Source organism: Streptomyces sp. NPDC048825, from assembly GCF_043198355.1.
Lineage (GTDB): Bacteria > Actinomycetota > Actinomycetes > Streptomycetales > Streptomycetaceae > Streptomyces > Streptomyces xiangluensis.
This window is the reverse complement of sequence record NZ_JBICUR010000011.1, coordinates 1-115,343: the sequence shown is the minus strand read 5'-3', so window position 1 is coordinate 115,343 and position 115,343 is coordinate 1. Positions and strand designations below refer to the sequence as shown.

Genomic DNA, 115,343 nt, shown 5'->3' with positions numbered 1-115,343 from the left:
CGTCCCCGTCCGCAATCGGCCCAGGCCGGGAGCGCGATCCCCGGCCTGGGCCGTCCCGTTGCCGGGACCGCTCTTACCCGGCCTCGGGGAGCGGCCGAGGTGTTATCGGCGGGTGACCCTGAAGGCTGCTGCCGAGGTGCGGCTGACCGTCGGTCGACAGCAGGTAGGACGTCGGGGTCAGGCTGCGTGCTCCGGTGACGGTGATGGTGATGTCCGAGCCGAGGAGCGTGGTGAGCGCGCCGCTCCCGCCGTCCTCGCCGAGCGCCGCGACGGTCAGGTCCTTCCTGCCGTCGCCGTTGAGGTCGCTGAGCAGCAGCCGGGAGCCGAAACCGTCGCCGGCCTCGTTCTCGCCGGGGACGCCCTCGGTGCCCTGGTCGAAGACCTGACGGTTGGTGATCGTGGGCCCGATGGAGCCGCCGTACATGACGGTCACGTGCCCGGCGTCGGCGACGGTGTCGGTGTCGGTGTCCTCGTTGGGATCGCCGACGGCGAGGTCGTCGTAGCCGTCGCCGTTGATGTCACCCGCGGCAAGTCCGGCGCCGTACCGGTCGTACAGGTCGTTGTCACCCGGTGTGTCGAAAGCGCCCTGATCGAGGGTGAGGCGCCTGTCCCAGTCCACCGTCCAGGTGGGGTCGGTCTGGGAAACGGGTCGGCCCGGGAGGTAGGTGATCTGGCCACCGTGGTCGCCCGCGCGCCCGACGACGATGTCCCCGTAGCCGTCGTTGTTGATGTCCCCGAAGACTGAGGAGTAGCTGTCGCGACCGCCCCCGACGGTGACCGGCGGCTGGAGGCCCAGCGTGCTCGCGTCACCGCCGCTCTGGTAGAGCTCGCCGTGGTTGAACAGCAGGTCGTCCGCGCCGTCACCGGTGACGTCACCGGCCGTGAGGGCGACGACCTCACCTCCCCAGGCATTCAGGTTGCCCAGCGGATAGGTACCGCTGTCGGCGCCCTCCTTGGTGATACCGCCCGCGTACAGCCAGGCCTGGGCCGAGGTGTTGCCGGCGGCCAGGTCGTCCTTGCCGTCGCCGTTGAAGTCACCCGCGGCAAGGGTCCGACCGTGGGCGTGCTGATCGGAGCTCGTGGGATCGGCGAGCCTGGCACTGCTCGACAGACCGGTCGGCGAGCCCCACAGGATCTGGACGATGCCGGCGTCCGGGTCGTCCCCGACGCCCTCGCCCGGGGTACCGGTGGCGAGATCGGCGAAGCCGTCGTTGTCGAAGTCGGCGATGGCCACGGAGAAGCCGAAGTGGTCACCGGCCTCCGCCTGCCCACCGACGCCTTTGGAACTCTGACTGATCGTCACACGCTCGGCCTGGGTGGCGCCTGCGCCGTCCGCGGAACCGTACGCGATGGTGACGGCTCCGGCACCCGTCACGCCGTCGACCGTGGCGTCAGGGGCGGAGGCGGCGAGGTCGACATGGCCGTCGCCGTTGAAGTCCCCGTAACGGCCGGACACCGAGGCGCGATCGCCGGTCGCCGCAAAGGCGCTGCCCGCGACTGTGGGCACCAGCAGACCGCCTGTCAGTGCGGCGAGAACGACGGCGGTCGCCATGCGATGGTTGTGTCCGGACGAGCTGTGTCTTTCTGATTCAAATGTCACGCGATGTCTCCCGGTGTGAAAACGCGCTGACCCCAGTCGGGGATCCATGGACCTGGCGTGGGGGGTGGGAGAACGAACGTCAATGCAGGTGGTCGTTCGGCCGACTGTTGATCATGAATGAGTCGGCGGCAAGATTAACTCACAGATCCGCAGCCACTCCTGCCCCAGGAGTCACACGGGGCCCACATCAAGGAACTGTTGGTGCGGGTTCACGGGGTGTTCATGGTGGGTGGGCGGCGCGTTCCTTGTCGTCGGCGGCCTCCCCGTGGGCGCCGAGGTTGTCCAGGGAGGCACCCCGGCTTGCACGGGGGCGGAGCCGTAGTCGGGCTCCAGGGGGAGCGCGTGGTCGTAGTCGGCGCGTGGCAGTGGTGTGGCGGAGGCCACAGGAACGCCGCCGGAGCCGCGGAGAGTAACGAGTGTGAGGCAAACAGAACCATCGGAGCCGGTGCGTGCGCGCATACGGGCAGGGGATCGTGCGGCTTTCGCCGACCTGTACGACGAGCATGCGCGGGCGGTCTACAACCACGCCCTGCGCCTGACCGGCAACTGGTCGGAGGCCGAGGAGGCCATGTCCGAGACCTTCCTCGCAGCCTGGCGTACCCGGGAGACGGTGGAGCCGGAGGGCGGTTCGCTCAAGCCCTGGCTGCTCGGCATCGCCACACACAAGGCGCTCAACGCCAACCGTGGGCTGCGCCGACGGCTTGCCTTCCTGGCGCGCAGCCCGGAACCCCGTTCTGTCGAGGATTTCGCGGACGAGACGGCCGGCCGGATCGATGACGCCCGCCGTCTCGCGGTGGTTCACGAGGCGCTGGGCCGGTTGCGCCGTCAGGACCGCGAGGTGTTCGCCCTGTGCGTGTCGGCCGGCCTGGACTACCAGCAGGCCGCCGAGGCGCTCGGCATCCCGGTCGGCACCGTGCGGTCGCGGCTGTCGCGCGCCCGTGCGCGGCTCGCCCGGATCAGCGGTGAACTCGACCGCGCGAAGGCGGAACCGCAGGGTCGTCGCGGAGAGAAGGAGAGTGAGGCCGCGTTCGCGGCCAAGTTTCTGCAGGAGGAAACCGGATGAACAACAACAATCCGCCGCGCCCCGGTTCCGCCCGGAGTGAGGCCGAGGAGTTGCTGTCGGCTCCGGCCGAATGGGACCTCCCGCCGAGCAGACACCTCCACTACAAGGACGTTCTGATGGAGCACATCGACCACGACCGCACCCCTTCCACTCAGGCGCGCCCGACACCACGCCGTCGACTGGCGCGTGGAGTGGTGCTGTTGCCCCTCGCGTCGATGGCACTGGCCGGAGCGCTGATCATCACGCTCTCCACCAGTGACGACACCTCCGCCCCGGTGACCCGAGCCGCCGGCGCCAACAGCGCCTCCGCCACTCTCAACCGGATCGCCGTGGCAGCCATGGCAACCGACGCGACGCCGGTGAAGGACGGGCAGTTCGTGTACGTCGAGAGCCTGATCCGTTCCAACGAGGGCACCTTCGACGGTCCGGTGCGGCTCAGTGCCCTGCACAAGTGGGAGACGTGGACGTCGCAGGACCCCGGCCCCGTCACCAGGACCGGCTGGCTTCGTGAATCCGGCAAGGGCGCCGTGATGTCCGGTCAGCTGCTCCCCATCGAGAACCCCGACCCCGTCCAGGCGGGCATCGAACACCCCACGTACAAGTGGCTGGCCTCCCTGCCCACCGACCCAGAGGCGCTGCTCGACATGCTCTACGCCCAAACCCGGGTGAACGAAGGCGAGTCGAAGGAACAGGCCGTCTTCTCCGAGATCGGCGGCCTGGTGAGCAACGCGATCATGCCGCCGGCGAACGCCTCCGCGTTCTACAAGGCAGCCGCGAAGATCCCCGGCGTGCGGGAGATCCCGGACGCCGTCGACGCCGCCGGCCGGCACGGCATCGCCATCACACGCGAAGATGCCTCCTCCGCGACCCGTGACGAGTGGATCTTCGACAAGGACACCCTGGCCTTCCTCGGCTCGCGCTCGTACATCACCAAGGACGAGGTCAAGGGGATCACCTCCGACACCCTGTCCGGGACCAGCGCCATCATGAAGCGCACGGTCGTCGACCGGCAGGGCGAGGCGCCCGCGAAGACCGACCGCTGACGCCCTGATCCCGAAGGAGCCCCTTCGGGATCAGGCCGGTCGTGTCGGAGTCGACGGCGCGGGTGGAGTCCCGGGCACCCCCAGCAGCGGTAGCCACACCTCGTCCACGATCTCGACGATCGATTCGTCCGACGCCTCGCGCATCGTCAGAAGCATGTCGTGGCGCAACACGTCGAACGGCAGGTTCACCACGCGGGACGAGCGGGGCGCGTCGGGCAGTTCGCCTCGTTCGACCGCGCGGGCGACGATCATCTCGAAGGGGGTCGCCCGGCCCGGCGGGATGAGGGCTTCGCGCAGTTCGCTGAAAGTGGTGGCGGTGTCGCGGAAGTAGTCCATCAGCTGCACGCTCATCATCGTGACCATCTGTACGCGGCCGGCGTGGGCCTTGCGCAGGAAGCTGATCGCGTCGTCGCGGAGGCTGCCGGCGTCGGGCACCGCGATCGGCTGCCAGAACTTCTTGAGGGTGGCCAGCAGCAGGTCCTCTCGCTGCGGCCAGCGCCGGTAGAGCACGGGTCTGCTCGTGCCGGCGCGGGCGGCGACCGCTTCGTAGGTGAAGGCGGGGTTCCGTAGCGTCCGTGGGCGCCCGCCGCTCGAACGCCGCCAAATGCCGGTTCCCGGCAATGAGGAGAGCTCGAGGGGTGCACGTATCGCCCGTGTTCCGTTCTGCCGTCAGGAGCGAAGAATGCTCGGGTGACTCTGGCGGCGAAGACTGACAGTCCCCTCCCCAGGAACCGTACGGCGACCCGGGCCGCCGCGGTGATCGGTTCCGTGGGTGTGCTGGTGGCGGCATGGCTGTTGCTGGTCAGCATGGCCGGCGCGCTCGACGACGAACGCGCCTTCAGGGCCGCGGTCGGCTGCGCGTCCGGCAGCGACGGGCCGGACCGCCGCGACGACGACTGCCTGTGGACTGTCGCGGCGCGCATCGACCGGACCGAGCGCGAAACGGGACGGAAGACGTCCTCGTACTGGCTGTACATCACCGAGGCCGACGGGACGTCCAGCCGTACCCGTATCGCGGGCAGTGCGCAGGAGCACCCGGTCGCCCGGGCGAAAGCGCGCGTCGAGGTCACGTATTGGCGGGGGCAGATCCGGTACGTCGACTTCGATTCCGGGCGCCGGTACACGACCGCGGACCCGCGCGGCGACTACAAACTCTTCTGTGCCTGGGGCCTCGCCGTCGGTTTCCACGGGTTGCTCTACCTGTGGCTCTGGTATTGGCACGCCCGGCTCTCCGGTGGCCCGCCCAGGACCGCCGGATGGCAGGCCGGTGTCCCGATCACGGGTGGGTTCTGCCTCACCGCGGGCGGGGCGTTCGCGCCGTGGCCCACCGACAGCCCTGCGGCGGCATTCCGGCTCGTCGGGGTGTGTGCCCTGGTGGTCGTGGCTGCCTGTTCGGTGGCCGCGCTGGTTCTGTGGTGGCGCCGACGCGGTGACGACACCATTGCCGTGACCCCGGCCGTGCCTGCCGCGGAGCAGGTCTTCCCGGGCCGGATCCTGGGCGAGATCCCGTACGCATCCGGCACATCCCGCAAGGGATATCTGGTGGCCGGCCCCGCCCGTCTGGCGGCGACCCCGGACCGGACCGGCGCCGCCGACCGCCGGCAGGTGCCGCCCACCCTGACTCCGATCCGCGTCCGCCCGCCCTACTGGACGGACCCGGCGCGCGCCGGAAATGCCCTGCGGTCCCTGGTCCTGGAGTGCGAGGACGACGGCGTACGGGTGCTCATCGTGACCCGCGGAAAGCACATGCGCTGGGTCCTGGGAGCCCTTCAGCCGACACCCTGCGCGAACAGTTCCGGACGTCGGAACACGGACGTCCCCTGACCTGGAACAGCAGACCTGGAGCAGCTGACCTGGAACAGCCCCTGAACGGGCAGGAGTTCGGCGCATCGCACTACGATCACCGGCTATGGACTGGCTCGAGCGCACCGCGAAGCTGAGGCAGTGGAGCAGAAGCGGAGCACGCGCTCCCCACAAGCCGTTGCTGTTCCTGTACGCCCTCGGCCGGTTCCAGCGGTCCGGCGACGGTGAACTGCAGTACAGCGCGGTGGAGAAGGACCTGCGGCAACTCCTGGCCGAATACGGGCCGCCCAACAAGACGACGCCCGCCTATCCGTTCCACCACCTGGTGAGCGACGGGGTGTGGGAGGTGCGTACCGATCGCGGACCAGGCAGCCCTGGCAGCGGGGTAACGGAGCTGCGAGCCACGGGAGCTGCGGGGCGGCTGGTGCCGGAACTGCGGGTGGCGCTGAGACGGGAGCCGTCGCTGCTCGGCCGGATGGCGCGGGTCCTGCTCGACCTGAACTTCCCGCCCTCGCTCCACGGTGAACTGTGCGAAGCCGTCGGACTGGAACTGGAGCCGGCGGAGACCGAACAGCTCGCGACTGTGCGGAGGCAGCGGGATCCGCGTATGCGGGAGTTGGTCCTGACGGCGTACGAGTATCAGTGCGCCTTCTGCGGCTACGACGGCAGGATCGGAGCGGTTCCGGTCGGGCTGGAGGCCGCGCATGTGCGCTGGTGGGCGTTCGACGGCCCGGACGACATTGACAACGGACTGTGCCTGTGTTCGCTGCACCACAAGCTCTTCGACAAGGGCGTCCTCGGCATAGGGGACGGCCACCACATTCTGGTCTCGCAGCAGTTCGTCGGCCGCAGCCCCGCCGCCCGCGAGCACGTCATCGCGCTCGCGGGCCGTCCGCTCATCGGCCCTCAGCCGGGCGCCCGCCCCATAGCGGCGGCCCACCGTTCCTGGCACACGAGCCAGGTCTTCCACGGCAGATCACGACCCGTCACGGCGGCCTGATCGCCGAATTCCCTGGTAAGCGGCGCGATACCAGAAGGATGGTCTGTTGTATGGCGACGAAGAAGGTGACGGTGACGATTCCCGAGGATCTCCTGGACGAGATCCGCGCGGATGCGGCAGAGCGGGGCCTGTCGGCGTATGTCGCCGAGGCGCTGCGCTTCAAGCGAGACCGGGACCAGGACCGGCTCCTCGAACTGGTCGACTGGCTGCAGGAAGAACACGGCCCCGTCACTGAGGACGAGCATGCGGCAGCTTTCGAGGAGCTGGAGGACCTCGACGCCGAACACGAGCGGCGCCGCGCCACCGCAGAGCACAACGGCGGAGAGGCCGCGTGAAGAAGCGGGCCGGTGAGTACGGGCAGCGGCCGCTCCGCGTCTTCGTACTGGACTGCGAAGCCCTGTCCCTGGCCGTGCGCGGCGACCGGAAGATGATCGCCTGGCTCGACCTCGCGGCGCGAGGGGAAGCCGAGGTGGTGACGTCCCCGATGACACTGGTCCAGGCGTACGACGGCAGAACGACCGAACAGCGCTGGGACTGGGTACTGTCCCGGCTCCAGGTCGTCGTCATCGGGAAGGACGAGGCCCGCCAGGCCCGCCGGCTCCTGGCGGACGCCAAGTTGCACGGCCACAAGTACGCGATCGACGCCGTACTCGCCGTCATCGCGCGACAGCAGAAGGGACAGGTCACCGTCTTCACCTCGGACGTCGACGACCTGGAGAGGCTGGTTCCGGACACGATCGTCGTCAGGAAGGTGTGAACGGAGGAGAGCCGACGCCGACCTTTGGTCCGACGGGCTGTTCCAGTCGGCGCTGCGGGCGGGTCGGGGTCGCCTTCCTGGTCACCACCCCGGTCAACAAGTGGATGATCGGCCGCGGCTAGGGCCACGCCGTCCTACATGCCCACCGCTGGGCACTCACATCGAGTGGTCCGGACCATGCCGCAACAACCCAGGTCGCTGATCTGGGGGTTCGGCATTTCATGCGTGATGATGATGATTTGGCGGGTAAGTACCAAAAAGGATCGAATGTCGGGGTGTGTGGTGCGCTCTCAAGTGCCGCGGCGACACGTGCCCTGAGCTGTGCGGATCTCAGCGCGGTCGAGAACGCGAGTAGAGCGAGATGAGCGATCATGGAACGGCGTGCCGTCGACGACCAGGAAGCGCGTTCCGTCGGGGACGTCGCAGGCGAGGCGCCCACCGCACGCGCCAACGTCGACGAACACGGCACCGTGACCGGGTGGAGTGAGGGTGCCGAGCACCTGCTCGGGTACGCGTCGGCGCAGATCCTGGGTCGGCCGGCGGCCTCACTCCTCGCCGAGCAGCCCACCACGAGCGACCTCCCAGTCTTCTCGGAACTGCCGAGGTGGCACGGCACGCTCGCTCTCCGGCACCGCGACGGCCACCACCTGGAGGCGAGGGTCCTGGCGCATCACAGGATGCCGGACGATGCGCCCCACGACTGGCTCCTGGTTTCCGCCGTGACCGGAGCGCAGCCCCATCGTGACGACGAGGCGCTCGTGAGGCGGGGTTTGCTCGACTCCCCGTGCTGCGCGACCTCGGTGTACGACACGGACCTGCGCTTCCGCCGGTCCAACCGGTCCGGGCAGGACGCACTGGGCCTGAACGACGACGACATGCGTGGGCTGCGGCTGACGGACGTGCTCGCCGAACCGGTGGCGGAGGAAGTCGAGCGGCGGATGCGGCGGGCCCTGGAAACCGGCGAGACGCAGTACATGGAGAACCACGCGCGCGCCCCCGGCGAGACCCGTGAGCACGCCTGGTCGGTCCACTTCTACCGCCTGGAGGGCCCGGACGGCCGCGTCCTGGGCGTGGCGTCCACCGGGCACGACATGACCGAGCAGTACTGGGCCCGCAAGCGCCTCCAGCTGATCGCCGAGGCCAGTACCCGTATCGGCAGCACGCTCGACGTGACGCGGACGGCCCAGGAGCTGGCGGACGTAGCGGTTCCGGGACTCGCCGACTTCATCAGCGTCGATCTCCTGGCGTCCCTCGACGGCCCGCCCGAGCAGCCCCCGGAAGCGCTGATGGCAGGCGGCCGTCTCACGCTGCGGCGCATCGCCCACCAATCCGTGTATCCGGGAAGCCCGGAGGCGGTCATCGCGCCGGGTGAGGTGGACGAGTACCCGGAGGGCTCCCCTCCGGCGGTGAGTCTGCGGTCGGGACGCGCCGTGCTGTACCAGGTGACCGAGCCGGCGATCGCCGACTGGGTGGCCGAGGATCCGCTCCGGTCCTCCCGGATCCGCGAGTTCGGCTTCCACTCGGTGATGACCGTGCCTCTGACTGCACGCGGAGCCACGCTGGGCGTCGTCGTCTTCGCTCGTCACCGGCACCCCGACCCGTTCCAGGAGGACGACCTGGTGCTGGCCGAGGAACTGGCGGCCCGGGCGGCGGTCTGCATCGACAACGCCCGCCGCTATACCCGCGAGCGCAGCACGGCGGTAACCCTGCAGCGCAGCCTGCTGCCGCAGCGGCTGCCGGAGCAGACCGCGGTGGACGTCGCCTTCCGCTATCTCCCGGCCGGTGCCCGGGCCGGGGTGGGCGGAGACTGGTTCGACGTGATCCCGCTGTCCGGAGCCAGGGTGGCGCTGGTCGTGGGCGACGTCGTGGGCCACGGCATCCACGCCGCCGCGACCATGGGACGGCTGCGTACGGCCGTACGGACACTCGCCGACATCGATCTGTCCCCGGACGAACTGCTCACTCACCTCGACGATCTGGTGGGCCGCCTGGCCTTGGAGGCGGAGGGCGCGGAGCGGACCGCCGGGAACGCCGGAGAAGGGGAGACCACGGGAGACGTCGGGGCGACCTGTCTCTACGCTGTGTACGACCCCGTCTCCCGCCGTTGCACACTGGCCCGGGCCGGGCATCCGCTCCCGGTCGTGGTGAGCCCGGACGGCACCGCGGAACTGCTCGCCGTTCCGGCGGGACCCCCGCTGGGCCTGGGCGGACTGCCCTTCGAGGCGATGGAGACGGAACTGCCGGAGGGCAGCCTGCTCACCCTCTACACCGACGGCCTCATCGAGTCCCGCGACTACGACATCGACGACGGCGTTGCCCGGCTGCGGCGGGTCCTCGCCGGTCCCGCGGCCTCCCTGGACGTGCTGTGCGACACGGTGCTCGCCACTTTGCTCCCCGATCGGCCCGCCGATGACGTGGCTCTCCTCGTCGCCCGCACCCGGGCACTCAAGGCCGACCGGGTCGCCACCTGGGAGGTGGCCCCGGATCCCGCCACCGTCGCCGACGCCCGCAAGAACGCCGTCGATCAGCTGGCGGCATGGGGTCTGACCGATGCGGCCTTCGTGACCGAGCTGATCGTCAGCGAACTGGTCACCAACGCCATACGGCACGCCGAGCCGCCCATCCAGCTGCGTCTGATCCACGACCGGAGTCTCATCTGCGAGGTCTCGGACGCCAGCAGTACGGCACCCCACATGCGCCGCGCCCGAACCTACGACGAGGGCGGCCGAGGCCTGCTCCTGGTCGCTCAGCTGACCCAGCGCTGGGGCACCCGCCACACCACCAAGGGCAAGACGATCTGGGCGGAACAGAGTGTCGAGTACAGCTGACGCCCGCCTGCGGCAGCTCCGCGCGACTACGCGATGCGGTACCTACGGGTGAGGAGAACGCCGGCGGATTCCCGCGCGCGAGCTCGTTGCCGATCTCCTGTCCCTGTCAGGCAGAAGGCTCGGACCACAGAAGGGGTCGAGCCCTTGTCACGTTCTCTGGACGTCCCGCAGGCCGAGGCACTCGGCCAACGCGCCGAGCCGCTCCCCTTCGCGCCGCGTGCGGGACTCGGGCCGCGACCGGAAGCGCGACCAGCCACACACAACCCGCACCCGTCAAAGGCACCCCGGCCCACCACCCCCACAGCCGCCCCGCCCGACCGCCGGAGGCAGCCCCGTTAGGCTGACCCCGTGAAGCTCCTCGTCATCGGCAGCGGTGCCCGCGAACACGCCCTGTGCCGCTCTCTTTCCCTCGATCCCGCCGTCACCGCCCTGCACTGCGCCCCCGGCAACGCGGGCATCGCCGAGGTGGCCGAGCTGCACCAGGTCGACGCCCTCGACGGCAAGGCCGTGGCCGCGCTGGCCACGGAGCTCGACGCCGATCTGGTCGTCGTAGGCCCGGAGGCACCGCTCGTCGCAGGGGTCGCCGACGCCGTGCGCGATGCCGGCATCCCGGCGTTCGGCCCCTCCAAGGAGGCCGCGCAACTCGAGGGCTCCAAGGCCTTCGCCAAGGAGGTGATGGCGGCCGCGGGCGTCCCGACCGCCCGCTCCTACGTCTGCGTCACTCCCGAGGAGGTCGACGAGGCGCTCGACGCCTTCGGCGCTCCGTATGTCGTGAAGGACGACGGCCTCGCGGCCGGCAAGGGTGTCGTCGTGACCGGCGACCTCGAGAAGGCAAGGGCGCACGCCAACGCCTGCGACCGCGTGGTCATCGAGGAGTTCCTCGACGGCCCCGAGGTCTCCCTCTTCGCGATCACGGACGGCGAGACCGTCGTCCCGCTGCAGCCCGCCCAGGACTTCAAGCGGGCCCTGGACGGCGACGAGGGCCCCAACACCGGTGGCATGGGCGCGTACTCGCCCCTCCCGTGGGCGGAAGCCGACCTGGTCGAGGAGGTCATGAACACCGTCCTCCAGCCGACCGTCGACGAGTTGCGCCGCCGGGGCACGCCCTTCTCCGGCCTCCTCTATGCGGGCCTGGCGATCACCAGCCGGGGCGTACGGGTCATCGAGTTCAACGCCCGTTTCGGCGACCCCGAGACCCAGGTCGTCCTGGCCCGCCTGAAGACTCCGCTCGCGGGCGTACTCCTGGCCGCCGCGCAGGGCACCCTCGCCGACCACCCGAACCTGCGCTGGAGCGGCGACGCGGCCGTCACCGTGGTCATCGCCTCACACAACTACCCCGCCACCCCGCGCACCGGCGACCCCATCGAGGGCCTCGACGAGGTGGCCGCACAGGACGCTCCGTATGCGTACGTCCTGCATGCCGGCACCAGGCGCGACGGCGACGCGATCGTCAGCGCGGGCGGCCGTGTCCTCTCCGTCACGGCGAGCGGTACGGACCTGGCCCGGGCCCGCGAACGCGCATACGCGGCCGTCGACCGCATCCGCCTCGACGGCTCGCATCACCGCACGGACATCGCGGCCAAGGCGGCGGCCGGATCGTAGCCATCCTTCTCACCCTTCCCATCAGGCTTTTCTCACCCCTCCCGTCAGCCACCTCTCCCCAAAGCCATTCCATCGAGTGACCGATCCCCTATCCGGCTGACGTGGGCCAGAGCCCCAACTAGGGTGCGGCGCAAGCGGTCCGGCACTTGGCCCACCGGCATTGCGATGTCAGTCCTGGGTGCCACAGTGGGGGAGTGAGCAACGCCATGGACGTCCGCCGGCAGTGGCTGGGTATGCACGCGCCGGGCGGCTTTAGGGGGTGACACCGGTCGTGTCCGGTACGGGTGTGGAGGCGGGCGCGCAGAGCGCGCGTTCCCGGGCTCTCGCCGTGCTGCGTATCCGCAGCAGGGCGCTGGCCGTCGCCCTGCTGCCCACGGCCGTCGCCGTCGTCCTGCTCGTCGCCGGGGCCATGGACCACGTGGACGGCGCGGGCTGGCGGCTCGCCAGCTGGATCCTGGCCGCCGTCGCGTTCCTGGCCCTCCTCGCCGCCGTGGGCATCGCATTGGTCGTCGCCCGCTCCCGGCCGGCCGTGAGCCCCACGATCCCGATCCCCGAGGAGTCCGCGCCCGATCTGTACCGCATGGTGCGGGACCTGGCCGACCGCCTCGAGGTGCCCGCCCCCTCCGCGATAGCGCTCACCCCGGACTGCGACAGCTGGCTGGAGGACCGCACCCATCCGGCCCACGGCCCACCCCGGCCTCAGTCCCCGGACGAGATAGCAGGCGTACGCGGCCTCCAGACCCGCACGCCCGCCGCGCCCGTCCTCGTCATAGGCTCGCCCTTCCTGTGGTGGATGCGGGTCGGGGAGCTGCGCGCGGTCCTCGCACCGGTCGTCGCGGGTACGGGACCGTCGGCGCACCCCGACATAGCCGCGGCCCGCCGTTTTGTACGGGGCCTCGACGCGGCGGTGGCGGTGACGGCCGCCCCCGCACGTGGAGGTGTCCCCCACGTGGCCTTCGCCGGAGTCGGCTGGGTCGCGCGGCTGCTTCTGCGCAGCTGCCGCGGCCATGCGGCGGAGATGGAGCGGGGAGTTGCGGCGGCGGCAGCCGACCGTGCACAGGCTGTGGACTACGGTCTGCGGATCGTCGCGCAGGAGCAGGTGGGGCTCGCGTATGCGGGCTGGGACCGGCTGCTGACCCGCGTCGCGCTCCCGGCCTGGCGTATGGGCCGCTGGCCGTCCCGCCTGGACGCGGGCGTCGTCGCGGCCCTCACCGAACTGTCCCGGCGTGACCGCCTCGCCGAGGGGTTCGCCTCCCGCCTGGGCGAGCGCCCGGCCTGTGACCTCCTGGAAGAGCCCGGTGTGATGGACGAGGCCGCCTCTCTCCTCGCCGCTCGCCTCTTCCACGGTGGCCCTGCCGAGCCTGGCCCCGACTGGGCACCTGTGGACTGGGGTGAGTACCCCGATGAGGTCGTCGACCGCAAGTGGCGTATGGACGCGGCGCGGCTGCACCGGGTGCTGGACGCACAGGGCGTCAGCCGCTCCTCGGATCCGACGGTCCTGGCGCCCGGGGGACCGACGCTGGCGCGGGTGATGGATCACCTGACGGGAGCGGAACGGGACGACGGGGGCGGTGATACGGCGCGGGTCCCTCAGGAGACGGCCCCGGCCGAACCGGACGCCCCGCGCGACGCCGCCTCGCCGCTCGAGCCCCCAGATTCATCCGGGGCGCATGCGTACGAGGACGACGACGGAGGTGGCGTCGCGAACGCGCGAACCGCTGCGTTGGCGGCGGGGCTCAGTGCGGAGCTCGCCCGCGAGGAGGCTGTGGCGCCGACGATACGTTCCGCATCGCCGCTGGCCGGCGGCCCCGTCGGCCAGGGCGGTCCGGACGCCGCCCTCTGGGACGACGGGATGCTGCCGCTCTTTCCGCTGCAGCAGCCGCGGACCGCGCGCGAAGTCCTCACGGACCATGTCACGGCGATGGTCTGCTGCGCTGCGATGGACACGGCCGGTGCGAGCCCTGGCCTCGACTGGCTGGACGGCCCGTCCCTCCTCATCAACGGCGAACGCTCCGCCGACCTCACGCCCCGAGTCCTCACCCTGATAGAGGACGGCGATCCCGCGCCGCTCCGGGACTGGCTCCGCCATGTCGGCATCCGGGCGGAGAAGCCGGTTCGGCTGGTCTGATTTCGTTTGCCGGGTGCGGGTGGCCACCGCCGGGAGGGGACGTGGGCCGGTGCGTCGTATGGCCGTCGCCTTAGGTTCTGTCTCAGGCCACCCGCACTGTGTACCGACACAGGGTCGTACGCCCCGCCTGCGACGGGCTGACGCACCGGCCCACGGCCCCGACCCACCACCCACCCAAGGGGCGCGGGGCTGTGACATCAGCGGCTCCGCCGCGGGGCGCGACGAGCCACGACGAACCCGCAGCCGCGACACGAGTGTCACCCCCCACCCCCTCACGGGGGTCTGGGGCGCAGCCCCGGGGCCAGGCGATAACAACGAAACGTAACCCTCCGCCTCCGTAATGTGATGTGCTGATACCGCGTCATACGCACAGCAAGGGCTTATGGGGGCACAAGGGAGGGGACAACGCATGGGCTCGGAACACATCCGCCGCTGGGAATCGGGTGCGTTGGCACATGCCGTGACGGACCCCTTCGGCCAGGGCCCCGTCCCCTGGCTGCGCGGCAGCGAGCACTACTTCGACGACACCGGCCAGGTGGTCCCCTGGTACGTGGACGTGGACCCTGCCCCAGCCGCCGCTGCCCACACCACAACCCGGACAGCAACCCGTACACCGAAGATCCCCACCCCCCGAACCGCCGGAGCCCCCCGCGCGGCCGACGACGTCCACCGTCAGATCAAGGGCTTCACCTCCACCGGTGCGGCAGCGCCAGGCGAGGCCATCGACTTCCACATCACTGTCGACCCGCCCCAGCAGTTCAGCGTGGACATCTACCGCATCGGCCACTACGCGGGCGAAGGCGCCAGAAAGATCACCACCAGTCCCCGCCTCCAGGGCATTGTGCAACTGCCCCCGCTCACCGCCGACCGCACAGTCTCCTGCCACCACTGGTGGCTCTCCTGGCGCCTCCAGATCCCGAGTTACTGGAGCATCGGCGCATACGTCGCCGTCCTCACCACCGCCGACGGCTACCGCTCCCACATCCCCTTCACGGTCCGCGACACCCACCCCGCCGACCTGCTGCTTCTCCTCCCGGACGTCACCTGGCAGGCGTACAACCTGTACCCCGAGGACGGCCGCACCGGCGCGAGCCTCTACCACGCCTGGGACGAGAGCGGCCGGCTGCTCGGCGAGGCGGACGCCGCGACGACGGTCTCGTTCGACCGCCCGTACGCCGGCGCGGGCCTGCCGCTGCACGTCGGCCACGCATACGACTTCATCCGCTGGGCCGAGCGCTACGGCTACGACCTCGCCTACGCCGACGCCCGCGACCTGCACGCCGGCCGCGTCGACCCCACCCGCTACCGCGGCCTGGTCTTCCCCGGTCACGACGAGTACTGGTCGGTGCCCATGCGCCGCACCACCGAACTCGCCCGCGAACACGGCACCTCACTCGTCTTCCTCTCCGCCAACACCATGTACTGGCAGGCGGAGCTGAGCCCCTCCCCGTCAGGCGTACCCGACCGCCTGCTCACCTGCCTGAAACGCCGCGGCCCCGGAAAACCCGCCCTCTGGCGCGACATCGACCGCCCGGAGCAGGAGCTCCTGGGCATCCAGTACGCGGGCCGGGTCCCCGAACCGCACCCCCTGGTCGTCCGCAACGTCGAACACTGGCTGTGGGAGGCCACCGGCGCCCACGAGGGTGACGAACTGAAGGGCCTGGTCGCAGGCGAGGCCGACCGCTACTTCCCGCGCACCCCGCTACCCGAACACCAGGGCCGTATCCTCCTGGCCCACTCCCCGTACCGCGACGCCGAAGGCGCCCTCCGCCATCAGGAGACGTCCCTGTACCGCGCCCCCTCCGGCGCCCTCGTCTTCGCCTCCGGCACCTTCGCCTGGTCCCCGGCCCTGGACCGCCCGGGCCACGTCGACGAGCGCATCCAGCGAGCCACGGCCAACCTGCTGGATCGCATCTGCAAGCGAGACTGACCCCATCCCGGCGGGCCCGGGCAGCTCCTCCCGACGAGCCCCGGCGCGAAATCAACCCCCCGCATACGGGAGAATCGAGCCACTTGCACGTCACCGCGGGGAGGAACCGTGTCCGGATTCGTCGAAAAGCCCGAGCCGATCGAGGTTCCGGGCCTGGTGCATCTGCACACCGGCAAGGTGCGCGAGCTGTACCAGAACGAGGCCGGCGACCTCGTGATGGTCGCCAGCGACCGCATCTCCGCATACGACTGGGTGCTCCCCACCGAGATCCCCGACAAGGGCCGCATCCTCACCCAGCTCTCCCAGTGGTGGTTCGACCAGATCGCCGACCTTGTCCCGCACCACGTTCTGAGCAGCGACCTTCCGCCCGGCGCCCCCGCCGACTGGGAGGGCCGCACCGTCGTCTGCAAGTCCCTGCGGATGATCCCGGTCGAGTGCGTCGCCCGCGGCTATCTCACCGGCTCCGGCCTCGCCGAGTACAAGGAGACCCGCACCGTCTGCGGCCTCGCCCTCCCCGAGGGCCTGGCCGACGGCTCGGAACTGCCCGCGCCGATCTTCACGCCCGCAACGAAGGCGGAGGTCGGCGAGCACGACGAGAACGTGTCGTACGAGGAGGTGGCCCGGCAGGTCGGAGCGGAGACCGCGGCGCAGCTGCGCCAGGCCACGCTGGCCGTCTACAGCCGCGGCCGCGACATCGCCCGCGACCGCGGAATCATCCTCGCGGACACGAAGTTCGAGTTCGGCTTCGACGGCGAACAGCTCGTCATCGCGGACGAGGTGCTGACCCCGGACTCCTCCCGCTTCTGGCCCGCCGACGAGTGGCAGCCGGGCCGCCCTCAGGCCTCGTACGACAAGCAGTACGTGCGCGACTGGCTGACCTCCCCCGACTCCGGCTGGGACCGGGGGAGCGAGCAGCCCCCGCCGCCCCTGCCCGAGCAGGTCGTCTCCGCGACCCGCGCCAAGTACGTGGAGGCGTACGAGCGCCTGACCGGCACAAGCTGGTCGTAAAACGAGTCGCAAACACGAAGAAGCCCCCGGCCGATCACCGGGGGCTTCCTCTTCCTGAGCGGACGACGAGGTTCGAACTCGCGACCTCAACCTTGGCAAGGTTGCGCTCTACCAGCTGAGCTACGTCCGCATTGCGCCGTTGCGCGACAGCTACTATACCCAACCTCGCTCCCGTGCGAGACGCGCCGCCGTGTGCCGGTTCTCGGCCCCCAGTTTGGACGCGGCCGACGAGAGATAGTTGCGTACGGTGCCCTGCGACAGCGCGGCCCGCTCCGCGATCTCCGCGACCGGCGCGCCCTCGGCCGCCAGCTCCAGCACCTCGGCCTCACGCGAGGTCAGCGGCGAATCGCCGGCGGCAATCGCGTCGGCCGCCAACTCCGGGTCCACATAACGGTTGCCGGCATGCACGGTACGGATGATCTCCGCGAGCTTCTGCGCGCTGACGGTCTTCGGCACGAACCCCCGCACCCCCGCCTCAAGAGCCCGCTTCAGATGCCCCGGCCGCCCATGACTCGTCACGATCAGCACCCGGCACCCGGGCAGTTCAGCCCGCAGCGATGTGGCCACCTTCACACCGTCCGCACCGGGCATCTGAAGATCCAGTACAGCCACGTCCGGCGCATGGGCCCGAGCCATGGCCAGCGCCTCGGGCCCCGAAGCCGCCTCCGCCACCACGAGCAGATCGTCCTCCAGCGCGAGCAGCGCGGCCATCGCCCCCCGGATCAGATGCTCATCATCGGCAAGCAACAGCCGAACACGCTGTACGGCCGTCATGAGGCGAACCTCTCGCTGATCCCCTCACCCATCGCCTTACGCACCGGGCCTGGACCGGAGGGCGACAGGGCCTTCGAAGACGAAGCCGCCGAAGCCGCCGAAGCCGCGGACGACGAGTCCGGCGAGGGTGCCGGAGGCGACAACGCGGAGGAAGGCAACGGCACCTGAGCCACCACCCGGAACATCCCACCCCCGGCAGGCCCCGCCTCCAGAGTCCCGTCCACCGCCGAGAGCCGCTCCCGCAGCCCCGCAAGCCCGGACCCGGTCCCGCCGCGCGAGTCCGGTGGCGCCCCGTCGTTCTCCACGGTCAGCACGGCAAGGCCGCCCGCCGCCCGCAGCGAGACGTCACAGCGCTCGGCGTTCCCGTGCCGCAGCACATTCGTGGTCGCCTCCCGCACCACCCAGCCGAGCGCCGACTGGACCGCCGCGGGCAGCCCGGCCGTGGAGCCGGTCACCGTGCAGTTGATCCCGGCCGCGTTCAACACTCCCTGCGCACCGGCGAGTTCGGCACCGAGCTCGGCCTCGCGATAGCCGCGTACGACCTCTCGTACTTCCTTCTGCGACTCCTGCGCTATCCGCTGCACCTCGATCATCTGCTCCACGGCCTCCGGCCGCTCACGCCGCGCGAGCTGCACGGCCAGTTCGCTCTTGAGGGCTATCACCGCCAGATTCCGTCCCATCACATCGTGCAGATCCCGCCCGAACCGCAGCCGCTCCTCGGCCACGGCGAGCCGGGTCCTGGTCTCACGGGCCGCGTCGAGCTCGTAGACGGAGTTGAGCAGCCAGACGGAGAACGCGGAGACGAAGGTGTAGAACCCGGCGGCGAGCAGCACCACACCGACCCTGAGGAGTGCCGCGAGTGCGGGGTCGCCCACCGACAGCGAGTAGGCGCCGCAACCCAGGGCGTAGCCCATGACTATGTAGGCCATGCGCCGGTGCTCGCGCACGGCGAGTGCGAGCGTGCCGGTCCCGAAGCCCAGGACACCGATGAACGCCGCCGCCGCAGCTGCTGTGGACGTCTCGTCACCTTCCGGGCCGCGTGTCGCAAGGGTGATGGCCACGACGGCGATAACGGCGGTGGTCACCGCGAGCACCCCCAGCAGCCGCACCGGCCGCGCCCGGGTGCCGCGGGTCCAGTCCAGGGCCCGCGACGCGAACACCGCGCAGAGCGCCGCGTGCCCGACGACCGTCAGGAACAACACCCAGGACAGGGACGAGGGCACCTTCCCGAAGGACGGCAGCCCGAAGGTGGCGACCTCCACGAGCGCGAGGAAGTGGAACGACCAGCGCGTATACGTCTCCACCTTCGCCGGAGTGCTCTTCCCCCGCCACCAACTCCCGGCCCTGCGCATGTCGTTACCCCCCTGTGCGTACGCCGTCATCGCCGCGATTCCCCCGCAACCACCGTCGCACAGCGGTCCAGCCGGAGCAGTGCACGCTGTCATCACTGCCCATGACAAATGTCATCCACCCGGGAGCCGACGCACGAACCGGAAGCGAGCACATGAAAAGACCCCGGTCGCTGGGACCGGGGTCTTATCTCTGAACTTCTGATGCTGGAGCGGACGACGAGGTTCGAACTCGCGACCTCAACCTTGGCAAGGTTGCGCTCTACCAACTGAGCTACGTCCGCATTGCATCCGACCGGCTCTCACCGATCGGCGCGAGCACCACCTTACCTGATCCAAAAGGATGCCCGGTAAGAGATGCAGAGCGGGTGACAGGAATTGCACACTGCGCCTTCCCCCTGGAAGGGGGATGTTCTACTACTGAACTACACCCGCGTAACTCCGTGAGCTGCGGCCTTTCGGCCCGGCCCTTCGGCGTGCTTCAGACTCTAGCTGACCAGCCGGGGTGCAGCGCAAGTCGGTTGTCCCCAGGGCCCGCCGGCGAACCCTGGGGCACCCCTCACTGAGCCGCGGTGAACGCCTCGTACACCTTCTTCGGGATCCGCCCCCGCGCAGGCACGTCCATCTTGTTGGACTGGGCCCAGGCCCGGACGGCCGCCGGGTCGGGAGCCACCGCCGTCTGCCGGTAGGTCTTGCCGGAGCGTGAGTGCTTGCGGCCGGCGTCCACGTAGGGCGCGAGCGCCTTGCGCAGTTCCTTGGCGTTCGTTTGGTTGAGGTCGATCTCGTACGACTTGCCGTCCAGACCGAAGACGATCGTTTCCGCCGCTTCCGAGCCGTCGATGTCGTCGAAGAGAGTGACTACGACACGCTGCGCCACGAATATCGGTCCCTTCGTGCGGCATCTCTGGCGGCAACGTGCGATGACGTGCGGAGATGCCGACTGTTGGCTGATTTATAGAGCGGTATGGAGTCTGTGGAGTGTACGGACTCACGGATGGAGCGAACGAGCAAAGTATCGCCTATTGCCAATTCCGCTGTACAGCTTCTGCGCTACTGCTTCCGTTGTACAGCCCTTGCTCAATGCATTGTGGAGCACGACTTAATCGGTCTCGGTGTCCCACCGCAATAGGGTTCCGGATGTTGATCCGGATCTTTCCCTGGATTTTCCGTGAAGGAAGCCTGTCGATGCGTAATCGTGATGGCCGTCACGTAGATTCCTACCAATCTACTCGCGTAGAAATCTGAGCCGGGTAGTCTGAAGGAACCTGCTCAGCACCACACACCGGGAGTGCCAGTGGCACGCGTCGTAGTCGACGTCATGCTCAAGCCGGAGATCCTCGACCCCCAGGGCCAGGCGGTGCAGCGTGCACTGCCGCGCCTCGGTTTCCAGGGCATCTCCGACGTACGTCAGGGAAAGCGCTTCGAACTCGAGGTGGACGGGCCGGTCGATGACACCGTGCTCGCACGCATCCATGAACTCGCCGAATCCTTCCTCGCCAACACCGTGATCGAGGACTTCGCCGTCAAGGTGGAGGAAGTGAAGGCGGAGGCGGGAAAGTGACCGCTCGTATTGGCGTCGTCACCTTTCCGGGCAGCCTCGACGACCGGGACACGCAGCGTGCGATCCGGCTCGCGGGTGCCGAGCCGGTGGCGCTGTGGCACAAGGACAAGGACCTCAAGCAGGTCGATGCCGTGGTGTTGTGCGGCGGTTTCTCCTACGGCGACTATCTGCGCGCCGGCGCCATCGCGCGCTTCTCGCCCGTGATGGAGACCGTCATCGAGCAGGCGAAATCGGGAATGCCGGTACTGGGCATCTGCAACGGTTTCCAGATCCTCACCGAGGCCCATCTCCTCCCCGGCGGGATGCTCGGAAATGATCACCTTCACTTCATCTGCCGTGACCAGAAGCTGCGGGTGGAGAACGCGGAAACGGCCTGGACCGTCGACTACGACGCGGGCCAGGAGATCAACATCCCGCTGAAGAACATGGAGGGGCGGTACGTCGCCGACGAGCGCACCCTCGACATGCTGGAGGCGGAGGGCCGGGTGGCGTTCCGTTACCTGGCCCGCGGCGCAGCCGCTGATGGATACGGCAACCCCAATGGCTCGATGCGTGACATCGCCGGTATCAGCAACGAGGCCGGCAATGTCGTAGGCCTGATGCCGCACCCGGAGCACGCCGTGGAGCCCCTCATCGGGACCGGCCGCACCGACGGCCTCCCCTTCTTCACCTCGATCCTCAAGAAGCTGGTCAACGTATGAGCCGCACTCCTTTGGACACGGTCGAGCACGCGGCCGCGACCCCGGACGTCGAGCTGCCCTGGGCCGAACTCGGTCTGAAGAAGGACGAGTACGAGCGCGTCGTGGAGATCCTCGGCCGCCGGCCCACCGGTGCCGAACTCGCCATGTACTCGGTCATGTGGTCCGAGCACTGCTCGTACAAGTCGTCGAAGGTGCACCTGCGCCAGTTCGGCGAGAAGGCGCCCCAGTCCGACGCCCTGCTCGTCGGCATCGGTGAGAACGCCGGCGTCGTGGACGTCGGTCAGGGTTACGCGGTCACCTTCAAGGTCGAGTCGCACAACCACCCCTCGTACGTCGAGCCCTACCAGGGCGCGGCCACAGGCGTCGGCGGCATCGTGCGCGACATCATCGCGATGGGTGCCCGCCCGGTCGCCGTCGTGGACCCCCTCCGTTTCGGTGCGGCGGACCACCCGGACACCAAGCGCGTACTCCCCGGTGTCGTCGCCGGCATCGGCGGTTACGGCAACTGCCTGGGCCTGCCGAACATCGGCGGCGAGGTCGTCTTCGACGCCTGCTACCAGGGCAATCCGCTGGTCAACGCCGGTGCCATCGGTGTCATGCGGCACGAGGACATCCACCTCGCGAAGGCCTCCGGCGCGGGCAACAAGGTCATTCTGTACGGGGCTCGTACGGGCGGTGACGGCATCGGCGGCGCCTCGATCCTGGCCAGCGAGACCTTCGACGACGCGAAGCCGTCGAAGCGCCCCGCAGTCCAGGTCGGTGACCCCTTCCAGGAGAAGCTGCTCATCGAGTGCACCCTGGAGGCGTTCCAGGAGAAGCTGGTCGTCGGCATCCAGGACCTCGGCGCGGCGGGTCTCTCCTGCGCCACGTCCGAGCTGGCGTCCAACGGCTCCGGCGGTATGCGCGTGACGCTGGACGACGTACCGCTGCGCGACTCGACCCTCTCGCCCGAGGAAATCCTCATGAGCGAGTCACAGGAACGCATGTGCGCGGTCGTGGAGCCGGAGAAGGTCGACCGGTTCCTGGAGATCTGCGACAAGTGGGACGTCATCGCGACCGTCATCGGTGAGGTGACGGACGGCGACCGGCTTGAGATCTACTGGCACGGCGGCAAGATCGTCGACGTCGACCCGCGCACGGTCGCGCATGACGGTCCGGTCTACGAGCGCCCTTACGCCCGTCCGTCCTGGCAGGACGCCCTCCAGGCGGACGACGCCAACAAGCTTCCGCGACCGGCCGGTTCGGACGAGCTCAAGGACCAGGTCCTGAAGCTGGTCGCCTCGCCCAACCAGGCCTCCAAGTCCTGGATCACCTCCCAGTACGACCACTTCGTGCAGGGCAACACGGTGCTGGCCCAGCCCGAGGACTCGGGCATGATCCGTATCGACGAGGCGTCCGGACTCGGCGTCGCGATCGCCACGGACGGCAACGGGCGGTACACGAAGCTCGACCCGTACGCGGGCGCGCAGTTGGCGCTCGCGGAGGCGTACCGCAATGTCGCCACCACCGGCGCCAAGCCGCTCGCCGTCTCCGACTGCCTGAACTTCGGCTCGCCCGAAGACCCGGCGGTGATGTGGCAGTTCGCAGAGGCCATCCGCGGACTGGCCGACGCCTGCCAGCAGCTGGGCACTCCGGTGACCGGCGGCAACGTCTCGCTCTACAACCAGACGGGCGAGGCGGCCATCCACCCGACCCCGGTCGTGGCCGTACTCGGCGTGATCGACGACGTCGCCCGCCGTACGCCGGTCGCCTTCCAGGAGGAGGGCCAGCTGCTGTACCTCCTCGGCGACACCCGTGAGGAGTTCGGCGGTTCGGCCTGGTCACAGGTGGTCCATGACCACCTCGGCGGGCTGCCGCCTCAGGTGGACCTTGAGCGCGAGCGGCTGCTGGCCGAGATCCTGATCTCCGCCTCCCGCGACGGAATGATCGACTCCGCGCACGACCTGTCCGACGGCGGCCTGATCCAGGCGGTCGTCGAGTCGGCGCTGCTCGGCGACAAGGGCGCGCGCCTGATCGTCCCGGACGGGCTCGACGCGTTCACCCTCCTCCTGTCAGAGTCGGCGGGCCGTGCGGTCGTCGCCGTACCGCGCTCGGAGGAGCTCCGCTTCAACGACATGTGCGGCGCCCGGGGCCTGCCCGCCACCCGCATCGGTGTCGTCGACGGTGACGTGGTCGAGGTCCAGGGCGAGTTCACGCTCACCCTGGCCGAGCTGCGCGAGGCGCACGAGGGCACGATCCCGGCGATTCTGGCCTGATATCCCGTACGCCCCTGAAGCCCCCGCCCGGACTCCGGGCGGGGGCTCTTCGGCTCATCGGACGTAGTCCTTGAGGGCACGGCATCGGCGTGCCCCGCAACCGAGAGATCTTCGAGGCACCGGCCGCCGCGGACTCGCACGCCTAGGGTGATGGACATGCCACCGGCCAAGAAGCGCACCCGTGCATACGACCCCGTCAAGATCCGCGCCGCCGTACTGGCCCAATTCGGGAACGTACAGGCAGCCGTCCGCACCCTCACCCCCGAGCAGCTCACGCAACCCACGCGGCTCGGCGACTGGACCGTACGAGAACTGGCCGCCCATATCGCCGCGGCCGTCGAGAGCGTCAGCCGGACCTTCGACCTGGAGCCACCGGCGAAGGCCGAACTCGCCCTGCTGGACTGGCCGTCCGCGACCATCGCCCCCGCGCTCGCCGCCGCCAACGCCGACCGCACCCGCGACTTCGCCCGCGAGCACCCGGACCTCGACGCGCTGTACGCCCGCACCGAGCAGCGGCTGTCCGAGCGGCTGGCCGCCACCGCGGGCGAGCGACTGCTTGCCACCCGCCCCGGCTTCATGACCCTCGCCGACTACCTCGTCACCCGCACGGTGGAGCTGGTTGTCCACACCGACGACCTGAACGCCGCCGTGCCGGGCCTCGACATCCCGTACGACCGTCAGGCCCTCGCTGCCTGCACCCGCCTGCTCGCCGACGCGCTCGCCGCGAAGGCGCCCGGCGCCTCCACTGAGGTCCGCGTTCCGCCGTTCGCGGTCGTGCAGTGCGTCGAGGGTCCCCGGCACACCCGCGGAACCCCGCCGAATGTCGTGGAGACCGACCCGCTGACCTGGATCCGGCTCGCGGCCGGGCGTACGGAATGGCGTACGGCCCTCGACGACGCCAAGGTCAGCGCCAGCGGCGAGCGAGCCGACCTGGGCGGACTGCTCCCGCTGATGGGCTGAGCAGCCGGGGATGGGCAGGAAGTTGCGCGAAAATGGAAGGGAACCAACAACCCCACCCGTCCCGTCACAGCGACATGCGAACGCAACGGCTAACTCTCAGCGTCCTGGCGGTCACCGGCCTGCTCGCCACCGCGGCCTGCGGCACGGAGAAAAGTGACGACGGATCCGCGTCCGTCGGCGCCGGGCAGCAGACGAAGATCACCGGCAAGCACTGGAAAGTGGACAGCGTGAACGTCGGGGGCACCACGTACGACGCCCCGGCCGACGCCCACATCGAGTTCGGCGAGGACGGCAAGGTGGGCGGCAACTACGGCTGCAACCACTTCGGGGCGACCGCCGAGATGCAGGGCGACACGATCAAGGTCGGCTCCGACACCCTGCAGACCAAGATGGCCTGCGGTGAGAAGCCGATGGAGTTCGAGTCCAAGATGGCCGAGACGCTCTCCGAGAGCACGATCACGACCAAGGTCGACGGCGACAAGCTGACGCTCACCACCAAGGACGGGCACACGGTGAAGCTCACCGCCCAGAAACCGGCCAAGCTCCAGGGCACGAAGTGGAACGTCACCGGCAGCACCAACAAGGGGGGCACGGTCACCGCGCTGGCCTCCGAGGCCGAGGGCAAGGTCCACCTCACCTTCGACGGCAAGGGCACCGTCCGCGGTCAGCTCGGTTGCAACAAGGTGTCGGCAAAGGCGACGGTCAGCGACGGGCAGATCACTCTGGGATCCCCATCCACCACCCGCATGATGTGCTCCCCCTCACTCATGGACACCGAAAAAGCCCTGCTGAAGCTCTTCAACGGCAAGGCCACCTATGAGCTGAAGCACCGCACCCTCACCCTGACCAGCGAAAACGGCAGCGGCGTCGAAGCCGTCGCCGCCAAGTGATCCACAACGAGCCCGAATCCCCCATTCGGACCAGCGGCCGACCTCGCCTACACTCGGTGGCGTGCCACGTGGTGACGGTCGACTCAGTCATGATCTGCTCCCCGGCGAGAAAGGCCCCCAGGACGCTTGCGGCGTCTTCGGAGTCTGGGCTCCCGGTGAAGAGGTCGCCAAGCTCACTTACTTCGGGCTGTACGCCCTCCAGCATCGGGGCCAGGAATCCGCGGGAATCGCGGTCAGCAACGGCTCCAAGATCCTCGTCTTCAAGGACATGGGCCTGGTGTCCCAGGTCTTCGACGAGGCCGCACTCGGCTCCCTCCAGGGTCATATCGCGGTCGGTCACGCCCGCTATTCGACCACCGGCGCCTCGGTGTGGGAGAACGCCCAGCCCACGTTCCGTGCCACGGCGCACGGCTCCATCGCGCTGGGCCACAACGGCAACCTGGTCAACACGGCCCAGCTCGCCGAGATGGTCGCCGACCTGCCCAAGCAGGAGGGCCGCACTCCGCGTGTGGCGGCCACCAACGACACCGACCTGCTCACGGCGCTCCTCGCCGCCCAGGTCGACGAGGACGGCAAGCCGCTGACCATCGAGGAGGCCTGCGCCAAGGTCCTCCCGCAGGTCAAGGGCGCCTTCAGCCTCACCTTCATGGACGAGCACACGCTGTACGCGGCCCGCGACCCACAGGGCATCCGCCCCCTGGTTCTCGGCCGCCTGGAGCGCGGCTGGGTGGTCGCCTCCGAGTCCGCGGCTCTCGACATCTGCGGTGCCAGCTACGTCCGCGAGATCGAGCCGGGCGAGTTCGTCGCCATCGACGAGAACGGCCTGCGCTCCTCGCGATTCGCGGAAGCGAAGCCCAAGGGCTGTGTCTTCGAGTACGTGTATCTGGCCCGCCCGGACACCGACATAGCCGGCCGGAACGTATACCTCTCGCGCGTCGAGATGGGCCGCAGGCTCGCCAAGGAAGCCCCCGTCGAAGCCGATCTCGTCATAGCGACTCCGGAGTCCGGCACGCCCGCCGCGATCGGTTACGCGGAGGCCTCCGGCATCCCCTTCGGCGCGGGCCTGGTGAAGAACGCGTACGTCGGCCGGACCTTCATCCAGCCTTCACAGACAATCCGCCAGCTCGGCATCCGCCTGAAGCTGAACCCCCTCAAGGAAGTCATCAGGGGCAAGCGCCTGATCGTCGTGGACGACTCGATCGTGCGCGGCAACACGCAGCGCGCGCTCGTACGGATGCTGCGCGAGGCGGGCGCGGCCGAGGTCCACATCCGGATCTCCTCGCCGCCCGTGAAGTGGCCCTGCTTCTTCGGTATCGACTTCGCCACGCGCGCCGAGCTGATCGCCAACGGCATGACGGTCGATGAGATCGGCAAGTCCCTGAGCGCCGACTCCCTGGCGTACATCTCCATCGACGGCATGATCGAGGCGACCACCATCGCCAAGCCGAACCTCTGCCGCGCCTGCTTCGACGGCGAGTACCCGATGGACCTCCCGGACCCCGAACTGCTCGGCAAGCAGCTCCTGGAGACGGAGCTGGCGGCGGGCCCGGCGGCCACGGCCGCGGCCGACGCGATCCGTCGCCCGTAAGCCCGTACCAACCAACCCGAAGGTTCTCAGGCAATGTCTGCTGCATCTGATCAGTCGACTCCGGCCCCGGGCACTGCTGGTGCTTCCTACGCGGCCGCCGGCGTCGACATCGAAGCGGGCGACCGCGCCGTGGAGCTCATGAAGGAGTGGGTGAAGAAGACGCAGCGCCCCGAGGTCCTCGGCGGCCTCGGCGGCTTCGCCGGCCTCTTCGACGCCTCCGCCCTCAAGCGCTACGAGCGCCCGCTGCTTGCCTCCGCCACAGACGGCGTCGGTACGAAGGTCGACCTCGCCCGGCAGCTCGGTGTGTACGACAGCATCGGCCACGACCTGGTCGCGATGGTCATGGACGACATCGTGGTGTGCGGCGCCGAACCGCTCTTCATGACCGACTACATCTGCGTCGGCAAGGTGCACCCCGAGCGCGTCGCCGCCATCGTGAAGGGCATCGCCGAGGGCTGCGTCCTCGCGGGCTGTGCGCTCGTCGGCGGCGAGACGGCCGAGCACCCCGGGCTCCTCGGCCCGGACGACTTCGACGTCGCGGGCGCCGGCACGGGAGTGGTCGAAGCCGACCGGCTCCTTGGCGCCGATCGCATCCGCAAGGGGGACGCGGTCATCGCCATGGCCTCCTCCGGCCTTCACTCGAACGGGTACTCGCTCGTCCGCCACGTCCTCTTCGACCGCGCCGGGCTCAGCCTCGACCAGCACGTCGAGGACTTCGGCCGCACCCTCGGCGAGGAGCTCCTGGAGCCCACCAAGATCTACTCCCTGGACTGCCTGGCCCTCACCCGCACCACCGAGGTCCACGCCTTCTCACACGTCACCGGCGGCGGGCTGGCGGCCAACCTGGCCCGAGTGATCCCCGACACCCTGCACGCAAGGGTGGACCGCACCACCTGGGCCCCCGCCCCGGTCTTCGACCTGGTCGGTACGACCGGCCGGGTCGACCGCCTGGAGCTGGAAAAGACCCTGAACATGGGCGTGGGCATGATCGCGATCGTCCCCGAGGAATCAGCGGACGTGGCGCTGGCCACACTCGCCGACCGAGGCGTGGACGCATGGGTCGCAGGCGAGATCACAGACCGCGAGGACCACGAGACGGGCGCGGAGCTGAACGGCGACTACGCCGCGTAACCGTACTTGCCGAAGTCCGGTGCAGGTCACCGCGCCCCCTCAGGGGCACCCCGGTCAGGGGCGCGGAGCCCGCAGCTTCAAAACCGCGAACCCAGCGGAGCGCCGCGCACAGCGCAAAACCCGGTCCGGTGCGTTAACCGCTCCGGACCGGGTGAAGCGCTGCTAAGACAGTCAAGCGCCGCGACGCTGCTGTTGCGACGAAGGACCGGACTCGTCGTCCTCGTCCTCATCGTCGTCGTTGTACAGATCCGCGTACTGGGCGTACGGGTCATCGTCTTCGTCATCCTCGAACGGCTCGCCATTCGGCGGCTGATTCGAAGTCGAAGCGCCCAGCTCACTGGCCAGACGCGACAGGTCAGTCCCGCCGCTGTTGTACTTCAGCTGGCGGGCGACCTTCGTCTGCTTGGCCTTGGCCCGGCCGCGCCCCATGGCTCGACCCCCTCGGTGACGGGGCTCGACGGCCCCAGAGTCTTGACACGCGTTCATGATCTGGAACGGGCTCTCCGCAGAGAGACCGGTCCGTAGGGCTTCCACGGTACCTGAGCCCACGCCCATACGGTACGTCGCCCGCAGGACGTGCCGCCGCCCAGGACCCTCGGGGAGCCCTGTCCCCGCTGGTCAACCGCGATTTTAACCTCTTCTGGACGTACGACCCGCCGACGAACGTGAGAGTAATCTCCAACGCCCGTCGGCGGGTACCCCGCCGGAGACCCGGGCTCCGCCGCGGCCTCAGTGGCGCCGCGCCTCCGCCATCCGCTGCTCGGCGATCCGGTCGGCCGCCGCGGCCGGCGGAATCCCGTCTTCCTTCGCGCGTGCGAAGATCGCCAACGTGGTGTCGTAGATCTTCGCGGCCTTCGCCTTGCACCGCTCGAAGTCGAACCCGTGGAGCTCGTCGGCGACCTGGATGACACCGCCCGCGTTCACGACGTAGTCCGGCGCGTACAGGATCCCGTGGTCGGCGATGTCCTTCTCGACGCCCGGGTGCGCGAGCTGGTTGTTGGCGGCACCGCACACGATCCTCGCGGTGAGGGCGGGCACGGAGTCGTCGTCGAGGGCCCCGCCCAGCGCGCAGGGGGCGTAGATGTCGAGGCCGTCGACGCGGATCAGTTCGTCGGTGTCCTTGACGGCCAGTACGTCCCGGTGCTGCTCGGTGATCCGCCGTACGGCCTCCTCGCGCACGTCCGTGACGAAGACCTCGGCGCGCTCCGCCACGAGGTGTTCCACCAGGTGGCGGCCCACCTTGCCGACGCCGGCGATGCCGATCCGGCGGGCCCGCAGCGAAGGATCGCCCCACAGGTGCTGGGCCGAGGCCCGCATGCCCTGGTAGACGCCGTACGCGGTCAGCACGGAGGAGTCGCCTGCTCCGCCCTTCTCCGGTGAGCGGCCGGTCGTCCAGCGGCACTCCTGGGCCACGACGTCCATGTCGGCCACGTACGTGCCGACGTCGCACGCCGTGACGTACCGACCGCCGAGCGAGGCCACGAATCGGCCGTACGCGAGCAGCAGCTGCTCGGTCTTGATCTTCTCGGGATCGCCGATGATCACGGCCTTGCCGCCGCCGTGGTCGAGCCCGGCCATGGCGTTCTTGTACGACATCCCGCGCGACAGGTTCAGCGCGTCGGCGACGGCCTCTTCCTCGCTCGCGTAGGGGTAGAAGCGCGTGCCGCCGAGGGCGGGGCCCAGGGCGGTCGAGTGGATGGCGATGACGGCCTTGAGGCCGGTGGCGCGGTCCTGGCAGAGCACGACTTGCTCATGACCTCCCTGATCCGAGTGGAACAGGGTGTGCAGGACGCCGTTGGTTACGTCGGTCACGGTGGTGACTCCTGGGTAAGTAGCGGCGGTTCTGGGGCGGGGCCCGTAGGGGTGGCGGGTTCCGTGACATTGAGATTAGAGCTTCCGCGTTCCCGCCACTGGCGCGGTGCTCAGGATCACCTTCTCTCGGAGTACGGTCACGTTGTGCCATCGGACGCTGTGCAGTGTGTCCCCGCGCCCCCGCGCGGGGGTTTCAGGGGTTTTCCGTCAGGTCCGCGGGGGAGGGAGCAGGCGTGCCCAAGGTGCCCTCGGTGATCGTCCCGTACGCGGCCTATCTGCGCGTGTACGAACCGCTGGCCGCCTTCCCGGAACCGGAGCGCGGCCACTGGGCGCGGTACGCGCGCCGCTCCGACCGGCCCTCGTACCAGGACGAACTGCGACGCTCCCTGGCCGACTTGTTGCCCACGCCACCGATCCCGGTGCCCGTGCACGAGAGCGGCGACGCCTTCGTCGCGGACGTGGACGGCGTGCTGTGCGTGTGCCCCTGGCGCACCCGGCTGCGCGGCTGGCAAGCCCTGGGAGAGCTGGCCGAGGAGCTGCCAGGGCCGGTCCTGGACGCGGTGCTGCCGCCGGTCGTACGCCGGCAGACCTCCCAGGACTACGAGCGCTGGCTGAGCCGCAACCCCGACGCCCGCCCCTGGATCCGCACCTCGACCTGGCACGTACCGCTGAACTGGTTCGTGCTGGTCGCCGACGAGGAGCGCGAGTACGACAAGGGCTCGGACGAGGACGCGCCCGTACTGCGCTACCGGACGCCCATGGTGCAGGCGCGGCGGCGGGTGGCGCGGGGGCTGAAAGCGCTCAAGGACGCCATCGACGAAGGGCCGCTGATCGACGGGCTTGTCGATGTGGGGCGCTGGCTGGAGGAGTTCCATCCGCGCTCGCTGGTGGAGCTGGATTACGGCGGCCTGGTGCACGTCCTGTCCGCCGAGCAGCTCGACAGCGACCATTCGGCGGCGGATGTGGCCGAGGGGATCGAGGCGCTGCGTACGGGCGACGGGGTCGGGGCCGGGGAGGCGTACGGTCGGCTGGTCGAACGCTGGCGGGCGGTCCGGGATCGCCGTTCGGCGAACTGACGGGACGTAAGTCACCATCGGGACTTTGAGGGTAAGCGTGACGGACGGCACTAACGCGGACCTTGCACCAGACGCCCCTCCTCATGTCAAAATAGGACAAGGAGTCCGGGGAGGGCTCCATCTACCCATGTATGGGTGGAATCTCAGCATTGCACGCTATGGGGGGTCTCGTGACTCCTGATCGCTCTGTGACTGATCGTCACAGTGGCGTGACTGTCCGCTATGGCATGGTCCATCGGCTTCCGTCGCTGATGAACACCTGGGAGGGCAATTCCATCGGTTTGGCCGACGCGGCTGGACGGATGGTGTAGTTGTAGTGCCGAGGACAAGCCGTTCGTCCTATAACCGACTCGACCCGCGTCCGCCATTTCGGGCAACGCGGGTCAAGGTGCAGAATTTAGAGGAAAGAACCGAGAAGGTTCGGTTCTCCCGAGGAGGCCGCTCATGACCGCTCGCACCCCTGATGCCGAGCCGCTGCTGACCCCCGCTGAGGTCGCCACGATGTTCCGTGTTGACCCGAAGACGGTCACGCGGTGGGCGAAGGCCGGCAAGCTCACGTCGATCCGCACGCTCGGCGGGCATCGCCGCTACCGCGAAGCTGAGGTCCGCGCGTTGCTAGCGGGCATCCCGCAGCAGCGTAGCGAAGCCTGAACAACTGAATAGCAGGGCATTTCGGCAGGTTCCCCCAACGTGCCGGACTGCTCGAACCAAAGCTCCAAGCGACGCGGGTGCTGCCCCAACAGAGCCCACGCCCGAGCCAGAACCTCAAGCAACAAGGGTGCGTCGTCGATCGCGCTGGACTCCGCCGGGTCCAGCGCGATCTTTTTTGTGCGGGATCCCTGACGGGGTGTGAGTGGTCGTGGGATGTCTGGGTGGTATCTGAGCGGTCTGTAGTGCCGCTTGGGGCCGGTTTGGATCCGGTTGCGGGGCCGCCCCGGGGGTGGGGTGCAATTGCACATATAAAATTGACTGGTTGTAGGTGACTGGTAAGTACCGCCGATTTGAAAACCTATGCAGTGACACCCGTCACACACCAGGGCCCTTGATGAGGGTGTGTTACCTGCGGTAGTGGCGGGAGCTCATGCCGTTGCGGGGCTTTCGTCCTCCGCTAGGCCTTCCGGGGTGTCCGCGTCGTCCGCAGCGAGCTCCATGGCCATGGCCAGGTTCTGGAGGCGGTGGCAGATCGGGCAGTGCCGGGTCAGATGCCGGTACCCGGAGGCGGCCTGCAGATGGGCGCGGAGCAGAGCCCGCGTCTCGTGCCGGGCGAACGCGGTCATACGCCACCTCCAAGGGGTCGGTTGCCCTTGGTGTTTGAGTACCGGCGGAATGTGACGGCGTCAATGGGCGAGCGGGCTCGTTCCCCGCTTGGCGCCCCACCCGCCCACCCACCCCGCCGCAGGCAGGGGGGCCTTGGGGTGCAGCCCCCGGTTCCGGGAAGGGGCTGGGCTGGGCTGGGGAAAGGAACCCCAACGCAAAGGGGCCCGCATCCTTACCGGATGCGGGCCCCTACAACTGCGGTCCTGACGGGATTTGAACCCGCGGCCTCCACCTTGACAGGGTGGCGAGCACTCCAAACTGCTCCACAGGACCTGGTTTCGCAGAGCGATTGTTGCGTTGCGCTGCGAGAAGAGACTCTACAGGAGCAGAGCCCCAAGGGTCGAACTCACCCAGCGCACAGACCCCGTTACGGAACAGCCGCATCGATCGCTTTCACGATCCGCTTGTCCGAGACGGGATAAGCCGTGCCCAGCGCGTGAGCGAAGTAGCTGACCCGCAGCTCCTCGATCATCCACCGGATGTCCAGGACCTGTTGAGGAACGGGCCGCCCCGCAGGCATCTGCTCAAGAAGCCAGGCGTACTCGTCCTGCATCTCATGGACCTTCGCCATACGCGTCGTATCCCGCTGGACGTTCGTCGACATCTGCTGGAGACGCCGGTCCGCGGCCACCAGATACCGCATCAGATCCGGCAGGCGGCGAAGACCCGCTGCCGTCACGAAGCCCGGCTTCACAAGGGCGTCCAGCTGCGCCCGTACGTCCGTGAGGTTCGCGAGCAACGCAGGACTCCGTACGGACTTCAGACGCCGCTCACACGCCTGCCAGGCGGCCAGGACCTGCTGGACCTGGTCGACCGTACGGACCGTCGTGTCCACGATCTCGGCACGCACCTTGTCGTACAGCTTCCGATACGACTCCTCGTCCCAGGCCGGCCCGCCGAAGTCCCCGATCAGCTTGTCGGCGGCAGCGGTCGCGCAGTCGTCGAACAGCGCCTGGATCGATCCGTGCGGGTTCGCCGACAGCGCCAGCTTCTGCGGGTTGGTGAGTTTCTCCGACGCGAACTTGGCCGGGTTCACCGGGATCCCCAGCAGGATCAGCCGCCGCGTGCCCTTCCACATCGCCTGCTGCTGCTCGGCCTCGGTGTCGAAGAGGCGTACGGAGACGGTGTCGCCGTCGTCGACGAGCGCCGGGTACGCCTTCACCGGCTGGCCGGCGCGACGCGTCTCGAAGACGCGGGTGAGCGAGCCGATCGTCCAGTCCGTGAGGCCCTTGCGCTCCAGGGACTCCCCGCCCGTGCGTTCGGCCGTCGCCGCTGCCGCCTGTGAGATCGCCTGCCGCGCCTTCGGTTTCAGGCGCAGCTTCAGAGCCTCCAGATCCTTGTCCTCGGCCAGCTTGCGCCGCCGCTCGTCGACGATCCGGAAGGTGATGCGGAGATGGTCGGGGACCTTCGCCCAGTCGAAGTCGTCGGCGCTGAGGGGCACGCCGACCATGCGCTTCAGCTCGCGGGCCATCGTCGTCGTCAGCGGCTCCTGCTGCGGCATCGTGCGGTCAGAGGCCGACGGCACCGCCCGCTCCAGGAACCTCTGCGCGAAGTTGGGGGCAGGGACGTAATTCCGCCGGATCGGCTTAGGGAGGGACCGGATCAGCTCCGTGACGACTTCCTCCCTCAGCCCGGGGATCTGCCAGTCGAAGCCCTCGTCCGTGACCTGGTTGAGGACCTGGAGCGGGATGTGCACGGTCACGCCGTCCGCGTCGGCTCCCGGCTCGAACTGGTACGTCACGCGGAACTTGAGCCGTCCCTGACGCCAGGAGTCCGGGTAGTCGTCCTTGCTGACGTCGCCTGCACGTTCGTTGATGAGCATCGACCGCTCGAAGTCGAGCAGCTCGGGCTCCTCGCGCCGTTTGTGCTTCCACCAGGAGTCGAAGTGCGCGCCCGACACGACGTGTTCGGGCACCCGCTGGTCGTAGAAGTCGAAGAGTGTGTCGTCGTCGACCAGGATGTCGCGGCGGCGGGCGCGGTGCTCCAACTCCTCGACCTCGGTGAGGAGTTTGCGGTTGTCGGCGAAGAACTTGTGGTGCGTTCGCCAGTCGCCCTCGACGAGCGCGTTGCGAATGAAAAGTTCGCGGGACGTCTCCGGGTCGATCCGCCCGTAGTTGACCTTGCGTTGGGCGATGATCGGTACGCCGTACAGCGTGACCTTCTCGTACGCCATCACCGCCGCCTGGTCCTTCTCCCAGTGCGGTTCGGAGTACGTGCGCTTCAGCAGGTGCTCGGCCAGGGGCTCGACCCACTCGGGCTCGATCTTGGCGTTGACGCGGGCCCAGAGGCGGGACGTCTCGACCAACTCGGCGGACATCACGAAACGCGAAGGCTTCTTGAAGAGCGCCGAGCCCGGGAAGATCGCGAACTTGGCGTTCCGGGCGCCCAGATACTCGTTCTTCGAGCCCTCCTTCACGTCCTTCATGCCGACGTGGGAGAGGAGGCCGGCGAGGAGCGAGATGTGGACCTGCTGGTCGGGTGCGTCGTCCTCGTTGAGATGGATGCCCATCTGCTTGGCAACCGTGCGGAGTTGGGAGTAGATGTCCTGCCACTCCCGGATCCGCAGGAAGTTCAGATACTCCTGCTTGCACATCCGCCGGAAGGCCGACGAGCCTCTCTCCTTCTGCTGCTCGCGGATGTACCGCCAGAGGTTGAGGAAGGCGAGGAAGTCGCTCGTCTCGTCCTTGAAGCGGGCGTGCTGCTGGTCCGCCTGCGTCTGCTTGTCCGCCGGGCGCTCACGCGGGTCCTGGATGGAGAGCGCGGCGGCGATCACCATGACCTCGCGGACACAGCCGTTCTTGTCGGCCTCCAGGACCATCCGCGCCAGCCGGGGGTCGACGGGCAGCTGGGCCAGCTTGCGGCCGCTCTCGGTGAGACGCTTGCGTACGTCCTTCTGCTGGGGGTCCAACGCGCCCAGTTCCTGGAGGAGCTGGACGCCGTCACGGATGTTGCGGTGGTCCGGAGGATCGATGAACGGGAACTTCTCTATGTCCCCAAGGCCCGCGGCGGTCATCTGGAGGATGACGGAGGCCAGGTTCGTACGGAGGATCTCGGCGTCCGTGAACTCCGGTCGGGCGGTGAAGTCCTCTTCGCTGTAGAGGCGGATACAGATGCCGTCACTGGTGCGCCCGCAACGGCCCTTGCGCTGGTTGGCGCTGGCCTGCGAGATCGCCTCGATGGGGAGGCGCTGGACCTTCGTACGGTGGCTGTATCTGGAGATGCGGGCGGTGCCCGGATCGATGACGTACTTGATGCCCGGGACCGTCAGCGACGTCTCCGCGACGTTGGTCGCCAGCACGATCCTGCGGCCGGTGTGTGGCTGGAAGACGCGGTGCTGCTCGGCGTGCGAGAGGCGGGCGTACAGAGGGAGGACTTCGGTGAACCGGTAGTTCTTCTTCGTCAGCGCGTCCGCGGTGTCCCGGATCTCCCGCTCCCCCGAGAGGAAGACGAGGATGTCGCCCTTCCCCTCTCCCTGAAGCTCCTCGACGGCGTCGCAGATCGCGGTGATCTGGTCCCGGTCGACATCCTCGCTGTCCTCTTCGAGGAGCGGGCGGTAACGGACCTCGACCGGGTACGTACGACCGCTGACCTCGACGATCGGGGCATTCCCGAAGTGCCGGGAGAAGCGCTCCGGGTCGATGGTCGCCGAGGTGATGACGACCTTCAGATCCGGCCGCTTGGGCAGCAGCTGAGCCAGATACCCCAGCAGGAAATCGATGTTCAGCGACCGCTCGTGCGCCTCGTCGATGATGATCGTGTCGTACGCGCGCAGCTCACGGTCGGTCTGGATCTCCGCGAGCAGGATGCCGTCCGTCATGAGCTTGATGAACGTCGAGTCCTGGTTCACCTGATCGGTGAACCGGACCTTCCAGCCCACGGCCTCGCCCAGTGGGGTGTCGAGCTCCTCGGCGACACGCTCGGCGACCGTACGGGCCGCGATGCGGCGGGGCTGTGTATGCCCGATCATGCCGCGGACCCCGCGACCGAGCTCGACACAGATCTTGGGAATCTGCGTGGTCTTGCCGGACCCCGTCTCACCGGCGACGATCACGACCTGGTGATCACGGATTGCCGCCGCGATCTCGTCCTTCTTCTGGCTGACAGGCAGCTGCTCGGGATACGAAACGGTCGGCACCCGCGCCTGCCGCTCAGCCATACGCGACTCGGCCCTGGCCACCTCCGCCTCGATCTCGGCGAGTACGGCAGCCCGAGCCTCATCCTTACGAATCCGACGCGCCCCCTCCAGCCTGCGCCCGAGCCGATGCGCATCGCGCAGAGACAGCTCAGCCAGACGGGGGGCGAGATCACCGAGGGCGGGGGCGGGGGCAGGGTGCGTAGACATACGGGGTCCAGGATCGCACCTCGGGAAAAGTAGTGGCGAATGGATTTGCGTTCCGTCCTGCCCGCTCATGTCACAGGAGGTCGGGCGGAGGGAATCAGTGGCGGCCGGTCGGCAGCCAGCGGCCCAGGTAGGCACGCAGGCCGTCCAGGTCGGCACCCTGAGCGACATAGCCGAGATAGCCGTCGGGGCGCACAAGCCCGTGCACGACGCCCGGCCACGGGCTCTGCCCATCGAGCCGGTGCACAGCGACCAGATCGGCCTGCCCTGCCAGGACGGGGGCGAGTCGTTCGTCGGGCCAGAGGGGCGGTGGCCCGGACAACAGCAGGTGCCAGCCCGGCGCTGCCGTCCGTGCCTGCAGACCGCGTGGCAGGTCGGGCAGCCGGTCCCCCGCCCGCGGTCCGCTCCTTGGCGGGCGCGAGCCTGCTGTGGAGGCGGGGCTGCGTCGATAGTGGATGCCCAGTTCGGAGACGGTTCGGAAGAGCCGGCCGCGCAGTCCCGGCGGCCGCAGCGCCAACGGTGCCAGGCGCGGGGCGAGTTTGGTGCGGCCGAAGCGGATGAGGGGGTTGCTGCTGGTGCCGATGCTGAACGCACGGTCGGTGAAGCGCAGCACGCTGCGGCCGACCGGGGCACGCTCGGCCTCGTACGTCCCCAGCAGCTCTTCGGACGCGGCGCCCCGGCAGACCAGGGCGAGCTTCCAGCCGAGGTTGAGTGCGTCCTGGATCCCGGTGTTCATGCCCTGCGCTCCGGCCGGGCTGTGGATGTGGGCCGCGTCGCCCGCGAGGAAGCAGGGGCCGGAGCGGTAGGAGGCGGCGCCGCGGTTGTGGAGGCGGAAGTCGGTCATCCAAGCGGGGTCCCGCAGCGTCAGCCGGTCGTCGGTGTAGCGGTCGGCGATCTTCTGCAGCAACGGCAGCTCCACCTCGAGCTCCGGGGTGTCGGGCGGCCGCATCGTGAGCATGCGCCAGCCGGCCGGTGAGCCGAGCGGGAAGAAGAACAGCATCCCGGCCCTGCTCAGATACGTATGCACGGCACCCGGCTCCAGCCCGTCGACCTCCAGGTCGGCCAGCAGGAACGTCTGCGGATACGCGTACCCCTCGAAACCGATACCGGTCTGGGCGCGCACCGTGCTGTGGGCGCCGTCGCACCCCACGACATAGCGCGCCTCCACGGCCTCCTGCGAGCCGTCGCCGTCCCGCAGCCGGCAGATGACGGACGAGTCCTTCACGTCCAGCCGGACCAGCTCGGCGCCGCGTTCGATCGTCACGTCCCGCGTGGCCAGGTGCTCGGAGAGGACGGCCTCGGTTTCGGCCTGCGAGAGGAACAACAGGAAGGGGTACGCGGTGTCGGTCAGCCCGATGTCGAACAACGGCAGCGTCACCACGCGGCCGGGCAGGTGCATGCGCAGCCGCATCGCCGGGTTGCCGCGGGCGACCAGCTCCTCCGTCACGCCGAAGCCTGCCAGCGCCTCCAGGGTGCGGGGCTGGATGGCCAGCGCCCGTGACTCGCGGGCCCGGTCGAGGGAACGGTCGACGATCCTGAACCGGCTCCCGTACGCGCGCAGTTGCGCGGCGAGGGCGAGACCGGTCGGGCCCGCGCCCACCACCAGCACGTCCAGCGGTGCCGTCATGAATCCACGGTAGTGCGTGTGGAGCGGGGCACGGCGAAGGCCCCCGATCGGGGATCAGGGGCCTTGGGTGGTGGCTGGGGCCGGGGTCGAACCGGCGACCTTCCGCTTTTCAGGCGGACGCTCGTACCAACTGAGCTACCCAGCCATGCAACCTTGAGGTTGCAGCGGTCCTGACGGGATTTGAACCCGCGGCCTCCACCTTGACAGGGTGGCGAGCACTCCAAACTGCTCCACAGGACCAAGCTGTTGCGTGCGAACAGTGTCGCACACGGGGTGGCGTGCTCCCAACGGGATTTGTGACCGGGGGTTCACGCTGTGGCGGCTCGATGTCGCTGGATCAGCGTATCAGACCGGGGGCCGTGGCCCGCACCTCTGACCTGCGGGGCCACGGCTTCCCGGCTGTCCTCGACGAGCAGGTATTCGCGCATGCCGCCGTGTGCGCCGCCGCAGCCGATGATGCCGGAGGGGACACCCTGCGGGTTCACGACGACGCGGTCGCCCACCTTCAGGTCCGTGACCTCGGCGCCGACCTCGACGATCTCGCCGGACGGCTCGTGGCCGAGGGGTACGGGGATCATCGCTCCGCCCGGGCCCAGGGGTGTGGCGGGGCTCGTACGAAGCCGGTCCCGCCCGGGTTCGTACGAGCCCCGTCGGATCAGGCGGCCGACCAGCCGTTGTCGACCGGGAGGACGGCGCCGTTGATGTAGCTCGCGGCGTCGGAAGCGAGGAAGACGATGGCGGCGGCCTGTTCCTCGGCGGTGGCGAGCTTGTCGCCGACGCCGACGCCGAGGTGGGGGCCGAGTGCGGCGGGGCCGTGGGCGTCCGGTCGTACGTCGGGGCGGAGGTTGGTGGCGGTGCCGCCGGGAGCGATGGCGTTGGCCCTGATGCCGGACTTGCGGTACATCACGGCGAGGGATTTGGTCAGGCCGACGATGCCGTGCTTGGAGGTGGTGTAGGCCGCCCCGGCGGCGCTGCCGCGGAGGGCGGCCTCGGAGGCGGTGAAGACGATCGCCCCGCTGCCCGCGGTGAGCAGGTGCGGCAGGGCGGCCCGGGTCAGGCGGAAGGGCGCGGTGAGGTTGACCCCGATGACGCTGTCCCACTCGTCGTCTTCGGTCTCGCCGAGGGCCGACATGTGGTCCATGATTCCGGCGTTGTTGACGAGGACGTTCAGGCCGCCGAAGGCCTGTACGGCGGTGTCGACGATCTCGGCGATGACCTGCTGGTCGCGGAGGTCGCCGATGACCGCCTTGGCTGTTCCGCCCGCTTCGTCGATCGTCCTGACGGTCTGCTCGGCGCCTTCCTGGTTGACGTCCGCCACCAGGACGCTCGCGCCCTCCTCGGCGAACTTCACGGCTGTGGCCCGGCCGATGCCGGAGCCTGCTCCGGTGACGATGACGCTGCGTCCCTGAAGGCCGGTGCTGGTCATGAGTGTGCTCCTCTGGTGGTGGAGTGCGGGCGTTGCGGCTTACTTGAGTTAGGCAAGCAGGGAGGAGTTACTTGAGGCAAGCAAAGTCTCGGAATTCGGCTTGCTTGAGTTAGGCAATTAGCTGTTAAAGTGTGAAGCGTGTCCACACCGTCCTCAGCAGCAGGTGAAGTCTCGCCAGATGTGATCATGATCGAGCGCGCACTCACCCGCGCTACGTACCTCTCCGGCCGAGCCCGGCAGCACGAGCGCCTCATGGCGCTCTCAGGTCTGCCGCTGGACCGTGCCGCCGTGGCGGTCCTGAGGCAGCTCGCGGAGAGTGAGCCGCTGCGGCTCGGGGAGCTGGCGGCCCGTTTGTCGGTGGAGGCCTCGCACGTCACCCGTCAGGTGCAGCATCTGGAGAGGGTCGGCTATGCGAGCCGTGTCCCCGACCCCGACGATCGCCGGGCCCAGCAGGTTCGGCTCACGCCGGCCGGCGAGGAGGCGTTCGCCCGCGTCCGGGAGGCCAGTGCCCGGGGTATGCAGGTGGCTCTCGCCGACTGGTCGCCCGAGGAGTTGCGGCAGCTCGCCTCGCTCGTCCACCGGATGGTCGACGACTTCGTCGGGCGGGCGGAGGCTGAACTCTAGGTACCGCCGCCTCCGGAGCACACGACCTACACGGATGGTCTTGCCATGTACGGGAGTATCAGCGAGAAGCCGTCGCCTACTCGTGGGGACGGGCAGCATGTGCTGGTCGTCGTCGACGATCCCGGGACCGCGGAACTCCTCACTACCACCTTGAAGTTGGCGGGCTATCGGGTCGGTACGGCGGGTACGGGGGCCGAGGCCGCCTTGCTGATCGCGGAGTTCCGGTTCGACCTGGTGGTGCTCGATGCCACGTTGCCGGATCTGGGTGGGCTCATGCGGGGGCGTCGCGTGGCGGCTCTGGACCGGCCGCGGATGCTTTTTCTGACCGGGTGTGAGTCGCTGGACTGTCTTGTTCCCGAGCTTGGGCCGGGGGAGCAGGATTACGTCACCAAGCCCTTTCGTATCGCCGAAGTTCTGGCCAGGGCGCGGGTTTTACTGCGTGGCCGGAATCCCTTACGGCCGGGTGGCGCGCTTCGCTACCGGGATCTGGTCCTGGACGATGCCACGTGCCAGGCGCGGCGCGGGGAAAGGGTTTTCGATCTCACGCCCGCGGAGTACCGGTTACTGCGTCATCTGCTGGTCAATCCGGAGCGTGTGCTGTCCAAGGAGCAGATCAGCCGGCATGTCTGGGGCGAGTTCCGGGCCCGTAACGCGATCGAGCAGCTTGTCTCGCGGCTTCGGCGCAAGGTGGATCAGGAGGAGCCCGCCCTTATCCATACCCGGCGGGGTTTCGGGTACTGGCTGGGGTGCTCGAGCCGTTGAGGGGTTGCGGCGGCAGGTCGGTGCGGGCGACGTGTTCGGTGGCGTAGACGCGCAGGAGGCCGGTCAGGCGGTAGTGGTCGGGGGCCGGGGATTCGATGAGGTGGGACGCTGCCAGCTGGTCCAGCAGGCGGCGGGTCCGGGGTACGGGGCGGGCGGCGCGCAGCGCTGCCGTTTCGGGGGAGACGGCTCGGTCGGGTAGCAGGCTCAGGAGCCGGAACAGGCGTTTTTGTTCCGGGGGGAGCGGGGCGTACGAGCGGTCGATGGAGTGTCGTACGGCTGTGCCCGGGTCGTCGTCGAGGGAGAGCTCGTCGAGGATGTGCTGCTCTGTCAGACGGGCGAGGAGGCTGCCGATGGCGCCCACGCGGTTGGTGCCGGTGGTGATGCGGGCCGCGGCGATGCGCAGGGCCAGGGGCAGGTGGTCGCAGCGCCGGGCGAGTTCCGCGGCGGCGGTACGTTCGGCTCGTATCGTCTGCTCCCCCAGTAGCCGTTCGAGCAGTGCGAGGGCTTCGGGCGGGGGGAGCGGTTTGAGGGTGAGCGTGTGGGCGTCGTCGCGGGCGACGAGTCCGCGCAGGCTGTTGCGGCTGGTCACCAGGGCCAGCGAGCCCGCGCCGGGTGGCAGCAGGGGGCGGACCTGGCTTGCGCCGCTCGCGTTGTCGAGCAGGACGAGGACGCGTCGGCCGTGGAGTGCGGAGCGGTACAGGGCGGCCGCGTCGTCGGGTTGGTCCGGGACGCGTCCGGTGGGCAGGCCGAGGGCGGGGAGGAAGCGGGCGAGTACCTGCTCGGTGCGCAGCGGCGGGGACTGGGCGGCGCCGCGCAGATCGACATACAGCTGACCGTCGGGGAACCGCGACCGTATCCGGTGCGCCCAGTGCACGGCGAGCGCCGTCTTGCCCACGCCGCCGGTGCCGACGAGAGCGAGCACGTGCTGACCGGAGTCGAGCGCGGCGTCCAGGTGGGCGAGGGGGGTGGGGCGGCCGGTGAAGGTGCGGAGGGGTGGGGTGAGTTGGGCCGGTGCTGGCGGGGTGGAAGGTTGGCGGGGCCGCCGGGGTGGGGCCGTGGCCGACTGGAGGGAGGCGTTCGGCTCGGCGGATGAGGGGTGTGTGGTGTCGGGTGCGGCGGCACGGTCGCGGCCCAGGGGTGGTTGGGCCGGCGGAAGTGGGGCGGTGATCCGGCGCGCCGGTCGCGGTGGGTCCGGGACAAGGCGCAGGGGCGTGCGCGGAGGCGCCGGTGCGGAGGGGGGAGGAGCCTTCGGCTCACTTGTCGGTAGGCGCGCAGCGATACAGGTGCAGGTCGGCGGTGGGCCGAGTAGCGACGGGTCCGCTGTGATGATGCGTTGCTCCAGAGTGCGGAGTTCTGGGCCGGGGCCCAGGCCTATCTCGGTGATCAGGGTGCGGCGGGCGTGGTGGTATCTGGACAGGGCTTCGGCTCGGCGGCCGGAGCGGTAGAGGGCGAGCATGAGGCGGGCGTGGAGGCGTTCGCGCAGGGGGTGTTCGGTGGTAAGGGCCGAAAGTTCGGCTATCAGGTCGGTGTGGTGGCCTGCCGACAGGTCGGCGTCTATGCGGCGTTCGAGCAGGGTCATGCGTAATTCTGTGAGGCGCTCGGCTTCGGGGCGGATCGGGGTCAGGTCCTCGTAGCCGGCGTAGGGGTCGCCCTGCCACAGCGCGAGCGCCTCGCGCAGGAGGCGGCCGGACTCCTCGGCGGAGTGGGCGAGTTCGGCCCGGCGGGCGAGTGACTGGGCGCGCCAGGCGTCCAGTTCGCCGTCCGCGAGGACGAGCTGGTAGCCGTCGGCGAAGCGGATGCGGTCGCCGCCGCCCAGAGCGCGGCGCAGGCGGTGCACGTTGACCTGGATGTTCTTCGGGCCGTTCTTGGGGATCCGTCCGCTCCAGACCGCGTCGGCCAGTGCGGCGGCGGAGGTCCGGTGTTGCCGGCGGGCCAGCAGTACCGCGAGGACGGCACGGTTCTTCGGAGTGCCGAGGGCAACGGGTCCGTCGGGGCCCCGCACCCCGAGCGGGCCCAGGATTTCGAACCGCATCACACACATCGCCCCCGTCCGACCCGTCGATATGCGCCGCCCTCGTCGTCCAGGGCGTCTTCGAGCCCGTCCTTGAGCATTCAACGTCGGAATGTCCGGTTCCGTGCCCCCTTCCGCACCCGTTTCTGGTGGAGGTGTACTTTCCGCAGCAGTCCGCGGGCCTCCTCGTCGGCGGGGTTCAACACCAGGGCGACGGCGAGGAGTTCGGCTGCCTGGTCCCACCGCCGCGTACGGGCTGCGCGCACCGCGTCGTTGAAGTGGTGGTCGGCCAGGGCGCGGAGGTGGCGGAGTGCGCTCAGGTCGCCCCGGCAGGCGTAACAGCGGGAAGGCGTGCCGGGCAGGGGCTTGCGGCACATGGGGCAGCTCAGCATTTCGGCGTCACTCCCCCTGGCCTGCGGTACGGCTGCGTGGCAGCACCACCTGGATGCCCTCGCTGCTGCGCAGCCCACGCAGCCAGCTGTCGATCTGGACCCGCAGCGGTTCGATGCGAGTGGTGAAGATCCCGATGAGGCGGCGCTTGAGGTCGTCGTCCGTGCACTGCACTGCCGCTGCGCTCACTTCGCGCCCGGTCGTGTCGATCCGGTTCAGGAAGCCCTCGGCCTCGCGCCGGTGACGCTGGTCCGAGTCCCGGTCCGCGGCGAGGACCGTACGCCTGAGGTTGTCCAGTTCCTCGCGGAAGGCGGCCTCCAGCTGGCCGGCCGTCCAGTCGTCGGGGCTCTGGCCGGGGAGGGGGCCGTACAGGTCGCGCTGGATGCCGTGCAGCAGGTCGTCCAGGCGGGTGCAGGCCTGGTGCCAGTCGTAGCGGTTCAGGTCGGCGTACGCGGCGCGGCCCGCGGCCTCCAGTTCGACGAGTTCGGCTGAGTAGCGCGCGCTCCTGGTGGGATCGATGTGGGCCAGTTCGGCGGTCAGCGAGCGGATGTCGGCGAGCCCGGCCTCGAACTCGTGCAGCGGTGGATGCAGCGTCTGCGCCCACTGCCGCCGCTCCGCCAGGCCCTGGAGCAGGGTCTCGGTCTCCATCAGCTTGTAGTGGGCCTTCGCCCGGTCCTGGCCCTCGGCGAACAGGGCGTCGGTCTCGGCGAGCAGTCGGTTCACGGCGGTCGCTGCCTCGTCGGCCTCGGCGGGCGGCAGTTCGCCGTACAGCTCCGCCCATCCCCCCTTGGCGTCCCGGTGGGCCTCGCGCAGGTCGTCCCAGGCCGGGATGGTGCGCAGCGGGATGTCGATGGACGCCGTCGCCCGGGCGCCGATCTCGGGGATCGCGACCTCGGCGGCGATCGTCCAGCCCGCCTCGAAGGTGACCGTCACCTCCACAGCGGTGCCGACGGGCAGCCCGGCCGGTACGTCGTCGATCTCCACCGCGCCGATCGGCATCAGCCCCTCGTAGAGCCGGATGGACAGCCGCCTGCCCTGGCTGGCGGTCTGCAGGCGGAAGCCGGTGCGGTGCGGAAGCCGCACTCCGGAGGCGACGATGCGGTGCGGTCCCGTGGCCAGTTGTACGGAGAAGTCGTGGGCCAGCACATCGCCCGAGACCGGCGCGGCGGCGGGCGCCCCGGCGGCGACGGTGACGTGCCGCGCCTCGGCCTCCCGGCCGTCGTGCATGACCCGTACGGTGAAGCCGTTCTCGCGGCCCTCCTGAAGCGGTACGTCCGGGAAGACGAAGGAACCGTCCGCGCCCGCCGTCTCCTCGGCGCGGTGCACTCCGTCGTCCGAGACCAGCACGACGGGGGTGCCGAGAGGTTCGGGGATCGTGCCGCTCGCGAGGACCCGGCCCGCGATGTCGGCGAAGCCGCCGATCGCCTCGGGCCGGTCGAGTTCCAGATGCACCCCGCGCTGCGCCGCGGCAGCCGCCTTCAGTGCGGCACCGGCGGCGATGGCGAGGTCCGGGTGGAGCAGTACGGGCGTACGACCGAAGCGTTCCTTCAGCAGCCGGGCCACCAGGGGGATACGGGAGGAGCCGCCGACCATGACGATCTCGTCGATGTCGATGTCGATGTCGATGTCGGTCTCGGTCTCGGTCCCGGCATCGAGGGTGATGCCCGCCTGGCGCAGGGTGCGCTCGCAGTGGCCGACGGTGGCCTCCAGCGATGGGCGGATCAGTTCCTCGAACTCCGTCCGCAGCATGGGCAGATGGAGGTTCATCGGGGTTCCCGTACGGTCCTCGCCGTGCTGGCTGACGATCTCGGTCACGGGCATTCGGGACAGTTCCTGCTTGCACTCCTCGGCGAGGAAGAGCAGGGCGGCGTACGAGCGGGCGTCGGCGGGCCGGTCGGGGTCGAACTTCAGGTCGTACGCGGGCAGCCTGCCGTCCATCCAGTGGACGATCGCCCGGTCGAAGTCGTAGCCGCCCAGATAGCGGTCGCCGCCGAAGGCGCGGTGCTCGAACCCCTCCTCGGGGTCCCAGGTCACGACGGAGGTGTCGAAGGTGCCGCCGCCGAGGTCGTACACGAGGAAGGTGCGGGGTTCGTCTCCCAGGTGTTCCCCGGCGTGTGCGAGGGCCGCCGCGACCGGCTCGATGAGGGTTTCCACGACCTCCAGGCCCGCCGCGGCACCGGCCTTGGTCGTGTCGTTCTTCGAACGGGTCTCGAAGAAGGCGGGAACCGTGACGACCGCCCGCTCCACCGGCACGCCCAGCACGTCCTCGGCGGTCCTCTTGAGGTGCCGCAGCACTTCCGTGGAGGCCTCGAGCGGCGTCAGCTCGGCGTGACCGGCCGTGAACCGCTGGTCCGTACCCATGCTCCGCTTGAAGAACATCGCGGGCGGCGCACCCTGCATCCGCGCCCGGTGCTTGGCCAGCAGCCCGACCTGTACGGCTCCGTCCGGGCCGACCCACACCGCGGACGGCACCGTCGGCGAGCCGTCCGGCGGGACGAGCAGCAGGGCGTCGCCCACCGGGCGCAGCCGCCCGTCCGCGATGAGCTGCTCCTTGTGCGGGACCGGTGCGTCGGCGGGCAGCGCCAGACAGCTGTTCGTGGTTCCCAGGTCGATGCCCACGATGAGGCTCATGCGCGCTCCTCCCCCTTCGTCCGGGACTGCTCGCCGGGCTCCTTCCGGGGCTCCAGCAGGACCTGTGCGCGGCGTATCCAGGTGCCGTCGTGCAGCCGCACCCCCGGCCGCACCGTCCTGCCGATCACCAGCTCGGACGCCTCCCCGGCCGCCGGGGCGTGCCCCACGTCGACGTACGGGGCGACCTCCGCGTACGGGCGGCCGAGCGGGTCGTCCAGGTGTACGCCCGCCTGCGCGAGCGCGGATGCGAAACGCCGGGCGACGGCGGCGAGGACCTCATCTGGCCCATCGGGGTCGGGGGCGTGGGCGGATGACGTCGCGCCGAGGAAGCCGCGCAGTTCGTGCAGGGCGCTCGCGACGTCCGCGGCGAGGCGGGCGTACCGCTCACGCTCCTCGACCGCCCTCGCGCGGGCCTGCTCACGCAAGTCGCCGCGGTCGCGCTCCGCGTCGGCCAGCAGCTGATGGACGAGACGCTGCGGCAGCGGCGGCGAACCGTCCGGTACGGAGCGTGGCCGCTCGGTGATGCGCGTACTGACGGAGGCGGCCATGGGGCGGGTACGCAGCCTCAGGGCCGGCTTCCGTCGATGGGCCGGGGCGGTGCGGGGCGCGTCGGCGTAATCCGTTCGGCTCGTCGAGTCCGTACGGCCCGGAGAGTCCGTACGAGCCGGTCGCGGTCCGTGTGGGCCGGCCGCGGCGCTGCGCGAGGCGGCCACGGGCCTGGTCCGCGGCCTCAGGCCTCGTCGGCGGTCCGACGACTCCGGCGGAGTCACCGGGGCTCACCTGGCCTGCGGGGCAGCCACCCCAGCAGCGCCTCCGGCCGTGCCACCACGCGTGGCTCGGGTGTCTCGGGCTCGGGCATCCTGGCGAACTCCGCTGCCAGCTCGTCGAGTTGGGTCCGCAGCTCGGCCTCCTGGTTGCGTACGGGCCGGTGGGTGCGCAGTTCGGCGAGCAGGCGGCCGGTGGGGGTGAGCAGCTCCTCCTCGGCCGCGTTGACCTCCGCGATCTCAAGTGGGCGGCCGAACACCGGGAAGCGGTTCGCGCCGCGCTCGACGCGCAGGCGCCTGCGGCGGGCCGCGGCCCTTACGGCTGCCCGCCCGGTCCGGTCGGGGTCGAGGCCGAGTATCTGCAGCGGTGTGCGGTAGTACGGGTTGTGCCCGTCCCTCCACTGCCAGGGGTTGTCGTGCTCGCTGTGCGACACGTGGATCCTCCGCTTTGCTCGACGGGCTTCGACAGGCTGCGACAGGCTTCGACGGGAGTGCTTCAACGGTTCGGCCGGCTGAGCCACTCGGGCGGGGTCGGTCCCGGCAGCAGCCGGCCCGCGGCCACCATCCGCGACCGCAGGATGCATCCGAATCTCGTGACCTCGTCGCGGCACCGCCGGGCCTCTTCCGAGGGGTCCTCGCGTACCTCCATGAGGAGCCACCACGCCCGCGTCCAGTCCTCGGGCTCCGGCCGGTCCAGATCGAGCAGCGCCGAGACCAGATGGCACATCGACACGGGTTCCAAGTGCTCGCTGGCCTCGGCCAGTTCGACATAACGGCGTACGGCACTGTCGCCGCCCCACATCGCGGCCGTCAGGCGGGCGGCCAGCGCGTGCATACGCGGCGCGAAGGTCTCCAGTTCCCGGTACATCCCGACGAGGGGCAGATTCGGATCGAGCTCGACTGCCTGATCGGCGAGATGGGTGATCTGGTTCACGAGGAGCAGGGCCTCGGCGCGGGAGGCGCGGGCGAGGCGCTGATGCAGTTCGACGGCGCGCCAGAACGCCAACCGTGCGAGTTCCCCGGCCAGTTCACGGTCCTGCCCGGCGGCATCGGGACCGAGACGTTTTTCGATCCCCTGCATCTTGGTGAGCAGCGGGACGAGCTGGTGCGGGCGCCGGGCGTCGAACCATTCGGTCTCCACCTGGTGACGCAGCACGATCAGCGCGGTGCGGAGCAGATCCGGGTTGTCGGGATCGAGCCGCAGCCACGGCTGAAGTCTGGCCGAGGCAGCCGCGTACTCCTGCTGCTGCACGGCGGCCAGCGCGGCCTCGACGGCATCGCGGACCAGCACCTTGCGGGCCGCCGCGATGTCCCGCGCGGGGAAACCGGAGGAGGTGACGAAGGCGAGGTGTTCCCGGGCGTGCCGCGGATCGGTGGCGTGCATCCGGGCCGCGAGGGCGATATGCGGTTCGAACAGGTCCCGCGGCAGCCGCCCGCGCACCGCGTCGACGACGGCGACCGGCACACTCGTGCCGGTCGCCGCCTCCAGGCGGCGGTGCAGCTCCTGCCAGTACGCGTCGTCGCCGTGCACGGCGGCCCAGTGGCGCAACGCCTCCGTCCACTCCGTACGTGCCCGGGTGGCGGACTGCGTCCCGGCCAGTGCGCTGCCCTGCAACTCGTAGGCGCGCGCGTGGTGAGCGACCGCGAGGTGGTGGCTGTGTGCCGGGGAGTCGTCGATCAGCTCCCAGAGCCGTACGGACTCGGCCGACCAGGGGTGGGTCTCGCCGTCCCTTTCGAGTCGGGCGTACGCCTCTGCGGCCAGCCGTTCGGTCAGATGGGAACGGAGCCTGGTGGTGAACTCCTCGAGGGCGGCGGCCGGTTCGGTCTGGTCGGTCAGGCCGTCGAGGGGTGCGGCGTAGGGGTCCCGCAGGCGGTCCAGGATGGCGGTTGCCGCGTCGAGGGCGTCCAGGGCATCGGCCGTGTACCCCTCGGACGCGTGGTGCAGTGCCTCCGCCACGTGCGCGCGGACGGGCCGGGACCACAGCCGGCGCAGGGTTTCCCGGTCGGGCCAGGAGTGCGGGGCGGGCCGCCGTTCGCCCGCGGCCGCCAGGTCCGCGAACAGCTTGAAGTCGGTGCGGGACGCGGCGGCGAGGATGGGTTCCGCGCCCACCGGCGAGTACTCCGGCCAGCGGAGCCGGTGGCGGTCCAGCAGTTCCCTTGCCGCCCGTACGGTCGCTTCGTCGTCCGGCTCGTCCGGCTCGAGTGCGGCGGCCACCAGGCGTACGGCGTTGCCGATGCCGTCGCCCGCCAGGTCCGGGTCGGCGAGGAGAGGGCGCAGGGTGTCGGCGGCGGTGGTCCGGTCGCCGTGGGCGAGGCTCTGCACGGCCCTGCGCAGGAGGGGGAGCGACGGGTGTGCCGGACGGGTTGGTTGTGCCGGACGTGCCGGGCCGGTGGAGCTCTGTGGGCGGGCGGTGCGAGCCGGGCGGGGTGCGGTGGGCGGGGGCTGCTGCGTGGCCTGCGTGGGCGCGGTGAGGTTGTGGGCCCTGAGCACGGTCTGCATCGCGGTGATCATGCGTCGGTACCCGTCCTGGTCCTCGGCGGACGGTCCCGGTTCGTGCGCGAGGATGCGGCGGCAGAACTCCAGAGTGACCTGGCTGGAGGTCATGTTCCCGAGGACGTACGCCAGTTGCCCGTACAGAGCGGTCCCCACCACCCCGTACAACCGCCCCCAGCACACATCGAACGTCTTGAGGTCGGGGTCCCCCGCCCAGCGGCGCAGGGCCTTGCGCAGCAGCTCGAAGTTGAGCGCGCTGAGGCCGCGTTCCCATCCCGGGGTCTGGGCGTCGAGCAGCCGTGCCGCGTCCTGCGCCGAGTTTTCCGCAATGCCGTCCATAGCAGGACACATGCTGACTGGAGCCGGTTGCAGTTCGCTTGCAGTCGTCGGGTGCTCAACCTCGGAGATGGTGGTTTTCTGGGGGTGGAGCGTGGTTTGACCGGGCTGTCCCGAGGTACCGCAGCCTCAAGGTTCCGCAGCGCGGTGACGAGAGGAGCGATCACGATGGACAAGGAACGACCGCATCCGGAAACCGTCTCCGTGGAACTCAGCGGATGCAGCAAGGAAGACGCCCGCGTCGTGTTCGACACCCTGTGCGCCTGTTTCAGTTCTGACCGGTGCGCCGAGGACGTACCCCAGGAGCTGTCGGCGACGCGTCCGACGGTGTGGCTCGGCACGTTCGACGTGGCCGATCTGCATGAGGGCGCCCGTCCCGCCCACCTCACGGCGTCCGTCACGGCCGACGTCCAGGGCGGTTACTGGGCGATCGACCGCTTCCGGTCCACCCTGGATTCGCTGTTCTCCGTGTACGAGGTCAGTACGGCATCCGGGGACCAGGAGGAGGAGTTGCATGTACGGCTGGAGAGCCGGCGGTATCAGGAGGCCTGAGCAGTAGGCCCGTAAGCCCTCCGGCGTCTTTGCCTGTTCTTTACAACCCGGTTCCCCGCTGTCTCGTCTCTCCGCTCGATCCGTGACGCGCCCGCTGAATCCGTGGGCGGACGGAGCGACGAAAGAGAGCGACTGATGCGCCGAACTGTCCTTGCCGCCATGGCACTTGTGGGTACGGCTGTGCTGGGGGGCGCGGTGCCCGCGTTCGCCGACGGGGGGACCCCGACGCCGACTGCCACCGTCCCGGGGACCACGAAACCGGCCCCGACGGCCACGGCCAAACCGGCCCCGACGTCCACAGCCACGCCCGCCCCGACTGAGGACGCTGTCGAGGCGCCGGCCGAGAGTTCCACCCCGTCTCCCTTGGACCCGGCCGAGCCGACCTCGGACTCGGGTCAGGTTTCCGTCGTGCCGAGCGGTGCGCCCGACACCGGTGTGACGCCGGGGTCCGAGGAGTCCGGCGGTGAGGGCGCGCTGATCGGGGGCGGTGCTGCGGTGCTGGTCGGGGGCGGTGCGGTGGTCTTTCTCGTACGGCGGCGGAGGGCGACGGGGGTATGACGGCGCCGTCCAGGCGTCTGTTCGTCACGGCGGCTCTGGGCTCCTTGCTTGTGGGGTGCGGCGGGAACGGCGACGGGGACGGGCAGGGCACGAGCGCGCGGCCCAGCAGCGCGCCCTCACCGTCCGCCTCGAAAGTGAAGTCGGCGCGGCCGCTTGGGCGTTCGGAGCCGGTCGGTCTGCGGATCCCTGCCATCGGGGTCGACACCCCGGTCATGGGGCTGGGGTTGGCCAAGGACGGCAGCGTGCAGGTGCCGCCGATCACGGCGGACGACCGGGCGGGCTGGTACCGGCACTCGCCGACGCCGGGGCAGGTTGGCCCGTCCGTGATCCTCGGTCATGTCACGGTCGGCTCGTACGGGGACGGGGTGTTCCGTCACCTGAATCGGCTGCGCCGGGGGGATCGGATCGTGGCGCGGCTGGAGAACGGCGCGGCTGCGGAGTTCGGCGTCACCGCCGTGCGGACGGTTGCCAAGGCGGAGTTTCCTGCGGACGACGTATACGGCGACGTTGATCGGCCGGAGCTGCGGCTCATTACGTGCGGGGGGCCGCGTAGCGGGGACTGGTATCGCGACAACGTGATCGTTTTCGCTGTGTTGCGGTAGCTCTCCGCTGGACATGGGGTTCGAAGCTGCGGGTTCGTCCTGGCTGGTCGCGCCCACGCGGCGGAGCCGCATATGTCACAGCCCCGCGCCCCTGAGAGGGCCTACGGCCCCCTCTCTCAGGGGCGCGGATGCCTGGTCGATGGAACGTACGCCATCAGCCCGGGCTCTTTCCGTACGAGTGTCCCGACGACTCTGGAGAGCGTTGAAACGGTCCCGTGACGAGGCAGCGTCCGAGCTGTTCGCTGCCCTCTATCCACGTCTCGCCGGGTGGTGCCGGCGGCTCGTCGACGATGATGAGACGGCTCACGAGATCGCCTCCGAGGCGTTCACCCGGCTCTGGGCCCGGTGGACCTCCGTGGAGGAGCCCCGCGGGTTCCTCTACGTCACCGCGGCCAATCTCGTCCGGGACCACTGGCGCAAAATGGAGCGCGAGCGAAGAGCCGTGCGCCGTGCCACCTCGGAGGCCGCCGTCCGGCCGCCGACCGAGCAGGCCGATCCCACGGTTCGGCTGCTTGTGCAGTCGTTGCCGGAACGACTGCGCGTACCGATCCTGCTGCACTACTACGCCGACATGCCGATCCGGGAGGTGTCCGCACTGACCGGCCGCAAGGAAGGAACCGTCAAGGCCGATCTCCACGCGGCCCGCGAACTGCTCCGCGCCCACCTGAGGAGGAGCCTTGACCACACGCTTTGACGACGGTGGCCCGGAGTTGGGCCCCGACGACCCCCTCGCGGTGATCCTCAGGCCGCCCTCCGACCATCTCGCCCCGCCCCCCGGCCGCTACGAGGCGATCCGCCGCGGCGCGGCCCGCCGCCGACTGCTGCGCGCCGCGGCCGGGGCCGGCCTGTCGTGCGCGGTCGCCGCTCTCGTCGCCCTGCCGCTGCTGAGATCCTCCGGGGGGCCCGCGACGCCGACGCCTCCACTCGCCCCCCCTCCCGCGACCAGCCCTTCGACCCCGCCCACGCCGTCCGACTCGGGGATCCCTTCGGAGGCGTCCCCCGAGCCCTCCAGCCCCGAGCCCACCCGCGACAGCCCTACGGGCGCCTCCGAGGTCCCGTCACCTCCGCTCACCTCCACCTCTATTCCCACCCCCACCTCCACCCGCGCCCCATCGCCGACACCGACCGCGACCTCGGCCCCGACGCCGGCCCCGACGTCGGATCTCGCCGAGCCGACGACAGCGCCGAGTGGAACGCCTGGAGACGCTGGAGAACCCTGACCTCAGGCCTTCTCCGCAACGGCGCCCAGTTGGGGTACGGCCGGGGTGTCCGTTCCGGCTTCCGGTCGCCACCGCGAGCAGGAGACAAGGCCCGGCTCCAGAAGCGTGAGGCCGTCGAAGTACGTGGCGATCTCCTCCCTGCTGCGGGCGGTGACCGGCGGCTTGGCGTTGGCGTTCCAGAAGGCCATCGCCTCCAGCTGGAGATCGCCGCCGAGTTCGGGTTCCGTGGTGGGGTGGGTCAGGACGAGGACGCTGCCGGGGGCGAGCGCCGCCACGAGCCGGCTCGTGATGGACCGGGCCTCGGCACCGTCGAGGACGAAGTTGAGGATGCCGAGCAGCATCAGCGCGACCGGCTCGGTGAAGTCGAGGGTGCCGCCCGCGATCCGCAGGATGGCGTCCGGGTCGTGCACGTCGGCGTCGATGTAGTCGGTGGCGCCTTCGGGGGTGCTGGTCAGTAGGGCGCGGGCGTGCGAGAGCACGATGGGGTCGTTGTCGACGTACACGATCCGTGACTCGGGTGCGATCCGCTGGGCGATCTCATGCGTGTTCTCCATGGCCGGCAGCCCGGTGCCGATGTCGAGGAACTGGCGTATGCCGCGCTCCTCGGCCAGGAAACGCACCGCACGGCTCAGGAACGCCCGGTCGGCGCGGGCGATGTCGCGGATGACGGGGATCATCCCGGCAACGTGGTCGCCCACCTGCTCGTCGACGGGGTAGTTGTCCTTGCCGCCCTGCCAGTAGTTCCATACGCGGGCGTTGTGCGCCGTCCCCGTGTCGATGCGGGTCTCTATGCCGTCGGGCTGGTTCTCGCTCACGTCGTCCTCTCCTCGTACGTCCTCGTACGCCCAAGGGCCGGATGGCGCCGGGCAACTGGGCCCTGGTGCCGGGCACTTGGTCACGGCCGTGGTACGGCCTGCCGGTGGGCGTCATTCTGCCGCCCTGGTCGTCGTAGGTTTGTGGAGGATGCCGGTCGGCGGACGATGCCGACCGGCTGGAACTCCCCCGGGAGGTGGCCGTGTTCCGAGGCCCTGGGTGGCGGATCGACGGGCTGACGGGACTTGCCGTGAGCCCCCGCTCGCTGCTGCGACGGCGTCCCGCCGCACGTCCGAGGCTCGAACCGCTCGAGCCGTGGGAGCAGGAGGTCGACGAACAGACCGCGCGCGCCCACACCCGTACCGGCATCCGGGGGTTCCCGTACCGTCCGCGCCGCGCGGAGGACGTGCCCGGCGGCGCGCTCGAGGTGCTGCGCCAGACGGTCGGAGTCAGCGATTTCCGGGACGTGTTCGTCGTCCCTGCCCACACCCGGCCCGGCCGCCTCGGAGGCAGCCGCCTTCACCTGCTGACTCCGGCCGGCGTGCTCGGTTTCGGGCCCGGCGGAGTGGCCCTGTGGGTCGGTGCTCCCGCCGAGCCCGGAGTGCGGGTGGCCCTGCGTCCGGAGCAGGTGGCCGCGATCGAGATGGCGCACGCCCTGCTGTACGCCCGTCTGACGATCCTCGCTACGGACGCGCGCCTGAACATCCACTACAACGCGGTCGCCGAGCATGAGCTGCACCCCTTGGTGCTGTCCCTTCGCCGCCGCGTCGCCCCCACCGAGCTGGACCTGCCCGACGCTCCCGTACCGAACGCCGGACTCCCGTACAAATGGCGAAACCTGCTCACCTCGCCCACGGCACGCCTGAACGACGGCGACCCGGTCGCCGTCGTCGCCGGCCCGCTGCCGGTGCCCCTGCGCGCGGATCCCGCGTACGCCGCTGTCGTACTCACCCCGCGCGAACTCGTCGTCCTCGCCGACCCCGTTCACGCCGATCGATCCGGTGGCCGCCACGGCCTGGACACCCACTGCATTCCGCGCACCCGGATCGAGCAGGTACGCATGGACGGCCCGCTCCTGCGAGTCCGCGTCTGCGGAGCGGACCTCCAACTGCCGCTGGGCGAACGGCTTTCGGCGCGGGCTGTGCATGCCTTCGCCCGGCACTTGCCGGTCGGGCCGTAGGCCAGGTGTACGGGTTCCTGTCGTCGCTCGCGTCGCTCAATGCCGCGGTTCCCAGCGGAACCGCCGCTGAACGCCGTACACGGCCACGCCCGTCCACGCCAAGGCGACGAGCATCGCCCGGACCTGTTCCACAGCGCCCAGATCTCCCGTCCAGCCGCCCCGCAGCAGGTCCATCACCGGAGAGAACGGAAGCCAGGCGGCGACGTCGGCCGCCGCGTCCGGCAGCAGCTCGCGCGGCGCGAAGACCCCGGAGGCGGCCATGGTCACCAACAGGAACGGCAGAAACGTCAGCTGCGCACTCTCCGCCGTCCGGGTGAACGCCGCGGTCAGCGCCGCCGCGGCGACCAGCATCGCCACGCCGATGAGCAGGCCGGCCACCACCAGGTGCCAAGCGGCCGGTGCGTTCGCGTCCAGGAACACGGTCATCCCGGCCCCCAGCAGCACGGACTGCACGAGCACCAGCAGAAGCGCCGGGAGCGCGCCGCCGGCGAGGATCTCCCAGTCGCGCAGTTCGCCGGTGCGCAGCCGCTTGAGCACGAGGCCCTCGCGGCGCACGACGTACACGCCGACCAGGTTCGTATAGACGGCGAAGAACAGCGCATTGGCGAGCGCGGCGGGCAGCATGACCGTGGCCACCGACAGGCCGGTGCCCTCGAGGTCCAGCCCGTTGACCATGCCGCGCATCGCGAAGGCGACCGCGCTGGGCAGGATCACCGCGTTGACCAGGGACGCCCTGCTCCGCAGCAGCAGCGTCAGCTCGGCGCGGCCGAGGGCGGCCATACGGGCCGCGGCGGTGCGCTGTGGGGTCGTGGCCGTAGCCGAAGCCAAGGGCTCTTGTGCGGTACGGGCTGCTGATGTCATCGTCGCGTCCCCTCGCGCTCCGGGCCCTTGCTCTCCAGGCCCTTGTCGTTCTCCAGAACCTCGCCCTCCAGGCCCCTGCTCTCCAGACCCTTGGCGATCTCCATGAACGCCTCCTCCAACGTCGCCGACCGGGCGTCGAGGCCGCGCAGCTCCACGCCCTCGTCGCGGGCCCACAACAGCAGTGCTGTCGCGGTCCGTTGAAGATCGCCGGTCTCCAGCCGGACCATCCGGCCGGACTGCCGGTGACCGGTCACGCCCAGCGCCGCGAGCGGCGGCAGATCGCCGAGAAAGCGGTCGAGGGGCAGCTCGAAGCTGATCCGGGAGGGCCGCTCGGCGACCACGTCGGCAACCGTGCCGGACGTGGCGATCAGCCCCCCGTGCATGATCGCCAGCCGGTCGGCCAGCTCCTCCACCTCCTCCAGGTAGTGCGTGGTGAGCAGCACCGTCGTGCCCTGCTCCTTCAGCTCACGGACCAGCTCCCACGTATCGCGGCGGGACTGCGCGTCCAGGCCGGTCGTCGGCTCGTCGAGGAAGAGCACCTCCGGCCGCCCCAGCAGCGCCAGCGCGAGATCGAGCCGACGCCGCTCCCCGCCGGAGAGCTGCTTGACCCGTACCGCCCCCCGCCCGGACAACCCGGTCAGCTCCAGAGCCTCCGCCTCCGGCCGGGCACCGCTGGTACAGCCCGCCCACATCCGTACGGTCTCCATGACCGTCAACTCCGTAGGGAAGCCGCCCTCTTGGAGCATCACCCCGATACGGGGGCGGACGGCGGCCCGTTCCCGGTACGGGTCGCGGCCGAGCACCCGGACGGTCCCGGCGGCGGGGGCGGCCTGGCCCTCCAAGAGCTCCAGGGTGGAGGTCTTGCCGGCGCCGTTGGTCCCGAGGAGAGCGAAGAGCTCGCCCCGGGCGACCGTGAGGTCGACGCCGCGTACGGCCTCGAAGCCCTGATAGCGCCGCCGCAGCCCGGCGGTCTCGATGACTGTGTCCATGTACTCCAGGCTTGCGGTGTGCAGGGGCCGTTGGGAGTGCGGTCTGTCATGGGACCTCGTGACATCTGTCATCAACGGGGTGGTGGCCGATGGTTGGTGGCCGATGAGTTGTGGCCGTGGGTGGCTTCCGCCGGCCGGGCAGCCCGTCAGGCCCGTCTCCGACTGGTCTGTCGAGAGGATCGCCGGAGCGACGGGTTTCGGCACGGCCGCGAATTTCCGGACGATCTGCCGAAGAGAGGTGGGTGTGACCCCGACCGCCTACCGGAAGTCGCATGGTCCGAGCGGTTCCGCCTGTCGGCAGGAACGGCCGGGGGTACTCATGAAGGACCGGGACCACTTCACCACTGAAACGGGACCACGATGACCTTCAGCGCTTCCCCCGCCAGGCCTTCCGAACCCGCTTCCTCCACCCGCCGTCCGAACGTCCTCGTCTTCCTCACCGACCAGCAACGCTGGGACACCACCGGCATTCACGGGAACCCCCTGGGCCTCACTCCGGCCCTCGACCGGCTCGCCGCGGACGGCGTGAGCGTGGACCGTTCCTTCACCTGTCAGCCCGTCTGCGCGCCCTCGCGCGCCTGCCTCCAGACCGGGCAGTACCCGACCACCACCGAGGTCTTCCGCAACGGGCTCCCTCTCCCGCGGGACACCCCGGCCCTGGCCCGCGTGTTCCGGGACGCGGGCTACGCCACCGGTTACATCGGCAAGTGGCACCTGGCCGGCGGCGGTACGACAGGTCCGGTGCCGGCGGAAGACCGGGCCGGATACGAGTACTGGCTCGCCGCCAACCTTCTCGAGTTCACCTCGGACGCCTACGAGACCACGCTGTACGACGGCAACGGCACCCCGCACCACTTCGACGGCTACCGCGCCGACGCGCTCGGCATCGCCGCGATCGAATTCATCGACCGCGACCGCGACCGCGACCGGGACCGGGACCGGGACCGGGACCGGGAGAGTGACCGGGACCGGGACCGGCCGTTCTTCCTCTTCCTGTCGTTCCTGGAGCCGCACCACCAGAACTCCCGCGACGACTATCCGGCTCCGACCGGCTACAGCGACCGCTACAACGCCCCCTGGGTACCCTCCGACCTCGCGGCCCTCGGCGGCGGCAACTGGGCCCAGCACCTGCCCGGTTACTACGGAATGGTGCGCCGACTGGACGAGGTGCTCGACCGCATCGTCTCCGTCCTTCAGCGACGCGGGGAACTGGACGACACGGTCATCCTCTTCACCTCCGACCACGGCTGCCACTTCAAGACCCGCAACAAGGAGTACAAACGCAGCGTCCACGACGCCTCCGTACGCGTGCCCACCGTGCTCCGCGGACCAGGGCTGCGCGGCGGCGTACGGCTGCCGGAACTGGTCGGCCACGTCGATCTGCCGCCCACCCTGTTGCAGGCGGCGGGCGTGCCCGTGCCCCCACAGATGCAAGGGCGTTCCCTGCTGCCGCTGCTGCACGGCGGAGACCCCGACTGGCCGCGGGAGGTACTCATCCAGATCAGCGAATCGGAGGTCGGCCGAGCCTTGCGTACGGAGCGCTGGAAGTACGCCGCGACCGCCCCGGGCGCCGACCCCTGGAACGATCCGCGCGCCGACCGCTACCAGGACGCCTACCTCTACGACCTGCACTCCGACCCCGACGAACTGACCAACCTCGTGGCCGACCCGGCATACGAGGACGTCCGGGCAGACCTGAGGCAGCGGCTCGTACAGCGCATCGTTGAGAGCGGCGAACCGCGCCCCGTGATCACGGCGGGAGAGCGGGTCCCGACGGACGCGCCCGAATGACGGGCCGACGACCGGACGGGCCGACGACCGGACGAGCCGACGACCGGCCCGCCACAGCGCGCACAGAGCGCGCCCGCCGCCGCGTCGTGAAGTGATGCGGCGGCACAGCTGGACGACGCATGGGGCCGTCCGGGACGGCTACGGCGGTGGTGGTGGACTCCCGGGAACCTTCTCGGCGTCTGCTCGGTCCGGCCACGCGGAGCCGGTGGCGAGCGGCGGTCGGGGGGACGGGGCGGGCAGGCCGAGGAGGCGTCCCCTGACGGCGGCGGCGAGCAGCGCCGGGTGGAGCAGGCCCGCCGGCGAGCCGACGAGGTGGTAGACCCGGTCCATGGCGCGCTGGGCCCGCAGGTTGCCGTGTGCGGCGAGCCGGTCCACCTCCCCCGACCAGCGGCCGAACAGTGCGTCGACGCCCGAGGCGGGGTTGTCGCCGGTGTGGCGGAGGTCCTCACCGGTCGCGATGGCCCAGGGGAGGTCCGCGGCCCGGTGCAGCCGACGCATCAGCCGCCGCTCCCATCCCGGCCGTGCTCCCGCGGCCAGCGTCTGCCGCAGGAGCAGTGCCTGGGTCGCGGCGACGGTGATGCCCTGGCCGTAGACCGGGTTGAAGGCGCACAGAGCGTCACCCACGGCCAGAAGGCCGCCCGGCCAGTGCGGCACGCGGTCGTAGCGGCGACGCACGTTGTGGGTGCGGCGGTGGACGGTGATGTCGCCGAGCGCACGGGCGCTGCGGGTGAAGTCGGCAAGCGCCGGATCCCGCAGCCGGGCCAGGAAGGTGTCGAAACCGGCCTGGTCGCGAGGCGGCCGGTGGTCTCCGGCGCCCACCGCCGCCACCAGCCAGCGCCCGCCCTCGACGGGCAGTGCCACCCCGCCGGCCGGTGCGCTGCCGGGAACCGGCAGCATGACGATGCCCGCCACCCGGCCGAGGTGATCGGGCGGTGCGGCATACATCTGTCCGGCGTAGCCGAACCCGGCGTCGACGACGGTGGTCGCAGGCTCCTCGATTCCCCACCGCGCCAGCCAGTGGGGCAGTCGGGAGCTGCGCCCGGAGGCGTCGACGACGAGGCCGGCTCTGACGGGCGGAGCGTCGAAGCACTCGACGAGCCAGCCGCCGCCGGGTGCGGTGGTGGTACGGCTCAGGCCGCGCACCCGCGCGTCGCCGCGCAGCTCCACTCCGGGCAACTCCGCCACCCGCTGCCTGACCAGGTGCTCGACCAACGGGCGGGTGGCGGAGACCAGTTCGAAAGCGGGTGTGCCGAACGGCGCCCATCCGCGTTCGCCCAGCCACGCCAGGTCGCCCGTGTCCAGAGGGACCCCGCCGGCGGCGACCAACTGCGCGCGCAGTCCAGGAAGCAGCTCTTCGATCACGCGCAGCCCGCGATGCAGCAGCACATGCGGCTGACGGCCCTGAGGGACACCGCCACGTGGGACGGGACCCCCGCCGTGCTGGTCCTGTTCGAGGACGATGACCGGGCGGCCGATCGTCCCGATCACCGCTGCCGTCAGCAGCCCGGCCATGCCGGCTCCGATGACGACGGTGTGTTCGCTGCTCATGCCGGCTACACCAGCCGGAAAAGGAGTCGCCGCATCTGCTTCAGCCACGACAGCGGCACAAAACGCCAGAGCGGGGCACCGGCGGACAACGGTATATGCCCGCGGAGTACGGCCCCGTAATCGAGTGACGCGGCGTGCGGAAAATATCCGGGTCTGCAGGAAACAATATCCTTGAATCCTTTGCGGTGGTAATACCGAAGTTGCGGGTCCCGGGGGAGGCTATGACGTCTTTCACGCATATACACGTCCGCCGGCGTGTCCGGGTTGGCGCGTTTCCAGGATCGCAGGCCGGGCATCGGGGATCCGAGATAGATGTCACGCCATCCATGCTTGAGAGCGTGCGGCCAGAAGAACTCGAATATGGCGGTCACCGCATCCGCGTCGACACTGCTCAGGCTGATCCCGAAAAGGGATCCGGTTACTGTCGAAGCAGGCTTCTCCACCCGGGCGCAGTCGGCCCAGGTGACTGCCGAGCGCAACTGCGCGGTCGTAATGGGTTTCATGAACAGCGAGGCCAGTGCCGCTCCGCCCGCCGGTTCGAACGCCCCTATGCTCAACCGCGGATACGCCTGGATGCGGGCGGCCAGCTCCGCGCGATCGGCTGCCTGGTCCTGCTCCCACTTCGCCTGCTCCAGCGCGATGAGCGCCTCGACGTCACCCGGCCGCAGAAAGCGGACCTCGACAGAACCTGTGGAGGGAACCGATTCTTCTCCGGGATGGCTCTGCGTCATTCGGCGCGGACTGGCCATGGCCATGCGGCTCTCCTCGAAAACCGGATCTCTGTGCAGCGCAATACTCCTTACCGATCGTCTGTTCGGGGAAGCCCCTCGGCGCTATTGACGGGATCTGCACATCAGACGTTCTCCGCGGGTTCACATTCGAAATGGCGCATTAACCCGAAGTGCGGGTCGGATGTGATCCCGGTTACATATTCCGGCTGCACCGCGATTTCCGAGTATTCTTCTGGCGGCGTTCGCAGCGCCTGCCCGGGATTCGTTGTGGGCGGGTTGCCGTTGATTCTCCGCGCAAAAGCGCGAAGGAATTCCGCGAGCGTGCGGCGGACGCCGCAGAACCTTCCCGCACGGGTACGTCCCCCGGAGCCGGGGCCGCGACTTCGACGGTGTGCTGGGCGGGCGGCCTGGGAACCTGCGAGAAACCGGAAGGACCCCAAAGAAGTGACAGAGACTTCCGAGTTCCGGCCGCTGCCGGAAGCCACGGGTGTTCCCGTGGCCCACCTGCACCGTGAGACTCCGGCGGTCTTCCGCGGGATGGCCTCGGACTGGCCGGCTGTCAGCACCTGGACGTTCCCTTATCTCGCCTCCCTCGCCCCGTCGCTGCCGGTGCAACTCGTCGCGGGCAACAGGGAAAAGGACCGCACGGCATTCACCCGGTCGACACTTGGTGAGTACCTGGAACCCCTGACGAGGGGCTCCTCGGCTGGTCATGGCCAGACCTACCTGAAGGAGTTCGACCTTCTCAAGCAGTTCCCCGGGCTTCGGGGTGATCTGAGGCATGAGCGGATGTTTCCGCGCGGCTCCGTCACCTCCTGCAGCTCATGGATCGGGCCTGCCCGGGCACGAACCGGCCTGCACCACGACCTGCTGGACAACTTCGCCGTCCAGATCGCGGGAACGAAGCGCTTCTACTTGGCGCGCCCCGGCACCGTGGAACGAGCCGGAGCGCTCTCCACCAAGTACGACAGCTGGGCACGGCTGTCACGGGTGGGCATCGCCGAGCTGGCTGCCGACGGCGACCCGGCCGCCGGCGACGACTTCTTTGCCGTGGATCTCGAACCGGGCGATGTGCTCTACGTCCCCGCGCGCTGGTGGCATGAGGTTGTCAACCTCAGCGCAGGCATCCTTCTCAGCGGATTCTTCGGCTCCAGAATGCGAGTGGCGTCGCTCTGGGCACGCGTCCGCCTGCGCGACACCCTGCATCGTGCGGGGCTGCTCAGCCCGGAAAACTGCACGTGCCACGCAGAGCGCCGTGGTGCTCAACGCCAGTGAGGGGACAGAAGCCCTGATCCACCTGGCCATGACCGGTGGCGTCTTAGGGCGTCGACCTGCGGTTTTGTGAAACACGAGCGTCGGACGCGGTGTCGAACTCGATATGGCGCGTTCAGCAAAACGCAAGGCGAATAAGTTCGCTGACTTGCGATAACGCAGAGTCGGTGGTGCCCCCAACGGGATTCGAACCCGTGCTACCGCCTTGAAAGGGCGGCGTCCTAGGCCGCTAGACGATGAGGGCTGGGGCCTGCCTGGGCGCCTCGCGGCGCGTCGGGGACGTCAGCAGCATATGGGATGCCGGGAGGGATCGGCAAAACGGATTAGGAGGAGGGAGAGGGAGAAGGGGAGGGCGAGGGGGAACCCGGCGACTGTGATGGGGAGCCAGGCGACGGTGATCGGGAACCCGGCGACGGTGATGGGGAGCCAGGAGACGGTGACGGGGACGCGCCCGGCCGGTTCTCCTCCGGCAGGTGGCGGCTGACCTCCGCCGTGGTCAGGCCCAGGCCGCCCAGCTTGATCTCGTCCCAGGCCTGGAGGCGGCGGGTGTCTCGGTCCAGGTAGAGGATCGACGTCTCGATGGGGTCGGGGTACTGCTGCTCCAGCGCCCGCAGCCCGCTGCCGCCCGTCGAACCCTCGATCCGCAGGCGCGTGCCGTACTTCATGATCTCCATCTCCGGATGGTGGAGGTGGCCCGCCAGCACGAGCGGTACGTCGCCGTCCACCTCGCGCGCGGCGTCCGGGTTGTGCGCGACGGCGATGTCCACAGGCGTGCCCGCCGCCTCCTGGTCGCGGAGCGCGGAGGCCAGGCGGGCGCCCGCCAGCTCCTCCGAGGCGGTCACCTCCTTCGAGCGGTCGGGGGTGAACTGCGGGTCGCCCATGCCCGCGAACCGCAGGCCCGCGACCGACACGGCGCGCCCCTCGTCCAGCACGTGCACGTTCTCCATGTCCTCCAGATAGGCCTGCGTATCCCGCGAATCGTGGTTGCCGCGCACCCATACGTACGGAGCGCCCAGGTCGGCGGCCGGGTCCAGGAAACCGTTCTCCGCCGCGGAGCCGTGGTCCATGGTGTCGCCGGAGTCGACGATCACATTGATCTTGTACTGCTTCACCAGCGAGGCGATGATCTTCCAGCTCGCCGGGTTGAGATGGATGTCGGAGACGTGCAGGACGCGGATGGTGGAGGGGTCGGGGGCGTACGCGGGGAGCGTGGACGTGGCGTCGTACAGCTTCGTCACGTTCGTCACCAGGCGCGCCAACTCCTTCTGGTAGACGTCGAATTCGCTGACGATGCTGCGGGCGTTGCCGACCACTGAGGGGGCACTGCTCAGCAGGCCCGAGAACTTCGGCTCCAGGACCGACTTGGGGTTCCAGGTCGCGAAGGCCGTCGCTCCGGAGGCCGCCAGAAGGGTGAGGGCCAGGCCGCCGGCCGCCAGGGCGCGGCGCGGGCGGCGGTAGACGGCGAGGCCGAGTGCGGTGGCCCCGGAGACGACGGCGACGCCGGAGCGTACGGCCAGGTCGAGCGTGCCGTGGCCGACGTCGCGGGTGACCTCGTCCTGGAGGCCGGAGAGCCGTTCGGGGTGGTCGACGAGGGCCTGGGAGCGGACGGGGTCGAGCTGGTCCACGTCGACGTCCAGGCGGATCGGCGCGACATGGCTGCGCAGTTCGAGGGCGCCCAGCGGCGAGACGTTGATCTTCGTGCCGCCGGTGAAGGAAGGACGCAGGGTCATGGTGGTGTCCATGGGGCCGACCGGGGCGCGTACGTTCCCCACGATCAGCAGGCCCAGCCACGCCCCGACCAGGACGACGGTGATCAGGCCCAGGGCGCGGGTGTAGGGGTGCGGCTGGTGGACGAGTTCGATGACCGGGTGGGTGTGTCGAGCGCGATAGTGACGTACGAGCGCACGTGGCGCCTTGCGTACGCGGTGCAGAGCGGCGGCGGGGACGCGGGCCATTGATCCCGTATGCCCAAGTCCGGGGCCGGATATGCCGCCCGATCGGGGCCTCCTACGGCTCTCGCGGGCGACGTCCGTACCTGACAATGGCTCTGTGCTGGAGATGACGCGCGAGGAGTTCGAGGAACTGGTCGCCGAGGCCCTGGACCGGATCCCGCCGGAGCTGACACGGCTGATGGACAACGTGGCGGTGTTCGTCGAGGACGAACCGCCGAGCGAAGATCCCGAGCTGCTCGGGCTGTACGAGGGGACTCCGCTGACGGATCGCGGTGAGTGGTACGCCGGTGTGCTGCCGGACCGGATCACCATCTACCGGGGGCCGACGCTGCGGATGTGCGAGTCGCGGGAAGACGTCGTGGCCGAAACGGAAGTGACGGTGGTTCATGAGATCGCCCACCACTTCGGGATCGACGACGCGCGGCTGCACGCCCTCGGATACGGATGAGATCCGTACCGTACGACTGTTGAAAACTGTTCTTCGGGCGGCGTGTCCTCTTGCGGGCGGCAGGAGTTGGGCAGGGGGACTGCTTGTCCCCGCCCCGGAGGTGGCTGCCCGTGCGCGCCATGTACGTACCCGTCCATCTGGCCGCCGCGGCACTGGCCGTCACGGCGACCGCCGGCTGCATGAACGTCAGTGATGACGACGACGATGCGAGCAAGGCCAGGCCCTCGCACTCCGCGGGGCAGCAGGCCGGTGAGGCGCCCGAGGGCGGTTCGGCCGTGACGGGCGGCGGTGGTGGCTCCGGGCAGGGCGGGGCGGGTGACGAAGAACACGGTTCCGCGGAGTCCGCCCACTCGGCGCCGGGGGACGGCGGCGGGGACGGGCCGAGGTCGCCGTCTCGGGACGACGGGAGCGGCTCCTCGTCGCCGTCCGAGCCGGGGAAGAAGAGGCCGAAGCCGCAGGCTCCCGAGCCGACGAGGGCGCAGCCCACACCGACCCGTACGACTCCGAATCCCCGGCCGAAGCCCCCCAAGCCGCCGAAGGAGTCGCCCACCCCGTCGCCCACTCCGACCACCGCCGAGCCGTCGTCCTCGGCGCACCCGGATCCCACGCCGCAGCTCGCGGAGCGGGAGCCGGCGCCACATGCGGGCGTGAGCGGCTGACCAGGGTGACCACGGCTGACGTGGGGCCGACCGGCCCGGGCCGACCGGGGCTGACCTGGGGTTATCGGCTCAGTTGCCGCTCAATTTGCCTTGAGGGTCGGAGGGTGCGTATCTTGGTAGATCGTTTGATCCCATTTGCCCGGCGCCAAAGCAGAGCGCGCCGTGTGGCGCGTACTCTCCCTTGCCGTGGCTGGATCGCATTGAGGCGGTCGAATTGCGAACACGGAGTTGACGGGCGCGTGCCGACGAGACTCCGGAAGGTTTCGCATTCGCATGTCCATTTCCAGTACTGATCACGTCGTCGTGCCCGAGAACGAGGCAGTCGACGTCACCGACGCGGCCGAGGCCGCCGAGCAGGAGACCCCCGAGGTCACCTTCGGCGACCTGGGCCTGCCCGACGGTGTCGTGCGCAAGCTCGCGCAGAACGGCGTGACGGTCCCCTTCCCGATCCAGGCCGCGACCATCCCGGACGCCCTGGCCGGCAAGGACATCCTCGGCCGTGGCCGCACGGGCTCCGGCAAGACCCTCTCCTTCGGTCTGCCGCTGCTCGCGCAGCTCTCCGGCGGCCACACGGAGAAGAAGAAGCCCCGCGGCATCATCCTCACCCCGACCCGTGAGCTCGCGATGCAGGTCGCGGACGCCCTCCAGCCGTACGGCGATGTGCTCGGCCTGAAGATGAAGGTCGTCTGCGGCGGTACGTCGATGGGCAACCAGATCTACGCCCTCGAGCGCGGCGTCGACATCCTCGTCGCCACCCCGGGCCGTCTGCGCGACATCATCAGCCGCGGCGCCTGCTCCCTGGAGAACGTCCAGGTCGCCGTGATCGACGAGGCCGACCAGATGTCCGACCTGGGCTTCCTGCCCGAGGTCACCGAACTCCTCGACCAGGTCCCGGCCGGCGGCCAGCGCATGCTGTTCTCGGCCACGATGGAGAACGAGATCTCCACGCTGGTCAAGCGCTACCTGAGCAACCCGGTCACGCACGAGGTCGACAGCGCCCAGGGCAACGTCACGACGATGTCCCACCACATCCTCGTCGTGAAGCCCAAGGACAAGGCGCCGGTCACCGCCGCGATCGCCTCCCGCAAGGGCCGCACGATCATCTTCGTTCGTACGCAGCTGGGCGCCGACCGTATCGCCGAGCAGCTGCGTGACGCGGGCGTGAAGGCCGACGCGCTGCACGGCGGTATGACGCAGGGCGCGCGGACGCGGACGCTGGCCGACTTCAAGGACGGTTACGTCAACGCGCTCGTCGCCACCGACGTCGCTGCCCGCGGTATCCACGTCGACGGCATCGACCTGGTCCTGAACGTCGACCCGGCCGGTGACCACAAGGACTACCTGCACCGTTCCGGCCGTACGGCCCGCGCGGGCCGCTCCGGCACGGTCGTGTCGCTGTCCCTGCCGCACCAGCGGCGGCAGATCTTCCGCCAGATGGAGGACGCGGGCGTCGACGCCTCGCGTCACATCATCCAGGGTGGTGCCGCCTTCGACTCGGAGGTCGCGGAGATCACCGGCGCCCGCTCGATGACCGAGGTGCAGGCCGAGTCGGCGGGCAACGCCGCGCAGCAGGCCGAGCGCGAGGTCGCCCAGCTCACCAAGCAGCTGGAGCGTGCGCAGCGGCGTGCCTCCGAGCTGCGCGAGGAGGCGGACCGGCTCCTCGCCCGCGCCGCACGCGAGCGGGGCGACGACCCGGAGGCCGCGCTCGCCGAGGCCGCCGCCGTCGTGGAGGCCGCCGCGGCCGAGGCCGCGCTTGCCGCCTCCGTGCCGGAGCAGGCGTCCGCACCGGCGTACGAGCAGTCGCGTCAGCGCCGTGACGAGCGGGGCAACTACGAGCGCCGGGACCGTCGTGACGGTGACCGGGGTGGGTTCCGTCGTGACGACCGCCGTGACGAGCGTCGTGATGGTGACCGGGGCGGTTTCCGTCGGGACGACCGCAGGGACGGTGACCGTGGCGGTTTCCGTCGCGACGACCGTCCGTCGGGCGGCTCGGGTGGCTTCCGTCGCGATGACCGGCGTGACAACGACCGGGGTGGCCGTTCGTTCGACCGCCGTGACGGTGAGCGTGGCGGTTTCCGCCGGGACGACCGCCGTGAGGGTGACCGTCCGTCGGGTGGCTCGGGTGGCTTCCGTCGTGACGACCGCCGTGATGGCGACCGTGGCCGTTTCCGTCGCGACGACCGTCCGTCGGGCGGCTCGGGTGGCTTCCGTCGCGATGACCGCCGTGACGGCGACCGTCCCACCGGTGGCTTCCGCCGGGACGACCGTCCCTCCGGCCACCGGGGCAGCGACCGCCCGTTCAACCGCGACCGTCAGGGCGACCGTCCCTCCGGCGGCTTCCGTTCCGGCGGCCACGACCGCCCGTACGGCCGTCGTGACGACCACCGTGGCGCAGGTTCCGGCTCCGGTTCCGGCTCCTCGTTCGGCCGTCGCGACGACAAGCCGCGCTGGAAGCGCAACGGCTGACCCGATCTCCCGCTGACAGGGCCCGGACGACTTCGGTCGTCCGGGCCCTGCGGCGTTCGCGGGCCGTGAGCCAGCCGGCTTACGGGGGACTTATTTTTGGCCAAACCGTGCTCATCCGTGGCGCATGTCATGCCCCCGGCGCGGGAAACGCTCCGGGCATGACAACACCGTCCCCACCCTCCGGCGCCAGCGACGCCTCCGTCGCCGCCCCCACAACGGCCACCGCGCCGGCCGTCTCCGACGAGGAACGGCTGGCGCAGCTCGGCTACACCCAGGTCCTCGCCCGCCGTATGTCCGCGTTCTCCAACTACGCGGTCTCCTTCACGATCATCTCCGTGCTGTCCGGGTGCATGACCCTCTACCTGTTCGGCATGAACACCGGTGGCCCCGCCGTGATGATGTGGGGCTGGGCGGCGGTCGGCCTGATGACGCTGTTCGTCGGCCTCGCGATGGCCGAAATCTGTTCGGCGTATCCGACCTCCGCGGGCCTGTACTTCTGGTCGCACCGGCTGGCACCCCCGCGTACCGCAGCCGCCTGGGCCTGGTTCACAGGCTGGTTCAACGTCCTCGGCCAGGTCGCGGTGACCGCCGGGATCGACTTCGGCGCGGCCTCTTTCCTGGGCGCTTACCTCAATCTGCAGTTCGACTTCGAGGTCACACCCGGCCGTACGGTCCTGCTCTTCGCCGGAATCCTCGTCCTCCACGGCCTCCTCAACACCTTCGGCGTACGCATCGTGGGCCTGCTCAACAGCGTCAGCGTGTGGTGGCACGTGGTGGGCGTCGTGGTCATCGTGGGCGCGCTCACCTTCGCCCCGGACAGCCACCAGTCGGCGTCCTTCGTGTTCACGGAGTTCGTGAACAACACGGGGTGGGGCAGCAGCCTGTACGTCGTCCTCCTCGGCCTGCTGATGGCGCAGTACACCTTCACCGGGTACGACGCCTCCGCGCACATGACGGAGGAGACACACGACGCGTCCACGGCGGGCCCGAAGGGCATCGTGCAGTCGATCTGGACGTCGTGGATAGCGGGCTTCGTCCTCCTGTTGGGCTTCACCTTCGCGATCCAGTCGTACGACGGTGCCCTCGAGTCCGCCACAGGTGTGCCGCCCGCGCAGATCCTCCTCGACGCGCTCGGCGCGACGGCGGGCAAGCTGCTCCTGCTGGTCATCATCGGCGCCCAGCTGTTCTGCGGCATGGCGTCCGTGACCGCCAACTCCCGCATGATCTATGCCTTTTCGCGCGACGGGGCATTGCCCTTCTCACACGTCTGGCACACGGTCAGCCCGCGCACCCGCACGCCTGTCGCGGCCGTATGGCTGGCGGCGCTGGGAGCGCTGGTGCTCGGACTGCCGTACCTGATCAACGTGACCGCGTACGCGGCGGTGACGTCGATCGCCGTGATCGGCCTCTACATCGCGTACGTCATCCCGACCCTGCTCCGGCTCCGCAAGGGCGACAGCTTCGAACGCGGACCGTGGCATCTGGGCCGGTGGTCGGGCCTGATCGGCGTGATCGCCGTGGCCTGGGTCGTCGTCATCACGATCCTGTTCATGCTCCCCCAGGTCTCCCCGGTCACCTGGGAAACCTTCAACTACGCCCCCATCGCCGTAGCCGTGGTGCTCGGCTTCGCCGCCGCGTGGTGGTACGCCTCGGCACGCCACTGGTTCCTCAACCCGGACCACGAAAAAACCCACGCCCGAGAGGCGGCCCGCGCGAACGCCCCGGAACCGGTAGATCCCTGACCCTTCGACCCACCCACCGTGGCCGGGACCCCGATACCCGATCGGAGACCCGGCTACGTCCGGCTATGCTCGGGGGAGCAACATCGCCAGGGCCCTTAGCTCAATTGGCAGAGCAGTGGACTTTTAATCCATTGGTTGTGGGTTCGAGTCCCACAGGGCCTACGGATGCGGGGGAGGGGTTACCCCTTCTGACCTGCTACGCAGCGTCCGGGTCGGCTGCGGCTGGTTCGGGCGCTGCTACGTTTTCGGGCCCGTGCGTGAGCGATGCGTGAGCGGATGTGCCGGTGGCCTGCGGATTGGCTGCGGCTTGGGCGGACGGTTCGGCAGACACCGCCGGATAACCCCCTCGAACTGATCCCGCAGCCGCTGGGGGTACGGGCCGTACTCGCCTACCGGCAAGAACGGGTCGACCAACTTCCATTGCTCATCGGTGAGTTGCCTACGCATCACGACCTTCGGGCGGCAAGCGCGGCGGAGCGGCTTGTGATGGGCTCGTCCCCAGGTGGGGTGTGCCGGTGCGGTCTGCGCTGGGCGAGCGCTGGATCACTCCGCCGGAGCGGCCGGCGTCGTCTGGGTCAGCACGCAGACCCAGCGCCTGCGGCGGCGGACGTACACGTCCGTCGTCCACTCGTCGGCGTCGTACCGCTCGCCGCCGTAGTGCGCCGTGTTCGTCACTCGCGCCGACCAGACCGCCGTGTCGCCGTAGACCCGTACCCTGGCCGGGCCCACGCGCTCCATCGCCGAATGCGAGAGTGCGCCGGAGCGCACCAGCGACAACAGCTTGTCGCGGCCGTCGATGCCGGTCGGCGCGACCATGCACCACTCCTCCGCCATGAACTCCGCCATCGCGTCGGCGTCGTCGGCGACGATCGCCGCTGCCCAGGCGTCGGCCACGCGCTCGATCTCCCGCAGCTCCGCCTCAGTCCCGTACTCCTCGGTCATCGGGCCCCTCCTCGTCCCGGCTGTGCGTACTCTTCAACGGAGCGTGGATGTCGATCAGTTGGTCGTGTTGCACAACGTACGCGCCGCCAAGAACGTCGGCTGGTCACCGGCGACGACGCCGGGCAGCCGCAGCCGCCACGGAGGGAGCAGCAGATGCTGGGAGTGTCCAACCTTTCCACCTACGCCCTGGGGACGCTCCTCATCATTCTGCTGCCGGGGCCCAGTTCCCTCTACACGCTGTCCGTGGCGGCACGGCGCGGTGTGCGGACCGGTTACCGGGCCGCGGCGGCGCGGCGGGCGTGTTCATCGGCGAGGCCCTGCTGATGCTGCTCACCGCCGCGGGGCTCTCTTCGCTGCTGCGCGCCAACGAGCTCGTCTTCTCCGTCATCAAGTACGCGGGGGCCGGCTATCTGGGCTGGATCGCGTTCGGGATGATCCGCGGGGCATGGGAGATGTGGCACACCCGCAAGGTGGAAGCACCTGCCCAGGGTCCAGAGGGCGCCCAGGACGGCGAGCGGCCGTTTCGTCGGTCGCTGCTGATCACTCTGCTCAACCCGAAGGCGATCCTGTTCTTCATCTCCTTCTTCGTGCAGTTCGTCGACCCGTCCTATCCGCACCCGGTGCTGTCCTTCGGGCTGCTCGCGCTGATCTACCAGGTGATCAGCATCAGTTACGTGACCCTGCTGATCCTCGGGGGCACGTATGTCTCGGCCCAGTTCCGCCGCAGGCGGCGCCTGTCGGCGGGTCTGACCAGCGGAGCCGGCGCCCTCTTCCTCGGGTTCGCGGCAAAGCTCGCCACTACGGGCAACTGACGTACCGAGGAGCGACCGCCCAACGCGGGGGACAGCCAGGCAGGGGCGGGCCGGGGCTTGATGCCGCCAGCACTCCGGGGACTGGGGTCTTTCCCGTGGTGACTACGACGACGTCGAACTGACGCGGCCCAATCGGTGGGCCGGAGAGCTGCCAGGTGGGACATCGCGGTGGCTGTGAGCTGGCGTGCCTCTCCGACTCCGCGACTGGCACCCCGAGAAGAAGCGGGGCGGTCGGCGGTCGGCCGCCGAGTAGCCGACGGGCCGGGGTGACTCACGCTGAAGGCGCGGCGCGATGCAACGCGCGGCCCCTTCAGGCGTTCGGTTCGTCCTCTTCGGGCGCGTCGCTGGCTGGCTCCGGCATTCCGATGACGTACGTACCCTTCGCGGGCAGAGTGGCGACGAGCCCTCGTTTCCGGAGTTCGACGACGGCCCGGCGCACGGTGCCGATGCTCACGCGGTACAGCTCCGTCATCGCTCGCTCGCCCGGCAGCGCGGCGCCCTGCGGCAGCTTGCCGGACGCGATCTCCGCCGCGATGGCATCGGCGAGTTTCACGTACTCGTAGCGCGGAAGCTCACTCATCCTTCCACGGTGCCGCAGCCCAACGCGTATCGCAGGGGCCGAACGCGTCCCGACGCTGTGGGACGCGGTAATACGCAGAGGGGTGCAGGGGGACGCAGTTCCGGTATGGTCGAAAGGACAAGACCCCGGCGAGGTGGCCAGACCTCCCGGGGCACGGCCAACGCTGCATAGGAGCGTCGACATGCACGACCTTATCCGCCGCACCCTCGAATGGCTGCGCCTCCTCTTCGCCCCGGACACGGGCAAACGGCGCCGCCCCCACCGGCACCCTCACTTCTGCGTCCACCTCACCGTCGTACGCCGTCCCTCCTCTCCCCAACCCCCGAACCTTCCCCACCACCGCTCCCCGTACGGCCTCGTCACCCTCCTCGACGGCGCCGACTCCGCCCTCGTACGCCCCTACCTGGCCGCCCACGAACGGGAAGCCGCCCTACAACAACGCCGTCGCCTCGCCCTCGTCCTCGCCGCCGACTTCGGGATCGACCTCGACCGGCACCTGGTCGGCGCGCAAGAGGTGGCCGCCTGATGAAGCACATCACCGACCCCGCGGCGACCTCCAACTCCCCCCGTCTGCTGCCCTGGCCGTCCCCCGACGGCAATCCCTGCTACCTGATGACGGACAGCGGCGGCGGGTACGTCTCCCGCCTCGCCGACGACCTGGAAGCCGTACAGCTCGCCATGGGCGCCGACGTGCTCGGCCTCGCCCGCGCCGTGCTGGACGACCCCGCGTCGCCGTACACCGAGGTCCGCTACGCCGGCCTCCGGCTCGCCGAGTGCCTGACCGACGCCCTGCGCGTCGCCGAGTCCCGGGGCTTGCGCCTGCTCGCACCGGACACCGCGGGAACCGAGGACGCCGACGGCGTCGCGGAGGCCGAAGCGACCGAACGCAGCACGGCGTAACCGGCGACCGAGACCGGGGGCGGCCGTTCACGAACCGGCGGCCGCCCGGCTCCCGTTCCGGCCGTGAACGCGCCGACCGCCAGTCACCGACTCCGTGTCCGTGGTGGTTTCCGTGGTCAGCACGGAGGCGTCCGCACTCCGGTCAGGACAGGCTGTGACCACAGCGGCAGGGTCCAGCAGGGCCCACCGAGCCGCTCGGGACCCACGACCACAGGAGTGACCATGGCCGGCACCAAGAGCAGCTCGTACGAGGGATTCACGGCCGAGGAGCGGGCCGCGATGAAGGACCACGCCCAGGAGCAGAAGAAGGCGGCGCGTCGCGGGTCGCGTGCGGACAAGGCGGCGGAGGCGGAGCGGGACGTGCTCGCGAAGATCGCCGAGATGCCGGACTCGGACCGGATCATGGCCGAGCGCGTCCATGCCATCGTCAAGGCCAACGCCCCGGTCCTCGCTCCGAAGCTCTGGTACGGGATGCCCGCCTACGCACTGGACGGCAAGGTCGTCTGCTTCTTCCAGAGCGCCGCGAAGTTCAAGGCGCGCTACGCCACCCTCGGGTTCAACGACCCGGCGAAGCTGGACGAGGGCACGATGTGGGCGACCGCTTTCGCCCTGACCGAGGTGACGGACGAGGCGGAGGCACGGATCGCCGCACTGGTGAAGCAGGCGGTCAGCTGAAGGCACACACTGCGGCGGCTACCGGCTACCGGCTACCGGCTACCGGCTACCGGTCGGACTTGGGCGCCAGGCCGAGGCCGGCCAGCGCGGTCGCGCCGGCGGTGGCGTGGTCGCCGCCTGCGAGCAGCAGAGTGCGTGCCGACTGGTAGGGGCAGCCGGCCGCGTCGAACGCCGCCGCGGCGGCGAGTTGGCGCGGCAGGTCGCCGTCCAGCAGTGCCTCCGCGCGGTCCAGCTGGGCGGTGGCGACCGGGTTGCCGGTGACCACGGCGCGCGCGGCGTCGATCCGGGCCCGGGCGTCCGGGTGTCCGGCGAGCACCGCCGTCTCCGCGCGGAGCGACACGTACCAGTGGTGCCAGATCCAGCACACCCACTTCCACACTTCGTCCGGCTTCGGCGCGACCCGCTCCAGCGCGGCGTCCACCTCTCCATGGTGGAGCAGGACCATGGCGTCGAAGACCGCACCGTAGCCATGACGGTGCTGCTCCATCGCCGTGTCCGCCTGATCGACGACCGCGAGCCACGTCGCCCGCGCGTCCTGGTCGCCGCGCAAGCCGTGGATCATGGCCACCGACGCGGCTGCGGCGCCGAGGGAGAGTGAGCGCTGGCGGCCACTGTGCTCCCATGCGTCGAGGAACCTCACGCTGCGGGTGAGTACCTCGTCGGCATGGCCGGCGAACGCGTCCGCGGTCAGGATCCAGGACGTGGCGTGGTGGCCCGCCTCGGCCAGCAGCGGGTGGTCGGCGAGCTGCTTGCCCCACCGTCGGGCCTCCGGCAGCTCACCCACACCGAGGGCGGTTCCGGCGGCCATGGCGAGGGCGTCCATCAACTCGTGCGTACGGGCAGGAGCAGGCGGTACGGAAGCCAGGATGTCGATCCGGCGCCGGGCGAGCCCAGCGACGGCGAAGGCATCACCAGCCCAGCTCCGGGCGCCGGAGAGCGCGTCGAGGGCGGCCGACTCCGCCACCGGGTCGCCGGTGCGCCGGGCGAGCCCGACGGCCTGTTCGGCTCGCTCGACCGTCTCCTCAACGGTGTTTTCCGTGTCTCCCTGAATCGCGCCGTACGCGTCCGCGAGCACCGCCGCCTCGGCGAGCGCGACAGCCGCCTCGGCGGCCGGGGTGTCGCCGGACAGCTTTCGCGCCTCCGTGAGCATGGCGATCACCTCGTCCACAGGGGGAATGCGCGTGAACGAGGTGGAGAAGCGGTACGCGACAGTGGCGGCGTCCGCCAGGTCGCGGCCGGCACCGGCGCTGTCCCCGGCACGGCGGGCGGCCTCCGCGGCGGCACGATGCAGTCGGAACATGTCGTCGCCGAGCCTGCGGCACCCGGCCACTGAGGCGGCGTGCCGCAGCGCAGCGGCACCGGCGGCGTCGTCGGCGAGCCGGGCCGCCTGCTCGTAGCGCTGCTGGGCCTCGCCGAGCAGGTTGCGGGTGAACGCCAACGCGGCCAGGGACAGGGCGAGACGGCAGGCGTCCGCGCGCCGCTCCGGCTGTTCGGCGGCCCAGGTGAGAGCGGCTCTGAGGTCGTCCGCCAGAGCGTCGAACCGGGCGCGCCAGTCCGCGCCGCCGGCTCCCATGAGGGCCCTCGCGCCGGCCAGGCACCAGTCCATGTGGCGGGATCGGACGTCGATCAGCTCACCGGCGTCGGTGAGCCGCTCCGTCCCGTACTGGCGGATGGTCTCCAGCGGCTGGTAGCGGGTGCCGGACGCGGACGGTGTCACGGCGAGCAGGCTCTGCTCGGCAAGCCTGCCGAGCCCGTCCGTGACCGCGGCCGGATCCAGCGGGGCGAACCCGGCCACCGCAGTGGCCGCCTCGGCGGTGAACGGCACGGCGAACACCGACACCCGGCGCAGCAAGGCCTGATCCTGCGGCTCCAGCAGGTCATGGCTCCAGTCGAGGACCGCTCGCACCGACCGGTGCCTGTCGTCGGCGCGGGCCCCGCCGGTGAGGATCCGCAGCTGGTCGGAGAGGCCGGCCGTGAGGCCGTCGAGGCCGAGCGTGGACCACCGCGCCGCCGCCAGCTCGATCGCCAGCGCCATGCCGCCGAGCCGTTCGCAGACGGCCACGACTCCTTCGCTCACTGCCGGACCCGGAGGCTGGCCGACCGCCGCCGCCCGGTCCATGAACAGGGCCACCGCCTCCGAGTTGTCGCCGCCGGCCCGCGACAGGGGCGGGACCGGGAAGACCCGCTCGAACGGCACCATCAGCCGGGCCCGGCTCGTCACCAGCACCCGCAACCGCGGACAGGCCGTCAAGAGCCGCTCCACGAACGACGCCACCCCGTCGCGTACCTGCTCGCAGTTGTCCAGTACCAGCAGCGACCGGTGATCCGCCAGCGCGGCCGGCACCGCGTCGTCGATGCCACGCCCGGGCTGCTCCCCCACACCCACGGCCGCCGCGACCGCCGCCCCCACCCGCTCCGGATCGGTGACCGGGACCAGGTCGACGAACCACACCCCGTCGGCGAAGTCGCCGGCCACCTCCGCTGCCACCGCCAGCGCGAGCCTGGTCTTGCCGACCCCGCCCGGGCCGACCGCGGTCACCTGTCGGTGCGTCTTCACCGCCTCGGCCAACTCGGCACGCTCGCGCGCCCGGCCGACGAACGGCGTCAGCCGCGCCGGAAGAGCGGGTGCCGACCGCGACCGCTCGGCGTGGGCGGACTCGGCTGCGCGCCGGGAAAGCGCCCGCCGGTCCGGCACCTCCAGCTTGCGCAGCAGCGAGGAGACGTGCGATTCGACCGTACGTACGGAGATGACCAACCGCGCGGCGATCTCCGCGTTGCTGAGGTGCTCCCCGAGCAGCGCGAGCACTTCGGCTTCCCGGGACGAGATCACTGGAGTGGACACCGGCTCATTATCCGTTTATCCGTGGCGGTTTCCGTGGTCAGCACGGAGGTGGACCGCATCCGGTCCAGGAGAGGCTGTGGCCACAGCGATCGTGACCCCCGCCTACAGGAGTGACCATGACCGTCGTGCACGCCGACCCCCGCCCCCGCGCCCAGCGCCGCCGCGACACCGAGCACCAGCTCACCGACGACGTCGACGTCTGGGTGGCCAGTGCCTCGGCGAACGGCGGACCGTACCTCGTGCCGCTGTCCTTCGACTGGGACGGCGAGGCACTGCTGGTGGCCACCCCGGCAAAGAGCCCGACCGGCAGGAATCTGGCCGCCACCCGGACCGCTCGGCTCGGGCTGGGCCACACCCGCGACGTGTCCATGATCGACGGCGAGGTCGAGGTCCTTGAGATCGACGAGCTGCCGCAGCAGCAGGCTGACCGGTTCGCCGCACGTACCGGCTTCGACCCGCGCGCACTGACCACGGCATACCGCTGGTTCCGCATCACCCCGCGCCGCATCCAGGCCTGGCGCGAGGAGAACGAGCTGCGCGACCGCGAGTTGATGCGCGACGGCCGCTGGCGGGTCTGACGTTCCGGCCCCGCCGGGCGTGGACGGGGCCTTGAGCGGCGGCTGCGCACTCAGCCGACGGCCGCGCCGAACCACTTCGCCATCTGACCGGGCAACTCGTCCTGGTCGTCACCGACCCACGCCACGTGGCCGTCCGGCCGCAGCAGCACGGCGGGCACGTCCTCCACGTCCAGTTCCTCGCTGACGTCGACGACGTGGTCGACCCGGTCCGCCCAGCCCGCCACCGAGAGCCGGCCGGTCTGGTCGAGCAGCAGGCCGCGGCCGGCGTGCATCAGCTCGTAGAGGCGGCCCCGCTTCAGCTTCACGTCCCGCAGGCGCCGGCCCAGCAGTTCGTGCCCCTTGCCGAAGTCGTAGCGGACGCTGATCGCGGTGATCTTCTCGACCAGGTGCCGGCGCACGTCCTCGAAGTCCATCAGTTCCGAGACCAGTCGGCGTACTGACCGGGGGCCCGGCTCGGTGGACATCAGCTCGGCCTGTGCGCGGGTGTTGTCCAGTACGTCGGCGGCCACCGGGTGTCGTTCCGTGTGGTAGCTGTCCAGCAGCCCGTCCGGTGCCCAGCCGCCCACCTCGGCGGCCAGTTTCCAGCCGAGGTTGAACGCGTCCTGGACACCGAGGTTGAGCCCCTGCCCGCCCATCGGCGGGTGGATGTGCGCCGCGTCGCCGGCAAGCAGCACCCGGCCGACGCGGTAGCGCTCGGCCTGCCGGGTGGCGTCGCCGAAGCGGGACAGCCAGCGCGGTGAGTGCACGCCGAAATCGGTATCGGCGTGCACCCGCAGCTGCCGCCTGAACTCCTCTAGGGTCGGCGGGACTTCGCGGTCCTCGGCCAACCCCTCGGCGGGCACGACGACCCGGTACACCCCGTCCGCGAGGTGCCCGAGGCCGAACCGCAGCTGGGTCTTGCGGACGTCCGCGACGATGGCGGCGATCGTCTCCTCGTCCTCGGTCACCTCCATCTCGCCCAGCAGTGTCTCGGCCTTGGCGGGCTCACCGGGGAAGCCGACGCCGAGCAGCTTGCGCACCGTGCTGCGACCGCCGTCGCAGCCGACGAGATAGCGCGAGCGCAGCCGCGTGCTGTCTGCGAGTTCGGCGGTGACCCCGTCGTCGTCCTGGCTCAGCCCGACCAGCTCGCAACCGCGCCGGAGCTCGGCGTCGAGCTCGGTGGCGCGCTCGGTCAGCAGGCGGTCCGTGACGGGCTGCGGGATGCCGAGTACGTACGGATGTGCCGTGTCCAGCCGCTCCGGCGACGGCTTGGGGATGCCGGCGAAGAAACCACCGACCGGGTACTGCTGCCCGAGCGCGAGAAACCGCTCCAGCAGACCTCGCTGGTCCATCACCTCGATACTGCGCACGTGCAGACCGAGCGCGCGGACCACGGGGGTCGGCTCCGGCTCCTTGTCCAGCACGAGCACGTCCACGCCGTGCAGCCGCAGCTCACTGGCCAGCATCAAGCCGGTCGGTCCGGCGCCGGCAACGATCACGTCGATCATGGAACCCCCCATTTCCGCAGGTCCTGGCCTTGGCCGGGCAATTCTGCGGCACGACGGGGGCCTTGCCGCAAGCCCCCCGGTGGGCTATACGTTGAGAGTGGCAAGGAGTGGGTGACCCTCCTTGCCTTTCCTTTTGCTCCCGGCTTGCCGTCCACTTGCCGCACAGGTTTTGAACGTGTTCAGATTCGCGCGGTAGGCTCGCTCCTGCATACCTAGGGGGCCTGATGAAGATCGTGATACCCGGGGGAACCGGGCAGGTGGGGACGATCCTGAACCGCGCACTGACCGCAGAGGGCCACGACGTCGTGGTGCTGACCAGGCGGCCGCAGCGCAAGGGTGAGATCCACTGGGACGGCGAGACCTTGGGCCCCTGGGCTGAGGTGATCAACGGCAGCGACATCGTGATCAACCTGGCCGGACGCAGCGTCAGCTGCCGGTACACAGCGGCCAATCTGCAGGCCATGATGGATTCTCGCGTCAACTCCGCCCGCGTCGTGGGGAAGTCGATCGCCGCCGCCAGCCAGCCTCCCCGGGTCTGGCTGCAGATGAGTACGGCCACCGTCTACGCCCACCGCTTCGACGCACCCAATGACGAGGCGACCGGCGTGCTCGGCGGCGCCGAACCCGGCGTCCCGGGCTACTGGGCGTACAGCGTCGAGATCGCCAAAGCATGGGAACGGGAACAGGAACGGGCCGAAACCCCGCACACCCGCAAGGTCGCCCTGCGCGCGGCCATGGTGATGAGCCCCGACCGCGGAGGCGTCTTCGACGTCCTGCTGCGGCTGGCGCGGCTCGGGCTCGGCGGACCGGTCGCGGGCGGCGCACAGTACGTGTCCTGGATTCAGGATCGCGACTTTGTCCGCGCTGTCGAGTTTCTGATCGACCGGGACGACCTGGCCGGGCCGGTGAACCTCGCCGCTCCCGATCCTGTGCCGCAGCGCACTTTCATGCGCACGCTGCGCGCCGCATGGGGTGTTCCCGTGGGCCTGCCGGCCACGAAATGGATGGCCGAACTCGGCGCCTTCGTGATGCGCTCGGACACCGAACTCCTGCTCAAGAGCCGTCGCGTCATCCCCGGCCGCCTGCTCGAAGCGGGCTTCGCCTTCGATCATGCCCAGTGGCCGGAGGCCGCCCGGGATCTCGTCGGGCGCGTACGCGACGACCGAGCCGCACGAGCCGTACGAAGTGAGCCTTCGGCTTCGCGATGACGGGCATTCGCGGCCGACGGAGTCAGCCCGCGCTAAGTTCCGGCAGCGGCAGCGTGTGCTGGGTCTGGAGGACCTTGGCCCGCAGGTAGCGGACGTTGTGGGCCGTCTTGAACACGCCCGTCGGGACCCGGCGTTGAACGTCGACGCCCAGTGCACGGAGCTGTTCCGCCTTGTCCGGGTTGTTGGACAGCAGGTCGAGGGACGAGATGCCGAGGGCCGTCAGCATCTGGGCGGCCGACGTGTAGTCGCGGGCGTCCTCCGGCAGGCCGAGGGCCGTGTTCGCGGCGTAGGTGTCGAGGCCCTCGTCCTGGAGCGCGTACGCGTCGAGCTTGTTGTAGAGGCCGATGCCGCGGCCTTCCTGGCGGAGGTAGAGGAGTACGCCGCCACGCGTGGCGATCTGCTCGACCGCCTCGCGGAGCTGGGGACCGCAGTCGCAGCGTGCCGAGCCGAAGACGTCGCCCGTCAGGCACTCGGAGTGCAGGCGGACCAGCGGGTTCGCCGAAGGGGTGCCGAAGACGAGGGCCACGTGTTCCTGGCCGTCGGTCAGTCCGTGGAAGGTGACCGCGTCGGCGTCCACGCCGTAGCCGTCGTGGAAGCGCAGCGGGACCCGGACGCGTGCGCGCGGGGTGGCGGCGGGGAGTTCGGGCATGCGGGTTCTCCGAATCCAGGATCCGAGCAGCTTTCAGGTCTGCTTCAGATTTGAAGCAGAACCTTGGATCGAGACCCTACCTCATGGTTCAAAGTTGAAGCAATAGTTCCGAATGATGCCTGTGAGCTCAGGACGCGGTCATGGCCGGGCCGCCAGGACGGCCGCGGCAGACCACAGAAGACCCGTACGCGGCGGACGGCAAAAAGCAAAGGCAAGGAGCTCACCCGCTCCTTGCCACTCTCAACTTATAGCGCACTGGGGGGCTTGCGGCAAGGCCCCCGTCGTGCCGCAGAATTGTCCGGCCAAGGCCAGGACCTGCGGAAACGGGGTAACGAAGTGCGTGTGTTGTTGTCGACCTATGGGTCGCGGGGGGACGTTCAGCCGATGGCGGGACTCGCTGTGCGGTTACGGGAACTGGGTGCGGAGGTGCGGGTGTGCGCGCCCGCGGACGAGGAGTTCGCGAAGTTGTTGGCGGGAGTCGGTGTGGAGCTGGTGCCCTTCGGGCCGTCGGCGCGCGCGCTCACGAAGGCGGCGCCGTCGCTGCCCGCGGAGGGCCTGCCCCGGCGCGCGGCCGAGGTGATCGCCGGTCTGCTGGACGTGGTCATCCCGGCGGCCGAGGGATATGACGTGCTGGTGTCGACCGGCATGTTGCCGGCCGCGGCCGGTGCGCGGTCGGTGGCCGAGAAGCTGGGCATCCGCTCCGTGTCCGTGACCTTCCAGCAGATCACCCTGCCGTCGCCGGACCGCCCGCCGCTGGCGTATCCGGGCCGCCCGCTCCCGCCGGAGGTGACCGACAACCGGGCGCTGTGGGACGTGGACGCCCAGAACATCAACGCGCTGTTCGGCGAGGCGCTCAACACCAACCGTGCGTCGATCGGCCTGCCCCCGGTGGACAACGTCCGTGACTACGTCATCGGTGACCAGCCGTGGCTGGCGACGGACCCGGCCCTCGACCCATGGCAGGGGACGCCGGACCTCGACGTCGTACAGACCGGCGCGTGGACCCTGCCCGACGAACGCCCGCTCCCCACCGAGCTGTTGGCGTTCCTGGAGGCCGGCGAGCCACCGGTGTACGTGGGCTTCGGCAGCATGCCCATGCACGCGTCGGCGGACGTCGCCCAGGTGGCCGTCGAGGCGGTTCGCGCACAGGGCCGCCGCGCACTCGTCTCCCGCGGCTGGGCCGACCTGGCCCTGCTCGACGACCAGGACGACTGCTTCGTGGTCGGTGAGGTCAACCACCAGGCACTGTTCGGCCGCGTGGCCGCCGTCGTGCACCACGGCGGCGCAGGCACCACGACGACGGCCGCCCGGGCGGGCGCGCCTCAGGTGGTCGTACCCCAGCTGGCGGACCAGCCATACTGGGCTGACCGGGTGGCCGACCTGGGCATCGGCGCGGCGCACGACGGTCCGAATCCGACCACGGAGTCCCTGTCCGCCGCGCTCAAGACGACCCTGACACCTGAGACCCGCGCACGAGCCACCGCCGTGGCCGCCACGATCCGCACCGACGGCGCGACGGTGGCCGCGAAGCTGCTGCTCGACGCGGTCAGCTGAGTAAGGCCTGGCTGGGCCGTCCGGCGTGAACCACGCGGGACGGCCCAGCCAGGCCCCCCATGACGCGAGAACCCGCACGCACAGGTTCGTCACACCGTTCCAAACGCCTTCCTACGCGCAACGGTCGCCAGCGACCCCAGATCGGAGCCAATCGCCGTGAACCCCCTGACCACCAGCGCGTTCGACCTACCCGACCACCTCTCACCGAAGGCCGACCCCAAGCTGATCGCCGCCGACGAGCGGCACTTCGCGGCCATCGCGGAGTGCCTCGAGCAGACGATGGCCGAGGTGTCCGACAGCCTCGATGCCCAGCGCAGGGCGCCCGGCGGCACAGGCCGGCAGGCGATGGACCGGGACACGGAGATCCACCGGCTGACCTCCCGCCTGCGCACACTGCGCCGCTTCGGCCTGGACCTGTGCCTCGGGCACATGGTCAGTACGGACAACCCCGAGCACCCCGAGCCCGTATACGTCGGACGACTCGGCCTCACGGACAGCACGGGCCGTCGGCTGCTGGTCGACTGGCGCTCACCCGCGGCCGAGCCGTTCTTCGGCGCCACGCATGCCAATCCGATGGGTCTGGCGAGCCGTCGCAGGTATCGCTGGACCCGCGGCCGGATCAGCGACTACTGGGACGAGGTGTTCACCGCCGACGGGCTGGAGCAGCACGCCGCGCTCGACGACCAGTCCGCCTTCATCGCCAGCCTGGGCACCAACCGGTCGCCCCGGATGCGGGACGTGCTCGGCACCATCCAGGCCGACCAGGACGCCATCATCCGCGCGGGATCCCGCGGCGCGCTCGTCGTCGACGGCGGTCCGGGTACGGGCAAGACCGTCGTCGCCCTGCACCGTTCCGCCTACCTCCTCTACTCCGACCCGCGCCTCGGTCACCGCCGCGGCGGCGTACTGTTCGTCGGTCCGCACCGGCCCTACCTGGACTACGTCGCCGATGTCCTCCCCAGCCTCGGCGAGGAGGGCGTACAGACCTGCACCCTGAGGGACCTCGTCGCCGAGGGAGCCGCGGCAGCGGTCGAGGCCGACCCGGACGTGGCCGGTCTGAAGTCGTCCGCGGACCTGGTGCAGGCGATCGAGGCGGCCGTCAGGTTCTACGAGGAGCCGCCCACCAAGGGGATGACGGTCACGACCCACTGGTCCGACGTCTGGCTGAGCGCCGACGACTGGACCGAGGCGTTCGAAGCGGCGGAGCCCGGCACCCCGCACAACGAGGCACGCGCCCAGGTCTGGGAGGAACTGCTCACGATCCTGGCGGACAAGCACGACGGCGAGGAGGCCCCGCCCGCCCTGCTCCGGAGGTCGCTGAACCAGAACAGGGAGCTGCTGGCGGCCTTCAACCACGCGTGGCCGCTGATCGAGGCGGCCGATCTGGTCGGGGACCTGTGGTCGGTCCCCGCCTACCTGCGCAAGTGCGCCCCCTGGCTCAGCCCCGAAGAGGTCCGCAAGCTGCAGCGCAAGGAGGACCCCCAGGCCTGGACGGTGTCCGACCTGCCCCTCCTGGACGCGGCCCGGCAGCGGCTCGGCGATCCGGAGACGGCCCGGCGCAAGCGCCGGCACCAGGCCATCCTCGCCGCCCAGCGCGAGCGTATGGCGCAGGTCGTCGACAACCTGATCGGGGCCGTGGCGAACTCCGGCGCCGACGGTGACGAGGGCATCGGCCTGGTGAGGATGCTGAGCGGTGAGGACGCCAAGGTCAGCCTGGTCGACGAGTCCGAACTGCCCACCCCCGACCCGGACTTGCTCGCCGGTCCCTTCGCGCACATCGTCGTCGACGAGGCCCAGGAGCTGACCGACGCGGAATGGCAGATGCTGCTGCTCCGCTGCCCGTCCCGCAGCTTCACCATCGTCGGCGACCGCGCCCAGGCCAGGCACGGCTTCCCGGAGTCATGGCAGGAACGGCTGGCGCGGATCGGGTTCGACCGCATCAGCCTGGCCTCCCTGAGCATCAACTACCGGACGCCGGAAGAAATCATGGCGGAAGCCGAGCCGGTCATCCGCGCCGCCCTCCCGGACGCCAACGTGCCGACCTCCATCCGCAGCGGCGGCGTCCCCGTCGTCCACGGATCAGCTTCGGAACTGGACTCGATCCTCGACACCTGGCTCGCCACACACACCGACGGAACCGCCTGCGTCATCGGCGCCCCCACATCCCGTACGACACCCCCTGCGACGTCCCGATTCCGTACGACGTCGTCCCGAGTCCGCTCCCTCACCCCGGAGCTCTCGAAGGGGCTCGAGTTCGACCTCGTCGTCCTCATCGACCCGGAGGAGTTCGGCGACGGCATCGAAGGAGCGGTCGACCACTACGTCGCGATGACCCGGGCGACCCAGCAACTCGCCATCCTCACGACCACCTGACACCGGCGCTGGTACTGCCTACGTGCACTGCTGGCCGGACGACCGCCGCCGCCACGGCAGGTCGTCCGACGCGGCCTTCCCACCGTCCCCCTGGAGCGCCCCCGCGACCCCCGTGAAGATCTCCTCCAACTGCCCCACCTGCTCCGGAGTGAGGTGCTCGAAGAGCGCGGAGCGCACCATCTCGACATGACCCGGCGCCGCACGCTCCAGCACCGCCATCCCCTCGTCGGTCAGGATCGCGAGGCTCCCGCGCTTGTCCATGCTGCAGTCCTGACGGCGTACGACACCGTCCTTCTCCAGGCGTGTCACGGCGTACGTCAGCCGGCTGCGGGTGATCTTGAGCGCCTCGGCGAGATCCGTCATCCGCAGACAGTGGTGGGGAGTCTCGGAGAGGGTGGCCAGGATCGTGTAGTACAGGTGCGGCATACCGGCCTCCTGCTGGAGCTGCCGGTCGAGCGCGTCTTCCAGAAGGTGGGAGGCGGCGATGTACGCGCGCCAGGCGCGTTGCTCCTCGGGGGTGAGCCAGCGGGTCGTCATGCCTCCAGTGTAGGTACTGTTTAAAAGTTGAACCACCATCGGCCCAACGCGAGCGGAGAGTACGCCTCATGCCCCACCCCTACGTCCTGTTGTCCGCCGCCGTCTCCCTCGACGGCTACCTGGACGACACCGGCCCCGAACGGCTGCGGCTCTCCGGCCCGGCCGACTTCGACCGGGTCGACGAGGTGCGGGCCCACTCCGACGCGATCCTGGTCGGCGCGGGCACCCTGCGCGCTGACAATCCCCGCCTCCTGGTGAACTCCGCCGAGCGGCGCGCGGCCAGGATCGCGGAAGGCCGCCCGGAGTACCCGCTGAAGGTCACCGTCAGCGGCAGCGGTGACCTGGACCCGGCCCTCAACTTCTGGTCAACGGGCGGCGAGAAGGTCGTGTACACGACGGACAAGGGCGCCCCGAAAGCCACCGCGGCCCTTCGCGGCCTGGACGTCGACGTCGTCCCCGTCGGGCCCGAGCTCGACTGGCCGGCCGTACTCGAGCATCTCCACGACGTACGAGGCGTACGGCGGCTCATGGTCGAAGGCGGCGGGCGCGTGCACACGCAGCTGCTTCAGGAGGGCCTCGCGGACGAGCTGCAGCTCGCTCTCGCGCCCCTCCTCGTGGGGCAGCCGGACGCACCTCGGCTGTTCGGACCCGGCGGCTACCCGGGCGGGGTGCGCAACCGGATGCGGCTGGTGGAGACCCGGCCGGTGGGCGATGTGGTGCTCATGCGCTACGTGCCCACGGCGCCCGGAGCAGGCAGGTCGGCCTCCGCCGCCGACCGACACTGGCTGGAGTTCGCCTGCGAGCTCGCCACCCAGTGCCCGCCCTCGCAGACCGCGTTCAGCGTCGGCGCGGTCGTCGTGGCGGCGGACGGTACGGAACTGGCCCGCGGGTACTCCCGCGAGTCCGACCCCGTCTCGCACGCCGAGGAGGCCGCGCTCGCGAAGCTCGACCCGGCCGATCCGCGCCTTCCCACCGCCACCGTCTACAGCAGCCTGGAACCCTGCGCCCGCCGCGCCTCCCGGCCTGCCCCCTGCGCCCGGCTGATCCTCGACGCGGGCGTACGCCGCGTGGTCACCGCCTGGCGCGAGCCGGACACGTTCGTCCGGTCCGCGGACGGCAGCGGCTTGCTGGCCGCTGAGGGCGCCGATGTCGTCGTACTCCCGGAATACGCGGAACGGGCCGCCGAGCCCAACCGCCACCTGCTCGGTTGAGGCAACCGCACCCGCTCGGTCAAGGGCAGGGCGATCGGTTAAGGGCAGGTGTAGGTTCGGTCGCTCCGTTAGCAGTGAGTCCTGCTGAAACTCCGGATTCCATGTTGCGTTAGCAGGGGGCCGATCGGCTGATCTTTAGCAATCGTGTGGCCCGGCGGGAGGGACCATTGGGCTGAGGCCAGGTTCGGACGCCTGACAGTGGTTTCGGGAGCTGTTCAGTCGGCGGTCTCGATCCGCTGCGGAGCGATGCCCAGGATGAGCTTCTCACCGACCGGGCGGCGGGGCCCGATGACTTGCGCGTCGTCTGCTGAGGCGGCTTCCTCGGCCTCAGCGAGCGCTCGGTACAGCGAGGCGACCGAGGGGTGGCGTCCCGCGTTCTTGCCCGTCTTGATCGTCAGCTTCTTCGCGATGTCAGGGACGGGGACGCCCGTGTTCTTCAGTGCGACGGCGAAGGTGAGCATGTCGTCGTCGATGACCTTGGGACGTCCGCCGTGGTTGCCCTTGGCTGCGGCGGTCTGCTGGCCCTCCAGGGTCTTCTCCCGGATGTAATTGCGGTCGAGCAGGCTCGGGTTCGCGGATTGCGGTCGCTTATCCCGCGCCGGCGCATGCCTCCGCCTCTGCCAGGTACCGCGCCACCGGGCCCAGGGTCAGCATTCCGCTAGCGGCGCCGGCGTGTTCTGCACAGGCATCACGCAGGGCAGCCGCAGCGTGCGCGGCGATTCCGCGCTCGCCGAGGCGTACGGCGGCGCGGGCGGTCAGGCACCACATGGCCTCCTGCATGTGGTCACGCGGTGGTTCGGGCGCTGCAGCGAGGGCGGTACGGGCCTGCTCGCCCCGGTCCTGGGCGAGCAGCACGAGGGGTCGCGTCCAGGGCCTGTACGGGCCCCAGTCGAGGTGCGGGTCGGTGGGCGCGGGCCGGTCGTGCAGCAGGCGCAGTCCCAGTAGGGCGAGCGGGAACAGGCCGCGGTGCAACCCCGGCATTCCGGCCGTCCGGAGGGCGTCCTCGGCAGCGCGGTAGTGCGCTGCTGCCGTGGCGGCGGTCGGTCCGCCGGGTTCGGCGCTGCGGGCGGCCGTGGCACGGGCCCTGAACCACCTGGTGAGGACGGAGACGAGGGGCGCCTCGGTGGTGGCGGCGAGCTGGTCGGCTGCATTGGCGTGCGAGGTCGCGGCGTCGAGGTCGCCGAGGGCCGAGGCGGATTGCAGGCGGACGAGTCGGCCGAGTACGGCGGAGTTCTGCAGCTCGTGCCGGGTGGACAAGTCGAGGATCTCGGCGCCGGTCCTGTCCCGTGCCGCCGCGAGCCCGGGGCTGCTGAAGGACTGCAGGAACACCCCGTTGAGGGCGAAGGCCAGCAGGGCGGGATCGGCCAGGTCCCGTGCCAGCTCCTCGGCCTGACGCGCCGCCTGCTGCGCGTGCTTCAGCTCGGTCCCGGACAGATCGGCGCTGCGGCTCTCGACGGCGACCGTGGCCAGGAGGCGGGCGCGCAGGTCGGCGGGGCCGTCTGGGCCGAGCCCGGTGAGCGTGCGCTCGGCAGCCGCGACGACGGCGCGGGACTGCTCGGGGTCGTCGGCCCGGCTCCAGAGGGCGGGCACGTCGTAGGCGCCGATGATCCGGGCGGTCAGGGAGAGGTCCCCCGTGCGTTCCGCCGCCTGGATGGCGGCGAGGCGGTCGCGCCGCGAGCGGACGAGGGCGTCGCCACCCGCCAGCGCGAGGGTGCGGGCCAGATCCACGGTGGTGCGCGGGCCGAGCCGGACACCAGGGCCGGTCCACGCGGTACGTGCTGCTTCGGGGGGCGCGGACCCGTTGAGGATGTCCGTCTCCAGGCGCTGAAGGTCGCCACCGGGGTCGAGTCCGAGTTGGTCAACGAGCATCGCGCGGGCACGGCGGAGGGTGGCAAGCGCGTCGGCCTGGCGGCCCGCGCGGTACAGCGCGCGGGCAAGCAGCTCCCAGGCCGGCTCGCGCCACGGGTGTTCGGCGACATGGGCACCCAGTTCGGCGACGAGATCGGCCCCTTCCCCGGAGTCGAGGAGGATGCGGGCGCGCAGTTCCACCCCCTCCAACCTCAGTTCCTCCAGTCGGGTCCGCTCGCGCTGCGCCCATGCGGAGCCGGTCACATCGGCGTAGGCGGGTCCGCGCCAGGCCGCGAGTGCCGTGCCGAGGTCGGTCACCGCGGCGGGGTTGCGGCGGGCTCGGGCCAGGGTGTCCTGGAACCGATGGACGTCCACGTCCTCGCGCGGCAGGCGCAGTGCGTAGCCGGGACCTTCGGTGACGATGACGCGCGGCGGATTGCGGGGCGGTCGGTCGGGTTCGAGGGCGCGGCGCAGCGCGGCGACGAACGTACGCAAAGCGCCCACGGCGCGGGCAGGCGGATCGGTCCACAGGTCATTGACAAGGGTGTCGGTGGTGACCATCCGTCCCTCGGCGGCGACGAGCCGGGCGAGTACCTCACGGTGGCGGGGTCCGCCCAGGTCAACCGGGCTGCCGTCGTCGCGGAGGGCACGCACCACACCGAGCACGTCGATTCGCATGCCCCCATCCTCCGTGCCAGGGGCCGGCTGCGCCCAACCGTACTGATCGGCTGCTGATCGCCGTCGCCCAAGCTGATCCGGTCAAGTCCCCGACCCGAAAGGGTGGTCCCTCATGACGCTCACCATTCCCGGCTTCGATCACATCCGCCTGCCCGGTGCGGACGGTGTGGAGCTGGCTGCAGCTGTCGGCGGCAGCGGCAGCCCGGTCGTGCTGTTGCACGGTTTTCCCCAGACCCACCTGATGTGGCGACACGTCGCCGAGTGGCTCGCCGACGAGCACACGGTGATCTGTCCTGACCTGCGGGGCTACGGCGCCAGCGACAAGCCGGCGGCCACCGACCCCGATGTGTACGCCAAGCGCACCATGGCCGCCGACGTCGTGACCCTGGCGGCGGCGCTCGGCCACGAGCGCTTTGCCCTCGTCGGCCACGACCGGGGCGCTCTGGTCGCCTTCCGGGCGGGGTTGGACCACCCTGAGACCATCACGCACCTGGGCATCCTCGACATCGTGCCGACGCTCGACATGTGGAACGTCCTGCATGGCGCCTCGGCGGCGGTCGGCTACCACCTTTTCCTGATGGCGCAGCCGCCGGGCCTGCCGGAGGCGATGATCGCAGGCAGCGCGGACGCGTTCTTCGGCTCGTTCCTCGACGCCTGGGCCAACGACCCGACCACCATGCCCGAGGATGTACGTGCCGAATACCTGCGCGCGAGCGCCGCGGCGGTGACGTCGATCGTCGCGGACTACCGGGCCTCGGCGGGCATCGACGTCATGCACGACCAAGCGGACCTGGACGCCGGGTCGCAGCTGGCCATGCCCGTGACGGTCGTCCAGCAGGACTGGGGCGCGCAGCTCGGCTACGACGCTGCCGGGGTGTGGAAGGCGTGGGCGCCGGACCTGGACCACCGGCTGACCCGCGCCGGGCACTTCATGGCCGAAGAGGCACCCGACGAGATCGCGGCCACGATCCGGGGCCTGCTGGCCCGCTGAGCCTCCTGCTCTCGACTCGTCGGCTGGGCCACGGCCGGTCGGCGAGCGTCAGGTTTTCGGCGATCAGCATTCTTTTCTTGCGCTGGGTACCCAGGCGGTGCCGCCCGGCCTGCACGGGGTACAACGAACGGCCCAACATCTTGGGTGCGCCGGCGGTCAGTCCTCGTCGTCCTCGGCCGCGGGGTCGCGGAAGGGGCGCAGGCCCTGGCCGGGGCCGCTGGCCGTGATTTCCTGTACCTCAACTACTCGCACCCGGGCACGTTCTCGGGCCAGCCTGGACGCCATTTCGCCTGCCACTGGGCGAAGTCGTCACGGAGGAACTGCGGGTCCACTGGCTTCAGTCGTAGTTGCGGTCGCTGCGTCCAAGAGGCTGAGCAGGTGCTCTGCTTCGTGGATGAGAGCGGCGCCCGCGGGAGTGGCTGCGAGGGGGCTGGTCCGTTCGATCAACTGAATGCCTGCGGCCTTTTCCAGGGCATGCAGCTGATGCGTGAGCGTCGCCGGTAGCGTTCCGAGGCTCCTGGCGGCCGCGCAGAGGTTCCGTTGGCCGGGCAGTCGGACCAGGCGTCTGAGGCGTTCGACACAGTTGCGGACGTTGCTGACGGCCGCCATCAGCTCCGACAGGGCCGGCGCGTTCGGCAGGAGCGCGAACGGGTTGCTGGTGGCGCTGTTCGGGCGGATCTCGATGCCCCACTTCTTGGCCAGCAGGTTGAGGCGGTGCCTGTCGAGACCGAACTGTTCGGCGATGTCGGGGATGCTGAGGCGTCGGTGCAGGTAGGCCTGTTCGAGTTCCTCGCGGGTGATGCGAAGGCTGAGCGGTTCGGGGCGTGGTGTGGCGGGGATCCCGGCTTCTTCCAGGGCGTTTTGGACGGTTGAGATGCTGCAGCCGGCACTGCGGGCGATCAGGCTCTGGTTGAGAGTTCCGCTGGAGTGAGTGGTGCGGAGGAAGCCCGGGGCGAGCATCCCGCGTCGAGGCCGACGCCGACCAAGGCCGGGGGATGCGGGAGGGAGCGGCGGTTGGGTGGTGCCGGTGGCGTCGCAGTAGAGCCGGACGTGCTCTGTGGTCAGTCCGAGGGCGGCGGCCGTCTCCTCGGCCGGGGTCCAGTCGGCGATCAAGGTGTCGAAGTCGCTGTCGGAAATCTGTTCGGGGGTAGCCCCAGGCCAGTCGGTCCAGTCGCACCATTCGGTGGGGGGCTCCCAGAGCACGGGTTCGTCGATCCGGTGGGCAGCGAGGTTTGTGGCCGCCTGTTTCAGCAGGAACGCGCGCATCAGCGGCGGGACCTGGTAGCGGAACTCGTCACGGGCGTGGATGTTCCTCGGAGGCAGGTCCGCGTGGGTGCCGAGGAGGAAACTCAGAAGCATCCACCTGAGCATGTGGATTCGCCCTGTTCCACCACGGACCCAGCCCTGCTGGCGGCAGAGCTGCGTGTACTCGTCGAGGTTGAGCGTGATGCTCTCGGACGTGAACAAGTGGCGTCGTCTGCCGTAGTCGATCGGGGAGCCTTCATCGTCGAGGTGACTGGCGAGCTGGGTGAGGCAGCTGGCGATGGCGGTCTCGTGCTCGGGCGAGGCGATCACGCGTCGAAACGCCATCCGAATGATCAACCGGTTGGAGGGCTGGGCCCAAGGGTGGTGCTGTGACTGGGCGCCGGCAAGCAGCAGCTTGCTGCGGCAGCCTCGCCTGAAGCCGTCGACGGTTCGCGGGTCGATGGGGGTGTTGGGGAGAAGCCGGAGAGTCCAGGAAGGCCAGAGGGCTGTCGGGATCTTGTCCGCCCGTTTCCGGATGTCGGCATCTGTGAGGTCTGGCCTGCGGGGATGGGCCGCAGATCGGTAGCGAAGCCGCGTGTCCAGGGGCAGGTTCTGGTCTGCGTCGGCGATCACCCGGCTGACGATCTCGGGGCTGGCCCGTCCCCAGGAAAGGAGGCGCTGATCGATGGACAGATTGGAGGTAGAGGCGTTCCGGCGGTGGGCCTGGTCGGTTCGTATGAGCCACTCGAACACGGCCTTCCCGGTGGTCGTAGCGGTGTCCGAGGCCCAGATCGCGAGGGTGGTGCCCATCGCGAGCCGGCTGGCGTCGGGCAGGTCGTGCGGGCTGTCGGGCAGAAGTCCTCCGTTGCATTCGCGCAGTGCGAGCCCGACGGCCTCGGGCGCCGCCCAGGGGCTGAGTATCAGGCTGCGCAGGCATCGTCGGCTGAGGAAGTACAGATGGTGCAGAGCGGGAGACCTTGCCTGGACGAGCGCGTCCAGGTGCTGTTGGCTGGCGAGGGCTGTTCCGTCTGGCGGTAACGGTTGTGCCGGCGTCTGGGTGAGGTCGTGTCGGCAGGCCGTCTTGTGTCCGTCGCGCAGGGTCAGGCGCATGCAGTGGGCGCCGCTGGTGCTGCGGCCGAGCTGTTGATTGGTGAACAGCTGTGGCCTGTCCCGGCAGCCAGGACATTGGTCGACCAGTAGGCACTGGTGCTGTTGGCAGGCGAATGAGAACGGCAGCCGCCAAGCCAGTGGCCAGCGGCCCCCGTTGTCGGCCAGGCATCGGGGGCAGAAGCGGCTGTGGCGCCCGAGGTGACGCCAGACGGGGGCCGTCTCGTCCCCGTTCTGCGGGAGCTGCGGCAGCAGGTCGGATCGCGCGACGGACCGCAAAGTCATCCGGTCGAGTTCGGACGCGTCGGCGTCGGTCAGCCGCGCAAGCGCCTTCAGGTCCGCTTCCTCGAGGCGGAAGACCAAGTGCTTCGCCGCGATGCCAGGAAGGCCGAGGAATCGCAGAAGGCCGGTGGAGGACGTTCGCAGCCGGCAGGCGTAAGCCTCGATCCAGCTGTCCAGGGCCTCTCCGGGCAGCGGGGGCAGAACGATCGGCAAGCGGTCGGTGGCCCCGGTCATGCCGACCGCCGCTTGCGGGCCGGGCCTCCCGGGCGAGCGCTGAGGAGACCGGCCTCGATCGCCGCTTCGAGTTCGCGGCGTGCTTCTTCTGCGGCGGCGTCGTTCTTCACCGTGTCGATCAGATCCTTGTCGAGCTTCTCCTCGCCCGAGCGGACGGCTCGCAGGCAGGACCGGTTGATCAGCGCCATCAGCGACGCGAAGTGCCCGGTCGTGCGGGCGAACAGGTAGTCGGCCAGGTCGACGAGCATCCCCGGGTGCTTCTCGGCCAGGACGATCTTCTTCTCGATGGTCTTCAGCAGAACCCGCCACTGCTTCCGCCCCTGGTCGTCGTCGATCTGGAAAGGACGCAGGGTCAGTGCGGTGGTGCGGCGGCCGAACTGAGCGAGCAGGGCCTGCTGCGGCGACAGGCCCTCACGCAGGATCCCACGGTCGGCGACGCCGACCCCGACGTAAAGCAGGGTGACGGGGAACACGTTCGACAGGAACTTCAGATGGTTGGCCATCCGCACCGCCGAGGACTTCCCCGGGGCCAGGAAGTGCACATCATCGATGACGAAGACCGCGGTCCTCATGCTCAGGACCGCGTCGACCGCGCGCTCAGCGAGAGTATCCGCGTCGCCGCTGGTCGGCAGGCCGTAAAACCGGCAGATCGACGCGTTCAGACCGCGGATCTGCGTGTTGCCGGTCAGGTTGACGTAGACGACCGGGACTCTCCTGTGGCCCTCCGGCGTGGTCTGCCCGTGCAGACGAACCTGCTCGCGGTGGAAGTCCCGCGCGTATTCACGAATCGCCGTGCTCTTCCCGATGCCGGGGTATGCGTCGAGCAGGGCCGCGGGCTTGGCCTTGTCACCGTCCTGCCGGTTCGAGTCCACGATCTCTGTGAGAGCTTCATGCAGGGCGATCAGCTGCGGAGTCTTGATCGGGCCGAGGTTCGCATGCCAGACGGCCCGCAGGTCGTGGTAGCGCCTCAGCTCCAGCTCGGACAGTTCGCCCATCTGCCGGCGCGTCAGCCGGGGAGGCTGGACCCGTTCCGGCCCGAAGACCAGCTCGAGCCAGCCGGACAGGCGCGTCAACGCGTACTGACGATCATCTCCCTCGAACACCGTGCCGCTGATCGCGCTCACCGGCTCTCCCAGGTGTCGGCGTAGTAGTCGTCCTCGTCGATGAACTCATCGGTCTCGCCAGGGAAGGCGGCCTCCAGGTCCTCGTCCTCGTCGTCGTCCCCGCCGAGGTCCTCGGCGGCCTCGGCAACGGCGGGGGCCGCTTCCAGGGCGGCGACCGACCTGAGCGTCGGAAGCCGCAGCGGATCCTCCGGGTCCTCGACTTCGGGGCCGACCAGGCAAAGGCGGTCCTCCGACAGACGCACGGCCATCCGCCGTTCGGCCCGGTTCCCGGTCAGGCCCACTCCCCAGCGCTCCAAGAGCTCGACCAGGGCCCGCTTCGAGTCAGGGAAGCGATGCGTCGTGAGCGCGAGTTTGCGCGCGTAGCGCATGGCCTCGCGACTCACCGGCCCGTCCAGCGCGGGAGCGTGCTCCCACTGGAGGGCGTGCCAGGAGTGGTCCGGCCGCTGGAAGTAGACCTGCCGGATGTTGTCCGGGTCCACGGAGACCGGCCACTTGCCCTCATGCACCCCGGTGTAGGGGCTCTTGGCCTCCCGCAGCCCGTCCAAGCCGCTGCCGTTGTAGCGCATCCCCTCCAGCTCCACCCCGTAGTGCTGGATGGTGCACCAGGCCTGCTCAAGGAAGTGCAGGGCGAAGTTCCGCCGTGCCGGGATCCGCAGGCTGCCCGCCCGGGCGACGCCGTGGTCGAACATGTCCAGCGGGCTCAGCTTCAGGCCCGGGACCTCCGGGATCACCAGACCCCTGTGGCGGCGCCGGTGGTAGGTCAGGCCGATCCACTCCCGGATGATCATCTCCAGCTCGTCGATGAAGAAGAACGCGAAGTCCTCCACCGACTGGCCGCGGCTATGGACATCAGGGCCCTTGTAGCCAGGCAGAGCCGCCAGCAGGCCCTGGTTCAAGGTCTTGAACCAGCGCTCGATTGGAGCTTTGTCCGTCGGCGTCAGCGGCCGGGCCGGCTGCAGCGAGATCTCGAACCGAGCGCAGACACTGCGGACGTGGTTGGACAGGTAGATCTTCCCGTGGTCGTAGACCACCGTCTCGGCCGCGACCGACGGCAGCAGCAGCCTGCCCTCCACGTCGACCAGCTTCTCCGCAGGGACGACCACCGTGGACGGGACGCCAAGCCGGGGCAGGTTCCTTCCCTGCAACAGCTCTGTGCGCGTCCGCACCGTCTCGAAGAGCACCGCGGCGACGTCCACGGCCTTCGTCGACACCGGGGTGAGCCGCAGTCCGGTGATGCACCGGCTGTAGAGGTCCATCGCGACCGTCAGCTCGCACTGCACCCAGCGGCAGGTCACCGGCTCCATCGCGAACACGTCCAGCCGGGTGGTGTCCAGCAGCACGTACTCACCCGGCCGGGTCGCCCGCAGGCGGCCGTAGACGGTCTGCGGGCGGTTCGCGATCGACCGCTTCCCCTTGGTGCTGCCCGTGAACGCGTTCGTCCCCGCGTCCAGTTCGCGCAGCACCTCGTAACCGGTCGACTGGGCGGGTATCTTCACCGTGCCCCGGCCGTGCTCGGCCGCGACACGCTCCTCGATCTCCAAGAGGATCAGCCCGCGGACCGGCCGGCTGGCGTTCGTGTAGCTGTCCAGGACCGTCCGGGCGCTCTCCAGCCAGCGGTGATCCACCCTGTCCTGGGCGTTCCGTCGCAGCTTGCTCGTGCGGACCAGACCCGCCGGACCGGACTTCTTCACCTGCGTGACCCACAGCCGGACGGTGCTCTCGCCGACCCCCAACTCGCGGGCCTTGGCCAGGTAGCGGTGCATCATCGGGACGCCCGGGGCGTACTCCGGCCGCGGCTCGCCCTCCTGTGCCAGCTCCCGCGAGCCCAGCCGGTAGCCGCAGAGGACCTCCTGCACGTGCTGGAAGCGCTGGGTGACCTCGTCCTCCTCGGCCTGGTCGAGTAGCCCCAGAGCGACGGCCGTGGACTCCCCCTCGTCCGGCAACTCGCCCAGCAACTGGGTCGTCGGGTCCGCCAGCAGGGCGGCCACGTCGACCAGCCTCCACAGCACCCCGCCGGACCCGGACTGCTGGAGCAGGACCTCGCGGCCTCGCACCTCGGACACCGTGAACGGCTCACCCTGGAAACTCAGGGCGAGTCCCGCCCGCAACGGAACCGTCCAGTTACTCATGCCGCCCTCCGCAGCACCGAGTCACCGTCGATCGGGCGGCTCAGGTCGACCGAGAGCCGCCCCGACCACACCAGTGCGAGGACGGCCGGCCGCACGTCCTCGACCGGCCGGCCCGCCGCCAGGCGCCGTTCGGCGACCGTGAGGGGATCCCCGTCCTGCACCACCTCCCAGGCCCGCGCGATGTCCTCGTCCGGCACAAGCCCGGCCCGCCGGTAGGCGGCCAGGAACCGCACGTTGGCCAGCAGCACCGGATCCGCCCCCGACCAGATCTCGTACTGCCAGCCGTGGCCCTCCACCAGGTCCCCAGGCCAGGCCAGAGCCTCCGCGATCTTCGGATCAAGAAGGCGGTCGGCCGGCTTCACGTTGACCACGCGCACGTTGCCGTCCCCCAGCACCAGCAGGAAGTCCGGCACGTGCAGCCGCCACCGACCACCCACCCGCGCCCGCAGACGGCACGGCTGGGCGAAAATCCCGACCACCTGCGGGTCGAAGTCCGCCAGCAGCAGCCGAGCCAGCTCCAGACGGCTCTCATAGACCACCAGCCCACGCGTCGTAGCCGACGCGTACTCCCCGGGATGATGCTTGTGCCCCTTCGCCGACCTGACCCGCCGCCACGGCACGGACCCGTCGAAACTGCCCCGGCGCAGCTGGCTGAACTCCACGCTGCAGACCGAGTCGTCCTCGTACCGGATCGAAGCCGTCGCAGACTCCTGACTGCCAGCCCTCACGCTTGTACGCTTGGTAACCATGAGCTGACCGTAGGAAGCCGCCCAGGACCAAGAGGCCGGATGACCGAGAAGTTCCCGGGACTGACCACCACCGACCACAGGCGTTGCTAACGCGCGTCGGAAGATTGCTAGCCGACTGCTAGAGATCGACCGACACTGCTAACGCGGACCCGGAACCTACAGCAGGCGGCGAAAACGCGTGTGCTGAGCGTCCCGCGGATGGCGTACACTGGTCTTACCGACGCGGGGTGGAGCAGCTCGGTAGCTCGCTGGGCTCATAACCCAGAGGTCGCAGGTTCAAATCCTGTCCCCGCTACTGAACACTCAGGGCCGGAACCTACGGGTTCCGGCCCTGAGTGCTTTCCGGGTTCCCGACGGTCCTGTCCCCCATGGCCCGCTCACCCACTCGGCCCGCACAGGTCGCCCCCCGACCACCCGCCGGGAAACCTGTGACCGAGCGCGGTGAAGGGCGGGAGAGCAGTGGTGGGGCCCGGAGAAGTGGAGACTGGTGGGCGGAGGATCGCTGACCTCCGGACTCTCGTCCGTGCGCTCCCTGTGCTGCTGATCATCGCGGGCGTCTGCTACGACTTCCTCACCCCGCCCCCCTTCACCGCGGTGCCCTTCTTCACGGTCGCCCCGCTCGTCGCCGCGCCCCTCTCCACGTTCGGCAACACGCTGCGTACCGGACTCGTGGCCGTCGCCGCCCTGTCCCTGCTGCACATCAGAGGGCCCTTCGACGTGGGCTCGGCCACCGAGGTCGCCACCGCGACGGCGGTCGCCGTGCTGGCCCTCGCCATCAACCGCCTCGTACGCCGCAGTGACCAACGTCTCGCCTCCGCTCGCGAGATCGCGGAGGCGGCCCAGCGCGCCGTACTGCCCGAACCGGCCGAACGGATCGGCGGGCTCGACATCGCGGCGCGGTACGAGGCGGCGCAGGCGGACGCGTTCATCGGGGGCGACCTGTACGCCGTGCAGGACACCCCGCACGGCGTACGGCTCGTCGTCGGCGACGTACGGGGGAAGGGCATGGGCGCGGTGGCGGCCGTTGCCGTGCTCATCGGGGCCTTCCGGGAGGCCGCCGAGCAGGAGGCGACCCTGGAGGCGGTGGCGCAGCGGCTGGAGCGGGCGCTGGTGCGCGAGGCCGCCCGGCGAGGCGGCCTCGAGGCGGTCGAGGGCTTCACCACCGCCGTACTCGCCGAGCTCCCGCACGCCGACGCCGTCGTACGCCTCGTCCACCGTGGTCACCCTTGGCCGCTCCTGCTGTACCGGGACGGCTCGCTGGACACGCTGCGGTCCGAGGACCCCGCACTGCCGCTCGGGATGGGCGAACTGGGCCCGTGGCCCGACCGGGCGCAGGAGGTCCCGTTCCCCGGCGGGGCCACCCTGCTCTTCTACACGGACGGGGTGACCGAGGCCCGGGACCGGCACGGCGTCTTCTTCGACCCGGCTCAGTGCCTCGCGGGCCGGACCTTCCACGGACCGCGGGCGCTGCTCGCCACGCTCGTGGAGGAGGTCGTCCGGCACACGGGAGTCGGCGGCGCGACGGACGACATGGCGCTGCTGGCGGTCAGGAGGCCGTGAGGCGGGTTCTTGAACCGCCCCGGGTCTGATGCCTGCGGGGTCAATATCACCGGTAGTAGTCGGACCAACCCACTCCGGTTAGCAACTGAAACATTGTCAACAGAAGTCACAGCAGTGAATTACCCGCGAGTCAGGATCAACTCGCCCGATTCATCCCGCTCATGACCTGAAAGTCCAGGCCAAGACCGCCAACGAATCTCCGGAACAGCTTGGAATCCGGTGCCTGCCTCTATTAACGTTCGATAACGCAGCGCGGTCGTCCCAGCCGTCACAAGAGTCGGCTCCGTGCGCACGCGCCGAATCCCGCAAGGGAACCGGGGAACCACCACTTGGGGTGAATCGGGCGTCGTTCCCGGTGGAGACACCGTGAGCGACGCGCGTAGGAGACCTTCCTGCTCCGAACCCGTCAGCTAACCCGGTAGGCGACAAGGAAGGAAAGGAGTGCGCCTACGTGGCGTCCAACCGGCCTGCCCCCCAGACTTCGTTCGCGCCGAGTGAGCAGCAGCCCGACTCATTCGGCTACGGCAAACGCCAGGACGAGGAGACCTGGGAGGAGTGGAACCCCACCGAGGATTCCCTCAAGCCCGTTCGCGGCAGGCACCGCGTCGGCAAGCAGCGCGGCGGAGGCCTTGCGCGCAGCTCCACGGTTCTGGGCGTCGGAGTCATAGCTGCCGTCAGCGCGGGCGGCATGGCCAGCGCGCAGACCGGCAAGCCGCCGGTCTCCATCACCCTGCCCGACCTTCCCCTGATCTCGGACGACCCCGAGGAAGAGGAAGAGGCCGGCTCCGCGACACCGCTCACCCAGGCCGGTCTGACCACGGCGGACGCCGAGCAGGGCAACTCCGACGCCGGCGAGGCCCTGCGCGCCCGCATCATCCTGCAGGCCGAGCGGCAGCAGGACCAGGTGGACCGCGAGGCCAGGCAGGCCGCGGCGACCGCCGCCGCCAAGAAGGCCGCCGAGCAGGCCGCCAAGGAGCGGGAAGCTGCCCGGGCCAAGGCCGAGGCAGCCAAGGAGAAGGCGGCGGAGGAGGCCCGGCAGAAGGCCGAGGCGGAGCGCCTCGCCGAGCTCGCCAGGAGCTTCGCGCTGCCGACGTCCTCGTACACCATCACCTCGACCTTCGGTCAGTCCGGCGCCCTGTGGTCCTCCGGGAGCCACACCGGCCTGGACTTCGCCGCCCCGTCGGGTACGCCGCTCAAGGCGGTCCACAGCGGCACCATCACCGAGGCCGGCTGGAACGGCTCGTACGGCTACCTCACGAAGCTCAAGCTCGACGACGGCACGGAGATCTGGTACGCCCACCAGTCCTCGATCAGCGTCAGCGTCGGCCAGAAGGTCAGCACGGGCGAGGTCATCGGCCGCGTAGGCGCGACCGGCAACGTCACCGGGGCGCACCTCCACATGGAGGTCAAGACGTCGGGCGGCGACGGAATCGACCCGATGGCCTGGCTGCGGAGCAAGGGGCTCAACCCGTAAACCCGTAGGTCAGCTCTTCGACGCCATCCGCTTTTCGGACGAGAAGCGGATGGCGTCCTGCTTTTCGCCTAGTTCCGGTAGGGGTTGTAGGCCGGGTCATACGCCGGGAAGGGCGACGCCTGCCCGTAGGCGTTCCCGTACGCAGGCCACGGTGGCGGCACCGGGAGTGGTGCCGTGGACCGGGCCGCGTACGCCAGTGCGGGACGGGCCAGCTCGCGGCGGGCCCACAGCTCGTGGAGCAACTCCCGTTCCCGTACGACGAAATCGGCGCCCGCACGGCCGCGGCGCCCCCGGTGGCGCAGGAACGCGAGGGACGTCGCGTAGGCCTCGTACTCCGCAACCGCCCGCCCCGCCGGGCGCCCGCCGTGATACGTGGCGTACTCGCGGGCCAGTCGCCGCGCCTTCATCGAGCCGAGCACGAACGGCTCGGGAACGGTCAGCCAGCCCGCCATGGCGTATGCGGGCAGCTCGGCGCGCACCGTACCGAGCTCACGCTGCCGCGTCCAGATGACCAGCCAGGTCAGCAGGCCGAACGCGGGCACCATGAACGCCGCGTACACCGCGAAAAAGCCGTATGTGCCGAAGGTCGACGAGCCGTTCCAGAGGGCGTGCATGCCCATCGCCAGCAGCAGGCCCGCGAAGGGCAGCAGTACGCGTCGTATGTGCTGGCGGTCCGCCGAGAGCGCCGCGATGCCGAAGCCGATGCCGGTGAGCACGGTGAACAGCGGGTGCGCGAAGGGCGACATGATCACGCGTACGAAGAAGGTGGCGGCGGTGACGGAGGCGATACCGTCCCCGCCGCTGAGCTGGTCGGTGCCGAAGGCGGTGCCGAGGTAGAGGATGTTCTCGGTGAACGCGAAGCCGGTCGCGGTGAGCCCGGCTATCACCACGCCGTCGACGATCCCGGTGAAGTCCCGTCTGCGGAACAGGAAGACAAGTAAGACGGCGGCGGCCTTCGCGCTCTCCTCCACGACGGGCGCTATGACCGTCGCGCCGATCGTGTCGGCGCTCGACGGGTCCGCGGTGGCCGTGGCTATCCAACGCGTCGCGAAACTGTTCGCGACGATCGCTATCAGCGCCGCCGCGCAGGCGCCCCAGGCGAACGCGAACGTCAGGTTCCGCCAGGGCCCCGGCTCGACCCGGTCCAGCCAGCGGAACGCGGCGATCAGCAGCGGGACGGGCAGCACGGCAAGGCCAAGGCCCACCAAAAAGCCCTCGGTGCCGGTCTGTTCGCGGACCAGGGCCAGGATGACGAGACCGGAGAGGGCGAGCAGGGTGATCAGCGCGCCGTAGCGCACCCACCTGCGGCGCCACCAGTGTGTATGCCGCCGGGTGCCTCCGGCGTGGGTGCCGGGAGGTGGTGGGTACGCCGGGTACGCCGGATACGGGGGACTGGTGGCCACAACATCGACCCTAACCAGGGAGGGGCTGGGCTTGCGACGGTACGTTTGCGCTCCGCTGGGTTCGCTGGATTCGGACGGGCTTTATGGGGTTCTGGGTGGGGCGTCGTGCGGGGTGCTGCGCGGCACGCGGTGGAACAGCAGGTCGTGCACCACATGTCCCTTGTCCAGGCCCTGGCTCTCGAAACGGGTCAGCGGGCGGAAGTCCGGACGGGGCGCGAAACCGCCGCCCGGCCGGCTGTTCTCGAAGTCCGGGTGCGCGGTGAGGACTTCGAGCATCACCTCGGCGTACGGCTCCCAGTCCGTGGCGCAGTGCAGCAGCGCGCCGGGCTTGAGGCGGGACGCGGCGAGTGTGAGGAAGTCCGGCTGGATCAGGCGGCGCTTGTGGTGGCGCTTCTTGGGCCAGGGGTCCGGGAAGTACACGCGCAGTCCGCTCAGGGAGTCCGGCTGGAGCATCTCCCTGAGCAGGATGATCGCGTCGCCGTTCGCGACCCGGATGTTGGACAGCCCGTGTCGGTCCGCGAGATTGAGCAGATTCCCCTGGCCAGGGGTGTGCACGTCGACGGCGAGAATGTTGGTGGCGGGATCCTCGGCGGCCATCTGAGCGGTGGCCTCGCCCATCCCGAACCCGATCTCCAGCACGACGGGCTTGTCGTTCCCGAACAGGTCGGTGAGGTCGATCTTCCGCCGGCCATCGATATCAAGCCCCCACTTTGGCCAGAGCCGTTGCAAGGCGTCGGCCTGCCCATGCGTGACCCGACTCCGCCGCGGCTGAAAGCTACGGATCCGCCGCTCGAAGTGGGACCCTGCGGGGTCGGCGCGGGGGCCGTCGGGGAAGCGGGGTTCGCCTTTGGCGCGGGGGTGGGGACGGCGGGGTTCTTCGGTGTTTTGGCGCTCAGACACAGTGCGGTTCATTTTACGGAGCGGGTTGCCTCCGGCGGTTGGGCGGGTGGGTTCGTTTTCGGGTGCGGGTGCGTTGTGGCTGGTCGCGCCCCGCGGCGGAGCCGCTGATGTCACAGCCCCGCGCCCCTTGGGTGGGTGGTGGGTCGGGGCCGTGGGCCGGTGCGTCAGCCCGTCGCAGGGTGGGCATACGGCCCTTCGTCTGACACAGGGCGCAGGTGGTCTGAGACAGAACCTACGCGACGGGCATACGACGCACCGGCCCACGTCCCCTCCCGCCGGTGGGAGGGTGCGGGCACGTTGTGGCTGGGGCGAGTGGAGCCGCAGGCTTTTGCTTTTCAGGGGCGCGGGGAACTGCGCGACCAGCCACGACGCACCCGTAGCCGCGACACGACCTGTCACCCCCACCCCCTTGCGGGGGGCCTGGGGCGCAGCCCCAGTTTCGGGAAGGGGCGGGGCTGGGGAAAGAAACCCCCGCGGTCACCCCAACGCCTCCAGAACCCTCCGCCCCACCTCACGCCCAATCGGAAGCGAAGCGGTAGCCGCAGGGGACGGCGCGTTCAGCACATGCACCGTGCGCGGCCCTTCCCGCAGAAGGAAGTCGTCCACCAACGTGCCGTCCCGAAGGACCGCCTGGGCGCGAACGCCCGCAGAAGCCGGAACCAGGTCATCCTGAGTAACCGCCGGCAACAAGCGCCGCACAGCCCCGGCAAACGCCGCCTTGGACAAAGACCGCCGCAGCTCACCCCCGCCATACCGCCAGTGCCGCCGAGCTATCCGCCAGGCTCCGGGCCAGGCAAGCGTCGCCCCCAGCTCCCGAGCCCGCACGGTCCGCCAGTCATACCCCTCACGGGCCAACGCCGGCACAGCGTTCGGCCCGATGTGAACGCCCCCGTCGATCCCGCGCGTGAGATGCACCCCGAGGAACGGAAACGCGGGATCCGGCACCGGATACACCAGCCCCTTCACCAGCCAGGGCCGCGCCAGCGAGTAGTACTCCCCCCGGAACGGCACGATCCGCATCCTGGGCTCGTCCCCTGCAAGGCGAGCGATCTCGTCACAGTGCAGCCCCGCACAGTTGACCAGCACACGCGCGCGTACGACGTCTCCATCTCCCGTACGAACAGCGACCCCGAGATCGGGCCGCCGGTCGATGTACGTGACCTCCGCCCCGTACCGAATCTGCGCCCCCGAGGCGTCCGCGAGCTGCCGAGCGACGCCCACGAAGTCGCAGACACCGGTCGTGGCGACATGAATGGCGGCAAGCCCCTGAACCTCCGGCTCGTACTCGGCGATCTGGGACGCCCCCAGCTCCCGTACCGGAATGCCGTTCTCCCGCCCCCGCTGCACCAGCGCATGCAGCCGCGGCAACTCGTCCCGCTCCGTGGCGACGATCAGCTTCCCCGTAACGGCATGCGCGATCCCGTACTCCGCGCAGAACTTGACCATCTCGGCCGCGCCCCGCACGGCATACCGCGCCTTGAGGGACCCGGGCCGGTAGTAGATCCCGCTGTGGATCACCCCGCTGTTGCGCCCCGTCTGGTGCTGAGCCGGCCCCGGCTCCTTCTCCAGCACCATCACCCGAGTCCCCGGCGCGGCCCGCGTAATCGCATAAGCCGTGGACAGCCCAACGATCCCCCCGCCGACCACGACCACATCACAGTCATAAACGATCACGCGTCGCACCTTCCCACCTCCCACTTAGATAGTGCACTGCGCCACTGACAACGCGCTGAAACCCCGAAAATCGGCGCAGGGGCCCCGCCGCCCCGATTGAGGGCCGTAGGCCCGAATGGGGCGCGGGGCTGTGTCGATTTGCGGCTCCGCCGCGTGGGCGCGATCAGCCACAGACAACCCACAGCCACAAAACCACACCAACCGGGCAGACGCGAAGGACCCAGCTCTACGCGGGAGCGACCAGCAACGGCCGAGCCCTCTCCCGCAGCTCCACCACCCGCGGCTCATCCCCATACGGCTCCAGCCGATGCAGAAGATCCTTCACGTACTCCGTGGTGCGGGCCGAAGAGATCCGCCCCGCCACCTCCACCGCCCGTACGCCCTGCTCACACGCGGCGTCCAGGTTCCCCGACTCCAGCTCGGCAACCGCGGACACCACGAGACGCAGGCCGTGCGACCGCACGAACTCCTCCGTCGGCTTCGACAGTGCCTGCTCGGTGAAGCGGCGCACTTGGCGCGGAGCCTTGAGATCGCGGTAGCACTCGGCGGCATCGGCGGCGAAACGGTCGTACGAGTAGAAGCCGAGCCAGGACGGGTCCTGGTCGCCGTCGCGGGCCCGCTCCAGCCAGCCCTCGGCGGCCTTCAGGGCCCCGCCGGCCGCCTGGGCGTCGCCGGCACGCGCGTGTGCGCGTGCCTCGACGAGGCTGAAGAAGCTCATGGTGCGGGCCGTGGCCAGGCCACGGTTGCGCTCCAGGGCGGCCTGGGCGAGGTCTACGCCCTCGTCGCCGAAGCCGCGGTACGTCGCTTGGAGGGACATGGAGGCCAGTACGTAGCCCCCCAGAGGCACATCGGCCGCCGCGCGCGCGAGACGCAGCGCCTGGATGTAGTACCGCTGTGCGGCCTCCTGCTGGCCGGTGTCGAAGGCCATCCACCCCGCAAGGCGGGTCAGTTCGGCCGAGGCGCCGAACAACGCCCGGCCCACCTCGTCCGAGTACGCGCCGAGCAGCAGTGGCGCCGCCTCCACTCGCAAGCACTCGGGCACCATGGACGAACGCCAGTCGCCGCCTCCGTACTTGGAGTCCCAGCGCCTGGCGTCCTCGGCGGCCTCACGCAGCTTCTGTACGTCGCTGTGGCCGACTTTCAGCGGTGCTCCGGAGCCGTCCGCAGGGCTCGCGTCGCGGGCCACCGAACTGTCGGCCGGGGTTATCAGCCACCGGGAGGCGGGAGTCGCGTACGCGCTCACCGCGAACGAACCGGCCAGCGACTGCCAGATGCCTCCGGAGCCGGCTTTGCGCCCGGCGAGGTCGAGACGGTACAGGTCCGTCGCGGCCCGCACGGCCTGTCCTACGTCACGGGGGAAGGCGAGGCCCACTTCGGGGGCGGGATCCGCGTCCGCCAGACCGATCTCGTGGAGCGGTACGGGGCGGCCGAGCTTCTGGCCGATGGCCGCGGCGATGAGGTGCGGGGCGGCACCCTGCGGCACCATGCCCTTCGACACCCATCTCGCCACCGACGTCTTGTCATAGCGAAGAGTCAGTCCGCGCTGTGCGCCAAGATCGTTGACGCGACGGGCGAGGCCTGCGTTGCTGATTCCCGCGAGGGCGAGAACGGCGCCGAGTTTTTCGTTCGGCCCGCGTTGCTCCCTGGACATGCGCCACCCCTCGACACAGACGGCTGCCGCGTTGGCATAACCACGCGGCATTCGTAAACCCAGCGTAGTTCGCCGCATCCCATGCGTTAAGAGGCATAGTTCCGGATGGCGAGATTGTGGTCCGCTGGGAAGTACGCAGCGTTGTGGTGTGCTCCTGGTGTGTGGCTGTGCGCCCGGCCGTGCGCTCTTCTCCGGCCACCGTCGAATCGCTTCCATGGATCCTGCGTGGGTCGGCCCGCTGTACTGGATCCAGCGGGCTGGGGGACACCGCCGTCTCATATCCCCGCGGGCGGCGGACCGGTCCGGGAGGCGAACTGCGCCTCCCGGATCGTGTGTTGCGCAGGGCCTGTACGGAGCGTGTGTACGCCCGTGCGCCCATCGCCGATTTGGCTGATTTTCGCCCCTGCCTTCTGAGCTCGAAAATCCCTCCTACCATGGCACTTGAGGGCGCGTTGAGTGTCGTGGGGGAGCGAACCGGGGGCGCATTCGCGTCGTAATCTCCGTGCTCCGTGCGTGCGTTCGCTCCATTGCGGGCATCTCCTCAGGGGCGCACTCTGGGGTGCACTAGCGGCGGCAGGACCCACCGGCGCGCTCTCTTCGTGGCAGCATGGTGCCCAGTTCGTACGGTGCACTGGTTGTCCACAGCCTGTGGAGGCGGCGATGCGGTGGTTGGTGGGGTGGAGCAGTACCGCCACTGCGGCTCCTGAGATCGGCTCGGCGGGGGCCACCGGCAGCAATGGCGAGACGGTGCACCCGGTGGGGTCCCAACTCCTGTGGGGCGACCCCGATCCGCTCTGGGCGGTCGGCGACTGGCGCCCCGACGAGGTGCGCGTCGTGAAGGCCGACGCACAGAACCGGATCGCCGTGCTCGGCACCTGCGGCGCCTCCGACGAACAGCTGCGGGTGGGCCTGGTCGCCGCGCGCGGAGGGGCACTTCGCCATCTGACGGCCTGGTCCGGCAGCTACACCGCCGTTGTCCAGGTGGGCCGCCGGGTGATGGTGTGCGGCGATCTGGCGGGCGCACGGCCGGTGTTCTACACCCCCTGGGCGGGCGGCACGGCGTATGCCACGGCCGCGCTCCCCCTCGCCGACCTCATCGAGGCCAACCTCGACTTCGGACACCTCGCAGCCATCCTCGCCGCCCCCGACGTACCCGCCGCCCTGCACAACTCCACGCCCTACCTGGGCGTGCAGCGCATTCCGCCGGGGCACGCGCTGATCCTGCGCGCCGGCGCACGCGAGATCGCCGGTTACGAACCGGTCGCCTCTCTCGCCGTCGCGGCCGCCACCGTCGACCCCGACAGCGCGGTGGACGCCGTACGCGACGCCCTCGTGGAGTCCGTACGCGCCCGTCTCGCCGCTCCCCGCCATGTCCCCGGCGCCGATGTGGACCCCGGTCCCGTGCCCGGCATGGGGCCCGCTGAGCGGCGTGCGGCACGCGGCATGCCCGTACCCGGCATAGGGGCCGACCTCTCCGGAGGCCCCGCTTCGGGAACCCTCGCCCTCCTTGCCGCCGGCCTCCCCGGAATGCCGGGCACCGTCCTCGGGCACGGCACCGGCGCCGGCGAGCGCCTCCTCGCGGTCACCTTCAACGACCTCGCCGTGAAGGGCCGTGAGGCCGAACTGGAGCGCGCCGGGACGCTGGCAGCCAACCCCCGGCTGCACCACGTAGTGGTCGCCGGCGGCGAAGAGGTCCTCCCCTACGCCGAGTTGGAAGGCCCGCTGACGGACGAGCCGGGCCCCTCCCTCGTGACCGCCGCCCGCCATCGCGCGCGGCTCGCCGCGGGCAGCGCGGACCACTTCACGGGGTACGGCGCCCGGCAGGTCCTGGACGCGCACCCGGCACGCCTCGCCGATCTGCTGATGGACCGCAAACGACGTCATCTGGTGCGCCCCGTCGCCGCGTTGGCGAAGGCGGACGGCTCGGTCATGGTCCCCGCGCGCGTGTACGGCGCGGCGCGCAAGCTCGCCCGTACGCCCTATCTCGTCGGCATACAGGGTCTCGCCGACCGGCTGCTGCACAGGCGCTTCGACGAGCCCGGAGGTGCCGTGGGGGCGTCCCTCGCAGCGCTCACCTGGGCCAGACCGGGCCCCGCCGCACGCTGGCTCACCGGCGAGGCGCTCGCTGAAGTATCGGTTCGCCTGACGGGCGCGACGTCCCGGGCGAGTGTCGGCCCCGGCCAGCGCCCCGGCGACTTCCGAGCCCGCGCCGCCCTCGCCCGGCACGCCGCCGACCTCCGCATCCTGGAACAGGCCGCCGAGATCCGCTTCCAGCGCCTGCACGCTCCCTTCCTCGACAACCAGGTCGTACGCGCCTGCCGAGCCCTCCCCGAGGCCCTCCGAGTCCAGCCCGGCGCCCGAGCCGCCATACTCCGTACGGTCCTGGAGGGCGCCGGCGTAGCCGACCTCCCACCCGGCTGGGGCGCCCCCTCCCACGCCACGTCGGCAGCTGCCGCGCGCACGGGCCTGCGCGCCGCCGCGGACACCCTGGTAGCCCTCTTCGACACCCCACTCCTGGCCCAGGCAGGCCTGATAGAGGCCAGGGTCGTCCGCAAGGCCCTCCGAGCGGCGGCGGAAGGCGAACCCCTGCCCCTGGAGGGCCTGGCAGACCTCGTCTCCCTGGAGCTATGGCTCGGCCGCTTGCTGGACCGCAGGGGCACGTGCTGGACCGGGACGCCCGCGCGACAGCGGGCGGTGCCCGGGGGGATCGCGCCTGAGAGGGGTGCGTTGGGGGCGGCGGCGGCTCGGCAGGGGTAGTGGGGGTTTCGGTGAGGGGTTTCTCGCCCCCCCGCCCCTACCCGTCCCATCCCGGAGCCAGGCTCGGCTCACCGCTCCTCAAACGCCGGAGGGGCTGTGGCTCCACGCCGGAGCTCCGCCGCCCAGGCGGAACTTTCCAGCGCAGGCCCTCATCAACCAGCCCGTCCGGCGTTTGAGGACGAGGCCGTCAGGCCGATGGGGGTCTGGGGCGCAGCCCCGTCGGGGTCGAAGGGGCGGAGCCCCTTGCCTTCGGGAAGGGGCGGGCTTGGGGAAATGAAACCCCGCCAAGCATCCCCTTACCGGCACCCCGCCCACGTGCGGCGAGGCACGCACGCGCGCCCGTACGGGGAAAAAGGTCAGCCCCCTTTCCCCGTACGGGCCTCAGCGAAGTGGCCGAACGTGCAACACGCCCGCCCCATGCTCTACGCGGGACGCGACCGCAGCCCCTCCAGCAAAATGTCCAGCAACCGCGCCGAAGCCGCAGCCTGCTGCGCCGCATCCGGCAGCGACGGCGCCGCCGTGGCGATCACCAGCAGCACGTCCGACACGGTCACGTCCGTCCGCAGCTCACCCGCCGCCCGAGCCCGCTCCACAAGCCGCCCCACGACCTCGAGCAGCTGAGCGGCCCCCGCGTCGTCGTCCGCCGCAGCGACCTCCCCGTCGGACCCGGATCGCTGCTCCACGAGCCGCAGCTCACCGGAGCCGGAGCCGTTGCCGGATCCGAAGCCGGACACCGACTGCGCCCGCTGCTGCGGCACCAGCGCCTCGTCGAGAACCGCACCGTCCTCCACGACGCCCACCCGCAACACCTGCGGAGGCAGCAACCGCCCCGCACCCGAAGCCACAGACGTCCGCAGAAAGCGCGAGAGCGCCGACCACGGCTCGTCCTCCTGGCCGAGCGCCGCCCGGGCCTGGTCGGTCAGCCGGGAGGTCTCCTCCTCGGCGATCCGCCGGACCAGGACGTCCTTGCTCGGGAAGCGCCGGTACACCGTGCCCACGCCGACCCGTGCGCGCCGTGCCACGTCCTCCATCGGCGCGCCGTATCCCAGCTCGCCGAAGACTTCGCGTGCCGCACGCAGTACGTGCTCCAGATTGCGCTGTGCATCCACGCGCAGCGGTGTCGTCCGCGATGCGTCCCCCGCACCGCGTCCGTTCCCCATCGCCGCACCGACCGCGCCGCCGCCTGCGATGGCAGACGCGGATGACCAATGAGTTTCTTGAACATGCATATGTGTTCCCCCGGTAATGACGTCTCCCCCCGGAGACTCTCCCCGCCATTGACAAGCCGGAGCGAGCGGAACAGGCATCGGCCCCACGACCCGTGGTATCCGTCGTACCAGTCGTGCGGACCCGCCGAGTGCTTCCCCCTACACCCCGATGAGACACGAACATAGTTGAGTAAGGGTCAATTCAGAAGGGGCAGGTTCCGCACAGTGCGCCCCCCGATCGGACTACGGACCGCATACGTCCCGATTAAGACACCCACCCTCCTCCTGTCCACCCCATCTGACCTGCGCATCTTCCGTGCACTCCGGCAAATCGGCCAACTCTGCGCGTCTCAGGCGGCGGGTCACACAAATTGTCGGGGCTGTGGACAAAATCAAGAGCGCGTTGCGTCATGGGTGGGTGAACACTGCGATCTCCCGGGGGACGACCCCCGAACGCCCGAACGGTGCGCGCATTCTCATCGTCGGTGGCGGTTACGTCGGGATGTACACCGCTCTGCGACTCCAGCGGAAGCTGAAGGCGGAGCTCAAGCGCGGCGACGTAGAAATTGTCGTGGTCACGCCAGATCCCTATATGACCTATCAGCCGTTCCTGCCCGAGGCCGCCGCGGGAAACATCTCGCCCCGCCACGTCGTCGTGCCGCTGCGCCGCGTTCTCGACCAGTGCAAGATCGTCATCGGCGAGGCCCAGTCCATCGACCACGCCAAGCGCACCGCGACCCTCACCACACTCGCCACCCTGGAAGAGGGCGCGGAGCCGGAACAGATCTCCTACGACCAGCTCGTCCTCGCGCCCGGCTCCGTCTCACGCGTCCTCCCCATCCCGGGCCTCGCCGACCACGGCATCGGCTTCAAGACCGTCGAAGAGGCCATCGGCCTGCGCAACCACGTCATCGAGCAGATGGACATCGCCTCCTCGACCCGCGACCCCGCGATCCGCGACGCGGCCCTGACCTTCGTCTTCGTCGGGGGCGGTTTCGCCGGCGTGGAGGCCCTCGGCGAACTCGAGGACATGGCCCGCTACACCGCGCGCTACTACCACAACGTCAAGCCCGAGGACATGAAGTGGATCCTCGTCGAGGCCTCGAACCGCATCCTGCCCGAGGTCGGCGAGGAGATGGGCAAGTACACCGTCACCGAACTGCGCCGCCGCAATATCGACGTACGCCTGGAGACCCGCCTCGAGTCGTGTGTGGACCGGGTCGCCGTACTGAGTGACGGCGCGCGCTTCCCGACGCGTACGGTCGTATGGACCGCCGGTGTGAAACCGCACCCGATCCTGGCCGCCACCGACCTGCCGCTGAACGAGCGCGGCCGCCTCAAGTGCACCGCCGAACTGACCGTCGAGGGCGTCACGCACGCGTGGGCCGCGGGAGACGCCGCCGCCGTCCCCGACGTCAGCTCCAAGCAGCCCGGCACGGAGACCGCCCCCAACGCCCAGCACGCGGTGCGCCAGGCCAGGACCCTCGGCGACAACATCGTCCACTTCCTGCGCGGCGAGCCCCTGGAGACGTACTCCCATGCGTACGCCGGCTCGGTGGCCTCCCTGGGACTGCACAAAGGCGTCGCACACGTCTACGGGCGCAAGTTGAAGGGCTACTCCGCCTGGTTCATGCACCGCACGTACCACCTGAGCAGGGTTCCGACCTTCAACCGCAAGGCCCGGGTGATGGCCGAGTGGACGCTGGCGGGGCTCTTCAAGAGGGAGATCGTCTCCCTCGGTTCGCTCGAACATCCCCGTGCGGAGTTCGAACTCGCGGCCGGTGGAAAGCCTCCAGAGGACCCGAAGGGGTCGTCCTGACCGGACTCAGGAACTCCACCTCAGGGACCGGCGTCTGACGGATGTCGGTCCGGTCGGACACACTGGTCCACGACCATGGGCGGGCCGACCGCTCGCCCTTCAATCTCACGAGGCCGTCCCACAGTGAACTTCACGCGCTGGAGCGCCCGGCTCCCCGGAACGCAGCGCCGCGCTCAGGCGCGGACCGGCAGTTCGTCGAACGCGCTCCCCTCGGAGGGCGGCTCCGTGCCCGCGGCCCGCGCCGAGCGGCGAACCGCCGGCGAAGTCGCCGACACCGATGACGTCGGCGACGACGAAACCCCACAGATCCCCGCTGTGGACGAACTCCCGGTCCGGGAGGTCCTCGACCGCATCCCCGCCCTCGTAGCCCTCGTACACGGCCCGGAGCACCGCCTCGCGTACGTCAACGACGCCTATGCGGAGGCCTTCGGCGTACGTCCGGTCGGCGAACCCGCGCGTGAGGCGCTGCCCGAGCTGGAGGAGATCGGCCTGCTGTCTCTCCTCGACCAGGTCCTGCGCAGCTCCAAGCCGCGTACGGTCCTGTCCCGCAAGGTCCCCAGCGGCCGCTCGTACACGTTCACATGCACCCCCGTCGACATCTCGGCCACCCTCGAAGGGGGTGGCGTACTGATCTTCGCCGCAGACGTCACCGACCAGGCCGTGGCAGCCGACCGCCTGCGCGTCAGCGAGCGCGAGCTGCGCGAGACCGCGGTCACCCTCCAGCGCTCCCTGCTGCCCCAGGACCTGGAGGAACCCGACGACCTGCGCGTCGCCGCCGTCTACCACCCCGGCGGCACGGAGGCCGCAGTCGGCGGCGACTGGTACGACGTCATCACCCTCGGCGGCGGCCGTACGGCCCTGGTCATCGGCGACGTCATGGGCAGAGGCGTACGCGCCGCGGCCGTCATGGGCCAACTCCGCACCGCCGTCCGCGCGTACGCCCGCCTCGACCTGCCCCCGCACGAGGTCCTCCAGCTCCTCGACGGCCTCGCCACGGAGATCGACGCCAACCAGATCGCCACCTGCGCGTACGCCGTCCACGACCCCAACGAGGGCCGCCTCGTGTACGCCTCCGCCGGCCACCTCCCGATCCTCGTACGCGACGACAGCGGCACCGTCCTGCGCGCCGAGGAACCCATCGGCCCGCCCCTCGGCACGGGCGGCTGGATGCACGCCTCCGGTTCGATCCCGCTCGGCCCCGGCTCCACCGCCGTGCTCTACACGGACGGCCTGGTCGAGCGCCGCGACAAGGACCTGGACGAGGGCATCGCCGCCCTGGAGGAAGCCCTCGCGGGCGCCACGGGCACACCCCAGGTGATCTGCGACCGCCTCGTCCGCTCGGCGGGCATGACGGCCGACCACGACGACGACGTGGCGGTCCTGGTACTCCAGCACCCGTCCCGTACGGGCTCCGACGGCGAGCTCTTCCGAAACGCCGCCCTGGAGCTGCTCGGCGGCGTGGAAGCGGCCCCACGCGCGCGTGCCTTCGCCTCCGGCGTCCTGACGAGCTGGCGCTTCCCCACGGACCTGCACGACCTCGGCGTCCTCGCCGCCAGCGAACTTGTCGCCAACTCCCTCCAGCACGGCACCCCGCCCATGCGCCTGCGCCTGCGCCGCACAGACCGCCGCCTGATCGTCGAAGTGACCGACGGAGACGACCACCTCCCACGCCGCCGCCGCGCCGAACCCGCCGACGAGGCCGGCCGCGGCATCGCGATCGTCGCCACCATCGCCTCCAACTGGGGCTCACGCCGCACGCCCGGCGGCGGCAAGTCGGTGTGGTGCGAGTTCGCACTTCCGCGTGTCACATAGATCCGAGGCCGCGCGCCATCTGGCCGATCGCCGCACACGGTGCTAGTAGCTCCCCCATGGCAGAGCAAACGGAATCGGGCTTCCAGCTCACAGGCAGTGCTCCCGAGCGATACGAGCAGTACGTCGCGCCGATCATGGCGCCCTTCGTCGAGGCGGTCGTGGACGCCGTCGACCTGTTCCCCGGAGCCACGGTGCTCGACCTCGCATGCGGCACCGGATTCGCGGCGCGGGTGGCGGCCGCCCGGGTCGGTCCCGCGGGCCGGGTCTTCGGCGCCGACCCGAACGAAGGCATGCTCAAGGTGGCCGAAGCACACCACCCGCGCATGTACCCGGACATCGAGTTCACCGCGGCCCCCGCCGACCAACTCCCTTACGCAGACGACACCTTCGACGCGGTCGTCTGCCAGCAGGGCATCCAGTTCTTCCCCGACCTTGACGCGGCGCTCGCCAAGACGGCGCGCGTGACCCGCCCCGGGGGCCGCTTCGCCGCCACCATGTGGGCATCGCTCGACAAGTCCCCATACTTCACCGCCCAGCACCGCGCCATCGCAGAACACGGCGGCCCGGAAGCCGCCGCAAACTTCACGGCCGCCTTCGTCCCCGCCGAACGCCTCACCACCGCCCTGCGCCGAGCAGGCTTCCAGGAGGTCACAGACCGCGAGGTCACCTTCGGCATCGCCCTGCCCCCGCTGGCGGACTTCGCCGCCAGCCACTTCTCCGCCGTCCCCTGGGGCCAGACGATCATTGAAACAGGCGGCCAGGAAGCCCTCACCAGCGCGGGCCGTACGGTCCACGACCTCCTCAAGGCCCATACCGCCCCCGACGGCACAGCGACGCTCTCCTTCACCTCGACCCTGGTCACAGCCCTCCGCTGACACAAAGAGGCGGCCGCCACCCCAAGGTGACGGCCGCCTCTCCCCGGCTTCAGACCTTCGCGGATACGGCCTCCGAGGGCCCCTCACTCCGCGCGACCACCCGGCTCCCCGCCATCGACGGCTGATTCTGTACGGGCGTGAGCCGGCGCCCCAGCCGTACGGCCAGGAACGTGATGCCCAGCGAGAACAGCAGGAACGTCACGACGTACGGCCCGTGCAGCGCCGCCCCCATCGGCCCGCCCACCGCAGGACCGACCGCCAGCGCAAGCTGCTTCACCAGCGCGAACGCCGAGTTGTACTGCCCCGCCATCCCCGCCGGCGCCAGATCGGCGACCAACGGTGCCACGGTCGGCGACAGCATCGCCTCACCGAGCCCGAAGAGCGCGTACGTCGAGATGAACGCGGCCGTGGCCATGGCCTGGCTGCCGCCCCCGAGCCCCGCATACCCGGCCACGCCCCACGCGACGGCCCAGATCAGCCCGACAGCCGCGATCACCCGAGACCGTCGACGCCGCTCCACGAACCTCAGCACCACGAACTGCGCGACCACGATCACCGCCGTGTTGGCGGCAAGCGCCGTACCAAGCGTGGAAGTCGAAATCCCCGCCGCCTCGACACCGTACGCACTCAGCCCCGACTCGAACTGCCCGTAGCAGGCGAAGAACAGCACAAACCCCAGCACACACAACTGCACCATGGCCCGATTACCGAGAAGCTCCTTCCAGCTCCCCCTGTCCCGCGGCGCCCCGCTCCCGATCCGCGACGCATCCGGCATCCGTACGGTCGCCATGATCACGACCAGCAGCAGAAACATCGCCGCCTCGACCGTGAACAACAACGTGAAGGAACCCGGCCGCGTTGCATCGACGAGATGCCCACCAATGAGCCCACCGACCCCCAGCCCGAGATTCTGCAGAAAGAACTGCATGGCGAAGGCTCGCGACCGAGTCCCGGCAGTCGAACAATCCACGATCATCGTCGCAAGCGCCGGCTGCATCACGGCCTGCCCCGCCCCGAGCACCCCCGCGGCCGGCAACACGGTCACCCCGCTACTCGCAAGCCCCAGACTCAGCGCACCCAACGCGGCAGTGACCAGGGCGACAAGCAGCACCGGCAGCGCACCACGCCGGACGATGGCCCGCCCGGCAAACGGCAGCACAACCAGCGCGGCCACCGCGAAGACAGCAAGCACAAGCCCCGCCGTCACAGCACCGAGCTCCCGCACCTGCGCCACATAGACGTACAGATACGGGACGGTGAAGCCGAGCCCAAACGCGCCGAGTGCGTTGCCCACATGGATCCGACGCATCGCTGCGCCCCTCGCCCTGGTCACTTTCACCTGCTTCAGTAGTTCACGGACTTAGAAGTGAAGACTTCAAAGCTAAACTTAGATCCTGAACTCTACACACTGAAGGACTTAGACACCAAGCGAGCGCATGCCATACTTCGGCCCATGGGCGACACCCCCGGCGCCGGCGAGCCGACACTCGAAGAGCAGATCGCCGCGTACCAGCGCGAGTTCCAGGACCTCGACCCCCAGGTAGAGAAGATCGTCTCGGCCCTCGGCCGCCTCAACCGCCGTATGAACGTCGCCTACGGCCGCCAGACCGCCACCCTCGGCATCAGCAACGCCGAGTGGGAGGTCCTCAAGGCCCTCGTCCTCTCCGGCGCCCCCTACCGCCTGGGCCCGAGCAACCTCGCCAAGCGCCTCGGCCTGACCCCGGCCGCGATGACCCACCGGATCGACCGCATGGTGGCGGAGGGCCTGGTCACCCGAGAGCGCGACGAGTCCAACCGCGTACGCGTCATCGTCGAGCTCACCACCGAGGGCCGCGAGAAGTGGCTGGCAGCCATGCGCCTGGCCAGCGTCTTCGAGGAGGACCTGCTCCAGGACCTCTCCCAGGAGGAACGCGGCGTCCTCGGCGACGTTCTGACCCGCCTCCTCCGCCGCGTGGAGCACGCCCAGCCGGACGCCGGCGGCCGGCTCACAGACCTGGACTGACGGCACCCCCCGAGGTTTGCCGAGCTGTCGCTTAGGGGAAGCTTGACAACCCCCTCGTGGATCCGTAAGGTTCTTCGAGTTGCCACGGGGCCGTAACGGTTCTGCGGCAGCAACTCCCGCCGCAGAAGCGGCACACCAAACCACTAGTGCGATCTCCCTACGGGGTCAATTTCGGCATGCCCGAATTGAATTCCCTTGGGGGCAGGCAGCCCGATTAGGAATTGCCGACAGCATCCGCTAACGTTTGGAACGTCGGAACGGCCCAACAGCCGCGAGGACAAAACCAGTTGACTGGGGTTCAGGCCCGAAAGGATCTGCTACAGTCGACATCGCTGGAAGGCCGAAAAGTCGGAAAGCGAGACCCCCCGACGGGGAATCGGACGCGAAAGAGTCTGGTAAAGTCGGAAACGCAAGACCGAAGGGAAGCCCGGAGGAAAGCCTGCGAGGGTGAGTACAAAGGAAGCGTCCGTTCCTTGAGAACTCAACAGCGTGCCAAAAATCAACGCCAG

At 70.0% G+C, this 115,343-nt stretch carries 92 protein-coding genes, 9 tRNA genes, 2 pseudogenes and 1 riboswitch; of the genes and pseudogenes, 54 read left to right on the top strand and 49 right to left on the bottom strand.

Features of this window, described 5'->3' with window-relative positions; all coding sequences use genetic code 11:
- Positions 1-73 precede the first annotated feature (73 nt).
- Positions 74-1,552 carry an FG-GAP-like repeat-containing protein gene (locus ACGFNK_RS25775; RefSeq protein ID WP_393419593.1) on the bottom strand — a complete coding sequence of 493 codons (1,479 nt, stop codon included), beginning with the start codon at positions 1,550-1,552 and terminating at the stop codon, positions 74-76.
- A gap of 493 nt (positions 1,553-2,045) precedes the next feature.
- On the opposite strand from ACGFNK_RS25775, the gene ACGFNK_RS25770 reads away from it, so the two are divergent.
- Complete coding sequence (locus ACGFNK_RS25770) at positions 2,046-2,663, top strand: RNA polymerase sigma factor (RefSeq protein ID WP_393419591.1); 618 nt, start codon at positions 2,046-2,048, stop codon at positions 2,661-2,663.
- The gene (locus ACGFNK_RS25765) at positions 2,660-3,706 is read left to right on the top strand and encodes a CU044_5270 family protein (RefSeq protein ID WP_393419589.1); all 1,047 of its coding nucleotides are present in this window, start codon (positions 2,660-2,662) and stop codon (positions 3,704-3,706) included. Before ACGFNK_RS25770 ends, ACGFNK_RS25765 begins: the two co-directional genes overlap by 4 nt.
- Before the next feature lie 30 nt (positions 3,707-3,736).
- On the opposite strand, the gene ACGFNK_RS25760 is transcribed toward ACGFNK_RS25765, so the two are convergent.
- On the bottom strand, positions 3,737-4,327 hold the full coding sequence (locus ACGFNK_RS25760) for a TetR/AcrR family transcriptional regulator (protein WP_393419587.1): 591 nt from the start codon (positions 4,325-4,327) through the stop codon (positions 3,737-3,739).
- A 69-nt stretch (positions 4,328-4,396) separates the two neighbouring features.
- Here ACGFNK_RS25760 and ACGFNK_RS25755 point away from each other — a divergent pair, with 69 nt between their 5' ends.
- The 9 genes from ACGFNK_RS25755 (at position 4,397) to ACGFNK_RS25715 (ending at position 16,762) form a co-directional block, all read left to right on the top strand.
- Positions 4,397-5,530, top strand: coding sequence for a hypothetical protein (locus ACGFNK_RS25755; RefSeq protein ID WP_393419585.1), 1,134 nt, complete (start codon positions 4,397-4,399; stop codon positions 5,528-5,530).
- An 85-nt stretch (positions 5,531-5,615) separates the two neighbouring features.
- Complete coding sequence (locus ACGFNK_RS25750) at positions 5,616-6,509, top strand: phosphorothioated DNA-binding restriction endonuclease (protein ID WP_393419583.1); 894 nt, start codon at positions 5,616-5,618, stop codon at positions 6,507-6,509.
- A gap of 50 nt (positions 6,510-6,559) precedes the next feature.
- Complete coding sequence (locus ACGFNK_RS25745) at positions 6,560-6,844, top strand: CopG family transcriptional regulator (protein WP_393419582.1); 285 nt, start codon at positions 6,560-6,562, stop codon at positions 6,842-6,844.
- Positions 6,841-7,266, top strand: a complete 426-nt coding sequence (locus ACGFNK_RS25740; protein ID WP_393419580.1) for a hypothetical protein — start codon at positions 6,841-6,843, stop codon at positions 7,264-7,266. The genes ACGFNK_RS25745 and ACGFNK_RS25740 overlap by 4 nt, the downstream gene beginning before the upstream one ends.
- A 371-nt stretch (positions 7,267-7,637) precedes the next feature.
- Positions 7,638-10,094 carry a SpoIIE family protein phosphatase gene (locus ACGFNK_RS25735; RefSeq protein WP_393419578.1) on the top strand — a complete coding sequence of 819 codons (2,457 nt, stop codon included), beginning with the start codon at positions 7,638-7,640 and terminating at the stop codon, positions 10,092-10,094.
- 348 nt (positions 10,095-10,442) lie between these two features.
- Complete coding sequence (gene purD / locus ACGFNK_RS25730) at positions 10,443-11,696, top strand: phosphoribosylamine--glycine ligase (RefSeq protein ID WP_393419576.1); 1,254 nt, start codon at positions 10,443-10,445, stop codon at positions 11,694-11,696.
- Between the two features lie 271 nt (positions 11,697-11,967).
- Positions 11,968-13,824, top strand: coding sequence for a hypothetical protein (locus ACGFNK_RS25725; protein ID WP_393419574.1), 1,857 nt, complete (start codon positions 11,968-11,970; stop codon positions 13,822-13,824).
- Between the two features lie 409 nt (positions 13,825-14,233).
- The gene (locus ACGFNK_RS25720) at positions 14,234-15,754 is read left to right on the top strand and encodes a N,N-dimethylformamidase beta subunit family domain-containing protein (RefSeq protein WP_393419572.1); all 1,521 of its coding nucleotides are present in this window, start codon (positions 14,234-14,236) and stop codon (positions 15,752-15,754) included.
- A 108-nt stretch (positions 15,755-15,862) separates the two neighbouring features.
- Positions 15,863-16,762 carry a phosphoribosylaminoimidazolesuccinocarboxamide synthase gene (locus ACGFNK_RS25715; protein WP_393419570.1) on the top strand — a complete coding sequence of 300 codons (900 nt, stop codon included), beginning with the start codon at positions 15,863-15,865 and terminating at the stop codon, positions 16,760-16,762.
- A gap of 57 nt (positions 16,763-16,819) precedes the next feature.
- Here the strand turns inward: ACGFNK_RS25715 and ACGFNK_RS25710 are convergent.
- From ACGFNK_RS25710 to ACGFNK_RS25685, 6 genes are all read right to left on the bottom strand, one after another.
- Positions 16,820-16,892 (bottom strand) — tRNA-Gly (locus ACGFNK_RS25710).
- 23 nt (positions 16,893-16,915) lie between these two features.
- Positions 16,916-17,536, bottom strand: coding sequence for a response regulator (locus ACGFNK_RS25705; RefSeq protein WP_393419568.1), 621 nt, complete (start codon positions 17,534-17,536; stop codon positions 16,916-16,918).
- On the bottom strand, positions 17,533-18,888 hold the full coding sequence (locus ACGFNK_RS25700; RefSeq protein WP_393419908.1) for a sensor histidine kinase: 1,356 nt from the start codon (positions 18,886-18,888) through the stop codon (positions 17,533-17,535). The genes ACGFNK_RS25705 and ACGFNK_RS25700 overlap by 4 nt, the downstream gene beginning before the upstream one ends.
- Before the next feature lie 205 nt (positions 18,889-19,093).
- Positions 19,094-19,169: transfer RNA gene (locus ACGFNK_RS25695), tRNA-Gly, on the bottom strand.
- Between the two features lie 79 nt (positions 19,170-19,248).
- Positions 19,249-19,320 (bottom strand) — tRNA-Gly (locus ACGFNK_RS25690).
- A gap of 124 nt (positions 19,321-19,444) precedes the next feature.
- Entirely contained in the window at positions 19,445-19,762 is a 318-nt protein-coding gene (locus ACGFNK_RS25685) for an Lsr2 family protein (protein ID WP_386340442.1), read from the bottom strand.
- 417 nt (positions 19,763-20,179) lie between these two features.
- Here ACGFNK_RS25685 and purS point away from each other — a divergent pair, with 417 nt between their 5' ends.
- The 7 genes from purS (at position 20,180) to purM (ending at position 27,971) form a co-directional block, all read left to right on the top strand.
- Positions 20,180-20,446, top strand: coding sequence for a phosphoribosylformylglycinamidine synthase subunit PurS (purS, locus tag ACGFNK_RS25680; RefSeq protein ID WP_165342945.1), 267 nt, complete (start codon positions 20,180-20,182; stop codon positions 20,444-20,446).
- Positions 20,443-21,147, top strand: coding sequence for a phosphoribosylformylglycinamidine synthase subunit PurQ (gene purQ, locus ACGFNK_RS25675; protein WP_393419566.1), 705 nt, complete (start codon positions 20,443-20,445; stop codon positions 21,145-21,147). Before purS ends, purQ begins: the two co-directional genes overlap by 4 nt.
- Positions 21,144-23,402, top strand: coding sequence for a phosphoribosylformylglycinamidine synthase subunit PurL (gene purL, locus ACGFNK_RS25670; protein WP_393419564.1), 2,259 nt, complete (start codon positions 21,144-21,146; stop codon positions 23,400-23,402). The genes purQ and purL overlap by 4 nt, the downstream gene beginning before the upstream one ends.
- A 156-nt stretch (positions 23,403-23,558) precedes the next feature.
- Positions 23,559-24,362, top strand: a complete 804-nt coding sequence (locus ACGFNK_RS25665; protein WP_393419562.1) for a sterol carrier family protein — start codon at positions 23,559-23,561, stop codon at positions 24,360-24,362.
- Between the two features lie 74 nt (positions 24,363-24,436).
- Complete coding sequence (locus ACGFNK_RS25660) at positions 24,437-25,252, top strand: META domain-containing protein (protein WP_393419560.1); 816 nt, start codon at positions 24,437-24,439, stop codon at positions 25,250-25,252.
- 61 nt (positions 25,253-25,313) lie between these two features.
- A complete protein-coding gene (gene purF, locus ACGFNK_RS25655) occupies positions 25,314-26,840 on the top strand; it encodes an amidophosphoribosyltransferase (protein ID WP_393419558.1) in 1,527 nt (508 codons plus the stop codon).
- Positions 26,841-26,873: 33 nt separating this feature from the next.
- The gene (purM, locus tag ACGFNK_RS25650; RefSeq protein WP_393419556.1) at positions 26,874-27,971 is read left to right on the top strand and encodes a phosphoribosylformylglycinamidine cyclo-ligase; all 1,098 of its coding nucleotides are present in this window, start codon (positions 26,874-26,876) and stop codon (positions 27,969-27,971) included.
- A gap of 171 nt (positions 27,972-28,142) precedes the next feature.
- Here the strand turns inward: purM and ACGFNK_RS25645 are convergent, their stop codons facing one another.
- Both ACGFNK_RS25645 and ACGFNK_RS25640 read right to left on the bottom strand, forming a co-directional pair.
- Positions 28,143-28,400, bottom strand: a complete 258-nt coding sequence (locus ACGFNK_RS25645) for a DUF3073 domain-containing protein (protein ID WP_386340466.1) — start codon at positions 28,398-28,400, stop codon at positions 28,143-28,145.
- A gap of 300 nt (positions 28,401-28,700) precedes the next feature.
- Complete coding sequence (locus ACGFNK_RS25640; RefSeq protein ID WP_393419554.1) at positions 28,701-29,783, bottom strand: Leu/Phe/Val dehydrogenase; 1,083 nt, start codon at positions 29,781-29,783, stop codon at positions 28,701-28,703.
- Between the two features lie 233 nt (positions 29,784-30,016).
- Here ACGFNK_RS25640 and ACGFNK_RS25635 point away from each other — a divergent pair, with 233 nt between their 5' ends.
- Entirely contained in the window at positions 30,017-30,859 is an 843-nt protein-coding gene (locus tag ACGFNK_RS25635) for a hypothetical protein (RefSeq protein ID WP_393419552.1), read from the top strand.
- Positions 30,860-31,303: 444 nt separating this feature from the next.
- Complete coding sequence (gene bldC, locus ACGFNK_RS25630) at positions 31,304-31,510, top strand: developmental transcriptional regulator BldC (RefSeq protein WP_003949541.1); 207 nt, start codon at positions 31,304-31,306, stop codon at positions 31,508-31,510.
- A gap of 428 nt (positions 31,511-31,938) precedes the next feature.
- On the opposite strand, the gene ACGFNK_RS25625 is transcribed toward bldC, so the two are convergent.
- From ACGFNK_RS25625 to ACGFNK_RS25590, 8 genes and pseudogenes are all read right to left on the bottom strand, one after another.
- Entirely contained in the window at positions 31,939-32,136 is a 198-nt protein-coding gene (locus ACGFNK_RS25625) for a DUF6274 family protein (protein ID WP_393419551.1), read from the bottom strand.
- A 238-nt stretch (positions 32,137-32,374) separates the two neighbouring features.
- Positions 32,375-32,449 (bottom strand) — tRNA-Asp (locus tag ACGFNK_RS25620).
- Positions 32,450-32,543: 94 nt separating this feature from the next.
- On the bottom strand, positions 32,544-36,518 hold the full coding sequence (hrpA, locus tag ACGFNK_RS25615) for an ATP-dependent RNA helicase HrpA (RefSeq protein WP_393419549.1): 3,975 nt from the start codon (positions 36,516-36,518) through the stop codon (positions 32,544-32,546).
- Between the two features lie 94 nt (positions 36,519-36,612).
- On the bottom strand, positions 36,613-38,142 hold the full coding sequence (locus ACGFNK_RS25610; RefSeq protein ID WP_393419548.1) for an FAD-dependent monooxygenase: 1,530 nt from the start codon (positions 38,140-38,142) through the stop codon (positions 36,613-36,615).
- A 68-nt stretch (positions 38,143-38,210) separates the two neighbouring features.
- A tRNA-Phe gene (locus ACGFNK_RS25605) sits at positions 38,211-38,287 on the bottom strand.
- 20 nt (positions 38,288-38,307) lie between these two features.
- Positions 38,308-38,382, bottom strand: a tRNA-Asp gene (locus tag ACGFNK_RS25600).
- A 161-nt stretch (positions 38,383-38,543) separates the two neighbouring features.
- A pseudogene (locus ACGFNK_RS25595) lies at positions 38,544-38,720 on the bottom strand (alcohol dehydrogenase catalytic domain-containing protein); the annotation flags it as partial.
- Positions 38,721-38,797: 77 nt separating this feature from the next.
- Positions 38,798-39,568, bottom strand: coding sequence for an SDR family NAD(P)-dependent oxidoreductase (locus ACGFNK_RS25590; RefSeq protein WP_393419546.1), 771 nt, complete (start codon positions 39,566-39,568; stop codon positions 38,798-38,800).
- A gap of 186 nt (positions 39,569-39,754) precedes the next feature.
- On the opposite strand from ACGFNK_RS25590, the gene ACGFNK_RS25585 reads away from it, so the two are divergent.
- The gene (locus tag ACGFNK_RS25585; protein WP_393419906.1) at positions 39,755-40,192 is read left to right on the top strand and encodes a MarR family winged helix-turn-helix transcriptional regulator; all 438 of its coding nucleotides are present in this window, start codon (positions 39,755-39,757) and stop codon (positions 40,190-40,192) included.
- Between the two features lie 45 nt (positions 40,193-40,237).
- The gene (locus ACGFNK_RS25580; RefSeq protein WP_393419544.1) at positions 40,238-40,954 is read left to right on the top strand and encodes a response regulator transcription factor; all 717 of its coding nucleotides are present in this window, start codon (positions 40,238-40,240) and stop codon (positions 40,952-40,954) included.
- Here ACGFNK_RS25580 and ACGFNK_RS25575 read toward each other — a convergent pair.
- From ACGFNK_RS25575 to ACGFNK_RS25550, 6 genes are all read right to left on the bottom strand, one after another.
- On the bottom strand, positions 40,902-42,986 hold the full coding sequence (locus ACGFNK_RS25575) for a BTAD domain-containing putative transcriptional regulator (protein WP_393419543.1): 2,085 nt from the start codon (positions 42,984-42,986) through the stop codon (positions 40,902-40,904). The genes ACGFNK_RS25580 and ACGFNK_RS25575 overlap by 53 nt on opposite strands.
- 80 nt (positions 42,987-43,066) lie before the next feature.
- Positions 43,067-43,357 carry a hypothetical protein gene (locus ACGFNK_RS25570; RefSeq protein ID WP_393419541.1) on the bottom strand — a complete coding sequence of 97 codons (291 nt, stop codon included), beginning with the start codon at positions 43,355-43,357 and terminating at the stop codon, positions 43,067-43,069.
- A gap of 7 nt (positions 43,358-43,364) precedes the next feature.
- Positions 43,365-45,986 (bottom strand): Hsp70 family protein, encoded by a 2,622-nt coding sequence (locus ACGFNK_RS25565; protein ID WP_393419540.1) that lies wholly within the window; start codon positions 45,984-45,986, stop codon positions 43,365-43,367.
- Positions 45,983-46,534 carry a hypothetical protein gene (locus ACGFNK_RS25560; RefSeq protein WP_393419537.1) on the bottom strand — a complete coding sequence of 184 codons (552 nt, stop codon included), beginning with the start codon at positions 46,532-46,534 and terminating at the stop codon, positions 45,983-45,985. The genes ACGFNK_RS25565 and ACGFNK_RS25560 overlap by 4 nt, the downstream gene beginning before the upstream one ends.
- Before the next feature lie 218 nt (positions 46,535-46,752).
- Positions 46,753-47,184 (bottom strand): hypothetical protein, encoded by a 432-nt coding sequence (locus ACGFNK_RS25555; protein ID WP_393419535.1) that lies wholly within the window; start codon positions 47,182-47,184, stop codon positions 46,753-46,755.
- A gap of 62 nt (positions 47,185-47,246) precedes the next feature.
- Positions 47,247-49,583 carry a hypothetical protein gene (locus ACGFNK_RS25550; RefSeq protein ID WP_393419533.1) on the bottom strand — a complete coding sequence of 779 codons (2,337 nt, stop codon included), beginning with the start codon at positions 49,581-49,583 and terminating at the stop codon, positions 47,247-47,249.
- Positions 49,584-49,748: 165 nt separating this feature from the next.
- Here ACGFNK_RS25550 and ACGFNK_RS25545 point away from each other — a divergent pair, with 165 nt between their 5' ends.
- The 5 genes from ACGFNK_RS25545 to ACGFNK_RS25525 all read left to right on the top strand — a co-directional run bounded on the left by ACGFNK_RS25545 (position 49,749) and on the right by ACGFNK_RS25525 (position 52,512).
- On the top strand, positions 49,749-50,132 hold the full coding sequence (locus tag ACGFNK_RS25545) for a hypothetical protein (RefSeq protein WP_393419531.1): 384 nt from the start codon (positions 49,749-49,751) through the stop codon (positions 50,130-50,132).
- Positions 50,133-50,267: 135 nt separating this feature from the next.
- Positions 50,268-50,690, top strand: a complete 423-nt coding sequence (locus ACGFNK_RS25540; RefSeq protein ID WP_393419529.1) for a sortase-dependent protein — start codon at positions 50,268-50,270, stop codon at positions 50,688-50,690.
- Positions 50,687-51,292 (top strand): class F sortase, encoded by a 606-nt coding sequence (locus ACGFNK_RS25535; RefSeq protein WP_393419527.1) that lies wholly within the window; start codon positions 50,687-50,689, stop codon positions 51,290-51,292. Before ACGFNK_RS25540 ends, ACGFNK_RS25535 begins: the two co-directional genes overlap by 4 nt.
- 202 nt (positions 51,293-51,494) lie before the next feature.
- Complete coding sequence (locus ACGFNK_RS25530) at positions 51,495-51,986, top strand: RNA polymerase sigma factor (protein WP_393419525.1); 492 nt, start codon at positions 51,495-51,497, stop codon at positions 51,984-51,986.
- Positions 51,970-52,512, top strand: a complete 543-nt coding sequence (locus ACGFNK_RS25525; protein WP_393419523.1) for a hypothetical protein — start codon at positions 51,970-51,972, stop codon at positions 52,510-52,512. Before ACGFNK_RS25530 ends, ACGFNK_RS25525 begins: the two co-directional genes overlap by 17 nt.
- A gap of 2 nt (positions 52,513-52,514) precedes the next feature.
- Here the strand turns inward: ACGFNK_RS25525 and ACGFNK_RS25520 are convergent, their stop codons facing one another.
- Positions 52,515-53,327, bottom strand: a complete 813-nt coding sequence (locus tag ACGFNK_RS25520) for an SAM-dependent methyltransferase (RefSeq protein WP_393419521.1) — start codon at positions 53,325-53,327, stop codon at positions 52,515-52,517.
- 200 nt (positions 53,328-53,527) lie between these two features.
- Between ACGFNK_RS25520 and ACGFNK_RS25515 the strand changes: the two genes are divergently transcribed.
- Positions 53,528-54,505 (top strand): hypothetical protein, encoded by a 978-nt coding sequence (locus ACGFNK_RS25515; RefSeq protein ID WP_393419519.1) that lies wholly within the window; start codon positions 53,528-53,530, stop codon positions 54,503-54,505.
- Positions 54,506-54,541: 36 nt separating this feature from the next.
- Here ACGFNK_RS25515 and ACGFNK_RS25510 read toward each other — a convergent pair whose 3' ends face one another.
- Both ACGFNK_RS25510 and ACGFNK_RS25505 read right to left on the bottom strand, forming a co-directional pair.
- The gene (locus ACGFNK_RS25510; protein WP_393419517.1) at positions 54,542-55,366 is read right to left on the bottom strand and encodes an ABC transporter permease; all 825 of its coding nucleotides are present in this window, start codon (positions 55,364-55,366) and stop codon (positions 54,542-54,544) included.
- Positions 55,363-56,355 carry an ABC transporter ATP-binding protein gene (locus ACGFNK_RS25505; RefSeq protein WP_393419515.1) on the bottom strand — a complete coding sequence of 331 codons (993 nt, stop codon included), beginning with the start codon at positions 56,353-56,355 and terminating at the stop codon, positions 55,363-55,365. The genes ACGFNK_RS25510 and ACGFNK_RS25505 overlap by 4 nt, the downstream gene beginning before the upstream one ends.
- Between ACGFNK_RS25505 and ACGFNK_RS25500 the strand changes: the two genes are divergently transcribed.
- The gene (locus ACGFNK_RS25500; protein ID WP_393419513.1) at positions 56,342-56,719 is read left to right on the top strand and encodes an AraC family transcriptional regulator; all 378 of its coding nucleotides are present in this window, start codon (positions 56,342-56,344) and stop codon (positions 56,717-56,719) included. The two genes, ACGFNK_RS25505 and ACGFNK_RS25500, sit on opposite strands and share 14 nt — an antisense overlap.
- Positions 56,716-58,146 (top strand): sulfatase-like hydrolase/transferase, encoded by a 1,431-nt coding sequence (locus tag ACGFNK_RS25495; RefSeq protein WP_393419511.1) that lies wholly within the window; start codon positions 56,716-56,718, stop codon positions 58,144-58,146. The genes ACGFNK_RS25500 and ACGFNK_RS25495 overlap by 4 nt, the downstream gene beginning before the upstream one ends.
- A gap of 138 nt (positions 58,147-58,284) precedes the next feature.
- Here ACGFNK_RS25495 and ACGFNK_RS25490 read toward each other — a convergent pair whose 3' ends face one another.
- Together ACGFNK_RS25490 and ACGFNK_RS25485 are read right to left on the bottom strand one after the other, a co-directional pair.
- A complete protein-coding gene (locus ACGFNK_RS25490; protein ID WP_393419509.1) occupies positions 58,285-59,694 on the bottom strand; it encodes an FAD-dependent oxidoreductase in 1,410 nt (469 codons plus the stop codon).
- A 5-nt stretch (positions 59,695-59,699) separates the two neighbouring features.
- Positions 59,700-60,449, bottom strand: a complete 750-nt coding sequence (locus tag ACGFNK_RS25485; RefSeq protein WP_393419507.1) for a hypothetical protein — start codon at positions 60,447-60,449, stop codon at positions 59,700-59,702.
- Positions 60,450-60,869: 420 nt separating this feature from the next.
- Between ACGFNK_RS25485 and ACGFNK_RS25480 the strand changes: the two genes are divergently transcribed.
- Positions 60,870-61,700, top strand: a complete 831-nt coding sequence (locus ACGFNK_RS25480; protein ID WP_393419505.1) for a cupin-like domain-containing protein — start codon at positions 60,870-60,872, stop codon at positions 61,698-61,700.
- 165 nt (positions 61,701-61,865) lie between these two features.
- Here ACGFNK_RS25480 and ACGFNK_RS25475 read toward each other — a convergent pair.
- Positions 61,866-61,941: transfer RNA gene (locus ACGFNK_RS25475), tRNA-Glu, on the bottom strand.
- 79 nt (positions 61,942-62,020) lie between these two features.
- Entirely contained in the window at positions 62,021-63,652 is a 1,632-nt protein-coding gene (locus ACGFNK_RS25470) for a metallophosphoesterase (RefSeq protein ID WP_393419503.1), read from the bottom strand.
- A gap of 94 nt (positions 63,653-63,746) precedes the next feature.
- On the opposite strand from ACGFNK_RS25470, the gene ACGFNK_RS25465 reads away from it, so the two are divergent.
- The 5 genes from ACGFNK_RS25465 (at position 63,747) to ACGFNK_RS25445 (ending at position 69,126) form a co-directional block, all read left to right on the top strand.
- Complete coding sequence (locus ACGFNK_RS25465; protein WP_393419502.1) at positions 63,747-64,097, top strand: metallopeptidase family protein; 351 nt, start codon at positions 63,747-63,749, stop codon at positions 64,095-64,097.
- 119 nt (positions 64,098-64,216) lie between these two features.
- Complete coding sequence (locus ACGFNK_RS25460; RefSeq protein ID WP_393419904.1) at positions 64,217-64,756, top strand: hypothetical protein; 540 nt, start codon at positions 64,217-64,219, stop codon at positions 64,754-64,756.
- A 273-nt stretch (positions 64,757-65,029) separates the two neighbouring features.
- Positions 65,030-67,222 carry a DEAD/DEAH box helicase gene (locus tag ACGFNK_RS25455; RefSeq protein WP_393419500.1) on the top strand — a complete coding sequence of 731 codons (2,193 nt, stop codon included), beginning with the start codon at positions 65,030-65,032 and terminating at the stop codon, positions 67,220-67,222.
- Between the two features lie 158 nt (positions 67,223-67,380).
- Positions 67,381-68,964, top strand: a complete 1,584-nt coding sequence (locus tag ACGFNK_RS25450; RefSeq protein WP_393419498.1) for an amino acid permease — start codon at positions 67,381-67,383, stop codon at positions 68,962-68,964.
- 89 nt (positions 68,965-69,053) lie between these two features.
- Positions 69,054-69,126: transfer RNA gene (locus ACGFNK_RS25445), tRNA-Lys, on the top strand.
- Between the two features lie 381 nt (positions 69,127-69,507).
- Here the strand turns inward: ACGFNK_RS25445 and ACGFNK_RS25440 are convergent.
- Complete coding sequence (locus ACGFNK_RS25440) at positions 69,508-69,906, bottom strand: DUF4440 domain-containing protein (protein ID WP_393419496.1); 399 nt, start codon at positions 69,904-69,906, stop codon at positions 69,508-69,510.
- A gap of 153 nt (positions 69,907-70,059) precedes the next feature.
- On the opposite strand from ACGFNK_RS25440, the pseudogene leuE reads away from it, so the two are divergent.
- A pseudogene (leuE, locus tag ACGFNK_RS25435) lies at positions 70,060-70,718 on the top strand (leucine efflux protein LeuE).
- A 310-nt stretch (positions 70,719-71,028) separates the two neighbouring features.
- Here leuE and ACGFNK_RS25430 read toward each other — a convergent pair.
- Positions 71,029-71,298 carry a winged helix-turn-helix domain-containing protein gene (locus ACGFNK_RS25430; protein WP_393419494.1) on the bottom strand — a complete coding sequence of 90 codons (270 nt, stop codon included), beginning with the start codon at positions 71,296-71,298 and terminating at the stop codon, positions 71,029-71,031.
- A 181-nt stretch (positions 71,299-71,479) separates the two neighbouring features.
- Between ACGFNK_RS25430 and ACGFNK_RS25425 the strand changes: the two genes are divergently transcribed.
- From ACGFNK_RS25425 to ACGFNK_RS25415, 3 genes are all read left to right on the top strand, one after another.
- Positions 71,480-71,824, top strand: coding sequence for a hypothetical protein (locus ACGFNK_RS25425; RefSeq protein ID WP_393419492.1), 345 nt, complete (start codon positions 71,480-71,482; stop codon positions 71,822-71,824).
- Positions 71,824-72,198: a hypothetical protein gene (locus ACGFNK_RS25420; protein ID WP_393419490.1), complete on the top strand. Its 375-nt coding sequence runs from the start codon at positions 71,824-71,826 to the stop codon at positions 72,196-72,198. Before ACGFNK_RS25425 ends, ACGFNK_RS25420 begins: the two co-directional genes overlap by 1 nt.
- Before the next feature lie 222 nt (positions 72,199-72,420).
- Complete coding sequence (locus ACGFNK_RS25415; RefSeq protein WP_393419489.1) at positions 72,421-72,873, top strand: iron chaperone; 453 nt, start codon at positions 72,421-72,423, stop codon at positions 72,871-72,873.
- Positions 72,874-72,919: 46 nt separating this feature from the next.
- Here the strand turns inward: ACGFNK_RS25415 and ACGFNK_RS25410 are convergent, their stop codons facing one another.
- Positions 72,920-75,715: an ATP-binding protein gene (locus tag ACGFNK_RS25410; RefSeq protein ID WP_393419487.1), complete on the bottom strand. Its 2,796-nt coding sequence runs from the start codon at positions 75,713-75,715 to the stop codon at positions 72,920-72,922.
- Positions 75,716-75,831: 116 nt separating this feature from the next.
- Here ACGFNK_RS25410 and ACGFNK_RS25405 point away from each other — a divergent pair, with 116 nt between their 5' ends.
- Positions 75,832-76,293 carry a pyridoxamine 5'-phosphate oxidase family protein gene (locus ACGFNK_RS25405; protein ID WP_393419485.1) on the top strand — a complete coding sequence of 154 codons (462 nt, stop codon included), beginning with the start codon at positions 75,832-75,834 and terminating at the stop codon, positions 76,291-76,293.
- A 50-nt stretch (positions 76,294-76,343) separates the two neighbouring features.
- Here ACGFNK_RS25405 and rox read toward each other — a convergent pair whose 3' ends face one another.
- Positions 76,344-77,780 (bottom strand): rifampin monooxygenase, encoded by a 1,437-nt coding sequence (rox, locus tag ACGFNK_RS25400; protein WP_393419483.1) that lies wholly within the window; start codon positions 77,778-77,780, stop codon positions 76,344-76,346.
- Positions 77,781-78,004: 224 nt separating this feature from the next.
- On the opposite strand from rox, the gene ACGFNK_RS25395 reads away from it, so the two are divergent.
- Entirely contained in the window at positions 78,005-78,988 is a 984-nt protein-coding gene (locus tag ACGFNK_RS25395) for a TIGR01777 family oxidoreductase (RefSeq protein WP_393419481.1), read from the top strand.
- Between the two features lie 22 nt (positions 78,989-79,010).
- Here the strand turns inward: ACGFNK_RS25395 and ribA are convergent, their stop codons facing one another.
- On the bottom strand, positions 79,011-79,637 hold the full coding sequence (gene ribA, locus ACGFNK_RS25390; RefSeq protein ID WP_393419479.1) for a GTP cyclohydrolase II: 627 nt from the start codon (positions 79,635-79,637) through the stop codon (positions 79,011-79,013).
- A 384-nt stretch (positions 79,638-80,021) separates the two neighbouring features.
- Here ribA and ACGFNK_RS25385 point away from each other — a divergent pair, with 384 nt between their 5' ends.
- Both ACGFNK_RS25385 and helR read left to right on the top strand, forming a co-directional pair.
- Entirely contained in the window at positions 80,022-81,191 is a 1,170-nt protein-coding gene (locus tag ACGFNK_RS25385) for a glycosyltransferase (protein WP_393419477.1), read from the top strand.
- A 156-nt stretch (positions 81,192-81,347) separates the two neighbouring features.
- Entirely contained in the window at positions 81,348-83,564 is a 2,217-nt protein-coding gene (gene helR, locus ACGFNK_RS25380; protein WP_393419475.1) for an RNA polymerase recycling motor ATPase HelR, read from the top strand.
- Positions 83,565-83,582: 18 nt separating this feature from the next.
- On the opposite strand, the gene ACGFNK_RS25375 is transcribed toward helR, so the two are convergent.
- A complete protein-coding gene (locus tag ACGFNK_RS25375) occupies positions 83,583-84,101 on the bottom strand; it encodes a MarR family transcriptional regulator (protein WP_344394242.1) in 519 nt (172 codons plus the stop codon).
- Between the two features lie 68 nt (positions 84,102-84,169).
- Here ACGFNK_RS25375 and ACGFNK_RS25370 point away from each other — a divergent pair, with 68 nt between their 5' ends.
- On the top strand, positions 84,170-85,312 hold the full coding sequence (locus tag ACGFNK_RS25370) for a dihydrofolate reductase family protein (RefSeq protein ID WP_393419473.1): 1,143 nt from the start codon (positions 84,170-84,172) through the stop codon (positions 85,310-85,312).
- Between the two features lie 215 nt (positions 85,313-85,527).
- Here ACGFNK_RS25370 and ACGFNK_RS25365 read toward each other — a convergent pair whose 3' ends face one another.
- On the bottom strand, positions 85,528-85,773 hold the full coding sequence (locus ACGFNK_RS25365) for a hypothetical protein (RefSeq protein WP_393419471.1): 246 nt from the start codon (positions 85,771-85,773) through the stop codon (positions 85,528-85,530).
- 127 nt (positions 85,774-85,900) lie between these two features.
- Complete coding sequence (locus ACGFNK_RS25360) at positions 85,901-87,838, bottom strand: BTAD domain-containing putative transcriptional regulator (RefSeq protein ID WP_393419469.1); 1,938 nt, start codon at positions 87,836-87,838, stop codon at positions 85,901-85,903.
- Between the two features lie 112 nt (positions 87,839-87,950).
- Here ACGFNK_RS25360 and ACGFNK_RS25355 point away from each other — a divergent pair, with 112 nt between their 5' ends.
- Complete coding sequence (locus tag ACGFNK_RS25355) at positions 87,951-88,829, top strand: alpha/beta fold hydrolase (protein WP_393419467.1); 879 nt, start codon at positions 87,951-87,953, stop codon at positions 88,827-88,829.
- Positions 88,830-89,138: 309 nt separating this feature from the next.
- Here the strand turns inward: ACGFNK_RS25355 and ACGFNK_RS25350 are convergent, their stop codons facing one another.
- Genes ACGFNK_RS25350 through ACGFNK_RS25335 form a run of 4 tightly spaced genes read right to left on the bottom strand, consistent with a single transcriptional unit; the run spans position 89,139 to position 95,678 of the window.
- The gene (locus ACGFNK_RS25350) at positions 89,139-91,697 is read right to left on the bottom strand and encodes a TniQ family protein (RefSeq protein WP_393419465.1); all 2,559 of its coding nucleotides are present in this window, start codon (positions 91,695-91,697) and stop codon (positions 89,139-89,141) included.
- Complete coding sequence (locus ACGFNK_RS25345) at positions 91,694-92,821, bottom strand: AAA family ATPase (protein ID WP_393419463.1); 1,128 nt, start codon at positions 92,819-92,821, stop codon at positions 91,694-91,696. Before ACGFNK_RS25345 ends, ACGFNK_RS25350 begins: the two co-directional genes overlap by 4 nt.
- Positions 92,818-94,950: an integrase gene (locus tag ACGFNK_RS25340; protein ID WP_393419461.1), complete on the bottom strand. Its 2,133-nt coding sequence runs from the start codon at positions 94,948-94,950 to the stop codon at positions 92,818-92,820. Before ACGFNK_RS25340 ends, ACGFNK_RS25345 begins: the two co-directional genes overlap by 4 nt.
- The gene (locus ACGFNK_RS25335) at positions 94,947-95,678 is read right to left on the bottom strand and encodes a TnsA-like heteromeric transposase endonuclease subunit (protein WP_393419459.1); all 732 of its coding nucleotides are present in this window, start codon (positions 95,676-95,678) and stop codon (positions 94,947-94,949) included. Before ACGFNK_RS25335 ends, ACGFNK_RS25340 begins: the two co-directional genes overlap by 4 nt.
- 242 nt (positions 95,679-95,920) lie before the next feature.
- Here ACGFNK_RS25335 and ACGFNK_RS25330 point away from each other — a divergent pair.
- From ACGFNK_RS25330 to ACGFNK_RS25320, 3 genes are all read left to right on the top strand, one after another.
- Positions 95,921-95,994: transfer RNA gene (locus ACGFNK_RS25330), tRNA-Met, on the top strand.
- A gap of 167 nt (positions 95,995-96,161) precedes the next feature.
- Complete coding sequence (locus ACGFNK_RS25325) at positions 96,162-97,259, top strand: PP2C family protein-serine/threonine phosphatase (protein ID WP_393419457.1); 1,098 nt, start codon at positions 96,162-96,164, stop codon at positions 97,257-97,259.
- A gap of 284 nt (positions 97,260-97,543) precedes the next feature.
- Positions 97,544-97,699: riboswitch (cyclic di-AMP (ydaO/yuaA leader) on the top strand.
- Positions 97,700-97,710: 11 nt separating this feature from the next.
- Positions 97,711-98,733 (top strand): M23 family metallopeptidase, encoded by a 1,023-nt coding sequence (locus ACGFNK_RS25320; RefSeq protein WP_393419455.1) that lies wholly within the window; start codon positions 97,711-97,713, stop codon positions 98,731-98,733.
- 68 nt (positions 98,734-98,801) lie between these two features.
- Here ACGFNK_RS25320 and ACGFNK_RS25315 read toward each other — a convergent pair whose 3' ends face one another.
- From ACGFNK_RS25315 to ACGFNK_RS25300, 4 genes are all read right to left on the bottom strand, one after another.
- Positions 98,802-100,136: a PrsW family intramembrane metalloprotease gene (locus ACGFNK_RS25315; RefSeq protein WP_393419453.1), complete on the bottom strand. Its 1,335-nt coding sequence runs from the start codon at positions 100,134-100,136 to the stop codon at positions 98,802-98,804.
- 81 nt (positions 100,137-100,217) lie between these two features.
- Positions 100,218-101,048, bottom strand: coding sequence for a tRNA (guanosine(46)-N7)-methyltransferase TrmB (trmB, locus tag ACGFNK_RS25310; RefSeq protein ID WP_393419451.1), 831 nt, complete (start codon positions 101,046-101,048; stop codon positions 100,218-100,220).
- Positions 101,049-101,513: 465 nt separating this feature from the next.
- A complete protein-coding gene (gene lhgO, locus ACGFNK_RS25305; RefSeq protein ID WP_393419449.1) occupies positions 101,514-102,719 on the bottom strand; it encodes an L-2-hydroxyglutarate oxidase in 1,206 nt (401 codons plus the stop codon).
- Positions 102,720-102,936: 217 nt separating this feature from the next.
- A complete protein-coding gene (locus tag ACGFNK_RS25300) occupies positions 102,937-104,361 on the bottom strand; it encodes an MFS transporter (RefSeq protein WP_393419447.1) in 1,425 nt (474 codons plus the stop codon).
- Positions 104,362-105,021: 660 nt separating this feature from the next.
- Between ACGFNK_RS25300 and ACGFNK_RS25295 the strand changes: the two genes are divergently transcribed.
- Positions 105,022-107,118: an asparagine synthase-related protein gene (locus ACGFNK_RS25295; RefSeq protein ID WP_393419445.1), complete on the top strand. Its 2,097-nt coding sequence runs from the start codon at positions 105,022-105,024 to the stop codon at positions 107,116-107,118.
- A 422-nt stretch (positions 107,119-107,540) separates the two neighbouring features.
- On the opposite strand, the gene ACGFNK_RS25290 is transcribed toward ACGFNK_RS25295, so the two are convergent.
- The gene (locus ACGFNK_RS25290) at positions 107,541-108,347 is read right to left on the bottom strand and encodes a TetR/AcrR family transcriptional regulator (protein ID WP_393419443.1); all 807 of its coding nucleotides are present in this window, start codon (positions 108,345-108,347) and stop codon (positions 107,541-107,543) included.
- Positions 108,348-108,744: 397 nt separating this feature from the next.
- Between ACGFNK_RS25290 and ACGFNK_RS25285 the strand changes: the two genes are divergently transcribed.
- The 3 genes from ACGFNK_RS25285 (at position 108,745) to ACGFNK_RS25275 (ending at position 112,832) form a co-directional block, all read left to right on the top strand.
- The gene (locus tag ACGFNK_RS25285; RefSeq protein ID WP_393419441.1) at positions 108,745-110,145 is read left to right on the top strand and encodes an NAD(P)/FAD-dependent oxidoreductase; all 1,401 of its coding nucleotides are present in this window, start codon (positions 108,745-108,747) and stop codon (positions 110,143-110,145) included.
- Positions 110,146-110,268: 123 nt separating this feature from the next.
- On the top strand, positions 110,269-111,957 hold the full coding sequence (locus ACGFNK_RS25280) for a SpoIIE family protein phosphatase (RefSeq protein ID WP_393419439.1): 1,689 nt from the start codon (positions 110,269-110,271) through the stop codon (positions 111,955-111,957).
- A 56-nt stretch (positions 111,958-112,013) separates the two neighbouring features.
- Positions 112,014-112,832, top strand: a complete 819-nt coding sequence (locus ACGFNK_RS25275) for a methyltransferase domain-containing protein (protein ID WP_393419437.1) — start codon at positions 112,014-112,016, stop codon at positions 112,830-112,832.
- Between the two features lie 49 nt (positions 112,833-112,881).
- On the opposite strand, the gene ACGFNK_RS25270 is transcribed toward ACGFNK_RS25275, so the two are convergent.
- Positions 112,882-114,141: an MFS transporter gene (locus ACGFNK_RS25270; RefSeq protein WP_393419435.1), complete on the bottom strand. Its 1,260-nt coding sequence runs from the start codon at positions 114,139-114,141 to the stop codon at positions 112,882-112,884.
- Positions 114,142-114,285: 144 nt separating this feature from the next.
- Between ACGFNK_RS25270 and ACGFNK_RS25265 the strand changes: the two genes are divergently transcribed.
- A complete protein-coding gene (locus ACGFNK_RS25265; RefSeq protein ID WP_393419433.1) occupies positions 114,286-114,834 on the top strand; it encodes a MarR family winged helix-turn-helix transcriptional regulator in 549 nt (182 codons plus the stop codon).
- Positions 114,835-115,343: the final 509 nt, after the last annotated feature.

Excerpts from the sequence above, each read along its gene's own strand:
- ACGFNK_RS25775 (WP_393419593.1), bottom strand. The coding sequence starts at position 1,552 with ATGGCGACCGCCGTCGTTCTCGCCGCACTGACAGGCGGTCTGCTGGTG.
- ACGFNK_RS25765 (WP_393419589.1), top strand. The coding sequence starts at position 2,660 with ATGAACAACAACAATCCGCCGCGCCCCGGTTCCGCCCGGAGTGAGGCC.
- ACGFNK_RS25750 (WP_393419583.1), top strand. The coding sequence starts at position 5,616 with ATGGACTGGCTCGAGCGCACCGCGAAGCTGAGGCAGTGGAGCAGAAGC.
- ACGFNK_RS25745 (WP_393419582.1), top strand. The coding sequence starts at position 6,560 with ATGGCGACGAAGAAGGTGACGGTGACGATTCCCGAGGATCTCCTGGAC.
- ACGFNK_RS25735 (WP_393419578.1), top strand. The coding sequence starts at position 7,638 with ATGGAACGGCGTGCCGTCGACGACCAGGAAGCGCGTTCCGTCGGGGAC.
- ACGFNK_RS25720 (WP_393419572.1), top strand. The coding sequence starts at position 14,234 with ATGGGCTCGGAACACATCCGCCGCTGGGAATCGGGTGCGTTGGCACAT.
- ACGFNK_RS25705 (WP_393419568.1), bottom strand. The coding sequence starts at position 17,536 with ATGACGGCCGTACAGCGTGTTCGGCTGTTGCTTGCCGATGATGAGCAT.
- ACGFNK_RS25700 (WP_393419908.1), bottom strand. The coding sequence starts at position 18,888 with ATGCGCAGGGCCGGGAGTTGGTGGCGGGGGAAGAGCACTCCGGCGAAG.
- purL (WP_393419564.1), top strand. The coding sequence starts at position 21,144 with ATGAGCCGCACTCCTTTGGACACGGTCGAGCACGCGGCCGCGACCCCG.
- ACGFNK_RS25665 (WP_393419562.1), top strand. The coding sequence starts at position 23,559 with ATGCCACCGGCCAAGAAGCGCACCCGTGCATACGACCCCGTCAAGATC.
- ACGFNK_RS25660 (WP_393419560.1), top strand. The coding sequence starts at position 24,437 with ATGCGAACGCAACGGCTAACTCTCAGCGTCCTGGCGGTCACCGGCCTG.
- purM (WP_393419556.1), top strand. The coding sequence starts at position 26,874 with ATGTCTGCTGCATCTGATCAGTCGACTCCGGCCCCGGGCACTGCTGGT.
- ACGFNK_RS25645 (WP_386340466.1), bottom strand. The coding sequence starts at position 28,400 with ATGGGGCGCGGCCGGGCCAAGGCCAAGCAGACGAAGGTCGCCCGCCAG.
- bldC (WP_003949541.1), top strand. The coding sequence starts at position 31,304 with ATGACCGCTCGCACCCCTGATGCCGAGCCGCTGCTGACCCCCGCTGAG.
- ACGFNK_RS25625 (WP_393419551.1), bottom strand. The coding sequence starts at position 32,136 with ATGACCGCGTTCGCCCGGCACGAGACGCGGGCTCTGCTCCGCGCCCAT.
- hrpA (WP_393419549.1), bottom strand. The coding sequence starts at position 36,518 with ATGTCTACGCACCCTGCCCCCGCCCCCGCCCTCGGTGATCTCGCCCCC.
- ACGFNK_RS25610 (WP_393419548.1), bottom strand. The coding sequence starts at position 38,142 with ATGACGGCACCGCTGGACGTGCTGGTGGTGGGCGCGGGCCCGACCGGT.
- ACGFNK_RS25590 (WP_393419546.1), bottom strand. The coding sequence starts at position 39,568 with ATGACCAGCACCGGCCTTCAGGGACGCAGCGTCATCGTCACCGGAGCA.
- ACGFNK_RS25585 (WP_393419906.1), top strand. The coding sequence starts at position 39,755 with ATGATCGAGCGCGCACTCACCCGCGCTACGTACCTCTCCGGCCGAGCC.
- ACGFNK_RS25580 (WP_393419544.1), top strand. The coding sequence starts at position 40,238 with ATGTACGGGAGTATCAGCGAGAAGCCGTCGCCTACTCGTGGGGACGGG.
- ACGFNK_RS25575 (WP_393419543.1), bottom strand. The coding sequence starts at position 42,986 with ATGCGGTTCGAAATCCTGGGCCCGCTCGGGGTGCGGGGCCCCGACGGA.
- ACGFNK_RS25570 (WP_393419541.1), bottom strand. The coding sequence starts at position 43,357 with ATGCTGAGCTGCCCCATGTGCCGCAAGCCCCTGCCCGGCACGCCTTCC.
- ACGFNK_RS25565 (WP_393419540.1), bottom strand. The coding sequence starts at position 45,986 with ATGAGCCTCATCGTGGGCATCGACCTGGGAACCACGAACAGCTGTCTG.
- ACGFNK_RS25560 (WP_393419537.1), bottom strand. The coding sequence starts at position 46,534 with ATGGCCGCCTCCGTCAGTACGCGCATCACCGAGCGGCCACGCTCCGTA.
- ACGFNK_RS25550 (WP_393419533.1), bottom strand. The coding sequence starts at position 49,583 with ATGGACGGCATTGCGGAAAACTCGGCGCAGGACGCGGCACGGCTGCTC.
- ACGFNK_RS25545 (WP_393419531.1), top strand. The coding sequence starts at position 49,749 with ATGGACAAGGAACGACCGCATCCGGAAACCGTCTCCGTGGAACTCAGC.
- ACGFNK_RS25540 (WP_393419529.1), top strand. The coding sequence starts at position 50,268 with ATGCGCCGAACTGTCCTTGCCGCCATGGCACTTGTGGGTACGGCTGTG.
- ACGFNK_RS25535 (WP_393419527.1), top strand. The coding sequence starts at position 50,687 with ATGACGGCGCCGTCCAGGCGTCTGTTCGTCACGGCGGCTCTGGGCTCC.
- ACGFNK_RS25510 (WP_393419517.1), bottom strand. The coding sequence starts at position 55,366 with ATGACATCAGCAGCCCGTACCGCACAAGAGCCCTTGGCTTCGGCTACG.
- ACGFNK_RS25500 (WP_393419513.1), top strand. The coding sequence starts at position 56,342 with ATGACTGTGTCCATGTACTCCAGGCTTGCGGTGTGCAGGGGCCGTTGG.
- ACGFNK_RS25505 (WP_393419515.1), bottom strand. The coding sequence starts at position 56,355 with ATGGACACAGTCATCGAGACCGCCGGGCTGCGGCGGCGCTATCAGGGC.
- ACGFNK_RS25495 (WP_393419511.1), top strand. The coding sequence starts at position 56,716 with ATGACCTTCAGCGCTTCCCCCGCCAGGCCTTCCGAACCCGCTTCCTCC.
- ACGFNK_RS25490 (WP_393419509.1), bottom strand. The coding sequence starts at position 59,694 with ATGAGCAGCGAACACACCGTCGTCATCGGAGCCGGCATGGCCGGGCTG.
- ACGFNK_RS25485 (WP_393419507.1), bottom strand. The coding sequence starts at position 60,449 with ATGGCCATGGCCAGTCCGCGCCGAATGACGCAGAGCCATCCCGGAGAA.
- ACGFNK_RS25470 (WP_393419503.1), bottom strand. The coding sequence starts at position 63,652 with ATGGCCCGCGTCCCCGCCGCCGCTCTGCACCGCGTACGCAAGGCGCCA.
- ACGFNK_RS25460 (WP_393419904.1), top strand. The coding sequence starts at position 64,217 with ATGTACGTACCCGTCCATCTGGCCGCCGCGGCACTGGCCGTCACGGCG.
- ACGFNK_RS25455 (WP_393419500.1), top strand. The coding sequence starts at position 65,030 with ATGTCCATTTCCAGTACTGATCACGTCGTCGTGCCCGAGAACGAGGCA.
- ACGFNK_RS25450 (WP_393419498.1), top strand. The coding sequence starts at position 67,381 with ATGACAACACCGTCCCCACCCTCCGGCGCCAGCGACGCCTCCGTCGCC.
- ACGFNK_RS25440 (WP_393419496.1), bottom strand. The coding sequence starts at position 69,906 with ATGACCGAGGAGTACGGGACTGAGGCGGAGCTGCGGGAGATCGAGCGC.
- ACGFNK_RS25430 (WP_393419494.1), bottom strand. The coding sequence starts at position 71,298 with ATGAGTGAGCTTCCGCGCTACGAGTACGTGAAACTCGCCGATGCCATC.
- ACGFNK_RS25425 (WP_393419492.1), top strand. The coding sequence starts at position 71,480 with ATGCACGACCTTATCCGCCGCACCCTCGAATGGCTGCGCCTCCTCTTC.
- ACGFNK_RS25420 (WP_393419490.1), top strand. The coding sequence starts at position 71,824 with ATGAAGCACATCACCGACCCCGCGGCGACCTCCAACTCCCCCCGTCTG.
- ACGFNK_RS25415 (WP_393419489.1), top strand. The coding sequence starts at position 72,421 with ATGGCCGGCACCAAGAGCAGCTCGTACGAGGGATTCACGGCCGAGGAG.
- ACGFNK_RS25405 (WP_393419485.1), top strand. The coding sequence starts at position 75,832 with ATGACCGTCGTGCACGCCGACCCCCGCCCCCGCGCCCAGCGCCGCCGC.
- rox (WP_393419483.1), bottom strand. The coding sequence starts at position 77,780 with ATGATCGACGTGATCGTTGCCGGCGCCGGACCGACCGGCTTGATGCTG.
- ACGFNK_RS25395 (WP_393419481.1), top strand. The coding sequence starts at position 78,005 with ATGAAGATCGTGATACCCGGGGGAACCGGGCAGGTGGGGACGATCCTG.
- ribA (WP_393419479.1), bottom strand. The coding sequence starts at position 79,637 with ATGCCCGAACTCCCCGCCGCCACCCCGCGCGCACGCGTCCGGGTCCCG.
- ACGFNK_RS25385 (WP_393419477.1), top strand. The coding sequence starts at position 80,022 with ATGGCGGGACTCGCTGTGCGGTTACGGGAACTGGGTGCGGAGGTGCGG.
- ACGFNK_RS25375 (WP_344394242.1), bottom strand. The coding sequence starts at position 84,101 with ATGACGACCCGCTGGCTCACCCCCGAGGAGCAACGCGCCTGGCGCGCG.
- ACGFNK_RS25370 (WP_393419473.1), top strand. The coding sequence starts at position 84,170 with ATGCCCCACCCCTACGTCCTGTTGTCCGCCGCCGTCTCCCTCGACGGC.
- ACGFNK_RS25365 (WP_393419471.1), bottom strand. The coding sequence starts at position 85,773 with ATGCTCACCTTCGCCGTCGCACTGAAGAACACGGGCGTCCCCGTCCCT.
- ACGFNK_RS25360 (WP_393419469.1), bottom strand. The coding sequence starts at position 87,838 with ATGCGAATCGACGTGCTCGGTGTGGTGCGTGCCCTCCGCGACGACGGC.
- ACGFNK_RS25355 (WP_393419467.1), top strand. The coding sequence starts at position 87,951 with ATGACGCTCACCATTCCCGGCTTCGATCACATCCGCCTGCCCGGTGCG.
- ACGFNK_RS25350 (WP_393419465.1), bottom strand. The coding sequence starts at position 91,697 with ATGACCGGGGCCACCGACCGCTTGCCGATCGTTCTGCCCCCGCTGCCC.
- ACGFNK_RS25340 (WP_393419461.1), bottom strand. The coding sequence starts at position 94,950 with ATGAGTAACTGGACGGTTCCGTTGCGGGCGGGACTCGCCCTGAGTTTC.
- trmB (WP_393419451.1), bottom strand. The coding sequence starts at position 101,048 with ATGAACCGCACTGTGTCTGAGCGCCAAAACACCGAAGAACCCCGCCGT.
- ACGFNK_RS25300 (WP_393419447.1), bottom strand. The coding sequence starts at position 104,361 with ATGTCCAGGGAGCAACGCGGGCCGAACGAAAAACTCGGCGCCGTTCTC.
- ACGFNK_RS25295 (WP_393419445.1), top strand. The coding sequence starts at position 105,022 with ATGCGGTGGTTGGTGGGGTGGAGCAGTACCGCCACTGCGGCTCCTGAG.
- ACGFNK_RS25290 (WP_393419443.1), bottom strand. The coding sequence starts at position 108,347 with ATGCATGTTCAAGAAACTCATTGGTCATCCGCGTCTGCCATCGCAGGC.
- ACGFNK_RS25275 (WP_393419437.1), top strand. The coding sequence starts at position 112,014 with ATGGCAGAGCAAACGGAATCGGGCTTCCAGCTCACAGGCAGTGCTCCC.
- ACGFNK_RS25270 (WP_393419435.1), bottom strand. The coding sequence starts at position 114,141 with ATGCGTCGGATCCATGTGGGCAACGCACTCGGCGCGTTTGGGCTCGGC.
- ACGFNK_RS25265 (WP_393419433.1), top strand. The coding sequence starts at position 114,286 with ATGGGCGACACCCCCGGCGCCGGCGAGCCGACACTCGAAGAGCAGATC.